The organism is Parasphingomonas caseinilytica (genome assembly GCF_036663755.1).
In the GTDB taxonomy this organism is placed as follows: domain Bacteria; phylum Pseudomonadota; class Alphaproteobacteria; order Sphingomonadales; family Sphingomonadaceae; genus Sphingomonas.
The window spans coordinates 287,224-401,763 of record NZ_JAXOJL010000001.1 but is presented as its reverse complement, the minus strand read 5'-3'; the positions used below and the strand labels follow the sequence as shown (position 1 = coordinate 401,763).

Sequence of the window (114,540 nt, the reverse complement as noted above, 5' to 3'; positions counted from 1 at the left end):
CGCGGGCGTACGGGGCTGGGCATATCCGTTGCAGGTCGACGAACTGGTATTGTTGTAGGTGGCGGTCGAAGTCGACGCATTCTCGCCGTTCAGCTTGCGGGACTGGTAGTTCCAGGTCTGCGATCCGCTACCGCCCACCATGTAGGCGGGGCTCCTGTCCATGATCGCCCGCCCGGCGTTTACCGTCGAGGTATAGGTCACGAATCCATAGCGAACATTGGTCGTCGGATCCGCCGTGTTGACCATCGTGTCGTAGAAGCTGAGGACGGCCGCGCGCAGCGCGGCGATGCGCGATCCGCTCTTCTCGGGCACGTAATAGCCGGTGGAGCCGGGGTAGCCGCCAACGCTCAGATTGCCGCTGGCCGTGCCATCGGCCGGCTTGGTGTAGGTCGTCGTGCCGGCATTGCCGACATAGGTGCTGCAGGCGCTGGTCGAATCCTGCGGCAGGCAGGACATCGATCCCGTCGTATCCAACACGAACATGATGTCGGTATCGGCAACGTCGTAGCGCGCCTCGCACGTCAGGTTGAGCGTAACGTCCGGCATCTTGAACATCTTCATGATCGACATCGGCACAGTGGCCGTTGCCGTACCGCTGACCTGATTGTCGCTCGTTTTGCTGGGCGCGAAAGCAACGGCGGTGGTGTTGAGCCAGCCTTCACGGAAATTGTTGACGAAGAACGCCTTGGCCTGATCGTACGAGGCGGCATCGAGCGTGGAGCCGGACGAGACCATATTCTTGCGGCCGGCCAGGACGCCGGCGTCGCACGCCTGCTGCAGACGAACCTTGACGACGTAGAGGCGGCCCATGTCCACAGCGGACCCAGCGAGCGCCGACAGCGGCACGAGCGCGATCGCCATCATCGCCAGCGTGTTGCCGCCGATGTCCCGCTTCAGTCGGCCGAAAAAGGTCTTGGCTGTCGCCGACCTGCGCTTAAATCCCCACATCCAGCTATCCCGCACACTCTGGAATTAACTCCAATGACGGGCGATAGGCGGTGAATGGATAAGGCCGGATCAAACGACATGGTAAACGGCGCGGTAACCATTGCGCGCCACGAAGGGGCCGCGTCGGAACGGCTGCTGGCCCTGTCCTACGCGCCTGAGCAAGCGCGGGCCGGGGTGGCGGCACTATTCGCGCTGGACGATCTGCTCGGGCAGATCCTGCGCACCACGCGCGAGCCGGTCGTCGGACAGATGCGACTGACCTGGTGGCATGAGGCGTTGAGCCAGCTGGACAGCGCGCCGCCGCCGGCCGAGCCGGTGCTACGCGCGCTGGCGGCGGAGGTCTTGCCGCGGGGCGTGACCGGCGCGCGGCTGGCCGGGATGATCGACGCGTGGGAAATGCTGCTCGATGCCGATACGCCGGACGATGCGACGCTGGAGGGCTATGCCGCGCGCGGCGTGATCCTGTTCGGAGCGATCGGTACAGTGCTCGGCGCCGGACCGGGCGATCCGGTCGCGCCGGCGGGGCGGGGCTGGGCGCTTGCCGATCTGGCGCGGCATGTCGGCGATGAGGCCGTGGCGTCACGCGCCGCCGCTTTGGCCGGCATGGCGCTGGCCGTGGCCACGACCGCGAAATGGAGCAGGATTGCGCGGACGCTTGGCGCTCTGGCGCACCTCGCGCGCCTGGATCTGGCGGTACCGCTAGGACAGCCGATCCGATGGGGCGCGCCGGGTCGGGTGGGGCGGCTGATATACCATCGGATCAGTGGGCGGTGATCTTTCGCCGGGCTATCCCCTGTTGGACGGCAGCAGGGGAACAGTTCGATGTGGCGTTATCTGGCGGGTGGAGTGGCGGCGTTGCTGCTGGTGGCGGCGGGCGTGCTGCTGTTCAAGAGCCCGGCGAGATCGGATTCGCCGCTGCCTGCCGCGCCTGCGGCCTCGGCGGAACAGGCAGAGGGTCTGCCGGACACCGTGCCGGAAGCGACCGCGAAGACGCGCGAGGAGAAGCGCTTCAGCCGTTACGACAAGGATCGCGACGCGAAGATCACCCGCGAGGAATATCTCGCGGCACGGCGCAAGGCCTTCGCGCGGCTGGACACGAACGCCGACGGCAAGCTGTCGTTCGAGGAATGGGCGGTGAAGGTCACGACCAAATTTGCCGAGGCGGACAAGGACAAGTCCGGCGCGATGAATGCCGCGGAATTCTCCACGACCGCGGTGAAGCGCAATACTCAGCGGGCCAAGGTACCGTGCCCGCCGGTGGGGAAGGGCGAGGAGGAGAGTTGAGGGTTTGGGGAAAAGGCAGCCAAAACCGTTCGTGCTGAGCTTGTCGAAGCACGTGCCCCGAACACGCCCTTCGACAGGCTCAGGGCGAACGGGTTTGGAGGGGCTCGGCGGAGGCCCTCAAGCCGCCAGCCACTCCCCCAACGCCACCCGAGCACGATCGGTATACATCTTCTTCCGATCCGCCTTCTTCGTCCGACCGGGAATCGGCGGAAACAGGCCGAAATTGACGTTCATCGGCTGATACGTCTCCGCCTCCGCCGCACCGGTAATGTGGTGCAACAACGCCCCAAGGGCGGTGGCGACCGGAGGTGGCGTCAAGGTCTCGCCCTTCAACTCCGCAGCGGCGAAACGCCCGGCGATCAGCCCGATCGCCGCGCTCTCGATATACCCTTCGCACCCCGTGATTTGCCCGGCGAAGCGTACGTTCGGCATGCTCTTCAGCCGTAACGTCGGATCGAGCAGCTCCGGCGAGCGGATGAACGTGTTGCGGTGCAGCCCGCCCAGCCGCGCGAACTCGGCATTTTCCAGCCCCGGAATGGTACGGAACAGGCGAACCTGCTCGGCATGCTTCAGCTTGGTCTGGAAACCGACGATGTTCCACAACGTCGCCGAGGCATTATCCTGCCGCAACTGCACCACGGCATAGGGCCAGCGCCCGGTGCGCGGATCGTCCAGCCCGACGCCCTTCATCGGCCCGAAGCGGAGCGTCTCCGGCCCGCGTTCCGCCATCACCTCGATCGGCATGCAGCCTTCGAAATAGGGCGTGTCCTTTTCCCATTCGCGGAATTCGGTCTTCTCGCCATCGACCAGCGCCTGGACGAACGTGTGGTACGTCTCCTTGTCCATCGCGCAGTTGATGTAATCCTTGCCCTCACCCTTGTTCCAGCGCGACTGGAACCAGGCCGTCTCCATATCGATGCTGTCGAAATGGACGATCGGGGCGATGGCGTCGAAGAACGCCAGCGCATCAGCGCCGGTCGCCGCGCCGATGCTGGCGGCGAGCGGCGCGGCGGTGAGCGGGCCGGTGGCGATGATCACGGGGCCATCGGTGGGGATCACATCCACCCGCTCGCGCACGACCGTGATGTTGGCATGGCCCTCGACCGCCGCCGTCACGCCGCTCGAGAAGGCATCGCGGTCCACCGCCAGCGCGGAGCCGGCCGGCACCTTGTGGATATCGCCCTCGCGCAGGATCAGCGACCCGAGCGTGCGCATCTCCTGATGGATCAGCCCGACCGCGTTGCTGTTCGCATCGTCGGACCGGAAACTGTTCGAGCAGACCAGTTCGGCAAGGCCATCGGTGTGATGCGCGGGGGTTTTCTCGCCCGTGCCACGCATTTCGGAGAGCTTCACGCGGAAGCCGGCTTCGGCAAGCTGCCATGCCGCTTCCGATCCGGCCAGCCCGCCGCCGATGATTTGGATGTCGTGTGTCATGCGGTGCCGATAGCGCCTATCACCGGCCTTCGCCAACCACCGTTCCGCGTTCCGCGCGTTGCTTGATCAGTGCCAGCAAATTGTTCTCGAGATCGCCGAGGAACAATTGGCCCCATAACGCCGAGTAGAGATTGACCGGCGTCTGGATACGGTAATGCGTGTCAACGGTAACCCGTGTGCGATTTGGCCCCAGCGGTTGCATCGTATAGCCGCCGGTCGTCACCGTGAAATACGGGCTGTCGGGCATCAGATGACGGTCGGTATAGCCCCAGCCGGCAATGTCGTCGAAGATGAAGCGCCAGCCGATCCGACGCCCCGGCTGCCATTCGACGATGCGTTCACGAAACTTGATGCGCTGTCCCCAATCGGCATAGCGGTCAGCACCGATGCCGTTGCCGATCAGCCGCGCGCCGACCGGACGTGGAATGCCGATCACGTCCTGCGAGATATTCCACTCTCCTTCGCCGGGGCGCACGTCCGGTATACCGCGAAGTAACGGCCAAATCCGCGTCGGGCTGGCGTCGATGACGATGCTGCGCGCGACCATCTTGGTGTCCGAGGGCAGCGGGATCATCGGCTCGACCTGCATCGACAGCAGAGGCAACACGATCAGCACGGCGCAATAGGTCCGCCCGCTTTCCTCCGGCAGGCGGCGGCGCATCTTGTAGGTGATGGCCGCACCGATCATGCCGCTGATCATCCATAACGGGGACAGCATCAGCACACAGATGACCCCTTCGCGCAGGAAGAAGATCGAGGCCACGACCACGACGAGCAGCAGCCAGAACGGCATTGCGAGATATTGTCCGCTTGAACGTTGAGCATAAGGGTCGGCGACATAACAAACGAATGCCGACACTGCCGCTGGGAGGATGAGCAGGAACGAGAAGCTGATCAGCCCGCCGGAGGGCTGCGTCGCCTCGATGAGGAAATACACGCCGAATGCGAACGTGAGCGCGGCCGCGATGGCAATGCCGATCCTGGTCGTGGCCGATGGTTTGCGGACGGCGGCGTTCTCGTCTTCCATGGTCTGCATCCTGTTCTGTAATTTCTGCAAAGATCGAAATCGTTGGACGAACTTAAGACGAGGGCATCATCGTTTCGAACTCCTCAATCCTTGGTCTTGGATTTCCGGCCGGGGATCAGCCGGGCGACGCTGCCGCCCAGCTTCATCAACGTGACGAGCGTGGATTTGGGCAGCACGCGCACCTGGTCGTACCAGGTGCCGAGCGTCGCCAGGAATTCGTGCATCCGCCCGATCCGTTCGCGGACGTGCGCGGGCGCGGTCTTATCCTTGGCGAGCCGTTCGGCGAGGTCGTTCAGCAACGCGATCGTCGGGTCGATCTCGCGACGTTTGCGCTCGGCGGCGATGCGCATCAGCATCTCCCACAGATCGGTCTCCGCCGTGAAATGGTCGCGCCGGTCGCCCTCGACATGCACGCGCCGGACGATCGCATAGCCCTGCAACTCCTTCAGCCCGGTCGAGACGTTGGACCGCGCGAGGCCCAATGTCTCGACGATCTCCTCGGCGTTCAGCGGCTTGTCGCTGAGATAGAGCAAGGCATGGATCTGCGCGACCGATCGGGCGACGCCCCAATGCGTGCCCATCTCCCCCCAATGGAGAACGAAGGCTTTCACATCGGGATGGTCGTAGAGCTTCATCTGTCTTCCATTTCTGTAAATTCAGAAATATGCGATTTCGCATGACGGGTCAAGCGCTGGTTCTTTGGTGGGAAAGGGCTATCGTACCGCGATGTCGCGCTTGCTCCTCATCGTCGCCTTGCTGGCCGGGATCAGCTTCCAGTTCGTCAAGGATCTGCCGCCAGGTGCCGGGCTGATCGCTTGGAAGGGCGCGGGCGTGGCGTTGCTCGCATCATGGGCGGCGGGCGAGGCGCGGAACCGCGAGGGATGGCTGCTGGTCGCGATGCTGACGTTCGGCGCGCTGGGCGACGTGCTGCTGGAGACGTCAGGTACGGTAGTCGGCGCAGTGGCATTCCTGATCGGGCATGTGCTGGCGATCGCCTTGTATCTTGGTGTGCCGCGCGGCAGGCTCGGGCGGTCGATCGTCGCGGCGGTGGCATCCGCTGTCATTATCTCCGGCGTGGCGTTCGCGCTGACGCGGGATGGCGGCGTCGCAATTTACGGGCTGGTACTCGGTGGAATGGCGGGGGCGGCGCTGACCAGTCGATTCGATCGCCATCTGGTCGGGCTGGGCGCGGCACTGTTCGTATTTTCGGACCTGTTGATCTTCGCCAAGAGTAGTGTGTTGGCGGGATCTCATTTGCCCGGCCTGCTGATCTGGCCGACCTATTTCGCCGGCCAGACGCTGATCGCGATCGGCGTGGTGCGCGGATTGCGCGGCGGTCTGGGCCGCCCCATCTCTGCGCGATGAAGATATTCACGATCGGCTACGAAGCCACCACGATGGCCGAATTCCTCGCTGCTTTGAAAGGGGCGGGGGTCGAACGCGTGATCGACGTCCGCGCGCTGCCGCTGTCGCGCCGCCCCGGTTTCTCGAAATCCTCGCTCGCCGCGTCGCTGGCCGAGGCGGGGATCGGATACGTCCACCTCAAGGCGCTCGGCACGCCCAAGCGCGGGCGCGACGCGGCGAAGAAGGGCGACGTGGCGACGCTGAAGGCAGTCTATGCCGATCAGCTCGATTTGCCCGAGGCGCAGGTGCAGGCGGCCCAGATGCTCGAACTGGCGGACGAGATGCCAAGCGCGTTGCTCTGTTACGAGCGCGACCCGTGCCATTGCCACCGAACGCTGCTGCTGGACGCGGTGGGCGAGGGCGTCGAAGTGGTGGATTTGTATGCTTGAGGGTGCCGCGTTCAGATGGAATTGCTGCGGCCGGGCTTTTGAAGAAGCCAGAAAACCGTACCGATCGAAGCGCCTGAAGCCATAAAATAGATGACATTGTAACATGCCGCATAGGCCGACAAACCCTGCCTCGCAAAGGTCCAGGCGACTATCAGCAGAATTGGAAAGGTCATTGCCGACCCGCTCAGCGCATAGGATTTCAGATTGGTGTAGTTTCGCTTGCTGAGCGCTACCGCTACCGGAATGCCGACCAGGATCTGCAGCACATAGAATATAATGCACATAGCAACGAGCATCGATGAAGGGTGCGCGAAAACCCCACCGCGTTCGGGTTTCGGCCAAAGCGCGACGACGATCGCTTGAAGTGTTGCAGCGGGAATTGGCGCGAGAACGAAGGCCAGTAATTTTCGCAAATGACTTCTCTATCGTCGTGTCGATCAATCGCGGCTGTGTTTACCCCGCCACCGGCAACTTAACCTGCCCATCCGCATCCCACTCCAGCGGCCCATAGGCGATCACCGTTTCCAGCAGCAGCGGGCTGCCATAGATGTGCGGAAACAACTGCCCGCCGCGGGATTCCTCCCAGCGGATGTCGCCGAACGCACCGAGGTCCACCGCCGCGACGTGCAAATCGGTCTGCCCGGCGAAATGCTTGTCGACCGTTTCGGTCAGCTGCCCGGGCGTCGACAGGTGGATATAGCCATCCGCGAGATCGATCGGCGCGCCGGCAAAGCTGCCGGTCGCCTCCAGTTCCGCCATTTGCTCGGCCGTCAGCACCTTGTAGGCGGTCGTATCGCGCCCACTCATTCGCCCCTCGCTCATTCGCCGTTTTCCGGGCCGGCGGCACTGTCGTCGGCGGTGTTGGCGTCGTCGTTGGGAGCGATTTCGGGCAGATCCTCGGGGCCGCGCACGTCCATCTCGGCGTCGCCTTCGGTTTCCTCGATCCGTGCGGCGGAGACGACATGTTCGTTCTTGCCCACGTCGAACAGCTTCACGCCGGCCGAATTGCGGCTGATAACGCGCAAGCTGCCCAGAGTCGTGCGGATCAGCTTGGCCTGGTCTGTCACGAGCATCAATTGATGCCCCTTGGCCGCGGCGAAGCTGGCGACGACCTGACCGTTGCGGGCGATATTGTCGATATTGGTGATACCCTGGCCGCCGCGATTGGTGCGGCGGTAATCATAGGCGCTCGACAATTTGCCATAGCCGTTGGTGCAGACCGTCAGGATGAACTGCTCGCGCGTCACCATCTCGTCGAATAGCGCCTGATCGTCCGGCGCGCCTTCGCGTTCGGCCTTCCACGGCGCGAACTTCAGGTAATTCTCGCGCTGTTCGGGTGTCGCGTTGACGCGGTGCAGGATCGACAGCGAGATCACCTCGTCGCCGGCCTTCAGCGTCATGCCGCGCACGCCGGTCGAATTGCGGCTCTGGAATTCGCGCACGTCGGTCGCGGCGAAGCGGATCGCCTTGCCGCCGCGCGTCGCGAGCAGCACGTCGTCGTCCTGATCCAACACCGCAACGCCGATCAACCGGTCATCGGCGTCGTCACCCTCGAACTTCATCGCGATCTTGCCGTTCGTCGGCACGTTGGTGAACGCGTCCATCGAATTGCGGCGCACGCTGCCCTTGGCGGTGGCGAACATGACATGGAGCGCGCCCCAATCGTCCTCGTTCTCCGGCAGCGGCAGAACGGTGGTGATCTTCTCGTCGGTCGCGAGCGGCAGCAGGTTGATCATCGGCCGTCCGCGCGTCGCCGCGCCGCCCTCGGGCAGGCGCCACACCTTCATGCGGTACACTTTGCCGTGGTTCGAGAAGAACAGCACTGGCGTGTGCGTGCTGGTGACGAACAGGTTGGTGACGGCGTCCTCGTCCTTCGTCGCCATGCCGGCGCGGCCCTTGCCGCCGCGCGCCTGGGCGCGAAACGTGTCGAGCGTGGTGCGCTTGATATAGCCCTGCAAGGTGACGGTGACGACCATCTCCTCGCGCTCGATCAGATCCTCATCGTCGATGCCATCGGCGGCGGCGGCGATCTCGGTCTTGCGCGGGGTGGCGAATTCGGCGCGTACGGCGGCGAGTTCGGCCTTCATCACCTCGTACAGCTTCGCGCGATTGGCGAGGATCTCGAGCAATTCGGTGATCGAATCGGCGAGGCCCTGAAGCTCATTGCCGATCTCGTCGCGACCCAGAGCGGTCAGGCGATGCAGGCGGAGATCGAGAATCGCGCGGACCTGCGCTTCGGACAGTCGATAGACGTCGCCCTCCTGCTTGTCCTCGACCGCCTCGACCAGGCGGATGTACGGCGCGATCTCAGCGATCGGCCAGGCCATGTCGAGCAGCTTGGCGCGGGCGACGGCGGGGCTGGACGAGCCGCGGATCATCCGCACCACTTCGTCCAGATTGGTTACGGCGATGACCAGGCCGAGCAACAGATGTGCCCGCTCGCGTGCCTTGGCGAGTTCGAATTTCGAACGCCGCGTGATCACCTCTTCGCGGAACTTGACGAACGCCTCGATGATGTCGCGCAGGTTCAGCGTTTCCGGACGACCGCCACGGATCGCCAGCATGTTCGCCGGGAAGCTGCCTTGCGCCGGCGTGTGCCGCCAGAGCTGGTTGAGCACGACCTCCGCCGTCGCATCGCGCTTCAGGTCGATGACGATGCGCACGCCGAAGCGGTTCGATTCGTCGCGAATGTCGCTGACGCCCTCGATGCGCTTGTCCTTGGCGGCCTCGGCGATCTTCTCGACCAGAGCGTTCTTGCCGCTCTGATAGGGGATTTCGGTGAGGACGATCGACCGGCGATCGCCGCGCGCTTCCTCGATGGTGTGGCGCGATCGCACGATGATCGAGCCGCGGCCCTCATGATACGCGGAGCGGCAACCGGCACGCCCCAAAATGATCCCGCCGGTCGGGAAATCCGGACCGGGCACGATCTCCATCAGTTCGTCGATCGTGATCCCGCCATTCTCGATATAAGCGAGGCAGGCATCGACCACTTCGCCGAGATTGTGCGGCGGGATGTTGGTCGCCATGCCGACGGCGATGCCGCCCGCGCCATTGACAAGAATGTTGGGGAAGCGCGCCGGCAGGACGGTCGGCTCTTCGCGCGATCCGTCATAGTTGGGCGCGAAATCGACCGTGTCCTTGTCGATGTCCGACAGCAAGGCCATCGCCGCCTTGGTCAGCCGCGCCTCGGTGTAGCGCATCGATGCCGGCATATCCGGATCCATCGATCCGAAATTGCCCTGGCCGTCCATCAGCATCACGCGCATCGCCCAATCCTGGGCCAGACGGGCGAGCGCCATGTAGATCGAGCTGTCACCGTGCGGATGGTAATTGCCCATCACGTCGCCGACGATCTTGGCGCATTTGCGATACGGGCGGCCGGGGACGAAACCGCCTTCCTGGCTGGCGAACAGGATGCGGCGGTGCACCGGCTTCAGGCCATCGCGCACGTCGGGCAGCGCGCGCGATACGATCACGCTCATCGCATAGTCGAGATAGCTCGACCGCATCTCGTCCACGATCGAGATCGGCGAGATATCGGAAGGGTCGGCGAGGATGGTCTCGTCGGTCAAATTTCAGCGCTTTCGGGGTTGGTTTCAGTGTTGTTACGGCTCTAGCCGAGCCGTCACCCTATGCCAACCCCGCGCGCCTGTGCGCGTGTACGCGCGAGAGGCGGCCGCCGCCTCACCAAGCGGCGGGTATGACCGGCCGGGAACGCCGCTCCGGGAGCTGGCGGAATCCCCGACCGGCCAAACTGGATTATTTGCAGGCCTTCTTCGTGGCGTTGCCGGCGAGCGAGCAATTGTACGTCACGGTCTTGCCATTGGAGAGCTTGGCGGAGACCATGCGGCCGGCCGGGGCGGGACGGGCCGCGGCCATCTTCATGGCGGGGGCAGGCCTTGCGGCTGGTGCCGGCATTGGCTTGGTCATCGTCATCGCCGGCCGGGCGACGGTCTTCGTCGTCGTCACCGTCGCTGGCTTGGCGACCGTCTTGCTGGTCGAGACCATCGCCGGCTTGGCGGTGGATTTCGTGGTCGTCACCGTCGTTACGGGTTTGGTCGTTTTAACGGTGGTGCGCGTCGCGGCACCGGCGACACCCGAGAACAAGGCGGCGGCGGTCAGGATCATCAGCGGGGTCGATTTGGACATGTCGGCTTCCTCAACTGTGGTGCGGGGCCGGATCGTGCCGCCGCTTGTGAGAAAGCTTATGCGTGATGCCACCTGACGGCCGCGTGGCGCGGACATGACAAAAGCGTCATGCGGGAATTTCGGCACCGTCCCAGGCGAAGATCTTGCCGCTATCGGGCACCTTCAGCCCGTCGATCACGTCGAGCAATTGCACGGCCGCCCGCCCGGTATCGAACAGCCGGCCGGGCTGAACATTGCCCTGAAAGGGCTTCGACAGGCCGGTATCGACCGTGCCGGGATGCAGGCCGACCACGATGCTACGATCGTTGCGGCGCTTCTCCTCGATCGCCAGTGTGCGGATCATCATGTTGAGTGCGGCCTTCGATGCGCGATAACCGTACCAGCCGCCCATCTTGTTGTCCGTGATGCTGCCGACGCGCGCCGACAGCGCCGCGAACACGCCGCGCGTGCCTTTCGTCATCAGCGGCAGGAAATGCCTGGCGACCAAAACCGGGCCGATCGTGTTGACCGCGAAATTGCGCGCCAGCCAGACGGGATCGAGCTCGCGCATCGCCTTTTCGGGGCCGCGATCGCCATCGTGCAGCAGCCCGGTCGCGACGACGATCAGGGTCGGTGCCGGCCCCTTCGCGATGATCGCGGCAGCGGCTGCGATGCTCGCTTCGTCTTCCAGATCGAGATGCTGCGCGTCGGCCCGCGAACGGGCGAAGCCGTGAACGATATCGAACGTGCCTTCCTCGATCAGCGCCTCTTCCAGCGCAGCGCCGATCCCGCCCGAGGCCCCGATGACGACCGCCGAACCGCTCATGCCCGCGTGAACCGCCAGCGATCCGCCTCGCTCTCATTGGCGTCGAAGCGATAGCCGTCGCTGTCGAAGCCCTTCATATCCTCGACCGTGTCGATGCGATGTTCGCACAGATAGCGCGCCATCATGCCGCGTGCGCGCTTGGCGTTGAAGCTGACGAAGCGGGGTCCGTTCGGGCCGGGTTCGCGGAAATCGACCTCGATCACGCGCACCGATTTCGGCAGCTTGCCGTCCACCGCATGCCAATATTCCTGGCTGGCGAGGTTCAGGATCGTGCCTGATCCTTCCGCCGCCAGATCCTCGGCAAGCAAGGCGGCGATGCGCTTGTCCCAATATTCGTACAGCCCCTTGCGGCGCGGTGCCCAGCGCGTGCCCATTTCCAGCCGGTATGGGCGCATCGCGTCGAGCGGGCGGAGCAGGCCGTACAGGCCGGAGAGCATGCGAACATGGCCTTGCGCGAATTCGACCGCCGCCTCGTCCAGCGTCTTCGCCTCGAAGCCGGTGTAGACGTCGCCGGCAAAGGCGTAGAGCGCGGGTCGCTCGGGCTGATCGACGAAGCCGGCGAAGCGATCGGCATTGAGTTTCGCCAGCGGCTTGGAGATGTGCATCAATTCGCCGAGCCGTTTCTGGCTCAGGTTTGCGGCGGACGCGGCGAGTTTCTCCGCCTCGGCGGCGAAACGCGGCACGGTCGGCGTCACATCGGGAATCGGCTTGTCGTAGTCGAGCGTCTTGGCGGGGGAGAGCGTGGCGATCATGGCGCGGCGTTAGCGGCGCAGGCGGGCGGGGTCAAAGCGACGGGAGCCGTTTGCGGGTTCAACCGTTGTTCAGCCGTCATTCGCCACCAGCCGCGCTGCGTCGCTTGACCCGGCGATGCCGCAGGCTACAGCGGATTTGTGTTCGAGAGAGGCGCATCGCCGCCGCCCTATAAGGAGAGTTGCTTCGTGAAGACTTTGACCAGGGCCGCACTGGCGGCCGCCTTGATCGCCGGCACCAGCAGCATCGCCTTCGTGATGCCGGCAGAAGCCAAGAAGAAGGACGAGGCCCCCGCCGGTCCGAAGGTGAGCGCCGAGCTCCGCCCCGCGATCATCGCCGCGCAGACCGCGCTGACTGCCAAGGATTTCGCGGCTGCAGAAACCAGCATCGCCACCGTCGAGGCGGGGGCCAAGACCGATGACGAGCGCTATTTCGCCCAGATCATGCGCCTGCAGCTTGAAGCCAACAAGCTCGGCCCCAACGGCAACGACGCGACGCTGGCCGGTCCGATCGACGCTTTGCTCGCGAATCCGGCGACGCCGAAGACCGAAGTCGGTCGCTTCAGCTTCATGCGCGCCAACATCTCGTACAACGCCAAGCAATATCCCGCCGCCCTGGCAGGATATCAGAAGGCCAAGGATCTGGGTTATGTCAGCCCGACGCTCGGCCTTATGCTGGCCCGCACCAAGATTCTAGGCGGCGATGCCGCCGGTGGTGCCGCGGATATCGAGGCGATCATCGCTGCCGACAAGGCGGCGGGCAAGAAGTCCGACGAGGATCTCTACAAGTATACGATCACCGCGCTGCAGAAGACGACCGACGTCGCCGCGACGCAGCGTTGGACGCGCGAATGGCTCTATGCCTATCCGACGCAGAAGAACTGGCACACCGCGATCTTCGTGTTCGGCTTCCAGGGCGCCAACCAGAAGGTGATCACCAAGCGCGAGCGCGTCGATCTGTTCCGCCTGCTGCGCGCGACCGGATCGCTCGCGGGTGAGAGCGAGTATCTCGAATATGCCGATCTCGCGGTCGAGATCGGCGTGGCGACCGAAAGCCAGTCGGTGATCAAGGAAGGCAAGGCGAGCAACAAGATCGCCGCGACCAATGCGAATGTCAGCCGCATCTCGGCCGATGCCGCGGCGCAGCTGGCCAAGGAAGGTTCGGCGGCCGCACAGGAGAAATCCGCGGCTGCATCGCCCAACGGCCTGTCGGCGGCGGGCACCGGCGATTTCTATCTCGGCAACGGCAATTACGCCAAGGCGATCGAGATGTACAAACTCGCGCTGACCAAGGGCGGCGACAAGCTGAACGTCGATGAGGTCAACACCCACCTCGGCATCGCCTATCTGGAATCCGGCGACAAGGCGTCGGCAAAGACGGCCTTTGCGTTGGTCAAGAACGGTCTGCGCACGCAGATCGCGCAATTGTGGACCACCTGGGCCGACGCACCGGGTGTTCCGACCGCTGGCTGAGCTTCGCTCGACTGAAAAGCGGGAGAGGGGCGGCAGCGATGCCGCCCCTTTTTTGTCGGCCATTAGATTCTCTAAGCTGGATCGCTGTGGCCGCTAACGCCCAATTGCCGACACCCGTGATCCAAGCCTAATACCAGCCATGGCAAAGCCGCATAAGCGCAACCAAACCCTGTTGGGGCCGGTCCTCGCCGGGACCATCCTGATCGTTATTTTTGGTGGCTACATCCTGTTCGCGTTGCTCGCAGGCGATGTCTGATGTCAGCCTTCCACCAGTTATCGCCATTTGCGGACGCACCCGCCCGGCACATCACCGCCGTTCAATCCATCCGTACCGGGATACCAGGCAGCGCTTTGGCAGTGCGAATTGTAAGCGATGTCTTGACGCTGGCGACATTCGGTGCGGGCGTCAGGTGCGTGGTCAGGATGTCCTGAAAGCTCTTTAGGTCGGCAGCAACGATCTTCAGGATGAAGTCGATCTCACCGTTCAGCATATGGCATTCGCGGATTTCGGGGATCGCCGCGACATGCTCCTCGAACGCCGCCAGATCGTGTTCGGCCTGGCTGCGCAGGCTGACCATCGCGAACACGGTGATCGGATAGCCCAGCGCGGCGGGATCGAGTTCGGCATGGTAGCCGCGGATCGCACCGGCATCCTCCAGTGCGCGCACCCGGCGCAGGCACGGCGGTGCCGTGAGGCCGACCTGTTCGGCAAGATCGACATTGGTCATCCGCCCGTCTTCCTGCAGCAAAGTCAGGATTTGCCGGTCGATATGATCAAAAGCCATTACGCAACACTCCCCGGCGGCGCGATTTTTCGGGCGGCCTGCTGCATGCGAACATAATATAATTGCGGGCGAACGCAATTGTCCCACATTGCTACGTCCCAAAATCTCCGGGTTGCGCGGGTCCCCGGTGCGGTTAAGGAATCCTTTACGAGCCAAAGTGGCGCTCGGCCAGAGGATGACGATTTGCGTTTCGACGACAGCCTGGACACGGTTCTTTCGGCAGAGATGGTGTCGCCGTTCGGCGCGCAATCGACCTGGCGGCAGCTGGTCGACCTGATCGGGCGGGGCCGCACGGCAGCGACGCCGGAGACGATCGCGCGACTGCAATCGATCCGCGCCGCCGTGCCGCCGCCGGTACGCGCGGCAAGCGCGCGGGCGCTGGCCACGGCGAATCCGCCCGCCGCCCTGGTCCGCCTGTTCGTCAGCGACGAGATTGCGATTGCCGCACCGGTGGTGCGCGCCGCCCGGCTGAGCGGCCCGGAATGGACCGCGATATTGCCGGCAATGTCGCCCGCTTCCCGCTCCGTGCTTCGCCATCGTCGCGATCTGCCGGCCGAAGTCGTTCGCGCGTTGAAGACGTTCGGGCCGGAGGATTTCCGGCTTACCTCCGTCAATGTGGTCGCTGTCGAGGCGATCGCGGAACCGTTGGTTTCCGATCCGGTCCCGGTTGAGGTTCAGGCCCCGGTCGCCGAACCGATCGTGCATCTACCGGTCGAGACCGCCTTCGTATCGGTCGGTACGATCGCTTTGGGGCTGCCGGTGGTCGCCGAAGCAATCCGCCAGGCCGAAGCGGCAAAGGTGCCGGTTCAACCGGAACAGACGGACGGCACGTTCCAGATCGCCGAACTGGTCGCGCGGATCGACGCTTATCAGCGCCACCGCGACGATCGTCCGCCGTTTGCGGCGAATGAAGACCAGCCCGCTTTGTTCGATCTCCAGCCCGTGCAGGCGCAGGCGTTCCGCTTCGAAACCGACGCGGCGGGCGTGGTGCGGTGGATCGAAGGGGCGGCCCGCGCGCCGCTGATCGGCCTGTCGCTGGATTTCGCGGTGCATCCGGGCGATTCGCGGGTCGATGGTGTGGCGGCGGGCGCATTCCGCCGGCGTGCCGGGTTCGCTGACGCGCGCTTGTCGGTCGAGGGGCAATCCGATGCCGCGGGGGAATGGCGCATCACCGGCCTGCCGGTCTTCGATCGCGCGAGCGGACGCTTCTCCGGCTATCGCGGCACCGCGCGCCGCCCGCGCATCGACGAGAGCGCCGCGTTGTTGCGCAATCCGCGCAGCCCGGCAGCGGAATCGCTGCGCCAACTGGTGCACGAACTGCGCACCCCGACCAATGCGATCGCCGGTTTCGCCGAGATGATCGAAACGCAATTGCTCGGGCCTGTGCCGCAGGGCTATCGCGATCAGGCCGGATCGATCCGCCGCCAGACCGCCGACCTGCTGACCGCGATCGACGATATCGACATGGCCGCGCGGCTCGAATCGCATGCGCTCGATCTGCGCGCCGAGAGCGTGCCGGTCGGTGTGTTGTTGAACCGGATCGCCGGCGATCTGGCACCGCTCGCCACTCTGCGCGGGACGAACCTGACGATCACGGCAGAGGACGATCTCGCCATTGCCGGGGACGAGCGCGCCGTCGAACGGTTGATCGCCCGCCTCATGGCGACGCTTGTCGCCTCGGGCGGTGCGGGCGAGACGATCGGCGTCGTGGCGTCGCTCGCCGCAGAGGGGCAGGTCGTGCTGACTTTCGATCGCCCGGCGACGCTGGCCGCGTTCGGCAGCGAGGCTTTGATGTCGATCGATGCCGAAGCCGTCGCCGAGGTCGAGGGTGCGCCTTTGCTCGGCACCGGTTTCGCCCTGCGCCTGGCGCGTAATCTGGCGATCGAACTGGGCGGGGCGCTCTCGATCGATGCGCAGCGCTTGACATTGCGGCTGCCCGCCGCCGTTATCGCGACCGTGGAGCAGGCTTCTTCCAACTGACCGTGGCGGGGTCGATGTCTTCCGAGGGCAGATCGGGCTACCGCGTGCCCGCGCCCGCCGCCGCCGATCTCGTGGCGTGGCCGGAGGCATTCGGCACCCGCTTCACCGTCATGGTCGATACCGAAGAGGAATTCGATTGGCGCGCGCCGTTGAGCAGCACCAACCGTTCCGTCGAGACGATCGTGGCGCTTCCCGAAACCCATCGCCGGTTCGGCGACAGCGGCGTGCCGCTTACCTATCTGGTCGATCACCCTGTCGCGACCGATCCCGCCGCGATGGAGATCCTGCGCCGTTTGGTCGAGGACGGGCGATCGGCGGTCGGCACGCAGCTTCATCCCTGGGTCAATCCGCCGCTCGATGAGGAAATGATTCCGGCGAACACGTTCGTGGGCAATCTGCCGCCCGCGCTCGAGGCGACAAAGCTCGATGTGCTGACGGACGCGATCACGCAGGGCATCGGCGTGGCACCGCGCATCTATCGCGCCGGACGCTATGGCATCGGTCCGGCGACCCTCGCCCTGCTGGCCGACCGTGGGTACCGGATCGATAGCTCGATGCGATCCGCCTATGACTATAGCCCGGAGGCCGGACCGGATTTCTCATCCATCCCCAACCACGCCTTCCGCTGCGGGCCGGGCAGGGCGATCGTCGAACTGCCGCTGACCACCGTCTTTACCGGCGCTGCAAGGTCGGGCGGAGTCGGCCTGTACCGAGCCCTCGGGCGCATTCCCAAAGGACGCGGCGTGTTCGCCCACACGCACCTCATGTCCCGCGTAGCGCTGACGCCGGAGGATATGCCGCTGGCCGATGCGCTTCGGGCGATCGCCGTGGCGGTGGGGGAGGGGGCGCGCGTGCTGAACTTCGCGTTTCATTCGCCGTCGCTGGTGCCGGGCCATACCCCGTACGTGCGCGATGCGGCCGATCTGGCGGCATTCCATCATTGGTGGGATGTCGTGCTCGCCGATTTGGCGCGGCGCGGGGTGCGGGCGGCGTCGCTCGACGATCTGATCGCGGCGTCGGCGGGATAAGGTGGTGGGCCCGGCAGGACTTGAACCCGCAACCTAGCCGTTATGAGCGGCCAGCTCTAACCAGTTGAGCTACAGGCCCACGCACCGGCACGCGTTAGCGGATGGTTCGCCGCTGGCGCAAGGCTGTGATGATAGTTGTTTTTAGTTGGGCAATTCTTCGTCACCCCGGACTTGTTCGGCGGTCCGCACCTTTCCGACATTTGCATTCAGCCCTTCCCCGGCGAAGGCCGGGGCCCAGTCGGGAAACAGAAGTGATCTGGCGTTGCGCGCAGTTACATCTACCTTCGCGACTGGGCCCCGGCCTTCGCCGGGGAAGCATATTCGTTGACGAGGATAGGCACCGAACATGTCCGGGGTGAAGGCTAACCGCCGAACGGCAAGGCACCGCTACCCCTCGATGAAATCGAGATACCCGACCACATCGTTGCTCGTCTGCAGGAAAAGCCCGTCTTGCACGTCCTCGGGTTGCGCGGCGGCAAGCGTCAGCGCCTCGGCCAAAGTGTCGTAGACCAGGGTGGAGGCGACGCCGTCGTCGCTCAAATGATAAAGGCGGACGGGAACGTCATGTGAGGTTGTGCGCATAAGGCGTGCCTTGTGGGTGCTGGGGGCGGGAACGGACTGGCGACAGCAAGGGTTCACCTGCGTGATGCTACGCGTCGGGTCAATCGCCCGGCAGGACAGGAAGACCATGATCGCGATACTCGCTTCAATGATACTGGCCGCCGCCGCGCCGCCGCAGCCCCGCGCCGCCGACGGGCAATGCCATGCCGGCGTCGCGAACGAGATCGCGGTGCGCATCACCGGCTTCCGCAGCCGAGCGGGGCAGGTGCGCGTGCGACTGTTCGGCGGCGCGACCTCGACCTATTTCGACAAGAAGCAGGCGCTGGTGCGGATCGAGCGCCCGGTGCCGGCGAGCGGCGCGGTGACTATCTGCGTCGTCGCGCCGAAGCCCGGTCTCTACGCCGTCGATGTGCGGCATGATGAGAATGGCGACGGCAAGACCGATAAGTCCGACGGAGGCGGCACGTCTGGCAACCCGCGCATCAGCCTGTTTGACATGCTTCTGTCGCGCAAACCCGATCCGGCGAAGGTGCAATTTCCCGTAGGGGCGGGAACGACGATCGTTCCGGTCACGCTGATGTATCTCGATGGCGGGACCTTCAAGCCGATCCGCGCATCCGATTGACGGCATCCTCCGGCGCGGGCAGGGCTTTGGAGATGCTCGCTCCCTTGATCGCGATCGTCGGTTGCGACGGCTCCGGCAAATCGACGCTCGCCACCGATATGGCGGGCGTGCTGGGCCGGGACCGGCCGGTGCGGCTCGCCTATCTCGGCCTTGGATCGGGCGCGATCGGCGCGCGGATCAAGCGATGGCCGCTGATCGGCGTGGCTGCGGAAGCCGCCCTCGCCAAGCGCGGCACCAAGGCGCGGACCAAGGGCGAGAATATCCCCGGTCTCGCCACTGCGCTCGTCATCTACGGTTTTTCGCTGCTCCGGCGGCGGCGCTTTCGCAAGGTGCTGGCGCTGCGGCAACGGGGCGTGACGGTGATCACCGATCGCTATCCGCAGATCGAGGTGCCGGGCTTCTATGACGGGCCGGGCCTCTCCGCCGCTCGCGCGGGCAGCAGCGCTGTCGCGTGGCTCGCCGCGCGCGAACTCGCCATGTACGAATGGATGGCGAGCCATCGCCCGACGCTCGTGCTGCGCCTGAATATCGATGCCGAGACTGCTCACGCCCGCAAGCCCGATCACGAGATCGGCCTGTTGCGGCAGAAAGTGGCGGTGACGCCGTCGCTGAAATTCGGCGGCGCGCAGATCGTCGATCTCGACTCACGCGCGCCCTATGACGAGATGCGGCGGCGGGCGCTGGCGGGCATCCTGCCGGTGCTGGGTTAGGTGACGATGAGCGAAGAGACACTGGCGCCTTTGATCGCGATCGTCGGGTCCGACGGATCGGGCAAATCGACCGTCGGAGAGGTGCTGCTCGCCTGGCTGCAGGAGAGCCGCCCGACCGAATTGCACCATCTCGGCAAGCAGACCGGTAATATCGGCCGCGCCATCGCGCGCTGGCCGATCGTCGGGCAACGACTGGACAAGACGATCGTCAAAAAATCCGGCGGTGCGCGCGATCCCAAGGGGCCGGGGGCGTTCACGGCTCTGGTCATCTATCTGTTCTCGATGCGCCGGGTGCGGCGGTTCAGGCGCATGCTGGCCGACCGGCGGCGCGGCATCACGATCCTGGCCGATCGTTTCCCGCAGACCGCGGTGCCCGGGCCGATGGACGGACTTGGCCTCGCCAAGGTGCGGACTGGCGGATTCCAGGGCCTGCTCGCGCGGCGCGAACGCCGGCATTACGAATGGATGGAGGCGTATCGCCCCACGCTCGTCATCCGCCTCAACGTCGATCTGGCGACCGCATTGGCGCGGAAACCCGATCACCGCCCTTCATCGCTCAAGACCAAGATCGAGGATGTGCCGCGCCTGACCTTCAACGGCGCGCCGATCCTCGATCTGGATTCGACGCAACCGCTGGACGAGGTGATTGCCGACGCCAAGGCGGCGATCCTGCGCGTCCTCAACCCGTGAGGGCGTGGTTCGCCGACGGGGTGTTCCGCACCGTCCTGCGTAATGCCGGGCTGCTCGGATCGGGCAAGTTGGTCGGGGCGGGGCTTGGGCTGGTCGCTCTGGCCTGTGCCGGGCGCGGGCTGACGCCGACCCTGTTCGGCGTGCTGATGATCATCCACACCTACGCCACCGGCGCGGGCGGGATCGTCAAGTTCCAGACCTGGCAGTACATCGTCCGCCACGCGACCCCGGCATTGCACCATGGCGACCGGGAGCGGGCACGCGACGTGATCCGTTTCGCCTTCGGCCTCGATTTGGCGAGTGGCCTGACCGGCATGGTGCTGGCGATCATCCTGCTGCCGTTTCTCGCGGGCTATTTCGGCATCGGTGCAGAATATCTCCCTTGGGCCATCGCTTATTGCACGCTCGTCCCGACGATGACCGAGGCGACCGCCAGTGGCTCGCTTCGCGTGCTCGACCGGTTCGACCTCATCGCCGCGCAGCAGGTGGTGACGCCGTTCCTGCGCGGCGGTGGCGCGGCGATCGCCTATTTCGCCGATCTTGGCCTGCCGGGCTTCATCATCGCCTGGTATGTCGCCGATCTTGTGGGCGATCTCGTATTGTGGGGCTTCGCGGTGCGCGAGTTGAGGCGGCGTGGTATGCTCGATGCCCTGCGTCCCGGCATGTTCGGCGTCGCGCGCCGCCTGCCCGAGGCGTGGAGCTTCGTTTGGACCACCAACGCCGCGCATTCGGTCTATGCTGCCTGGGGCCCGCTCAGCAATCTGGTCGTTGCGACGATCCTCGGGCCGGTCGCGGCGGGCCTCTACAAGATCGCCAGCACTTTGCTCGATTCGGCGACCAAGCCGGCAGACCTACTGCGGCGCGGTTATTATCCCGAGATCATGCGGCTCGATCCCGCCAGCACGCGGCCCTGGCTGCTCGGCGTGCGCGCGGGGCTGCTGGCGGGCGGCGTCGGGCTTATCGTGGCGCTGGTCGTGATCGTCGGCGGCAAGCCAGTGATAGCCTTCGCCTTCGGGCAGAAATATCTCGCGGCGTACGATCTGCTGCGGCTGATGGTCTTCTCGCTGGCGATCCAGATGGCGACGTTCCCGCTCGAATCCCTGCTTTACATGGCCGGTCGGCAGCGCGCGGCTTTGGTCGCGCAGGTGACCGCGGTGATCTGCTATTTCGCCCTGCTGGCCACATTCACCCATTGGTTCGGACTGACCGGGGCGGGCATCGCCTTTTTGTTCGGCACGATCGCGGTGTCCCTTTGCATGCTGGTCCCTACGATCATCGCCTATCGCCAGCGCGCGACTATCATCTGGCATCCGGATACGCCCAAGCCATGAGGCATTTCTCCACCACCGACTGCGATGCCTTGTTCGAGGCGATCCTAGTCAACGACGTGGTCGACGCGAGGGTCGAACTGCCACCGGAGATCCGGATCGATTATCCGGCGGGCCACCTTGCCGACGGCTTCGCGATCTCGCGACAATTGTGGCGCGAGGGGTTCGATCGCGCCGATCTGATCGCCTTCATCGCGAAGCTGCGACGCGGCGAACCGATCAGTGCGGACGAGCAACTCTGGTTCAAGCACGTCCGCGCAAAGTTCAAGCATCTGCGCTTCGCCTTCGTGCTGTACGGCGCGGATCACGCCTGCCCGCGCATGTTCAAGTCGATCACCACCAGTATGGGCCTGTTGCAGGACGCCTTCCGCAACAACCGGCGCGACGCGACGGTGCGGCAATCGGTGGTGTTGCGCGCGATGCTCTCGCACCTACCGCTCAAACTGCTCGACCGCGAAGTCCATCACCTGAAACACAGCGATGCCGCCAGTTTTCGCGCCTTCACATTGCGCCAGATCGCCGACCTTCGCGATACGCTGGCCGGGCGCGATACCACCGGCCACCGTTTCCACGCCGCGCGCAAGATCGTCAGCCGGCAGGTGTCGTTCCATGACGACATGCGCATCATCCACCCCGCGCCCGAGCACGTCGTGCTGTCGCGCTATCTCAGCGCGATCAACGGGCTGATGGGGGCATTTCACGACGAGCTGGTACTGCGCGCCGGGCATGGCGAGTTGGACTATGCGCACGGCACCTTCGCGATGCCCGGGGACATCCGCGTGCGGCTGGAGGCGCTCGTCGCGCGCTATCCCTGAGGCTTCGGGACCAGCAATTCGCTGCCGCCCGAACTATAGACGGGCCGGTAATGCGCGCGGATGATCGGGATCAGCAAATTCTTCTGCCAGCCGGGATTGTCGCTGCGCATCTGGATCATCGCGAAATGGCTGCGTTCGAGTGCCGGGACCAGCGCGTCGCCATCGCCTTTCAGCAGGCGTTGTTTAACCGAGAAGAAGTCGATCCCGCTTTCCCGCCCGGCCCAATAGCAGATCGCCTGATCGTCGCAGGCGACCGGGCCGGGCGCGGCGGCGATGGCGGCGATGAATGCACGACCGCTCTGCACGGCCTCGTCGCGACCGGCGAAGTCGCCCACGGTCTTGATCGCCGAGACGGGCAGCAGGCATAAAGCGGGCAGGGCGGTGATCGCCAGCCAGCGATACGGCGCATCCCGGCGAAGCGCACAGGCCACGGGCACAGCGATCGCCAGTGCTAGGATGCCCTCGAAGAACGCGTTCACATCCACGCCGGAGCCCGAGCGCTGGACGATGCCCAGCGGGATCGACACGATCAGCAACAATAAAGGCAGCGCCAGCGGCACGTCGCCCCGCAGCCGCGCGATCAGCGGGCGGCTGGCAAGCAATGTCGGGAGCATCAGCAGCAGCAACGGCCCGCCCTTGGCCGCCATGCGCGCGAGCGAATAGCTCCGTGCCGGAGACAGCACGTCGATGAACACCATAGTCTCCCAGATCGCGAACAGCCCGAGCGCGGCGATCCCGGCGAACATCGCGCCGGACGCGATCCACACCGCAAGGGCACGCCGGTCGGCCCACCACAACCACAGCGTGATCGCGATCGGGAACGCGACGAGGTTGTGTTTGATCAATCCTCCCGCGACCACCAGCAGCGCCGCGGCCACCACCATCCCGATCGCGATCCGCCCCCCGGCACGCGGCGGCAGCAGCAACACCAGCGCCCAGCTCATCGCCGCTTGCCCGAGCCATTGCGGATCGTTGATCGCGATATACGAGCGCAGCAACGTCACCGAATAGCCAGCGAACAGCAGTACGCCGATCATAGCCCAGCGCGCGTCCGCCAGCCGTCGCACGATGACATATACCGCCAACCCATTGGCGATCTGGGCAAGCAAGGCGATCACGCGGCCGGCGATGATCATATCGTCGAACAGCCATCCAGCCGCCCCGACGATGTAGAAGGACAAAGGCGGATAATTGTTCGCCGTCAGCGCTTCCGGATGCGGATATAGCGGCCCGGCCCCCAGCGCGCGCATCGCCTGCCCGGCGTTCCAGCCCTCGTTCACGTTAAGCGCGGCCTGTACGGGGAGCCACCACAAATGCCCAAGCGCGAGCAGGCCGATCACGACGATCGCTGCGATCCACCAAGCGGCATGTCGTGCGCCCGGGGCGTCGCGCTTCGTCATCTTGTTCATGCCCCCCGTAGCTACCTTAAGCGCAATGCCGTTCTTGCGATACGTCGGCAGTGGCCCAGATGTCGTCACGAAATTGACGCATATCCCTCATTTTATTGAAACATAGAACGGACGAGCCGCCGTTCAGCAATGGTTTGGTAGCAAGAAGCAACCAAATCGAGACGAACTCGTTACGGTTCTGTGACAGTACGAAAGATGCGCAATTGAAACTCGATCAACGCCAATTCGGTGCGACAGCGCCGGCTAAACGGATTCCCGAGCCGGCCGGAGCCGAATATCAACGGCGTCTGTGCCGACCTTGGCCTTCGCCGTTGCGCATCGCTACGCCGGCCGATGCCGAAACCCGGATCGCCGTGATCCACAATGCCCGTGCGCGCCATAACGTGCTGCGCGCCGCGCCGCTGTCTGTCGATGGTTGCGAACACGTCCGGCCGCAATCGCATGAGGAACTGGATGAGGCTTTGGCCTGCTTCGCCGCGCGCGGCATAAACGCCCTGATCATCGACGGCGGCGATGGCACCGTGCGAGACGTGATGTCGCTCGCCTCCCGCCATTATTCCGGTCTTTTCCCGCGCATCGCGATCGTGCCGTCGGGCAAGACCAATGCGTTGGCGCTCGATCTCGGCATTCCCAAACACTGGACCGCGAAGGATGCGATCGAGGCGATCCGTTTCGGCGGGGTCAAGGAGCGCGCTCCGATCGAGGTGTGGCGGCCCGGTGCCGAGCAGGCCGAGTTGCGCGGCTTCATCTTCGGCGCGGGTGCGTTCGTGCGTGCGACCGGCCTTGCACAGACCACCCATCGCTTAGGCGCATTCAACGGGCTGGCGGTCGGGCTGTCGATCGTCGGGGCCGTGACCCAAACCCTGTTCGGTGGGCGTGACAATAGCTGGCGGCGCGGCGAGCCGATGCGGGTCGCATCGGCGGACGGCACCGATGTCGACGGCGCGCATTACATGCTGATCGGCTCGACGCTGGTCCATATGCCGCTCAAGGTGCGTCCGTTCGGCGAGCCGCGCGCCGGACTGAAGTTGTTGCGGGTCGAGGGGTCGCCGCGAAAGATCATCGCCGCGCTCCCCGCATTGCTCGGCGGCGGCCATCCGCGCTGGATGACTCAGGCAGGCTATCATCGCGAGGATTCGGAGCGGTTCGATTTGCGCGTCGATGGCGGCTTCATTCTTGATGGCGAGACCTTCGCCGGTGGCGAAATCGCGCTGCGCCAGGGCTGCCCGATGCGGTTCGTAGTTCCATGACCGAAAAGCTCGCGCGGTTCGTCGCGCAGGAACTCGCCGCCCCGGTGCGTGCAGAAATCCGCGCTGTCGGCGAGGCTGTTCGCTCGCGTCTGAACGGCGTCGCGGTTTTGTTTTATGGATCGGCCTTGCGCACCGGCGACCTCGACGGCGTGCTTGATTTCTACGTGCTGACGGAGGAGGCCAGCGGATCGCTGTTACGCCGTGCCGGCATGCGCTGGCTCTGGCCGGACGTCAGTTTCCATGAAGTCGTCGTTGGCGATCAGGTGCTGCGCGCCAAGGTGGCGACCATGCCGATCGCCACATTCGAGCAGGCCACGCGCGGGTCGTTTGTCGATACGACGATCTGGACCCGCTTCGTGCAGCCTTCCGCCTTGCTGTCGGTTCGCGATGCTTTGGTCGCACGGCGCGTGAGGCAGGCAGTGGCGGATGCCGCGATCACCGCTGCGCGATTTGCTGGAGTGCTCGGTCCCGAACGCGGCGCGGCGCGCGACTATTGGCTGGCGCTGTTCCGCGAAACTTATCGTGCGGAAATGCGGGTTGAACCGCCCGGGCGCGAGAAGCAGATATTGATCTACGATCCGGCGCGCTACGAAGCGTTGCTGCCGATCGCGTGGGAGGCAGGCGGCATCGTCTTTGCCGACGATGGCGAAGCGCTGGCACCCTTTATCGCGTTCGAACCTTATCGGGCGCTTACCCAAGCTTGGCTCACCCGTGTGCGGCTCGGCAAGGCGCTGAACATCGCGCGGCTCGTCAAGGCCACCTTCACGTTCGAAGGCGCTGCACGTTACGGTCTGTGGAAGGTCCGTCGTCATACCGGGGTGGACGTTGCGCTTACGCCGTGGCGTGAGCGGCATCCGGTGCTGGCTGCACCCGGCGTGCTGTGGCGGGTGATGCGCACGCAATCCTCGTGATCCCGCGAGATAATCCGGCGGGCAGCTTCAACGCATTGATCCTCGCCGGATCGCGCGGCGGGGTGGATCCGGTCGCCGATTATGCCGGGGTTGGCGACAAGGCGATGATCGAGATCGCCGGTCGAACGATGCTCGCGCGGGTGGCCGATGCTGTTCGCGCCTCCGGCGCCGGGCGGATCGTCGTCGTGGCATCGTCTCCGGTCGTGCGCGCGCATTCCGAGATGCTGGGCCTAGAGGTGATCGACGCCGCAACGGGACCGAGCGCCAGTGCCAGGCGAGGTTTCGACCTGTTGGGTGCCCCGTTGCTGGTGACGACCGCCGATCATGCGCTGCTCGAACCGGAATGGGTCACGCGGTTCATCGCCGATGTCCCGGCGGACGCCGACGTCGCGGTGCTGCTCGCCAGGCGCGACGCGATCCAACAGGTCGTGCCGGAAACGAAGCGGACCTATCTGCGCTTCGCCGACGGATCGTGGTCGGGCTGTAATCTCTTCTACCTCGCGACGCCGCGCGCGGCATCCGCGATCACCCTGTGGCAATCGGTCGAGGCGGACCGCAAGCGGCCGTGGCTGATCGTGCGGCGGCTGGGGCCTGCCTTGTTGCTGCGCTATCTGCTCGGACGGTTGACCTTGGCGGCCGGACTGGCGCGGATCGGCGCACTGGCCGGTGTAAAGGCGGCGATGGTGCCAAGTCCGTTCGGACTGGCGGCGGTCGATGTCGATAAGCCGGCCGATCTGGATCTGGTGCGGCGATTGGTAGGCGAAACCGATCTCCAGAACGAGCCGGACTGACCTCTCCGCCGTGACGGAGGCGATCCTAGAACAGCGTCGTCAGCCCGTAGAACAGCGCCCCCACCGCAGCCGAGGCCGGGATCGTTATGATCCACGCCGTCACCACGCTCCGCGCCACGCCCCAGCGCACCGCCGAGGCACGTCGTGCCGTACCCGCGCCGATGATCGCGCCGGTGATCGTGTGCGTCGTCGAGACCGGAATACCCAGCGCCGAGGCCGAGAACAGGATGATCGATCCGCTGAGCGACGAGCTGAACCCCTGATGCTGCGACAGGCGGGTGATGCGGGATCCCATCGTCTCGATGATCTTCCATCCACCGGTCAGCGTACCCAGTGCGATCGCGATATAGCAACTGATCGCCACCCAGTGCGGCACCTCGAAATCGCCGTGCAGATATCCGGTCGAATAGAGCAGCACCGTGATCAGCCCCATCGTCTTCTGCGCATCGTTCAAACCGTGGCTCAGCGAGTAGGCGGCGGAGGACACCAGATGCAGCGCGCGGAAGCTCTTCTCTGCCGTTCGCGCGGTGGCGCGGTGGAACAGCCAGCTCGTGATCAGCATGATCAGCATTGCCAGGATCATGCCGAGCGTTGGCGACAGCACGATCGCGATCAGCGTCTTGTTCAGCCCGGCCCATTTGATGCCGGACAGGCCAGCATGCGCGACGCCCGATCCGATCAGACCGCCGACCAACGCATGGCTGGACGAGGACGGGATGCCCTTCAGCCAAGTCACCACGTTCCAGAACATCGCGCCGACCAGCGCCCCGAAGATCACCGCCGGCGTCACGAGATCCTTGTCGATCAGCCCCTTGCCGATCGTATCGGCCACGGCGTGGAGGGCAGGGAAGGCTATCGTCAGGAAATACGCCGCGAAGTTGAAGACGGCCGCGAACGCCACGGCCTTGACCGGGCTCAGCAGCCGCGTCGCCACCACCGTCGCGATCGAATTCGCCGCATCGTGCAGGCCGTTCAGATAATCGAATGCTAGCGCCAGCGCGATCAGCGCGACGAGCAGCGGGAAGGCGAGTTCATGCATGGTCCGGATCGATCAGGAATGATCGATAACGATGCCGTCGATCTGATTCGCGACATCCTCGAACGCATCCACGATCCGCTCCAGATGCTTGTAGATCTCGCGATCGACGACGAACTTCAGCGTGTCGCTGGTGCCGAATTCCAGGAACGTCTTCTTCAGGCCGGCGGCGTGGATCTCGTCGGCGTGGCCTTCCATCCGTACCAGCCGCTCGGTCAGTTCGTGCAGGCGCGGGCCGTTGGCACCGACGTCGCGCAGCAGCGGCATCGCCTCGGTCATCACGCGCGCGGCATCCACGACGATCGCGGCCATGTCCTTCATCTCGGGCTGGAACATCTGGACTTCGTACAGGCCGATCGCGTTGACCGCGGCCTGCATCTCGTCGATCGCATCGTCCATCGCCCCGATCAGGCTGCTGATCGCCCCGCGATCGAACGGCGTCAGGAACGTCTTGCGGACGGTCTGCAGCACTTCGCGCGTGATCTCGTCGGCGTCGTTCTCGCGTTCGATCACTTCGCGGATATGCTCCGCCGCGTTCGGGCCGCCGTCGAGCAGACGGGCGAGCGCGTCGGCCGCCTTCGTCACCGTCGCGGCATGCGCCTCGAACATTCCGAAGAAGTTACCCGTACGAGGCAACAAACGCTGAAACCAGGCGAACATCGATCCTACCTTTGATTGGGTGACTGCGGCGGTGAAGCCGGTGCGCCGCGCGGCGGCCTTGAATTCAGAAGCACCGAACGAGCGGATCAATTCGCGCAGATCCGGTTCTTCGACGGCGCCGGCCGCCTCGGCCAGCGAAAACCAGCGCCGCTCGCGCTGGTCCTGTTCCTTCCACTTGGGAAATTCACGCGTGACGGCGAGCGGGAAGACATCGACATCGATCATCAGCGACGCCCCGCTGCCGCGTTTCTTGCGATAGCGATAGGAGCCGAGCGGGGTAGGGCAGACCGGGCCGGATACGCCGGCCTCCTCCTCCGCCTCCTGCAAGGCGGCGGCATGTGGGCCGAGGCCCGCCATCAGATTGCCCTTGGGAATGACCCATCTCTTCGTCTCACGCGACGTGACGAGCAGAATCCGAACGCCGGATTCCGCAGCCACGCCTTCGGTACGATAGGGCAAGGCGGCGATCTGACGAATGCGTGGAACCCCTGAACTGGCGTCGGGCCGTCAGGCCGGAATGGTCGGGGAGACAGGATTCGAACCTGCGACATCCTGCTCCCAAAGCAGGCGCGCTACCGGGCTGCGCCACTCCCCGACGCGAGGGAGCGCTTAGGCGGGGTTGCGCCGGGGTGCAAGGTGAAAGGCGGGGTTGACGGCTGAACCTGACGCTCACGGCCGCGAGAGGGTAATAAGAACGCCTCGTGGTGCCTCGTGGCGCGTCGCGGCGAAGCCGCGCCGTCGGTCGGCGCTTGGGCGCCGCCGGCCGGTTGCGCCGCTGATGGCGCCGTAGCTTCGCTACGTCTTGGCGGCGCAACAAAAAAGGGCGCCCCCTTTCGGGAGCGCCCTTCGTCGAAACAAATCCATCGGGCCGCGCAGGCCCGATAGGACTTACTTCATGTTGTCTGCCTTGGCGTCCGCTGCGTCGCGAACGTTGTCGGCTGCCGCGTTCAGGTTGTCGGCGGTGTTCGACAGTGCGTCGGCCGCAACGGCGTTCGACGTGTTGTCAGCCAGCGCGTCGATGTTGTCGGCGGAAGCTTCAAGGTTGTCTGCGGCGATGTCGGCGTTGTTCACGACGGCTTCGGCCTCAGGGGACTTCGTGCAAGCAGCCACGGACATCAGGCCGGCGGCGGCGAGAACAAATGCGATCTTCTTCATGCGGTTGCTCCCAAGCATAGCAATACTCGCGGCCAGCTCGATTGCCCCCCGCGAACCCCTGCAAATAACGGCGTTTGCGGAACCGTCAATCGCAAACTCCGATCAAGACGGTCGGGATTCAGGCTGTGGCAAGGAGACGGAGCGATTCGGTTCGTCTCTTTTTATCGCGACAGGCCCGATATCCTCGGGCGCATTCGCCACCACCGCGAGCATCGCCGTCCATGCCGCGACATTCTGCGCGAGCTGCGCAGGATCAATCCGGTCCAGCGTATCTTCGGGCGTGTGGTGATAGTCGAAATAGCGCTGGCCGGACTGGTTGAGGTCGATTCCCGCGACGCCGGTCGCCAGCACCGGCTCGACATCGCTGCCGCCATGCGCCGCGTCCTTGCCCTTGACGATGCCGAGCGGGGCGAGTGCCGCACCGACGCGCTCGCCGACCGGCTTGGCGGCATCCGGCAAGCTGGCCTGATAGCGCCAGACGTTATCGGCACCGAAATCGGATTCGGCCGCCAGCACGTGGCGATCGCCCTTGTGCGCCTCGGCATAGGCCCGGCCGCCGAATCCGCCGACTTCTTCCGACCCGAACCAGACGACGCGGATCGTACGCTTCGGGCGCGGCCCGTCGAGCAGGCGCTTGGCCGCCGCCGCGGTGATCGCCACGCCCGCGCCATCATCGATCGCGCCGGTGCCGAGATCCCAGCTGTCGAGATGTCCGCCGATCAGCACGATGCCGGCCTTGGCGTCGCTGCCCGGCACTTCGGCGATGACGTTGCCCGATTCGTGCGTACCGGTCTGCTGCGGGGTGAGGACGAGCTTCAGCGTAACGGGCTTGCCGCGCGCCACCATGCGCGAGAGGTTGTCGGCGTCCGACGTAGACAATGCTGCGGCCGGGATCGGCGTCACGCCGGCGGCGAAGTTGGTCAGGCCGGCATGCGGCCCGCGCCCGTGATCCGACCCGATCGAGCGAATTACGATCGCCGCCGCGCCTTTGCTCGCCGCCACGTTAGGCCCGGTGAAGCGCGCCGCGCCGAACTGGCCATAGGTCGATCCGTCCTGCGTCGCGACCATCGCATTCGATACGAACGCGATCTTGCCCTTCAGGCTGCCGTCGGGTGCGGACTGGAGATCGGCGAAGCTCAGGAAATAGACGACCTCGGCGGTGAGACCCTCAGGAGGGGTCGCGCCGGAATTGCCCAAAGCGGTGACGTGGAATTTCTGCGGGAAGGGGGAGACAGTTTCCGCCGTCTCGGTGCCGCGCACCCACACCGGCATCTGGTAGGTCTCGATATGCACGTTCTTGAAACCGAGCGACTTCAGCTTGACGACCGCCCAGGCGCGGGCGCGGGCCTCCGCCTCGGTGCCGGCGAGGCGCGGGCCGACTTCGGTCGTCAGCCCCTCGACGATGTCATAGGCCACTTCGTCCTTCAGCGCCGCGTCGCGCAGCTTCGCGACGGTCGGATCCACCTTGACCGGCGCGGGCAGGGTGGTGCGCTGCTGTGGGCGCGTTGGTGCCGGGGTTTGCGCGGACACGGACGCGGAAAGGGCGGTGCCGGCCAAAGCGGCGAGCATGAAAGTGCGGTTCATACGAAAACTCCGTCGTGTGGCGACCCGGTCAGCACCGCTGTCGGATGCGAGGCTTAAAGCGAACCGGCCCGGCAGGACATCCCACAAACACCGCCCCCGAGAACTAGGTCGAAAAACCACTCTGTCCTACAGGCCATTGGTCATGCCACCATGGGATTATGCCCCATCCAGCACCCTCGTCTCGATCCCGAACTGTCCCGGCTGGCCTGCCGGATCCGTTGTCCGCTTGCCTGGTGCAAACGCAGATCGTGTGACTTTGTGTGAACTTCCGAGTCGTTGAACCCGGCCAAACCCGCCCGGCACGACCGGCAAAGATTCGACCCGCGATTCGGGTGAAGGCGTTCCAACCCACGCATCCCTCGCGCAGGTTTGCCAATCCGCCCTGCGGCCATTACATCGCCACCCGACTTCCCCGCAGACCATTTCGCTAAGAACGGAGCAATTCCCGTGGCCGCTCAATACGCCTTCGTCATGAAGGACATGACCAAGACTTTCCCCGGCGCACCCAAGCCGGTGCTGAGCAACATCAACCTGCAATTCTATCAGGGCGCCAAGATCGGGATCGTCGGCCCCAACGGCGCCGGTAAATCCACGCTGATGAAGATCATGGCCGGCGTGGACAAGGATTTCACCGGCGAGGCGTGGCCGGGCGAGAATATCTCGGTCGGCTATCTCGAACAGGAGCCGGAACTCGATCCGACCAAGACGGTGCTCGAAAACGTCAAGGACGGCGCACGCGCGGCGGCGGATATGGTCGATCGCTTCAATGCGATCTCGGCGGAGATGGGCGATCCCCAGGACGACACCGATTTCGACGCGCTGATGGAAGAGATGGGCGACCTGCAGGCCAAGATCGATGCGATCGACGGCTGGTCGCTCGACAGCCAGCTCGAACTCGCGATGGAGGCCTTGCGCTGCCCGCCATCGGATTCGCCGGTTACCAGCCTGTCGGGCGGTGAGAAGCGCCGTGTGGCGCTCACCCGCCTGTTGATCCGCAAGCCGTCGATCCTGCTGCTCGATGAGCCGACCAACCATCTCGATGCGGAAAGCGTCGAATGGCTTGAGAATCACCTGAAGGAATATGCCGGCGCGGTGCTGATGATCACCCACGATCGCTATTTCCTCGACAATGTCGTCGAATGGATCCTCGAGATCGATCGCGGCAAGTATTTCCCGTACGAGGGCAATTACTCGACCTATCTCGAGAAGAAAGCCAAGCGCCTCGAACAGGAAGATCGCGAGGAATCGGGCCGCAAGACCGCGATCCGCAACGAACTCGAATGGATCCGTCAGGGTGCCAAGGCACGCCAGACCAAGTCCAAGGCGCGTATCGCGAACTTCGATCGCCTGGTCGAAGCGCAGCAGAACCGTACGCCGGGCAAGGCGCAGATCGTCATCCAGGTGCCCGAGCGTCTGGGCGGCAAGGTGATCGAGGTCGAGAACGTCTCCAAGGCGTATGGCGACAAATTGCTGTTCGAAAACCTGTCCTTCACGCTGCCCGCCGGCGGCATCGTCGGCGTCATCGGGCCTAACGGTGCGGGTAAGTCGACCCTGTTCAAGCTGATCATCGGCAATGAGACGCCCGACACCGGCACGATCGACAAGGGCACCACGGTGCGGCTCGGCTATGTCGACCAGAGCCGCGATCACCTCGATCCGAAGAAGAACGTCTGGGAGGAAATATCCGACGGGCTGGATTACATGAAGGTCAACGGCCACGACCAGTCGACCCGTGCCTATGTCGGCGCGTTCAACTTCAAGGGCGCGGACCAGCAGAAGAACGTCGGCAAGCTGTCGGGCGGCGAGCGCAACCGCGTCAACATCGCCAAGATGCTGAAGCGTGGCGGCAACGTCCTTCTGCTCGACGAACCGACCAACGATCTCGACGTCGAGACTTTGGGCGCGCTGGAAGAAGCGATCGAGAATTTCGCCGGTTGCGCGGTGGTGATCAGCCACGACCGCTTCTTCCTCGATCGCCTCGCCACGCACATCCTGGCGTTCGAGGGCAATTCGCATGTCGAATGGTTCGAAGGCAATTTCGCGGCGTACGAGGAAGACAAGCGCCGCCGCCTCGGCGACGCGGCGGACCGGCCTACGGCGCTGGCGTACAAGAAGCTGACGCGCTGATCGGGAGGGGAGGCTGAAACAGGCCTCCCGTCATCCCCGCGAAGGCGGGGATGCTCGCCTTCACGAGGATGACGCCGGCCATCGGAGCAATCCGGTGGCCTCGTTGTCAGGCCCCAAGCCGCTTCGTGAACCCTTTCAGCCGCGCATCGTTCGCGGCGTGGATTTCGACATTATCGACGCGGGCCAGCGCCGGACCATCGTGCAACAGTTCGATCATCTTCTCGACCACCGCATCCTCGCCCGAAACCACGACCTCGACCGATTTGCCGCTGTTGCGGACATAGCCGGTGATGCCCAGCACCCGTGCCCGCGTGACCGCCCAGTTGCGATAGCCCACGCCCTGAACCTTGCCGGTTACGATGATTCGGTGTGCTGCCATGTCGTCAATGTCTGTCGCCTTCATCCGTGCGACCCCCGCCCGGTTTCTTTGGCGATGGCTATCAGCTGGCGACGGCCGGCACAGATGGGCGACGGATTCCCGTCGCGATTCGAGCAGCTTCTGGCGTCAAACGGTCGCCAGACACGACGATCCGTTGCCGGTCATTTACGCGCCGCGCGGGTTTTCCCCCGCAATTGGGCAAATTCCGAGCCCGCACTCCATTCCGGCCAGGTGCCTGCCTTCGCCAGTCGCGAGCCCATCGCATGGAACAGCGCCACATCCTCCGCCGCACCGCGCAGATCCCAATCGGCCGACCATTGATCGCACGTCTTGTGATAGCAGGCCATGTACGCATCGAGCCACGCTTGCCCCGCCGCCTTGCCGCCGACCTTCAGGTCCGGTGCGCCACCCAGCGCCATCAGCAGCAGTGAGGGCACACCCTTGCGAACGACCGAGAAGTGATCGGCGCGGTAGAACAGGCCACGTTCGCTGAACGTCTCCGGCGTGATCGTGCGGCCCTGCGCCTTCGCCGCATCGGCCAGCAGCGCATCGAGCGAGGAATTGCCCGCGCCGACCAGGATCACGTCTTTTGCCGGGCCGGCGTTCTGCAGGATGTCCAGCGTCAGGTTCGCGGCATTTGTGGCGAACGGATAGACCGGGTGGGTAGCGTAATATTCCGAACCGAGCAGGCCGCGTTCCTCGCCGGTCCACAGCGCGAAGACCAATGAACGATCCGGCACCGGGCCGGCCTTGAACAACCGAGCCAGTTCGAGCACGCCGGCCACGCCCAGCCCGTCGTCGTTCGCACCGGGACGGATCGTCTTGCCGGTCGCATCGGGTTGACCCTTGCCGTACGCGTCCCAATGCGCGCCGAACATCACGCTCTCGGCCGGACGTTTCGCGCCGGGGATCTTGGCGAGGACGTTGGCGCTTTCGATCCGATCGACCTTCACCGGTAGCGAGGCCGCGAAGCGCAACGGCAGGGCGACCGGCTTGAAGCTGGCCGAGCGGGCAGTTTTGCGCAGAGCGTTCAGGTCCAGCCCGGCATCGGCGAACATCTTGTCGGCGACGTCATGAGCGATCCAGCCCTGCAGTGGCACGCGGCGATCTTCTGGGCCGCGGGCGATGTCGTAATTCTCGCCTTGATTGGCGGAGACGGTGCTCCAGCCATAACCTGCGCCGCCGGTGTCGTGGACGATCAGCGCCGCGACCGCGCCACGCCGCGCCGCCTCGTCGAATTTGTAGGTCCAGCGACCGTAATAGGTCATACGCTTGCCGCCGAACCGGCCGAACGCATCATCGCCCGCAACGGCCTCGAAATCGGGGTCGTTGACGAGGAAAACAGCGACTTTGCCCTTGAGGTCTGCGCCCTTGAAATCGTCCCACTTCGCTTCCGGCGCGGAGACGCCGTAGCCGACGAACACCATCGGTGCACCGGCGATATCGATCTTCGGCGCGACACCGACGGTCGTGAGATTGAGATCAGCCGGGCGGATCAGCGGAATGCGCTTGCCGTCGGCGGCGATCAGCGCGGTGTCGCCCTCGCCGAGGCGGGTGTGGATCAACGGCACCTTCTGCACCCAGGCGCCGCCGGGGCCACCCGGTTGCAGGCCGAGCGCCTTGAATCGCGCGATGAGGTATTCGATCGTCTTCGTCTCGCCCGGCGTACCGGGGTTGCGGCCCTCGAATTCGTCGGAGGCCAGCACCCTTACTGTTTCCGACAGGCGCGCGGGATCGACGGAGGGTGGTGCCTTGGCCGCGCCGATTAACGACAGCGCCATCAGGCCTAGGGTGATCCTGCGCATCATCGTACTCGCTTCACATAGGTGCGCCCGTCCTGCACTTCGCTGCGGAACTCAGGCAGGGTGGCGATCAGGTCGCCGAGCTTGGCGAAGCCGTAGCTACGCACGTCGAAACTGGAACGGTTGCCCGCAATGCGCCCGACTTCGGACACACTGGCGAAACCGTCGGCGTCGCGCTTCGCCGCTTTCCAAGCGTCGCCGAGCAGTTTGAGCAATTCTTCGCCGACCGGCAGCGGTTTATCCTTAGCCGGAGCGGGCATGGAAGCGGGGGCGGCTCCCTTCACCGGCGCGGGCTTGGCGCTCGATGCCTTGGGCGAGATGGCCGGGGGCAGGGGCATTTCCTCCTGCACGGCGAGGCCGGTGACATCGATGAAGCGCGTACAGGCCTGGCGAAACCCCTCCGGCGTGCGCGACGATCCGAAGCCGTAGACCGGTAATCCCTCCTGTCGGATGCGCATGACCAGCGGCATGAAATCGCTGTCCGACGACATGATACCGAAACCGGTCACGCGACCGCGATAGAGCAGGTCCATCGCGTCGACCGTCATCTTCATGTCGGTGGCATTCTTGCCCTTGGTGATGTCGAATTGCTGTTGCGGCTCGATGCCGTGCTTCAGCGTCAGCGCGGCCCAGGTCTTGAGGCCCGGCTTGCTCCAATTGCCATAGGCACGGCGCACGTTGACCGATCCGAGATCGGCCAGCACCGTCAACACCGGATCGAGCGAGGATGGCTGGGCATTGTCGGCGTCGATCAGAAGCGCGACGTTGCGGGAAGGTTCGTCGCTCAATTCCGTCTCCTCGAATTTCGGAGAAGCGGTATCAGGCGGTTGGGGGGCGTGTCACCCCCCGTGGGACCTCATGGTCGGGAACGCATTGCATCCACGCTCCAGGCGCCTGCGCCGGCCGCTGCGAGGTACAGGAAGATGAAGCAGTAGAGCATCACCGGTTCGCCGCCGTTGACGCTGGGGAAAAGCGATTTCGGTGCGTGGACCATGAAATAGGCGGCGGCCGACATGCCGGCGAGCACGAACGCGACCGGACGCGTCAGCAGACCCAGCACGATCAGCGCACCACCGACCAGTTCCAGCACGCCCGCAACCGTCAGCAGCGGGTTCATCGGCATTGGGAAGGGCGGAAGGTTGAAGAATTTCGACGTACCGTGATGCAGGAAGCCGAGACCCGCGACGATGCGCAGCAGAGCAAGCAATTTGGGCGACCAGGTGGCGGGAATGGGCATGGCAAATCTTCTCCGTTACGCGTGACCGATCGTTTCACTTCCGTACGGACGCGTCAATTCCCGCCTGCGAAACCTTCCGGTGACGGATAGGTGATCGCCATCACCTCATATTCGCGCTCACCGCCGGGCAATTCGGCGCGGCGGACGTCCCCGATGCCTGCACCGCGTAGCGCTCTGGCGAGCGGGGCGTTCCAGCCGATGCGGCCTTCGCCGGCATCGGTCTCGTCATCGCCGACGAGTGTTAGTGTGCGATGATGATCATCCTCGTCGGCGATGGTGACGGTGGCACCGAAATAGATTTTCGAGCGATCGGGCTGCTGGGCCGGATCGATCACCTTGGCTGCCTTCATGCGACGCGCGAGAAAGGCGGCGCGACGATCGATCTCGCGCAGGCGTTTGCGGCCGTAGATATAGTCGCCGTTTTCGGACCGGTCGCCATTGCCGGCCGCCCAGGAGATGACATCGACCAGCCTGGGGCGCTCTTCGCCGAGGAGTTGCCGGTATTCGGCGCTTAGCACTGCGTAACCGGCGGGGGTGATGTAGTTCGGGCGATCCATATTCTCACCCTAAACCAGCCGAATTCGTCATCCCAGCGCAGGCTGGGATATTTATGGGGCTGGCGTTGCGTATTCCCCAATGAGACCCCAGCCTGCGCTGGGGTGACGAACGTTGGGGAAATGGGAGGGGCTGAATAAGCCTCAGCCCGGCCGGCCCTTGCCGAGATACCAGCTCATCTTGTTGGTCGCGCCGGCCGATCGCGCCTGGGCGGGGTTCATCAGATCATAGACCACCGCATTCTCAAGCACGCGCTGCACATAGTTGCGCGTCTCCTGCAACGGGATCGCCTCGATCCAGTCGACGATATCCACCGTTCCCATGCGGGGATCGCCATTGGCGCGGAGCCATTTGTTCACGTTGCCCGGGCCGGCATTGTACGCTGCCACCGCCAGCGGATAACTCGCGAACTGGCCGTAGATGCGCTGGAAATAGCTCGATCCGAGCTGGACGTTGTAATCGGTATTGGCAGTCAATGCGGCCGGATCGTAGGACAGGCCGAGCTTGCCGGCCTGCTCGCGCGCGGTGCCGGGCATCAATTGCATCAGCCCGCGGGCGCCGACACGGCTGATCGCGGCGCGGTCGAACTGGCTTTCCTGCCGCGCGATGGCGTGGATCATCGACCAGTTCGCCGCCTGGTCTGCCGGCACCTTCACGCTGGGGAAGGCGACCGTCGTGTAATCCGTGAGGCCGTTCTGCATCGCGCTGCGCCCGACCATCACGCCGAGATCGGGGCGGCCGATGACGCGCGAGAATTCGCTGGCCAGCGCGTGATCGCTGTCGCTCTTGGCGTCGATCGCGATCTGGCGAACGAACAGGCTCTGGTCTTCCCAGCGCCCAGTGGTGCCGAGATATTGCGCGGCGCGGACGACTTCGCGATTGTAGAATTTGCTCCGCGCGCTGGCGTCGATCGTACGGGCGAGCGGCGCGGCGGGCGGGGTGAGCGGCTGGCCGAGCCGCTCGATCGCCAACTGGCCGTAGAACAGGTCGCGATAGCCGGCAGCGCGGGCGAACCAGGCGCGGGCATCCACCTGTCGCCCGGCGGCTTCCGCTGCGCGCCCGGCCCAGTAATAGCCCTTCGATTGCGACTGCGGCGTCTGCGATCCACGCGCGTAGCGATCGTACATGCCGATCGCATCCGCCGGGCGACCGGCCTTCATCGCGCTCTGCCCGGCGAGCCAGACGAGGCTGGTATAATCGTCGCGTTCGCTGAGCGGTGCCTTCGACACGTCGGTGCCGGCGGGATAGGCGTCATCGACCTTGCTGGCGATGTCGTAGGCGAGCGTCAGTTGCCCATCATTCGCGGATTCGCGCGCATTGGTCAGAAGCACATCGTACCAGCGGCCGATATCTCCGGGCCGGGTGGCGAGCAGACGCGGGCGGGCGAGCAGGGTGCGGGCGGAGGGGGCGGCCGCACCATTACGGAGCCAGATCGCGCGATCGGCGATGAAGCCGGGATCGCTCGCGCCGGTTGATTCGACGGAAGTTGCCAAAGTTGCCGCCTTTGGGGCATTCATGCGCAGGGCCAAGCGGGCTTCGAAAATCTGGCGTTTCAAAGGGCTTACGAAGAAAATCTGGCGTTGGGCCGATTGCAGGCTGTTCTGCCACAGCAACTTGTCCATCCGCGCGTCCTGATCGAGCGGGCCGAAGGCGGAGGAGAAATCGGCCTGCAGCTTGGCCTCGTCGGTCGCGGCGAGCGATCCGCCCACCCACGCCTTGCGAGCCGCCGCATTGGCCTCGTCGCGAAAACCGCTCATCGCCAGGGCGCTGGCGAACGCCGTGCCGCCCGCGCCCGAACGGGGCGGGAAGCGGCGGAAGAAGGTGACGACCGTCGAGGGAGACCACGCGCCCTTCGCCAGCGCGCGCTCCGCCGTATCGCGCAACGCCGTCTCGCCCGGCCAGCCGGGATGGGCGAGCATGAAGCGGGCGTAATTCTCGAACGGATAGCCGGGCGACTGGCGTAGGGACTGCCACTCGACCACCGCCGACGCCAAAGCGGCGTCCTGGGTCGGGTTCTGCCCCTCCAGCATCTGCTGCACGCGGCCCCAGCCGAGCTGTTCCTGCCCCGCCGCCATCAGGCCGGCAGCGGTCGCGAACATCAAGGCGGTCTTGAACAGCGGTATCATGTGGACAGGATATGCCATCGCTTCGTATCTGTCGCCCACCAAAAGCGCCGGGATCGGCGGATTGTCGCACCACAGGAGCAGATTAGCCATGTTTTCCGGATCGATCCCGGCGCTCGTCACCCCGTTCGAATCCGACGGGTCCTTCGCGGAAAAAGCGTATCGCGAGTTCATCGAATGGCAGATCGCGGAAGGATCGAACGGGCTGGTCCCATGCGGCACCACCGGCGAGGCGGCGACGCTTTCTGCCGAGGAGCATTTCCACGCCGTGCGGGTGTGCGTCGATCAGGCCAAGGGCCGCGTGCCGGTGATCGCCGGGGCGGGGTCCAACGATACGCGCGTGGCGATCGCCAACATCCGGGCGGCCGAGGATGCGGGTGCGGATGCGGCGCTGATGGTGCCGCCTTATTACAATCGTCCGAACCAGGAGGGCATCTTCCGTCACTTCGAGGCGGTGGCTGGGTCGTGCGACCTGCCGATCGTGTTGTACAATGTGCCGGGCCGGACGGTGACCGACATCGCGGTCGAGACGGTCGGGCGCATCGCCAAGGCGTTTCCGAGCGTGGTCGGCATCAAGGACGCGACCGGCATTATACAGCGCGCATCGGCCCAGCGGATCGCGGCCGGGTCGGATTTCTGCCAACTATCGGGCAATGACGACATGGCGCTGGCGTTCAACGCGTCCGGCGGGGTGGGCTGCATCTCGGTGACCGCGAACGTCGCGCCGCGCCTGTGCGCCGAATTCCAGGCGGCGTGCGCGGACGAGGATTACACGCTGGCGCTGGACCTGCAGGACAGGTTGTTCCCGCTGCACGTCGCGATGTTCACCGATGCTTCGCCCGGCCCGGTCAAGTACGCGCTGGGCAAGCTGAAGCCCGAATGGCCGATGCATCTGCGCCTGCCGATGACCCCCCCGAACGAGGCGAGCCGCGCGGCGGTGGATGCTGCGCTGGTGGCGGCGGGAGTGTTGTGATCGGGGCACCGCGTTGACATCGACGGGGCGGCCCTAGAACATCGGCGATGATCTTTCGGATCGGAGCCGAACCGATGACACGTTTCATTGCTTCACGTTCGCGTTTGTTGGCCGCGATCGGACTGGTCTTAGCACTGGGGCTTGCCGCTCTTCCGCTCGGTATGTGGATATCGCCGGGTGATGATCTATCGGCACGGATCGGTCGAGAAGCGATCTGGTGGGCGCTCGGTGCGTTCGTGCTGGTGTGGATCGTGCGGGTAGAGCGACTGCCGTTGCGGTCGATCGGTCTGCGCGCGTTACGGTTCAAGGGCGTCGCCTGGGGTGTCATTGCGGCGATCGCGATGATGGCGACGGTGATGCTGAGCTACGCGGTAATCTTCCCCGCGCTGGGATTGCAGATGAACATGAAGCAGGTGCGCAGCCTGACGCATGTTCCGTTATGGTTGCAAACGGCGACGATGGTACGCGCCGGCGTGGTCGAGGAGATCATCTTTCGCGGGTATGCGATCGAGCGGATCGCGATGCTGACCGGCAGTCGTTGGGCCGGCGCACTGTTGTCAGCGGCCGCGTTCATCGCGGTACACATTTCGAGTTGGGGCTATGCGCAACTGATCGTGGTGGCCTTCGGTGCGGCTATCCTGACGGCATTGTATTTGTATCGCCGCGATCTGGGGTCAAACATGCTGGCCCATTTCCTTACCGATTTCGTCGGTTTCATGCTCGCCCGGCTGCAAGGCGGCTGATCGGCGCGCGATTCGACCGACGACCGCTTCCCTTCGCGGGCCTGCGCGCCTACATCGCGGCCTCCCATGGCCAGACCCAAACCCGCTACCTTCGAAAAGACCAAGATCGTCGCCGAGAACCGGCGCGCGAAGTTCGACTATTTCATCGAGACGGTGTTCGAGGCGGGTATCGCCCTGGTCGGTACCGAGGTGAAGTCGCTGCGCTTCGGGCAGGGGTCGATCGTTGAGAGCTATGCCGAGGTGTCCGATGGGCAGGTCGTGCTGATCAATTCGAACATTCCCGAGTTCAGCCACGGCAACCGTTTCAACCACGAGCCCAAGCGGCCGCGCAAATTGCTGCTGCACGAGCGCGAGATCAAGAAGATGCACGGCGCGGTGGCGCGCGACGGCATGACGCTGGTGCCGCTGTCGATCTACTTCAATCCCTCGGGCAAGGCGAAGGTCGAACTCGCACTGGCCAAGGGCAAGAAGGCGCACGACAAGCGCGACACGATCAAGGAACGCGACTGGAAGCGGGAACAGGGGAGGATCATGCGTGATCGTGGGTGATTCCCTGGCCGAAAACAATTCCGTCATCCTGAACTTGTTTCAGGATCCAGGCGCGTACGTTTGCCAAATGAACGGTGTCAGTGGTGCTGGCGACCGCGCCTGGATGCTGAAACAAGTTCAGCATGACGGTGCGTTTTGAAGGCGAGCGCTGATCAGTACCGAATGATGGTTTTGCTCGGTCGTGGCTGATAAACCCGGCTTGTTCTCCCGCCTCGCTGCTTGGTGGCGCAGGTCGATGCCGACGCGCGAGAGCCTGGAGGGCAATCGGTATCTGAAGCCGGTCGCGCACCGTGTGCTGGCGCCGGAATTGTGGCGCTTCACCCGGCGATCCGTGCCGCGCGGCGTGGCGCTGGGCATGGTGACGGGTATTCTGTTTCCGGTCGCGCAGATCGTGCTCTCGGCGGTGTTTGCGCTGCCGTTCCGCGCCAATATCCCGACCGCGGCGGCGACCACGTTCATCACCAATCCGCTGACCACGCCGCCGTTGTGGGTCGCGGCCTATTGGATCGGCAAGACCGTGTTGCGGCTTGATCAGGCCGTGCCGGGCGATCCGATCGCGCAGACGGTGGCGGCCAATACCGACTGGATCCACTGGCTGTGGGCGGGCGCGCTGCCGGCGACGATCGTCGGGCTGGTGGTGGTGACGGTCGTCTTCTCCGTCGTCGGCTATGCGCTGACGGCACTCGGCTGGCGGTTGTGGGTCGGGCATAAGTGGCGGAACCGGCACCGGCGGGCTGCAGTCGAGGGCTAATCGTTGCCCCCTCTTTTATGAAAAACAACTTAGCCGTCACCCTGGGCTCGACCCGGGGGGCAGCTTTTTCGGTGACCCAGGCTAGCTGGCCCCCGGGTCAAGCCCGGGGTGACGGAAATTGATTGGTCGAGCGGTTTCGATAACTCTCTCCTCGCAACCGGTAATTTTTGTTACCACAATTTGACAAGCGTATTGGCGATGTAGAACACACGCGACATCCTGCTCTTTTCGGAGTCGCTGCATATGAACCGTTCGCTCGCAATCGTACTTTTGTCCGCCACCGCGCTTGCGGGTTTTGCGGCGGCGCAAGCCAAGGATGCCAAGCCCGCGCCCAAGGCGTCCGCTCCGACGGCTCCGGCCGCCGCGCCTGCGACCAAGCCCGCTTACGGCACGTTCGGTTTCGACGAGGCCGGCATGGATCGCAGCGTGAAGCCGGGCGACAGCTTCTATAATTATGCGAGCGGGGCGTGGACCAAGAACACGCCGATCCCGGCCGACAAATCCAATTACGGCGCGTTCAACATCCTGTCCGACCTGTCGGAAGCGCGCACGCGCGGCATCCTGGACGGGCAATTGAAGGATCCGTCGTCCAAGATCGGCATGGCCTATTCGACCTATCTCGATCGACCGGCGATCGACGCCAAGGGGTTCGCGCCGATCAAGCCGATGCTGGCCAGGATCAAGGGCGCGACCAAGAAGAGCTATTCGGCGCTGATCGGCGAACTGGCGCGCGACGGCGTGGGCGCTCCGATCGCCGGTGGCGTCGGGCAGGACGACAAGAATCCCAATGCCTATGTCTTCGGAATCTATCAATCGGGCCTCGGCCTGCCGGACCGGGACTATTATCTCAGCACCGACGCGAAGCTGGCCGCCTCCAAGGCTGGCTACGAAGCGCATATCGCCAGAATGTTCACGCTGGCGGGTGAGCCGAACGGGGCGGCGCGCGCGAAGGCGATCGTCGATTTCGAGACCGCGATCGCCAAGGTGAGCTGGACGCGGATCGACAGCCGCGATGCGACCAAGACCTACAACAAGATGACCGTGGCGCAGCTTCAGGCGCTGGCACCGGGGATCGATTTCCCGGCATTGTTTACCGCCGGCGGGGCGAAGGGCGTGACCGAAGTGGTCGTCGCGCAGCCGAGCGCGGTGGCGGAAATCTCGAAGCTGGTTGCCGCCGCGCCGATCGGCGTGTTGCAGGATCAGTTGATCTTCAAGGCGCTGGGCAATTTCGCCGACGTGCTGCCGAAGGCGATCGATGACGAGCGTTTCGCGTTCTACGGCACCACGCTGGCCGGTACGCCGCAGCAGGAGGAGCGCTGGAAGCGCGGCGTGCGGTTTACCAGCCAGTCGCTGGAGGACGAGGTGAGCAAGCTGTACGTCGCGAAATACTTCCCGCCCGAAACCAAGGCGGCGGCGGACAAGCTGGTCAAGAACATCATCTCGGCGATGGACACGCGCATCGACAAGCTCGAATGGATGGCGCCGGAAACAAAGGTGAAGGCGCATGCCAAGTTGGCCGCGTTCGTGCCCAAGATCGGCTATCCCGATCGCTGGAAGGATTATTCGGGCCTGAAGATCGTCGCCGGCGATGCGTTCGGCAACAACGTGCGCGCCAACCAGTTCCAGACCGATTACCAGACCGCGAAACTCGGCAAGCCGGTGGAGCGCTGGGAATGGGGCATGACGCCGATGGAGGTGAACGCCTATGCCAATTTCGGCATGGTCGAGATCGTCTTCCCGGCGGCGATCCTGCAACCGCCCTTCTTCGATCCGGCGGCCGACCCGGCGGTGAATTATGGCGGCATCGGCGCGGTGATCGGCCACGAACTGAGCCATCATTTCGATGATCAGGGCGCGAAGTACGACGCGACCGGCACGCTCTCCGACTGGTGGACTCCGGCCGACGTGAAGAACTTCACCGCGCTGACCGGCAAGGTCGTGGCGCAATATGACGCGTACGAGCCGCTGCCGGGCATGCATGTGAAGGGCGCGTTGACGCTGGGCGAGAACATGGCCGATCTGGCCGGCCTGACGGTGGCGTACGATGCGTACAAGAAATCGCTCAACGGGGCCGAGGCTCCGGTGATCGATGGCTTTACCGGCGACCAGCGTTTCTATCTCGGCTGGGCGCAGGTGTGGCGGCGCAGCTACCGCGAGGCGACGCTGCGCCAGCGCCTGCTGACCGATCCGCATAGCCCGTCTGAACAGCGCGCCTCGATCGTGCGGAACATGGACCCGTGGTACGGCGCGTTCCAGCCCAAGCCGGGCGAGACGCTGTATCTGGCCCCGGCGGATCGTTTGAAGGTCTGGTGATCGCTGCGAGCGCCGTGCGCTTCTGATAACGTACCAACCCTACCCCGTTCGTGCTGAGCTTGTCGAAGAGGAACGCCCCTTCGACAGGCTCAGGGCGAACGGGGAGGGGGCATGCTTAACATGCGCCTAACCTCTTGACGCCAAAGCCACAGGCCCCAAGACAAAGCTCATGGCCAGCCTCGCAACCACCGATCCGCACCCGAGCCGCAACGCTGCGCTGATCGCCGGCGGATGCGGGGTCGTGGCGGCGGCCGTGATGCTTTGGCTGATCGGCAATATCGCGATCGCCGGAGCGTTTCTGGCGACCGGGCTGGTCGTCGCGGGCGGGGTTGTCGCCACGCGGCGGCTATTCCCCGAGACGCGCGGCAAGGTGGCCGAGCCGGACTGGAGCGTGGCGCGCGCGCTGGCGGCCGCCAGCCCTGATGCGGTGGCGATTACTGACCGCGCCGGGCGGCTGATCTGTGCCAATGATCGTTACGAGGAGCTGTTCGCAGGTTTCCCCACGCCGCCGGGGCTTCCGGTCGACGATAACGGCGTCGACCGGCTGAGCATTGCCGGACGCGCGGCGTGGCGCGATGGCAGCGCGCAGGTCGATCGGGTGCTCGCCCGGGGCACGCCGCTTGCCGCGATCGTCGAGCGGGCGGGGCAGGCCGACGACCTGCTCGTCTGGCGCTTTCGCGGGGCGGAAGGGCTGGACATGGCCGCCTCGGTCGAGGGCATGATCTCCGGTCAGACTGGGGACCGCCTTGCCGCCGCCGGGATCATGACCGCTTTGATCGGCCCGGAAGGCCGCATCCGCAGCGCCAACCGCGTGTTCCGCGCGCGCGCCATGGGGCAGGACGACAGCGCGGTGTCCGGCCGCGATTTCGCGCGTTTCCTGATCACCGACGATCACGGCCAGGTGCGGTTCGAACGTGAAGGACTGGGCGGCGTGCCCTTGCGCGTGCTGCAGATCCCGTTCCTCGAGGGCGACGACGCGCCTCTGCTGGTCGCGTTGCTCGACGAGGAAACCAACATCGCCACCCCGGCGATCGGCGGAAATGCCACCGCGCATGTCCGCAGCCTCGTCAGCCTGATGCCGTTCGGCATGGCCCTGGTCGATCGCGACGGGCGCTTCATCCAGATGAACGACGCCTTCGCGCGCGCCGCTCAGGTCGATCCGCACGCGCCGCCGCTTTATCCCGGCGATCTGCTGGTGCGCGAGGACAAGGGCGTGGTCGCCGATGCGATCCGTCGCTTCGCGAACGGCGCGACGCATTCGACCGATCTCGCGGTGCGGCTGAAGGATCATCCCGACGAGCCGGTCGCGCTTTCCATCGCCGGCGCCCGAGGGCTGGGCGAGGCGGCGGTGCTGCTCAGCCTGAAGGACAATGGCGAGGAGACGCGCCTGAAACGCGAGGTGGCGCAGGCGACGAAGATGCAGGCGGTGGGGCAGCTGGCCGGCGGTGTCGCACATGATTTCAACAACATCCTGACCGCGATCATCGGGCATTGCGACCTGATGCTGATGCGCCATACGCCCGGCGACAGCGATTACGACGATATCCAGCAGATCCGCGCCAATTCGAACCGCGCGGCCAGCCTGACGCGGCAATTGCTCGCCTTCTCGCGCCAGCAGACGCTGCGCCCGCAAGTGCTGCAACTGCCCGACGTGATTTCCGAGGTCTCCAACCTGCTCAAGCGGCTGCTGGGCGAGACAGTGACGCTCACCGTCAAGCACGGCCGCAGCCTGGGTGCGGTGCGCGCCGATCCGGGGCAGCTCGAACAGGTCGTTGTCAACCTCGCGGTCAATGCGCGCGACGCCATGATGTCCAAGGGCGGCGGCGGGGTGCTGTCGATCCAGACCAAGCAGGTGTCCTCGGCGCAGGTCCGCCACATGGGCAATGACATCCTGCCGATCGCCGATTACGTCGCGCTGGAAATTGCCGATACCGGCACCGGCATTCCGCCCGAAATTCTGCCCAAGATCTTCGAACCTTTCTTCACCACCAAGGAAGTGGGCAAGGGCACGGGCCTCGGCCTCTCCACCGTCTACGGCATCGTCAAGCAATCCGGCGGCTATATCTTCGCCGACAACAACAAGAGCGGGCCGGGCACGACCTTCACCATCTATCTGCCGGTCCACACCGCCACGGCCGCGCCCGAACCCGCCCGCGCGCCGGCGGTGGTGAAGGAGAAGCCGACCGATCTGTGGGGCACCGGCACGATCCTGCTGGTCGAGGACGAGGACATGGTGCGCGCGATCGCCGAGCGTGCGCTCAGTCGCCAGGGTTATACGGTGCTGACCGCCGAACATGGCGAGGCCGCGCTGGAAGTATTGGCGAAGAACGATCGGCCGGATTTGTTGATCTCCGACGTGATGATGCCGATCATGGACGGCCCGACGATGGTGCGGCAGGCGCGCGAACGCTATCCGGACCTGCCGATCCTGTTCATGTCGGGCTATGCCGAAGAAACGCTGCGCAAGTCGATCGACCTCGACAACGTCCAGTTCCTGGCAAAACCCTTTTCCGTGCAGCAACTTGCCGAGGCCGCCCGCGCCGTTCTGGTTGCGAAATAAGGTGGCGGGAGTCGGGTGCATTGGCTAAGGCCATGATATGACGGCTCCGCAACGCATCCTCATCGTCGAGGACGAACCCCTGATCGCGATGATGCTCGAGGATTTCCTCGAAGTGCTGGGCAAGGAGCTGGCGGGCCAGGCGGATAATGTCGGCGATGCGCTCGCGCTGGTCGCGGGCGGGGGGATCGATGCGGCGATCCTGGATGTGAACCTGCGCGGTGGCGAAAAGAGCTTCCCCATCGCCGATGCACTGGCGGCGCAGGGCGTGCCGTTCGTGTTCGCCACCGGCGGATCGCAGGACGGGCTTGGCGAGGAGCATCGTGATCGCCCGACGCTGGCCAAGCCGTTCACGATGGACGGCGTGGCGAAGGCGCTCGAAGCTCTAGGCTGACGGCTTAGGATTGGCGCCGGTTTCACGGTGTTGGAAAAAATTTCGTTCCGCTCTTGTTCCACGAGAACAAACGCGATACATGCTGCATCGGCGATTGAACGCGACGGGCGTTCGGTCTAGCGGTGGAGGCCCCCAATGGCGGTATCTTTGAAGGTCATCGACAGCAAAATGGCAGCATCCAACGATAAGGCGGCCGAGAAGGCCTCCGGCGAACGCGCCAAGGCGCTCGAAGCAGCGCTCGCGCAGATCGATCGTGCGTTCGGCAAGGGCTCGGCGATGAAGCTGGGGTCCAAACAGACGATGCAGGTCGAGACGATCTCGACCGGATCGCTCGGGCTGGACATCGCGCTCGGCGTCGGCGGCCTGCCGCGTGGTCGCGTGATCGAAATCTATGGCCCGGAAAGCTCGGGCAAGACGACGCTGGCGCTGCACGTCATCGCCGAGGCGCAGAAGACCGGTGGTACCGCCGCGTTCGTCGATGCCGAACATGCGCTCGATCCGGTCTATGCCAAGAAACTCGGCGTCAATATCGATGAACTGATCGTGTCGCAGCCGGATACCGGCGAGCAGGCGCTTGAGATCGTCGATACGCTGGTGCGGTCGAACGCGATCGACGTGCTGGTGGTGGACTCGGTCGCCGCGCTCGTGCCGCGCGCCGAAATCGAGGGCGAGATGGGCGACAGCCATGTCGGCTTGCAGGCACGACTGATGTCGCAGTCGCTGCGCAAGCTCACCGGGTCGATCAGCCGTTCGCGGTGCATGGTGATCTTCATCAACCAGCTGCGCATGAAGATCGGCGTGATGTACGGCAATCCCGAGACGACGACCGGGGGCAACGCGCTGAAATTCTATGCTTCTGTTCGTCTCGACATCCGTCGCACCGGGCAGATCAAGGATCGCGAAGAGATCATCGGCAACACCACACGGGTGAAGGTGGTGAAGAACAAGGTCGCGCCGCCGTTCAAGCAGGTCGAATTCGACATCATGTACGGTCAGGGCGTGTCGAAGATCGGCGAGATTCTCGATCTCGGCGTCAAGGCCGGTTTGGTCGAGAAATCGGGCGCTTGGTTCAGCTATGACAGCGTGCGCATCGGCCAGGGTCGCGAGAATTCGAAGACGTTCCTGAAGGAACATCCGGAAATGTGCGACCGCCTCGAAAAGGCGATCCGCACCCGCACCGACAAGGTGGCCGAGGAAATGATGGCCGGGCCGGAGCCCGAAGACGATACCGACGACGAGATGTAATGCCTGCGCCCCTCTCCGATGAGAGGGGCGGGGTATACGATGGGGAACGCCACCACACGATGGTCGGCGAAGTCTTTATCGTGCCTGCTCACGAAGCGTTTCAAGGCGGCGTTCCAATGCGCGTCGCACACACATGGAAAGGCTCGCCCGCGTCGGCGAGCCTTTCGCGTTGGTTTTCGAGGGCGTTGGGTTTCGGGGCCGTTAGGCGGGAACCGTCGCGTCAATCCCGGTGTGTGTCCCGCTCTCGCAACCCGTCTCGTCTTTCCCGCGCAGGCGGGAATCCATAGTCTCGACGTTCAGTAAGGATTCCTACCTGCAAGGTAATGACGGTTAGGCGCGGCTTGGGTCTTCGGCCTCGACACCATTACGATCTGGATGCAACGCCTATCCCCGTTGTCCCTAACTTGTCGAAGGGCTGTTTTTCCTTCGGCGATAACAGGAGGAGGTCGGTGCTTCGACAGACTCAGCACGAACGGGGAAGACGTGGGACCGTCCCATAATCTAAGCGCATCAAACTTTACCATAATTAGTCTGGCGCGCGGCTAACGGCGGAACGTCTAATTCTGGGTGGAAAATGAACGTTAAGCACTGCACGGCAAAGGGTTCATAAGCCCCGACTCTTAAGCGCGCGCTTCACCGCGAAGCGGTAGATAACGTAGGTGAAGAAATACCCCGTCAGTATCAGACCGACTAGCTGCCAGTCTGGCAGATCACCCCGGAAATGTCCGAAGCAATAGCCGCCGAGAGCGAGCAGGGCGAACACTACCAAAAACCATCCGCGTTCGACCGTTTTGGCTTTCTGGAACTTATCCATACGGAACTCCAATGCGCGGAGACCTCGTGCAGCCGACATAGGCTGATCGCAAGTGACGAGGTGCAGCGTTATTCCCCGATGAGGAAAACGACCGCAAGTGGGCGTAAGCGGCCTGTCCGCTTTCGGGGACACCGCCGAGCGCGCGGAACGTCCGATTGTGGGTGGTTAGCTGACGTTCGCACGCTCTACCCACGATCGAAACACGCCGATCGCATTCCCAAGATCAAGAGGGCCGCACGCCGCCTCAAACCTGCCGCCGCTAACATCAGCAACCCACCATGATCCTAAGCGCCTCCACTCGTTTAGATCGGTGGCTGGTTCTCCTACGGATACCTTCTCAAACACGCGCCCTTGCAGATTTGTCTCTCTCAGGTCAATGACGACCGTCCAGCCGGGATTGTCCAGCGTGTCTATCTTCACGCCATAGGAGTGTTCCCAGTCATCATTACATTCGGCCAGATACCAAGAGGCCAGCCAGCTTAGGTTGTCGTCGCTCATGCCCCGATCATCGCCGAAAGGCGGAATGTCTGCAATTGGGCACAGAGGCGGCCCGTCCGCTTTGCCGCTTCCGGTAGCCGCTTTTATCGATCACCTAGCGTCCTCCAACGGCAAACACTTGCGTCCGTCCCAGGCCAGGTAGAGACTTGCGCCAAAGGGAGCACGATCATCGACGCGAGCGAATGGACCGGAGCGGTCGGCGATGTCTGGGCTGCGGAATGGCGGCGGACCGATCGGACGTTCGCCGATCTCTCGCTGCACCTTGATGCTGCGATCCGCGACAGGATGGGCGGTCAGGCGCTTGTGGTCGGCGATGTCGGTTGCGGGGCCGGCGCGACGTCGATCGCTGCGGCTCGGGCCAATCCGGCCGCGAGGGTTACGGGCATGGACCTGTCGGTGCCGTTGCTCGCCGTCGCGGCGGAGCGTGCCGCTGGGCTTCCCAATGTCGGCTTCGTGGCCGGGCCGGTCGAAGATATCATTCCGGCCGCCGGGCCGTTCGACCTGATCGTCTCAAGGCACGGCGTGATGTTCTTTCCCGATCCCGTCGTCGGGCTGGCCGCGATGCGGGCGGGCACGAAACCCGGCGGGGGGCTAATCTTCTCCTGTTTCCGGGCACCTGCGCTCAATCTCTGGTCGTCGGAGATCGTGGCCGCGATGCTCGACGTGCCACCGCCGCCACCCGCATTCTATGCCCCCGGGCCGTTCGCCTTTGCCGACGAGGCGTTCGTGCGATCGGTGCTGGCGGCGGCGGGCTGGTCGGATGCGACCTGCCGCGCGATCGACTTCACCTATCGCGCTGGCGCGGGGAACGATCCGGTCGGCGACGCGGTCGCGTTCTTCGCCCGCATCGGTCCAGCCGCGCGCGTGCTGCGCGATGCCCCGGCCGAGCGCCGGAGCGGGATGCTGGACCGGGTCGCGGAAGTCTGTACGCGCTATCGTAATGGCAATGCAGTGGATTTCCCCGCCGCGGCATGGCTATGGTCGGCGGAGAACCGATAGGAGAGCGTTCGTGACCATCATCGTCCACCATCTCGAAAATTCGCGGTCGCAACGCATTCTGTGGATGCTCGTGGAACTCGGCCTGCCGTATGAGATCAGGCGCTACGAGCGGAACAAGGAGACGATGCTCGCGCCGCCGGAGCTGAAGAAGGTCCATCCACTCGGCAAATCGCCGGTGATCGAGGATGACGGTAAGGTGATCGCCGAGACCGGCGCGATCTGCGAATATCTGGTCGAGAAGGCGGACGGCAAACTGGGGCCGAGCGGGCATCGCGAATCGGTGCTGCGCTACCGCCAGTTCCTGCACTATGCGGAAGGCTCGATGATGCCGCCCTTGCTTTTGTTGCTGATCCTCGGGCGGATCCCGTTCTTCGGCAAGAAGGCAATCAAGCGTGTGCAGCCGATGGCCGACGCGCATCTCGATTATGTCGAGAGCGAACTCGCCTCACGCCCGTGGTTTGCCGGCGACGAGATGACCGCCGCCGACATCATGATGAGCTTCCCGTTGGAGGCCGCGCGCGGCCGCGCCGGCCTCAACGAATCGCGGCCCGCGACGATCGCGTGGTTGAACAAGATTCACGCCCGCCCGGCTTATCAGACCGCGCTGAAGAAGGGCGGGCCTTACGCCTACGCGTGATTGCTCAGCCCTGAAAGCTGTCCCGATCCACCTTCGGGCCGCCACCCGACGGGGCGGGCAGGGGGTCGATCACCGGCGATTCCAGCGCATCGAGATTGCCCTCCCACTTCGCGATCACTGCGCTCGCCACCGCGTTGCCGACGACGTTGGTGGCTGAGCGGCCCATGTCGAGGAAGTGATCGACCGCTAGGATCAGCAACAGGCCGGCCTCGGGGATGTCGAAGAACGCCAACGTCGCGGCGATGACGACCAGGCTGGCGCGCGGCACTCCGGCGACGCCCTTCGACGTGACCATCAGCACCAGCAGCATCGTGATCTGATGCCCGATCGTCAGCGGGATGCCGTAGGCCTGCGCGATGAACATCGTCGCGAAGGTCATGTAGATCATCGAGCCGTCGAGGTTGAACGAATAGCCGAGCGGCAGCACGAAGCTGGCAATGCGCGGCGGCACGCCGAACTTGTCGAGCGCTTCCAGTGTGCGCGGATAGGCGGCCTCGGACGAAGCGGTGGAGAAAGCGAGCAGCAACGGCTCGCGGATATATTTCACCAGCAACGTGGTGCGCCGGCCGACGATCAGGAAGCAGACGCCGATCAGCAGGCACCAGAGCAGGCCCATCGCGATGTAGAAGGTGCCCATGAAATAGGCGAGGCGGCCGATGATCGACGGCCCCTGCTCGGCGAGCGTCGCGGTGACCGCGGCGAACACCGCGAGCGGGGCGAAGCGCATGACGTAGTTCGTCACCTGCAACATCACCTGTGCCAGCGCATCGACGCCGCGCACCAGAGGCGCAGCCTTCTCACCAACCGCGGTGATGCCAACGCCGACGAATAGCGAGAAGACGACGATCTGCAGGATCTCGTTCTTGGCCATCGCATCGACCATCGACGAGGGCACGATATGGGTGATGAAATCCTTGATGTTGAACGCCGCCCGATCGACGCCGCTGGCGGCATCGACCGGCGGGACCGGGATAGCGAGCCCAACGCCCGGCTGGAACAGGTTGACCAGGATCAGGCCCAGAGTCAGCGACACCAGGCTGCAACAGATGAACCATGCGACGGAGCGGAAGCCGACGCGACCCAGCGCCTGCGTATCGCCCATATGCGCGATGCCGATGACGAGGGTGGAGAAGACCAACGGCGCGATGATCATCTTGATCAGGCGCAGAAACAACGCCGTGACGATGGAGAAATAGCCGGCGATCTCGGCAGCGAACTTCGTCCCCGGGCCGCCATTGTCGTCGTAATAGCCGTTGATGGCGAGGCCCAGCGCGATGCCGGCGACCAGCCCGATCAGGATGTAATAGGTCAGGCGCTTGCCCATGAATGCTCCGGTGTTCGTTGTTGCGGGCAAGGAAGGGGATTGCGGCGGCGCGGTCAAGCGCCGTATCGCTTGGGGCATGAGCCACGCCCCCTTCAATCGCCGCCAGTTGATCGGTGCCGCCGCCGCTCTGCCCTTGCTGTCGATCCCCGCATCGCTGCGCGCCGCCGAGCCGGATCTGTCGGCGCTGTCGGACATGACCGGAGGCGTGGCGCTGATCGGCGAGGCGGAGCGGCACGCGCGGATCGCGCGGGCGCAGGGGCTGATGAAGGCACACGGCATCGGGGCGGTGCTGATCGAGGCGGGATCGTCGCTAACCTATTTCTCCGGCGTGCGCTGGGGCCGGAGCGAGCGTCTGACCTGCGTGGTCCTGCCGGTGGAGGGCGAGCCGTGCATCGTCACGCCGTTCTTCGAGGAACCATCGGTGCGTGAGACGCTGGGCATCGCGGCGGATGTGCGGGTGTGGCAGGAGGATCAGGATCCGCTGGCGGTGGTCGCGGGGTTCCTGAAGGAGCGCAGGCTGGCCGCGCGCCCGATCGGGATCGAGGAGACGGTGCGCTATTTCGCGGTGAACGGGCTAGCGCGGGTGTTGCCGGGGGCGAAGATCGTGTCCGCCAACCCGATCGTGCGCGGATGTCGCGGGATCAAGACCGCTCCCGAGATCGCGCTGATGCAGGCCGCCACCGACGTGACCATCGCCGCCTATCGCTGGACGCATTCGCGCATCGAGAAGGGCATGAGCAACACCGATGTCGGTGCGCTGATGAACGCCGCGACGCGCAAGCTGGGCGGCAGTCCGGAATTCGCTTTGGTGCTGATCGGCGAGGCGGCAGCCTATCCGCATGGCAGCAAGAAGCCGCAGATCGTGGCGGACGGGCAGATCGTGCTGATGGATTGCGGTTGTACGGTGCAGGGTTATCAGTCGGATGTGTCGCGCACCTTCGTGTTCGGAAGCTCCAATGCGGAACAGCGCAAGGTGTGGGATCAGGTCGCACGCGGGCAGCAGACCGCGTTCGCCGCGGCGAAGATCGGTGCGGCGGCGGGGAGCGTGGATGATGCGGTGCGCAGATATTATACGTCGCTCGGCTATGGCCCGGACTACAAGCTGCCCGGCCTGTCGCATCGTACCGGCCACGGCATCGGCATGGACGGGCACGAACCGGTCAATCTGGTGCGCGGCGAGATGGCGAAGCTCGCGCCCGGCATGTGCTTCTCGAACGAACCGGGCATCTATATCCCGGGCAAGTTCGGCGTGCGGCTGGAGGATTGCTTCCACATGAATGCGACCGGCCCGGTCTGGTTCTCGCAGCCGCCCATCTCCATCGACGCGCCGTTCGGGTGAGCGAAGCGGTTCCTGTTCTGATCAACGCGGGCGGAGGGACGGCCGCGTGGAAGGGGAAAAAACTCGAAACCGAAGTCCGCGACGCCTTTGCTGCGGCGGGCGTGGCGATCGATCTGCATCTGATCCAGGGCTGCGATATGCAGGATGCGGTGAAGAAGCGCGCGCACCTGCCGCTGGTCGTCGTCGGCGGTGGCGATGGCACGATCGGATGTGCGGCGGGCGAAGTGCTTAAGGGCAAGGCGGCGCTCGGCATTCTGGCGCTCGGCACGCGCAACCATCTCGCCCGCGAACTCGGCGTGCCGCTGGACCTGCCCGGGGCGGCAAAGCTGATTGCGGCGGGCACACGGCGCAAGATCGATGTCGCGCGCGTCAACGGCCATCTGTTCATCAACAATGCCTCGATCGGCCTGTATCCCGAGATGGTGCGGCTGCGCGACGAGGAGCAGGAGCAACTCAACCTGCCCAAATGGCTCGCGGCGATCCCCGCGTCCTGGGGCACGTTGAAGCGGTTACGCCATCACCGCCTGCGCCTCCGATCGCCCGGCGGGGCCAGCGACGTGGTCACGCCGATGCTGTTCGTCGGCAACAACCATTACGAACTCAAGGCCGGGCAGGTCGGCAAGCGCAGCGCGCTGGACGACGGCAAACTGTCCGTCTTCGCGATTGCCGAGCGCAGCCGGGTGGCACTGATCGGTTTCGCGCTGCGTACGCTGATCGGCCGCGCCGACCGGCGGCAGGATTTCGCGGCGATCGGGGATGTCGCCGCCCTCACGGTCACCGGCCGATCGCGCGAGGTGGACGTCGCGCTGGACGGCGAAGTGGTGGAACTGCCCCTGCCGCTGGACTTCACGATCGAGCCATGCGCGCTGACCGTGCTGGCACCTGCCAAGGCCTGAGGCAGGGCGGGAAGGGGACCCCGATCAAGGTTTCGCAGACTCCGTTGCGGGGGGTGCCGAAGCCTCGGAAATCGCCTTCGCCGTGCCCGTCGCGGGGCGTAGCTGGAACATCTCCGTCTGGCTGATCACCACCACCATCACCACGATCGCCAGCACCAGCGCCATCACCCCGAGGGCAGGGCGCGACAAGTACATCTTCAGGTTCGAGCTTTGGTCATTCGTGTTTTTCATGACAATCTCCGTTCGCGTTCAGATGCAGAACGAAGATCGTTTGGCTGGCTTTCGAACCGATCGTGACATTTTGTTACGACGATCATTAATTCGTCCGATCCCGCCTGATCGGCTTGACGAATTACTCCGGATCCTTGTCGTGAATGCGGATACCGGCCGGTAATTCTATCCATTTATGCCGACGGCAATCATAAACGGAATCCTCCGGCGGTGGAAAATCGGGGTCGGCGAACGCCCCCACTGCGACGCTGACCGACGATCCGTCCCGCCCTTCCTCGGTATGGAACAGCGACGTTCCGCAGACCGGGCAGAAGCGAAACCGAAACCGCGCGCCGTGATCGCCGGTGCGAACATATTCCGTGGCGTTGCCAGTGACCGTATAGGGCGCATCGAACCCGGCCAGCGCGGCAAAGACGCTGCCGGTGCGACGCTGGCATGCAAGACAGTGACACACGCCGACGCCACGTAGTGCGCCGGCGAGATGGATCTGCAATTGACCGCAGCAGCAGGACGCGGTGCGCAACACGTTTCTCCCTGCGGGACGTTTGTCGGCAGCAAACGTATGGCGGCATCGGCATATCGTCCAGCCATGGCTTGAGCGGAGGCGCGCGCTCGCCTAGATCGCTTGCCCATGACCGCACACTACATGTCCACGAACGACATCCGCCGCTCCTTCCTCGAATATTTCGAGAGCGCAGGCCATACCCGCGTCGCCTCCGCGCCGCTCGTGCCGCAGAACGATCCGACATTGATGTTCGTCAATGCCGGCATGGTGCCGTTCAAGAACGTGTTCACCGGGCTGGAAAGCCGACCTTATTCGACCGCGACGTCGAGCCAGAAGTGCGTGCGCGCCGGCGGCAAGCATAACGATCTCGACAATGTCGGTTACACCGCGCGGCATCATACGTTCTTCGAAATGCTCGGCAATTTCTCGTTCGGGAATTATTTCAATGAACAGGCGATCACGCACGCCTGGACGTTGCTGACCGAGGTGTGGGGCCTGCCCGCCGACCGGCTGACCGTCACCGTCTATCACACCGACGACGAGGCATTCGGCCTGTGGCAGAAGATCGCCGGGCTGCCGGAGGAGCGGATCATCCGCATTCCGACTTCGGACAATTTCTGGACGATGGGCGATAACGGGCCGTGCGGGCCGTGTTCGGAAATCTTCTACGACCATGGCGACCATATCCCCGGTGGCCCGCCGGGCAGCCCGGACGAAGATGGCGACCGCTTCGTCGAGATCTGGAACCTCGTGTTCATGCAATACGAGCAGGCCGACAATGTGATCGTCGCCGATCTGCCCAAGCCCTCGATCGACACCGGCATGGGGCTGGAGCGCGTCGCCGCCGTGCTGCAGGGGGTGACCGACAATTACGACACCGATACGTTCAAGGCGCTGATCGCCGCATCGGGCGCGCTGACCGGTACGGCGACGACCGGCGACAATCAGGCGAGCCATCGGATCATCGCCGATCACCTGCGCACCTCGGGCTTTCTGGTCGCGGACGGCGTGCTGCCGGCGAACGAGGGGCGCGGCTATGTGCTGCGCCGGATCATGCGCCGGGCGATGCGCCACGCGCATCTGCTGGGCGCGAAGGAGCCGTTGATGCACCGGTTGGTCCCGGCGCTGATCGCCGAGATGGGCGCGGCCTATCCGGAATTGCTGCGCGCGCAGGCTTCGATCGAATCGACCTTGTTGCAGGAGGAGACTCAGTTCCGCCGCACGCTGACCAACGGTCTGCGCCTGCTGGACGAGGCGACGGCGAGTATGGCGGCGGGCGACACCCTGCCCGGCGAGACGGCGTTCAAGCTCTACGATACGTTCGGCTTTCCCTATGATCTGACCGAGGATGCGTTGCGCAGTCTGGACATGCAGATCGACCGCGCCGGCTTCGATACGGCGATGGCGGAGCAGAAGCGCGCGGCGCGCGCGGCGTGGAAGGGGTCCGGGGCCAAGGCATCGGACGATATCTGGTTCGATATCGCCGAGGTTTCCGGCGGCACCGAGTTCCTGGGTTACACCGCGACGGCGGGCGAGGGGCAGGTGGTCGCTTTGGTCAAGGACGGCGCGCGCGTGGACAATGCCGTGACCGGCGATAGCGTGGCGATCGTCGTCAACCAGACGCCTTTCTACGGTGAGAGTGGCGGGCAGGTCGGCGATACGGGCGCGATCTCGAACGACGAGGGTCTGCAGGCGCAGGTCACGGAAACCTCGAAGCAATTGGGGCGCGTTTTCGTGCATCAAGCGACCGTCGCGGCGGGCGAGGTCCGGGTCGGCGATACCGTGAAGCTCAACGTCGATGTTGCCCGCCGCGACCAAATCCGCGCCAACCATAGCGCCACCCACCTGCTGCACGAGGCGCTGCGCCAGCGGCTCGGCCTGCATGTCGCGCAGAAGGGCAGTATGGTCGCACCCGATCGGCTGCGGTTCGATTTCTCGCAACCAAGCGCGATCGATCCGGCGCGGATCGGTGAGGTCGAGGCGGATGTGAACCGCCAGATCCGCGGCAACGGCGCGGTCTCCACGCGCCTGATGACGCCGGACGAGGCGATCGAGGAAGGCGCGATGGCGTTGTTCGGCGAAAAATATGGCGACGAGGTGCGCGTCGTTTCGATGGGCAATGAGGCGGACGGCAAGGTCTATTCGCTCGAACTGTGCGGCGGCACGCATGTGACGGCGTTGGGCGATATCGGTCTGTTCAAGGTCGTCGGCGAAAGCGCGGTGTCGAGCGGCGTGCGCCGGATCGAGGCGCTGACCGGCGAAGCGGCACGGCATTATCTGACATCGCGCGACGAGAAATTGCGCGAGGCGGCGGCCACGCTGAAGGCGACGCCCGACGAAGTGCCGGCGCGCGTCGCCGCCTTGGTCGAGGATCGCCGCCGGCTGGAGCGCGAACTGGCCGAGGCGAAGAAGGCGCTGGCGCTGGGCGGCGGGGCAGGGGCGGCGCCTGCCGGGCCGGAGCAGGTCGGTGGAGTGAATTTCGTCGGGCAGGTGTTGCAGGATTTCGACGCCAAGGGCCTGCGCGGAGCGGTGGACGAGGCGAAGCAGCGGATCGGATCGGGTATCGCGGCGATCGTCGCGGTCAACGAAGGCCGCGCGTCGATCGCTGTCGGTGTCAGCGCCGATCTGGCGGGGAGCCACAATGCGGTGGACCTGCTGAAGATCGCCGTCGCGACGCTCGGCGGTCAGGGCGGCGGCGGGCGTCCCGATATGGCACAGGGTGGCGGACCGGACGGCACCAAGGCAGACGAGGCGATCGCCGCGATCCGGGCGGCGCTGGCGGGGTGAGGTCGCGCGCGGCCTTCATCGCCCGGTAATATGTCGGGGCGATGCTGATCGCGAGACAACAGAATCGGAATGGCGATGACGATAGGCGTTTGGGCGATCTTGATGCAGGCGCTTGCCACGGTCCCGCCAGCCCCGCCACCGATCATACAAGTTCCACGGGCGATGATCGCGCAGACCGAACCGCGCGAACGCTATTATGTCGATTTCCAAATTTGCGCCGGTAAGACTTTGCTGCAAGCGGGTACGCTGAAAGTCGCGACCGGCACGTCCAGCAGCTTTCGCCGCGATCAGAACGAGCCCTCCGACGACAGTTGCGGGGCGGAGCGATATTCCGTTCCGATGCAGCAATCGCTGAACCTCCAGCTATCTTCGAACCGCTATACGAAGCCTGAGCGTCTCGGCGTCTCGCTGCGCTGGGGCCGATCCGCCGAGGGAGCCTGCCCGATGGGGCGAAGCGCCCGATCGGTGGAATTGAACGATAGCGTGGTGCTGACACCCGGGAAAGCGGTGACGCTCACGGCGGATGGTGGCCTTGCGATCACATTGACGCGGCGCTGACGCTCAGGCGACGTTTTCGCCCAGGGTACTCGGCCCGGCAGTCTTGCTGCGCAACCGCTTGAGCCGGGGATCGCGGTCCATGTCCGCCACGGCGCGAATTTCCTTGCGCAGTTCGTCGCGCTTTTCGTGGATCGAGGCGATCACCGGGCCCACCGCTACGCCGAGATCGACCAGCACCGCCTCGGACAATTGCAGCGAGCTTTCCAGCGTCTCGGGCACCGCATCGGTCGCGCCGGCCTTGTAGAGTTGCGCGGCATGGGCGGTGTCGCGCGCACGGGCGACGATCGTCAGATCCGGCACCCAGTTGCGTACCCGGCGCGTGAGATGCACCGACAGCACCGGATCGTCCATGGTCAAGATCAGCGCCTTGGCCCGGCCCAGATTGAGCCGGTCGACCAATTCGCTGCGCGCGACATCGCCGAAGATCACCGGATAGCCCTCCAGCCGCGCCGCCGCGACGACGTCGATATCCGCCTCGACCGCGATGAACGGCTGATGGTGGATTTTCAGCATGTCGGCGACCATGCGCCCGACGCGGCCGAAACCGATCACGACCGTGCCGGGGCCTTCGGGCGGGATCTCGAGCGCGCCGGCATCGTCCTTGGTGCGCAGCTCGATCCGCTTCGACACGCGCTTGCCGAGCTGGGCGAGCAGCGGCGTGATGGTCAGCCCGATCGCGGTGACGGTTTGCCAGAAATTGGCGGTCGAGGGCAGGATCAGCTGCGCGGTCGAGGCCGCGCCCAGCACGATCAAAGTGGTTTCCGACGGGCTGGCCATCAACACGCCGGTTTCCGCCGCCACGCCGTTGCGGATGCCCGACAGCTTGAGCAGCCCGAACGTCACCGCTGTCTTCACCGCGACCACGCCGGCGATGGCGAGCAGCAGACTGACCCAATTCTCCGCGATCAGTTCGAGGTTGAGGCTCATCCCGACCGTGATCAGGAACACGCCGAGCGCCAGGCCCTTGAATGGCGCGGTGATCACCTCGACTTCCTTGTGATAATCGGTCTCTGCGATCAGCAACCCGGCGAGCAACGCGCCGACGATCGGCGACAGTCCGGCGGCGGTGGTCGCCAGGCTGGCGGCGATGACCACCAGCAACGAGGCGGCGAGGAACAGTTCCGGGCTCTTGGTCCGCGCGGCCTGCGCGAACAGCTTGGGCAGGAGCAGGCGCCCGCCGACGAAGATGATCACGACGGTGATCACGCCGCGCCCGAGCACGCCGACGATGTTGGTCAGCCCGTCGCCTGCCGCATGCGGGGCGAGCGCACCGAGCACGAAGATGATCGGCACCAGCGCCAGATCCTCGAACAGCAGCATCGCGAACGACGATCGCCCGACCGCGCTGCTCGTCCCTGCGATCGGCAGCACCAGAGCGGTAGAGGACAAGGCCAGCGCCATGCCGAGTGCCGCCGCGCCGACCGGGGCCTGGCCGACCAGATACAGGCCCAGCCCGATAATCGCGCCCGAGGTCAGCAACTTGCCCGCGCCGGTGCCGAACACCTGCCCGCGCATCGACCACAGGCGTTTCAGCGACAGTTCCAGCCCGATCGAGAACAGCAAAAGGATGATGCCAAATTCGGCGAACGGTTCGATCGAATGCGCGTTCGAGATGGTGAAATAATAGAGCCAAGGATGTTCGTTGACCCACGCGCCCAGCCCGGACGGCCCGACCAGCAAACCGACCAGGATGAACCCGATGACCGGGCTGATCCTGAACCGCGCGAAGGCCGGGATCACGATTCCCGCGGCGCCGAGGATGACGAGTGCGTCGCTGAAACCGCTATTATCGAGTGGGGAGGTCATGACAGGCATCTAACCGGTAAAGGAAGGCGTTGTCAGCCCATGGTCGAGACGGATGTGGCGATAATCGGAGGCGGACCGGCCGGGATGGTCGCCGGTCTGCTGTTCGCGCGGGCCGGCGTGAAGACGCTGGTGCTGGAGAAGCACGCGGATTTCCTGCGCGATTTCCGCGGAGATACGGTGCATCCTTCGACACTCAGGATCTTCCACGAACTGGGTTTGCTGGATGAATTGCTCGCCCGGCCGCACCAGAAGGTCGAGCAACTCGGCGCGCGGATCGCCGGCCGCGATCTGGCGATGGTCGATTTCCGGCATCTGGCGGCGCCCGCGCCGTACATCGCGTTGATGCCGCAATGGGAATTTCTCGATTTCGTGGCCGAGGCGGCGGCCCGTTACCCGACATTTTCGCTGCGCAGGCGATGCGAGGGTATGGGGCTGATCGAGGATCGCGGGCGCGTCGTCGGCGTGCGTACCGGCGACGGTGAACAGGTGCGTGCTCGTTTGGTGATCGCCTGTGACGGGCGCGATTCCCGGCATCGCGACGGATTGCCGGTGACCGATGTCGGCGCGCCGATGGACGTGTTCTGGTTCCACATTCCCAAGACCGAGCAGCCGAACAACGATTCGATGGGAATATTCGATACCGGGCGCATCTTCGTGCTGATCGATCGTGGCGACTATTGGCAATGCGCGTTCGTGTTTCCCAAGGGCGGTGCGGAAAAGGTGCGTGGCGAGGGCTTGGCGGCGTTCGTCGATCGGGTTCGCGTCGTCGGGCCGGAAACGGCACGAGTGGCCGAAAGCGTGACGAGTTGGGACGATGTGAAGCTGCTGACCGTCACCGTGGACCGTTTGGAGCGGTGGCACCGACCGGGATTGCTGGTGATCGGCGATGCGGCGCATGCGATGTCGCCGATCGGCGGGGTCGGCATCAATCTGGCGGTGCAGGATGCGGTGGCGGCGGCGAATCTGCTGGCCAGGCCGATGGCGGCGGGAGGCGACCCCGATCCGCTGCTGCATAAAGTGCGCGACCGGCGGATCGGTGCGGTGAAGCTGACGCAGGGACTTCAGAAGCTGGTGCAGGACCGGATCATCGCGCCGGTGCTCGGTGCGACCGCGCCGATGGAGCGGCCTCCGCTGGCTGCGCGGATCATCGACCGGATCGCGCCGCTGCGTCGGATCCCCGCCCGGATCGTGGGAATGGGATTTCGGCCGGAGCATGTCCGCTCGCCGGATGCCGGCGAGCGGACATGAAGATCATCCGCGGGCGGTCATCGCCGTTTCGAGGTTGACGCGGACCTGTTCGAAGAATTGTTCGGTCGTCATCCAGGGTTGCTGCGGGCCGATCAGCAGCGCCAGATCCTTGGTCATATGGCCGTTCTCGACCGTCTGGATGCAGACGCGCTCCAGCAGTTCGGCGAACTCGGTCACTTCCGGCGTATCGTCGAACTTGCCGCGATATTTCAGGCCGCCGGTCCAGGCGAAGATCGACGCGATCGGGTTGGTCGAGGTCGCCTTGCCCTGTTCGTGCTGGCGGAAATGGCGCGTGACGGTGCCGTGCGCCGCTTCGGCCTCGACGGTCTTGCCATCCGGGGTCAGCAGCACCGACGTCATCAGGCCGAGCGAACCGAAGCCCTGCGCGACCTGATCCGACTGCACGTCGCCGTCGTAATTCTTGCACGCCCACACGAACTCGCCGTTCCACTTCAGCGCCGACGCGACCATGTCGTCGATCAAGCGATGTTCGTAGACGATGCCCGCTTCCTTGAACTTGTCCTTGAATTCGGCCTCGAACACCTCGGCGAACAGGTCCTTGAAGCGGCCGTCATAGGCCTTGAGGATCGTGTTCTTGGTGCTGAGATAGACCGGCCATTTCAGGTTGAGGCCGTAATGCATCGAGGCGCGGGCGAAATCGCGGATAGAATCGTCGAGATTGTACATCGCCATGGCGACGCCGGCGCTCGGGAACTGGAACACTTCCTCGTCGATGATCGTGCCGTCATCGCCTTCGAACACGAGGCGCAACTTACCGGGGCCGGGCACCTTGTAATCGGTCGCGCGATATTGATCGCCGAACGCGTGGCGGCCGACGACGATCGGATGGGTCCAGCTGGGGATCAAGCGGGGGACGTTCTTGATCACGATCGGTTCGCGGAACACCACGCCGCCCAGGATGTTGCGGATCGTGCCGTTGGGCGACTTCCACATTTTCTTGAGGCCGAATTCCTCGACGCGCTGCTCGTCCGGAGTGATCGTCGCGCACTTCACCCCGACGCCGTATTTCTGGATCGCCTTGGCGCTGTCGACGGTGATCTTGTCGTCCGTCTCGTCGCGCTTCTCGATGCCGAGGTCGAAATAGATCAGGTCGATATCGAGATAGGGGAGGATCAGGCGCTCGCGAATCCACTGCCAGATGATCCGCGTCATCTCGTCGCCGTCGATCTCCACGACAGGCGTCTTAACCTTGATCTTCGCCATGCTGCTCTTGTCCATTCTGGGGAGGTTTGACGATGCGTCTAGGAGCAAGGACGGTGTCGATCAACCTTTGGGATGATCCTTTGTCACCGGCCCGGATGGCGCGGTATGCCGAGGAGCGTTGTCAGCGTCCGTCGCGACCGATAGGATGTGCGTATGGCATCCCAGTATAACGAGCCGAACGGCAAGCCGCCCGTCAAATGGCGTCTTCCCGAAATCCATCCCGAAGGACGCAAGTACGTTATGATCGCCCTGGCGATCACGCTGCTGTGTACCTGGCTGATCTCCAGGGTGCTGTTTTGGCCATTGCTCGGCGTGACGGCCTGGGTGGCGTTGTTCTTCCGCGATCCGGTGCGCGTGACGCCGCAGGGCGACGATCTGATCGTGGCGCCCGCCGACGGGCTGATCACGATGATCCAACGCATGCCGGTGCCGCGCGAACTGGCGGGCGAAAACGGCTTGGGCGAGGCGCCTTTGGTGCGCGTTTCGATCTTCATGTCGGTGTTCGACGTGCACATCAACCGGACGCCGATCGCGGGTACGATCCGGCAGGTCGTCTATATCTCCGGCAAGTTCCTCAATGCCGATCTCGATAAGGCGTCGGAAGAGAATGAGCGCCAGCATATCGTGGTCGAGGGCAAGGACGGGCGGCGCGTGGGCTTCACGCAGATCGCCGGACTGGTCGCGCGGCGCATCCTGGGCTTCGTGAAGCCGGGCGACATGGTCGCGACCGGTCAGCGCGTCGGGCTGATCCGCTTCGGCAGCCGCGTGGATGTGTTCCTGCCCGACGATGTCGTGTGCCAGGTGTGCCTTGGCCAGCGCAGCGTTGCCGGGGAAACCGTTCTCGGCCGGGTCGGCGGCGTAGTACCCAGCGGCATTTCACAGTGATATTCAAGCGATGAAGCGTCCATTACCGCGCGTACGACGAGGTCTCCCACTGCGTGCAGTCGCGCCGAATGCGGTGACGGCCTTGGCCTTGTGCTGTGGGCTGACCGGGATCCGCTTCGGCATTTCCGGCGATTTCGAGATCGCGGTGACGATGATCATGCTGGCGGGCGTGCTCGATGGGCTCGATGGGCGGATCGCCCGGATGCTGCACGGCGAGAGCCGCTTCGGGGCGGAACTCGATTCGCTTGCCGACGCGATCTCGTTCGGCGTGTCGCCAGCGCTGATCCTGTATCTATGGTCGCTGAAGGAACTGCCGCGCATCGGCTGGCTATGTGCCTTGGTGCTGGCAGTGTTCTGCGCGCTGAGACTTGCACGGTTCAATGCTCAGATCGATCTGGAGGAACAGCCGCACAAATCGGCCGGTTTCCTCACCGGCGTTCCGGCTCCGGCGGGCGCGGCGCTGGCGATGTTGCCATTGTTCTTCTGGGTCTGGACCGGCGAGGCGGTGTTCCGTTCGCCTTATCTGGTCGCGCCATGGGTCGCGCTGATGGCGACGTTGATGATCTCCAGCGTCGCGACGTTTTCCTGGGGCTCGCTCAAACTGCGCCGGAATATCCGGTTCGAAGCGCTGGCGGTGGTGGTCTTGCTGGGCGCGGCAGTGATCTCCGCACCCTGGCACACGGTATCCGCGCTGTGTGTCGTCTATATCCTGTCGATACCGTTCAGCATCGCCAGCTACGCGCGGGTTAAGCGGCTGCGCGGTGTGCCGTCCGGGATTGCGCCACCAGCCGGCTCCGCGGGGCAGGGCGTCGATCCCTGAGCACGAGTTGCGGCGTCGTCGCGACGTCCTGTCCCGAAAGCAAGGCGATGATCCGCGGCATAGCGGGGGCCAGCGTGTGAACGATCACCGTCAGCGCTACTGCCAAAGCGATTCCGAAAACCAAGAAAGCCACGATCGTCATCATTGCCCAACTCCCTGAATGTGGGCCAAAGTAAAGAAACGCTAACCCTTCCGGGTGCATTCGGTTCCTTGTCCGCTTTACGGACCCTGTATGTTCCACTCATGTTCCATCTGTCAACGCTTGATTTGTGGAAGAAGGTCGTCTAGGGACCGCGCCTTCACACCGCATGGGAAGCATACATAGCCGGTGTCCGGGGCTTCGCCCGATGGATCACTCGCTTCCCAGAGGAACAACCGGAAAGGAACTACCTATGGCGGCACCTGTCGTCTCGATGCAGCAATTGCTCGAAACTGGCGCGCACTTCGGACACCAGACGCACCGCTGGAACCCGAAGATGAAACCTTACATCTTTGGCGACCGTAACGGCGTCCACATCCTCGATCTGTCGCAGACCGTGCCGCTGTTCGCCCGCGCGCTCGAATTCGTCGCCGCTTCGACCGCCGCCGGCGGCAAGGTGCTGTTCGTCGGCACCAAGCGCCAGGCGCAGGACCCCGTCGCGGACGCGGCCCGTCGTTCGGGCCAGCATTTCGTAAACCATCGCTGGTTGGGCGGCATGCTCACCAACTGGAAGACGATCAGCAACTCGATCAAGCGCCTCAAGACGCTGGAAGAGCAGCTGTCGGGCGACACGCACGGCCTGACCAAGAAGGAAGTGCTGCAGCTGACGCGCGAGAAGGACAAGCTCGAGCTTTCGCTCGGCGGTATCCGCGACATGGGCGGCATTCCGGACGTGATGTTCGTGATCGACGCGAACAAGGAAGAGCTGGCGATCAAGGAAGCCAACACGCTGGGTATCCCGGTCGTCGCGATCCTCGATTCGAACGTCTCGCCGGACGGCATCGCATTTCCGGTTCCGGCGAACGATGACGCCAGCCGCGCCATCCGCCTGTATTGCGAAGCGATCGCCATCGCCGCGACGCGTGGCGGCCAGCAGGAGCAGGCCCGTCGCGTCGACGTCGGTTCGCTCGAGCAGCCGCCGGTCGAGGAAGCGTTGACGGTCGCACCGGTCGAGGCTTCTGCTTCGGTCGCAGCCGATACTTCGGTGACCGAGGCTGATTTCGCTGCTGCCGATCCGGAGACCCCGGCGGCGTCGACCGAGCCGGAAACGGCCGTCGAGGGTGAGCGCCAGATCGACGCATAAGCGTAACCTTGCTGATCTAGCGGGCGGGGTAGGGCTTGATGGCCTTTCCTCGCCCGCATCACATTTACAGACTGTAGAAGGATTAGAGACATGGCCGAGATCACGGCAGCAGCGGTGAAGGATCTGCGCGAAAAGAGCGGCGCGGGCATGATGGATTGCAAGAAGGCGCTGACCGAGACCGGCGGCGACATGACGGCGGCGATCGATTGGCTGCGCGCCAAAGGCCTCGCTTCGGCGGCCAAGAAGTCCAGCCGCACTGCGGCCGAGGGCCTGGTCGGCGTTGAAGTGTCCGGCACCAAGGGTGCGGCGGTCGAGGTCAATTCCGAGACCGATTTCGTCGCCAAGAACGCGCAGTTCCAGACGTTCGTTCGCGACGTGACCTCGGTCGCGCTCGAACTGGGCGATTCGATCGAGACGATCAAGGCGACCTCGCTCGGCGAGAAGACCGTCGAAGAGACGTTGACCAACAACATCGCGACGATCGGCGAGAACCAGAACATCCGCCGCGCCAAGCGCCTGGAAGTGACGTCGGGCGCGGTCGTGCCGTATGTGCACAACGCCGCAGCACCGGGCCTGGGCAAGATCGGCGTGCTGGTCGCGCTGGAGAGCGAAGCCAGTGAAGACGTGCTCGTTCCGCTGGGCAAGCAGATCGCGATGCACATCGCGGCCGCCTTCCCGCTGGCGCTGAACGAGGAAGACCTCGACCCGGAAGTGATCGAGCGCGAGCGCGCGATCGCCACCGAAAAGGCGGCCGAGAGCGGCAAGCCGGCGGACATCGTCGCCAAAATGGTCGAAGGCGGCATCGCCAAGTACCGCAAGGAAAACGCTTTGGTCAGCCAGTTGCTGGTGATGGACGGCAAGACCAAGATCTCAGACGTCGTCGCCAATGCGGCGAAGGCAGCGGGCAAGCCGATCAAGCTGGTCGATTACGTCCGCTTCCAGCTCGGCGAAGGCATCGAGAAGGAAACGTCCGATTTCGCGGCTGAAGTTGCCGCCGCTTCGGGCGTCAAGCAGCCGGCATAAGCCGCCGTCGCTTGATACGAACATGAAGGGTCGCGTCGCGCGACGCGGCCCTTTTTGATTCGTTATCTTCGACGGATGCAAATCCACTCATTCCCGTTCGCCCGGAGCCTGTCGAACGGCGTGTTCGGGGTTCGTGCTTCGACAAGCTCGGCACGGAACGATCGGAAATGGGATCAAACTGAAACGGACCCTCCGCCGAGCGCGATTGACACCACATCGTGGCCGGGCTTGATCGCCCGATGACCCAAACCGATCCCGCCACCGCCTTCAAAACCGAGATCGACAAGGCACAAGCGCATGTAAATGCCCAGCATTGGCGCGAGGCGATCGAGGCGTTGGAGCGGGCCGTGCGCATCCGGCCCGAGGCGGACGGGGCTTGGCGCGCGCTGGGCGATGCCAGGCGGGCGGCCGGAGACGGGGCAGGGGCGTCGCTCGCGCACGATCGCGCCGCGAGCCTGTCGTTTTCCCGGCCACCGCTCAGCGACGCGCTGGCCGCGATCGAGGGCAACCGGCTGGCGACGGCGGAACAGATCGTTCGTGAACGGCTGCGCACCGCGCCGACCGATGTCGCGGCGATCGTCGTGCTGGCCGATATTGCCTCGCGGGCCGGGAATTCCGCGGATGCGGTGCGGTTTCTGAACCGCGCGCTGGAGATCGCGCCGGAATATGAGCGGGCACGCAATCAGCTTGCCCGCACCCGATACCAAAATCGCGATCTGCCCGAGGCGTTGGCGGAGTTCGATCGGCTGCTGCTGATCGATCCCAAGCATAAGGGTTATCGCAACCTGCGTGCGGCGACGCTGGATCTGCTCGGCGATTATACCGGCGCGGTCTCGGGCTATCGCGACATGCTGGACGACGATGCGGCCCAACCGCTGGTTTGGATGACGCTGGGCAACGTGCTGAAGACGATCGGCGATATCCCTGCCGCCATCGCCGCGTTCCGGCGCAGTCTGGAATTGGCACCCGAGACCGGCGAAAGCTGGTGGGGTCTCGCCAACATGAAATCGTTCGCGTTCGACGAGGCCGATATCGCCGCGATGCAGGCGGAACTGATGCGCCCGGGGCTGAGCGATGCCAACCGCATCTGCCTCGATTTCGCATTGGGCAAGGCGTTGGAAGATCACGGCCGCTACCTTGATTCCTTCGCGCACTATAGTGCTGGCAATCGCCTGCAACTCGCCCACTCTCCACACGATCCGGAGCATCTGGCGACTTTCGCACGACGGTGCGACGCGCTGTTCACGCCGGAATTCTTCACCGCGCACGCCGGAAGCGGCGATCCCGCGCCGGACCCGATCTTCATTCTCGGCATGCCGCGGTCGGGCTCCACCCTGGTCGAGCAGATCCTCGCCAGCCATCCGGCGATCGAGGGCACGATGGAATTGCCCGAACTGCCGCGCATAGCCCGCATGCTGGGCGGGATCGGCGATCCGGCGACGATGCCTTATCCCGACAGCATCGCGAAGCTTTCCGCCACGCAGCTCGCCGGGCTCGGTGCCGAATACCTCAATCGCGCGAAGCGCTGGCGGCAGACCGACCGGCCGTTCTTCATCGACAAACTGCCGATGAACTTCATGTCGGTCGGCCTGATCCGCCTGATCCTGCCCAATGCGAAGATCATCGACGTGCGCCGCCATCCGCTCGGCTGCGGTTTTTCGGTGTTCAAGCAATATTTCCCGACCGGGCTGAGCTTCGCCACGTCGATCGAGCATGTCGGGCGCTTCTATGCCGATTATGTGGGGATGATGCACCTGTGGGATGCGCGCCTGCCCGGCTTCGTCCACCGTGTGATCTATGAAGACCTCATCGCCGATGTCGAGGGCGAGGTGCGGCGGATGCTGCGCTTCCTGGGCCTGCCGTTCGATCCGGTCTGCCTCGATTTCCACACCAGCACCCGCGCCGTCCGCACGCCGAGCGCGGAACAGGTGCGTCAGCCGATCTATGCCGATGCCGTGGACCATTGGCGTCATTACGAGGCGTGGCTCGGCCCGATGAAGGACGCGCTGGGTGACGTGCTCACGCGCTATCCACAGGTACCGTAACGGCCTGCCCGAAAGCGGCGACGCCATTGCGCCTTCCCGCTTCCAATCCCGCGCCTGCCCAACTAAGGTCCGCGCCGCCCCCCGACAGCAGCTTATTGGAATCCCGTGACAGCACCTTCGTACAAACGCATCCTGCTCAAATTGTCGGGTGAAGTCCTGATGGGAGAGGGTGGTCTGGCGATCGATCCGGCGGTGACGGCACGCGTCGCGCAGGAGATCGCCGATGCCAAGGACCAGGGTTTCGAGCTTTGCGTCGTGGTCGGCGGCGGCAACATCTTCCGCGGCATGGCCGGCGCGGCGCGCGGCATGGACCGGGCGACCGGCGATTATATGGGTATGCTGGCGACCGTCATGAACGCGCTGGCCGTGCAGAATGCGCTGGAGCAGATCAACGTCGAGACGCGCGTGCAATCCGCGATCCCGATGGCCAGCGTGTGCGAACCGTTCATCCGCCGCCGCGCGATGCGGCATCTGGAGAAGGGGCGTGTGGTGATCTTCGCCGCCGGCACCGGCAGCCCGTTCTTCACCACCGACAGCGGGGCTGCATTGCGCGCCGCCGAGATGAAGTGCGATGCGCTGTTCAAGGGCACGTCGGTAGACGGCGTCTACGATGCCGATCCCAAGACGGTGCCGACCGCCAAGCGTTATGATACCGTGAGTTACGACACCGTGCTTGCAGACAATCTCAAGGTGATGGACGCCAGCGCCATCGCATTGTGCCGCGACAACGACATTCCGATCGTCGTGTTCAACATCCGCGATCACGGCAATCTCGCCGCGGTGCTGGCGGGTGAGGGCATCTCGACGACCGTCAAGAAGGAGGGCTGAACATGGCCGCATACGATAAAGCCGATCTCGAACGCCGCATGGCCGGTAGCGTCGAGGCGTTGAAGAGCGATCTGGTGGGCCTGCGCACCGGGCGCGCATCGACCTCGTTGCTCGATCCGGTGACGGTCGAGGTGTACGGCGCGCATATGCCGCTCAACCAGCTCGCGACCGTATCCGTGCCCGAGCCGCGCATGCTGTCGGTGCAGGTGTGGGACAAGATGAATGTCGGCCCGGTCGACAAGGCGATCCGTTCGGCCGGCCTGGGCCTCAACCCGATCGTCGATGGCACGACGCTGCGCCTGCCGATCCCGGACCTGACCGAGGAGCGGCGCAAGGAACTCGCCAAGCTGGCCGGAAAATATGCCGAGGAAGCGCGCATCGCCGCGCGCAACGTGCGCCGCGACGGTATGGATTCGCTGAAGACCGACGAGAAGAAGGGCCTGTTCGGCGAGGACGATCGCAAGAAGCTCGAAACCGAAGTTCAGAAGCTGACCGACAAGACGATCGCCGATATCGATGCGGCGGCATCGGCCAAGGAAAAGGAAATCCTTGGCAAGTGAGTTCCGCGCCGGCCACGATTCCCGCCACGGTGGGTAAGGCGTCGGACGGTCCGTCGCATCTGCCCCGTCATGTCGCCATCATCATGGACGGCAACGGGCGTTGGGCGAAGAAGCGCTTCCTGCCGCGTCTCGCCGGGCACAAGGCCGGGGTGGAGGCGGTGCGCAAGGTGACGCGGGCGGCGCGCGCGCTCGGGATCGAGGCGCTGACGCTCTATGCCTTCTCCTCGGAGAACTGGCGGCGGCCGGAGGAGGAGGTCAGCGACCTGATGGGGTTGCTGCGCATCTTCATCCGCAGCGATCTGGACGAGCTGGCGCGCGAGAATGTGCGGTTGCGCGTGATCGGGGATTACCGGCGCTTCTCGCCCGATCTGGTCAAGCTGGTCGACGATGCGATCGCGCGCACCGCGAACAATGACGGGCCGATCCTGGCGATCGCGCTCAATTACGGCGCGCAGGCGGAGATCGCGGCGGCGGCACGGGCGCTGGCGATGAAAGTCGCGACGGGCGCGTTGCGGGCCGAGGCGATCGACGAGGCGGCGATCGAGGGCGAACTCGATACGCACGATCTGCCGCCGCTCGACCTGATGATCCGCACCTCGGGCGAGGTGCGGTTGTCCAATTTCCTGCTATGGCAGGCGGCCTATGCCGAATTGCTGTTCGTAGACACGCTGTGGCCCGATTTCGACGGGGCGGCGCTTGAACAGGCGGTGGCGACGTTCGGCCAGCGTCAACGGCGCTTCGGCGGCCTGTGAGCGGCCCCAAACGCTCGTCCGATCTGGGCGTCCGTGCGGTTTCGGGCGTGGCGATGATCGCGGTCGCCGCCACGGCCTTGTGGGCCGGCGGTGTCTGGTTCTGGCTGCTGTGCGTGGCGGGCGCGATCGTGATGATGGGCGAATGGGCCGATCTGGTCGGTGCCGGCGCGGCGCATAAGCGGATCGCGCAGTTCAGCCTGTCGGTGCCCTTGGCGACGATGGCCCCGCCTTCGCTGATCCTGGAGGTGCATTATTTCTTCACGCTGGGATTACTGGCGGGGGCGGCGTTCTTCGTCGTGATCGTGACGCGGCGACGCGAGCTGGCGGCGGGATTGCTCTATTGCGGGTTGCCGGTTTTGGCTCTGGTTTTCCTGCGACGACAGGATGCGGCGATCGTCTTCACGCTCTGGGCGCTGGCGCTCGTATGGGCGTGCGATATCGGCGCGTATTTCTCCGGGCGGACGATCGGCGGGCCAAAGCTCGCGCCGGGGATCAGCCCGAACAAGACCTGGGCCGGGCTGATCGGCGGCGTCGTGGCGGCGAGCCTGTTCGCCGGTGTGATGCACGTCGAATACGGCCTGCCGTGGCGCATGACGCTGGCGACGCCGGTGCTGGCGGTGCTGGCGCAGGGCGGGGATCTGTTCGAAAGCTGGCTCAAGCGGCGCGCCGGCGTCAAGGACAGCGGATCGATCCTGCCCGGCCATGGCGGCGTGCTCGATCGGCTCGACGGGCTGGTCCCAGTCGCGCCGCTGGCCGCTTTCCTGCTGATTTTGCCGAGATTCTACACATGAAGACCGTGACGATTTTGGGCGCGACCGGATCGGTCGGCACTTCCACACTCGATCTGATCGAGCGGGAGCCAGACCGGTTCGAGATCCTCGCGCTGACCGCCAATCGCGATACCGAGAAGCTGGCGGCGGCGGCGATCCGGACCCGTGCCAAACGCGCGGTGGTGGCGGATGGAAGCTGCCTGCCCGATCTGCGCGCCCGGCTGGCCGGCAGCGGCGTAGAGGCGGCGGGTGGCGCGCAGGCGTTGCTCGAGGCATCGGCAATGGGCGCGGACTGGACGATGGGCGCGATCGTCGGCTGTGCGGGGCTGGAACCCGTGATGGCGGCGGTGGAGCAGGGGGGCATCGTCGTGCTCGCCAACAAGGAGCCGCTGGTCTCGGCCGGCGACGTGATCCTCAAGGCGGCCGAGCGCAGCGGCGCGACGTTGCTGCCGGCGGATTCCGAACATAACGCGATCTTCCAATGCTTCGACGCGACCCGTCCCGGCAATGTCCGGCGCATCATCCTGACGTGCAGCGGCGGGCCGTTCCGCGACTGGTCGACCGAGCGGATGCGCGACGTGACGCCCGAACAGGCGGTCGCGCACCCCAATTGGTCGATGGGCGCGAAGATCTCGGTCGATTCGGCGACCTGCATGAACAAGGGCCTCGAACTGATCGAGGCGGCGCGATTGTTCCCCGTGCCGCACGATGCGATCGAGATCGTCATTCACCCGCAATCGGTGATCCATTCGCTGGTCGATTATATCGACGGATCGGTGCTGGCGCAGCTCGGGCCGCCCGACATGCGTACGCCGATCGCGCATTGCCTGGCCTGGCCCGACCGGATGGCGACGCCGATGGCACCGCTCGACCTGATCGCGATCAGCCGGCTCGATTTCGCCGCACCGGACGAGACGCGCTTCCCGGCACTGCGGCTGGCGCGCGAGGCGCTGGACGCGGGCGGGGCGCGGCCGGCGATCCTCAATGCCGCGAACGAGATCGCCGTCGCCGCTTTTCTCAAGAAACGCATCGGCTTCCTCGAAATTGCCGCAATCGTCGCCGATACGCTCGATCGTTACGATCCGCCGGCACCCGAAACGCTGGACGAGGTTTTGGCAATCGACGCGGGGGCGCGTAGAATTGCGGATGAGCGTGTAAAGGATTGCGTGAGTTGATCGAAGCCCCCGGCCTTTTCCTGACGATCCTGGCATTCGCATTGGTGATCGGGCCGCTCGTGTTCGTGCACGAGATGGGCCATTATCTTGCCGGACGCTGGTTCGGCGTGAAGGCCGAGGCGTTTTCGATCGGCTTCGGCAAGGAAATGTTCGGCGTCACCGACAAGCGCGGCACGCGCTGGAAATTCGGCTGGCTGCCGCTCGGCGGCTACGTCAAGTTCGCGGGGGACATGAACCCGGCGAGCCAGCCCGCCCCGGATTGGTATCTGCTGCCTGCCTCGGTGCGCGAACAGACGTTTCAAGCCAAGCCGTTATGGCAGCGCGCGATCATCGTCGCTGCGGGCCCTTTCGTGAACTTCGTGCTCGCTTTCCTGATCCTGATGGGTTTCGCGCTGACGTACGGTGACGGTCGCACCCCGGCCGTGGCCCGCGAGATCGTGGCGGGGAGCGCAGCCGCCAAGGCCGGGATGCAGGCCGGAGACCGGATCACAGCGCTCGGCGGACGCAGCGTCGAGACGTTCGACGACGTCGCCAAATATATCCAGTTGCGCGCCAACGAGACGGTGCAGGTCGATTTCGATCGCGGCGGCCGCGCGATGAGCGTGAATGCCGCCGTGGGTTCGCAGACCTTGCGCGACCGGTTCGGCAACGAGTTCAAGCTCGGTCTGCTCGGCATCGCGCCCGTCAAGCCGGTCTGGGTTCCGGTCGGCGTGGTCGAGGCTCCGGTCGTCGCGGTGAAGCGCATGGGGTCGATCCTGACGATGATGGTCGACAGTATCGGCCAGATCATCACCGGCAAACGTCCGGTGAGCGAATTGGGTGGGCCTTTGCGTATCGCCAAGGTGTCGGGCGAGCAACTGGCGCTGGGTATTCCGGATCTGATCGGGTTGATCGCCCTGGTGTCGATTAACTTGGGGTTCATCAACATATTGCCAGTTCCGATGCTGGATGGCGGTCATCTGTTCTTTTATGCGATCGAGGGAATTCGGCGGCGTCCGGTTCCGGCGGCGGTACAGGAATGGGCGTTCCGCGGAGGATTGATCGCAATTCTGGCGCTGATGCTGATGGTGACGTTCAACGATCTGGGCACGTTCGGGCTCTGGAAGGGCCTGGGTAAAAGTCTGGCCGGGTTGATCGGTTGACGCAGGTAAGGCAGGGCGGGCGCGCGATTTTAGGCGGCCCGCGTAATTTCTCCGTTTTTGGGGTGGGATAGTGACAGCGATCAAGGTTTCGAAATACGGCGTGCGCGCTACGACGGCTCTGCTGGCTGGCACGATGCTGTCCAGCCTGCCGATCGCCGCTTATGCGCAGCAGGCGCCGGCCGGCCCGGTCCGCGAGCTTGCCACGCCGGCCCCCGTGGTTGCGCCGGTCACCCGTACGATCAAGTCGCTGCGCGTCGAAGGATCGCAGCGCATCGAACCGGATACGGTGCTGTCCTACACCAAGCTGCGCGTCGGCCAGGCGTTCACCAACGAAACACTCGATCAGGCGATCAAGGATCTCTACGCGAGCGATTTCTTCGCCGACGTGTCGATCAACGGTGCTCAGAGCGGCGATATCGTACTGCGCATCCGCGAGAATCCCGTGATCAACCGCGTCATCCTGGAAGGCAACAAGCGCCTGAAGGAAGACAAGATCCGCAAGGAGATCAAGCTCGCGCCGCGCCAGATCTTCACGCGTACCGCCGTCCGCCAGGATATCGCGCGCATCGTGGAACTGTATCGTCGCCAGGGCCGGTTCGCCGCTTCCATCCAGCCTAAGATGGTCACGCTCGATCAGAACCGCGTCGATGTGGTGTTCGAGATCAGCGAAGGTGCCAAGTCCAAAGTCCGCGCGATCAACATCATCGGCAACGAGGTGTTCAAGGACAGCAAGCTGCGCGAGCAGATGGCGACCAAGCAAGCGCGCCTGCTGACCCTGCTCAGCTCGAACACCAGCTATGATCAGGACCGGATGGCGTACGACCAGCAGAAGCTGCGCCAATTCTACCTGACCGAAGGCTATGCCGATTTCCGCGTGACCTCCGCCATTGCGGAGCTGACGCCGGACAAGAAGGACTTCATCATCACCTATGTGGTGGAAGAAGGTCCGCGCTATAAGTTCGGCGACGTCACGGTCGAAAGCTCGATCCGCGATTTCGACAACAAGAAGCTGGCCGAGGGCCTGACGATCAAGAAGGGCGACTGGTACGACGCCAAGAAGGTCGAGAATTCGATCGATCAGCTGAGCGAGACGGCCGGCCTGTTCGGCTATGCCTTCACCGAGGTAAATCCGGAATATAGCCGCGACCGTGAAACGCTGACGATGGGGATGGCCTTCAACATCGCAGAGGCCAAGCGCTCTTATGTCGAGCGGGTCGAGATCAACGGCAACACCAACACGCAGGACAAGGTGATCCGGCGCGAGATCCGTCTGGCCGAAGGGGATGCGTTCAACAGCTTCCAGGTGAAGCGTTCGACCGATCGCATCAACTCGCTGGGCTATTTCCAGGACAAGTTCGAGCTGAAGCAGAACCCCGGATCAGCCTCCGACCGGGTCGTGCTGGTTGCCGACCTGGAAGAAAAATCGACCGGCGAATTGCAGCTGTCGGCCGGCTTCTCGAGCCTCGAGAGCTTCATCATCCAGGCCTCGATCCGTCAGCGCAACTTCCGCGGCAAGGGCCAGGAACTGCGCGCCAGCGTCAATTATTCGAGCTATTCCAAGTCGATCGAGCTGGGCTTTACCGAGCCGTATCTGTTCGACAAGAATATCGCGATCGGCGGCGACATCTTCCGGCGCGATTACAACTCGTTCAATCTTACCGCCAGCGGCGATCGTAACACGACCTATCAGCAGGTCTCGACCGGCTTCCAGATCCGCACCGGCGTGCCGCTGACCGAATATTGGTCGCTGTCGGGTCGCTACGGCCTCAGCTTCGACAACGTCACGCTGGATCAGGGCACCTACTACACCAACGGCGTCTGCGACCCGATCAAGGCGGGTCGCTATCTGTGCGATTCGATCGGCAACCGCGCCACGTCCTCGGTCGGCTACTCGCTGGTCTATGACAGTCTGAACAGCCGCTTGCGGCCAAGCGCTGGACATAAGTTCATCTTCAGCCAGGATTTCGCGGGCCTTGGCGGTGACGTGAAATATATCCGTACCAAGTTCGACGCCTCGAAGTTTTGGGGCATCGGCGGCGGCTTCATTGCCTCGGCAACAGCGGAAGGCGGCTATATCAAGTCGCTGGAGAGCAGCCGTGGCGTCGGCATCGACAAGGTGCGCATCACCGATCGCTTCTATCTCGGCGAACCGGAATTCCGCGGCTTCGACATTCGTGGCGTCGGCCCGCGCGTCCAGCGCGTGCCATACGTCACCGACGGAAACGGCGTGCAGACGCTGACCACGGACCGGAACAGCATCGTCGACGATGCGCTCGGCGGTCGGGCCTATTATTCGGGCCGTCTGGAACTCGAAATCCCGCTCGGTGCCGGTGCGCGCGAACTCGGCCTGCGGCCGTCGATCTACGTTCAGGCCGGTGCCTTGTTCGGCGTGACCAAGCCGCTGGCGACGATCGGCACCTGCGCCAACGGAGCGACGCTCAACTGCTTCCCGCTGACCACCGACGCCAATGGCGTGACCACCGTGGGATCGGCGTTCATTCCGGTCTTGGACACGGCCGGCAATCAGCTATATTACTTCACGCAAGCTGACGGCGGACTGGTCTCGACCTCGTGCCGTGCGGGTCTTCCCGATTCCAGCGGTGCCTGTAACGGTATCATTCCCAACACGCCCCAGGGGACGCCCGTATCGCCATTCCTGGAGCGTTTCGTCGGCAATTCGGCCAAGCCGCGCATCTCGATCGGTGCCGGCGTCAACTGGACCTCGCCGTTCGGCCCGCTGCGCATCGACGTGGCCTATGCCCTCGTCAAGGATAAGGGCGACGACACCAAACTCGTAACATTCAACGTAGGGACAAGTTTCTGATGAACACGAACTCGAAAATGCTGCTGATCGCCATTCTGGCGGCCCCCGCCACCATGCTCGGCGCGGCACAGGCCAATGCTCAGGCGGTGGGCGTTGCCGATCCGCAGGGCGCGATCGCCAACACCAAGGCGTTCGGTGCCGCCGTCGCGCAGATCAAGACCACCTACAAGACTCAGCTCGATCAGTCGGCCGCACGCCGCGCTGCCGTGCAGAAGGAAATCGAGGCCCTCGCACTCGCGCTCGATACCGACAAGAACGGCCAGGTCAGCCAGCAGGAACTGGAAGCCGCACAGGCCGCCAAGCGTCCCGAGATCGCCGCGATCCAGCAGAAGCAGGCTGCCGTGCAGGCTGAAGTAGGTCGCCTCGAAGCACCGGCTGCACGCGCACAGCAATATGCCGCCGAGCAGATCGCGATGAAGTATGAAGCGGCGCTGCAGTCGGTCGTGGCCAAGCGCGGCGTCCAGCTGATCGTCCGTCCGGATGCGGTGATCTTCGCCCAGCCGGCGGCCGATCTCACCCCCGCGATCACCGCCGAACTCGACACGGTCGTGCCGAGCGTCAGCACCACCCCACCGGCCAACTGGCAGCCGGGCCAGGCCGGCGCGGGCGCACAGAATGCTCCGGCAGCGACGACCGCCCCGGCCAAGAAGCCGACCACGCGGTGAGTGAAGAAGCAGCCCCGGCTGCGGACGTGAAGACGCTTGGTCCGCTCGATATCGGGCGGATCATGGCGGCGCTGCCGCATCGCTATCCGATGTTGCTGGTCGACCGTGTCGAAGAGGTGATCCTCGACCGGTCGATCGTCGCGATCAAGGCGGTGACGATCAACGAGCAGTTCTTCCAGGGGCATTTCCCCGGAAGGCCGATCATGCCGGGCGTGCTCATCGTCGAGGCGATGGCGCAGGCCGCCGGTATCCTCGCATTGGAATCGCTCGGCCTCGCCGGCACCGGCAAACTCGTCTATTTCATGTCGATCGACGAGGTGAAGTTCCGCAAGCCGGTCGAACCCGGCGTGCTGCTACGCCTCGAGGTCGAGATCGTGCAGAAGAGCTCGCGCAGCACCAAATTCGCCGGCCGCGCGCTGATCGACGGCAAGCTCGCCGCCGAGGCTAAGTTCATGGCGATGATCGCGGATCCGCCGAAAGCGGCTTAGGCTCTAAACACCTTGCTCTACCGGGGCGCGGCGTGTAGTGCGCCGCGCTTGTCCCGGCTGGTCGGAAACCAGCCATTGACGGAGATTGACGATGAAGAAGAACATTCACCCCGATTATCACACCATCAAGGTGCAGATGACCGACGGCACCGTGTACGAAACCCGCTCCACCTGGGGCAAGGAAGGCGACACGATGACGCTCGAAATCGATCCGCTCGCGCATCCGGCATGGACCGGCGGCCGCGGCACGATGCTCGACACCGGTGGCCAGGTCGCACGCTTCAACAAGCGTTTCGGCGGCCTCTCGTTCGGCAAGAAGTAACACCCGAATATCGTCTTTTCGCGTCGTTCTTAACGGCGCGTTAGGCATCGCAGGACTAGGCTTTCCCTCGTATCGACGAAGGGAAAGCCATGTTCGCCGCCGAATTCGAATCCGCCGAGGTCACCGGGCACCGGAGCGCGACACGCACCGCCGTTTCGCTGAACGCGCGCGTCGGCCGGGGCGGTTTCTATCGCACGCTGTGCAAGGTCACCGACCTGACGATCCACGGTGCGCGACTTCAGACCTATTCGGCCATGCGCAAGGGCGACACGATCTGGCTGACGCTGCCGCTGGTCGGGCAGGTCGCGGCGACGGTGATGTGGGCCGACGATTTCGAAGCCGGCTGCCGCTTCGGCCACCCGCTCGACATGCATGCTTTTGAAGAACTCACGGCACTGGCCTCGCCCAGCACCTGATCGGCCGATACCCGATCTGGCGGAAGGGGTGGGATTCGAACCCACGGATACTTGCGCATCGGCGGTTTTCAAGACCGCTGCAATCGACCACTCTGCCACCCTTCCGGCGTCGTCCGCATAATCGCCCTGCGCTGCTTTGTGCAAGCACTGCGACCGTCGGGGGTTCATGTACGCGGGCCGCTGTGGCAAGATCGCGGCATGTGGGGATCATTTAAAAAGAAGTTCTGGATCGGCGTGGCGCTGGCTGCGGCGGCGTTCGTGGCCAGCGGCGGACCGGCGGCGGCGCAGGACGAGGCGGGTTTTCAGGCGTATCTCGTCCAGCTTCGCGCGCAGGCCATTGCCAAGGGCGTGAGCGCCCGGACGCTCGATACGGTCCTGCCGACGCTGACGCTCAACACCCGCGTGATCGAACTCGACCGCGCGCAACCGGGTGGCAGCCCCAGCACAATCGCGACCGTGCCCAATTTCGCCCCCTATCAGGCGCAGCATGTCGGCGCGGCGATCATCGCACGCGGGCGATCGGCTTATAAGTCGCAGCGCGGGCGCCTGCAACGGATCGAGGACCAGACCGGCGTTCCCGAATCGGTGATGGTCGCGATCTGGGGGCATGAGACGAGTTACGGCGTGGTGATGGGCGGCTTCGATCTGCCCCGCGCTTTGGCCTCGCTCGCGTATGAGGGGCGGCGGCGGCAATTGTTTGCCGACGAATTCATCGCCGCGATGCAGATGGTCGATCGCGGCGTTCCGGTATCGCAGTTAAAGGGCAGCTGGGCCGGCGCGACCGGTGGTCCGCAATTCCTGCCCTCGGTTTATCTGCGCCTGTCGCGCGACGGCGATGGCGACGGGCGCGCGGATATCTGGACCAGCCCGGCGGACACCCTGGCGTCGATCGGCAATTATTTCACCAACGCCGGGTGGCGGCGCGGCCAGCCCTGGGGGCTTGCCGTAACCGTGCCGGCCGGCTTCGACCGCTCCGGCATTACCAACCGGCTCATCTCTCCACGCTGCGAACGCGTGTTCGCGCGGCATAGCGGGTGGAAGACGATCGGCGAATGGCGCGCGCTCGGCATCAGCCCGCAGACGCGCACCTGGCCGGACGATCGGGTGCTGGCGACGCTGCTCGAACCCGATGGCCCCGGAAAAACTGCGTATCTGCTAACCGGAAATTATCGGGTCATCCTCGATTATAACTGCTCGAATTTTTACGCACTTTCAGTCGGGCTGCTCGCGGATGCTGTCGAACATTAAAATCGCTCTGGGTTTCACCGTCATACTCGCCGGGTGCGGCGGGGCGGGATATGCCGATGTACCACGGATCGCCAATGCGCCGGCCGATCTGAGGGATGCGCCGCCCGTCGCGACACCGCCCGGCCAAGCAGACCCATCCGGCCATGTGCTGCAGGGCGATTACCCGCCGGAGCCGGGCGCTCCGGGCGATCAGGCTTACGGCGCCGGCCCGGCCCACGCATCTCGTGCCGGCGCCGCTTACGACGCGCCGCCGCCACCCTCGGCGCGCCGCGCACCAGCGCCCTATTCTCAGCCGCAACCGGTCGACATGCCGCCCGCCGTCGCCGCCAGCACCGGGCCGCGCGGCACATCGGGCGAGGCGCAACGTTACGACACCGTCGGCTACGCCACATGGTATGGGGAGGAGATGCAGGGCAATGCCACCGCGTCCGGCCAGCCGTTCGATCCCGCCGCGATCACCGCCGCGCACCGCACGCTGCCGCTCGGCTCGATCGTCGAGGTGACCGCACTGGATTCCGGCCGCACGATCCTGGCGCTGGTCAACGATCGCGGACCGGGCCAGCGTGATCTGGAGATCGATCTGTCGCGTGGCGCGGCGCAATTGCTCGGCGTCACCGCCACCGCGCCGGTGCGCGTCCGCCTGGTGAACGCCACTCCGCCCGATATGATGGCGCTGCGATCGGGGCATCCCGCCTCGCCGCGAATCGATGCACCGCAATCCTTGCTCACCGCATTGCGCCGGAAACTGCCGCCGCGGGCCATGCCGGTCGCTAGGCCCGCCGCCATGTCCGCCCCTGCGCTCAAGCCGCGCCCGGTACGAACGCCTCGTCCCATTGCGGACGCTCCTCCCGCGCACTTGGAAAGCCGGCCCGTAGCGGCACCGATCTCCACTTCGGGCATCTTCGTACAGGTTGCTGCCTTGTCGAACGAATCGAAAGCAAAGGCGCTTGCCACCCGGCTGAACGGGCGGGTGCAGCGCGTCGGCGCGATCTACCGGATACAGATCGGGCCGTACGCAAATACCGTTTCGGCGAAAGCCGCGCGTGACGGCGTGGCACGGCAAGGCTATGGGGATGCTCGTATCGTGCAAACGAACTGAGTTCACCCCAAGCGTCACGGACTGTCGATGAAGAATCTGCCGATCAAGAAACTCCTCGCTGCCAGCGTCCTCACGCCTGCCTTGCTGTTCGCCAATCCGGGCATCGCGGCGGCTCCCGATTTCCCCACGCCGGCACCGGTTGCCTATCTCACCGACCTGACGACCGGCGCGGTATTGTTCTCCAAGGACGCCGATCGCCGCATGCCGCCGGCTTCGATGGCCAAGATGATGACGGTCTATGTCGCGTTCGATATGCTCAAGAAGGGCGAGATCAAGCTCGGCCAGACCTTCCCGGTGCGGCCCGAGACCTGGGCGAAATGGCATGGCCCGGCAGCGGGTTCGACGATGTTTCTGTCGACCGGCGAGAATGTCAGCGTCGAGAACCTCCTGAAGGGTATCGTCACCCTCTCCGGCAACGACGCCTGCGTGGTGCTGGCCGAGGGGATTTCGGGCACCGAGGCTGCATTCACCGATCGCATGAACGAGGCGGCGAAGAAACTCGGCCTGACCAACAGCCATTTCGGAACGTCGAACGGCTGGCCCGACAACGGCGTGACCTATGTCACAGCGCGCGATCTGGCGAAGCTCGCCGCCGCGACGATCCAGGATCACCCGGCTTATTATAAGAAGTTCTATTCGCTGCCGAATTTCACCTGGGGCAAGACGCTGGGTGCCGGTGCCGACATCACGCAGGCGAACCGCGATCCTTTGCTCGGTCGTGTCGCTGGTGCCGATGGCCTGAAGACCGGGCATACCGACGAAGCGGGTTATGGCTTCACCGGTTCGGCGATTCAGGGCGGACGGCGTCTGGTGATGGTGATGGCGGGCCTGACCAGTTTCAACCAGCGGATCGAGGAATCGGTCAAGTTCATGGATTGGGGCTTCCGCGCCTGGCAGTCCAAGCCGATCGTCCGCAAGGGCCGCAAGGTCGAAACCGCCGAGGTGCAATTGGGCAATGCCGCGACCGTCGGTCTGGTCGCCGGCACCGATCTGGCGGTGACCTTGCCATCGGGCGCATCGCCGGCCTTGCAGGGCCGTGTCGTGTATGACGGGCCGATCAAGGCACCGATCAAGGCCGGGCAGCATATCGCCGATCTCGTCGTGACGTCGCCGGGCCTGCCGTCGCAGACCCTGCCTTTGGTCGCCGAGAGCGACGTGGGCGAGGCTGGGTTCTTCGGTCGCGCATGGGCCGGGCTCAAGGGCCTGTTCGGCGGGTGAGGGGCCGCTTCATCTCGCTCGAAGGCGGCGAGGGAGCGGGCAAATCCACGCAGGTGCGCAGGCTCGCCGAGGCGCTGGCGGCGCGCGGGATCGAGACTCTGGTTACGCGCGAGCCCGGCGGCAGTGAAGGTGCGGAGGCGATCCGCAGCCTGCTGATGTCTGGCGACGTCGCGCGCTGGAGCCCGCACAGCGAGGCGCTGCTGTTTGCGGCCGCGCGTGCCGATCATGTCGAGAAGCGGATTCAACCGGCGCTCGGCGCGGGCATGTGGGTGATCTGCGATCGTTTCATCGACAGTAGCCGCGCCTATCAGGGCGTGGCGGGCGGAATCGACGATGCTGCGGTGCTGGCGCTGCACGGCTTCGGATCGCGCGGGTTGCTGCCCGATCGCACCTTCGTGCTCGAAGTTCCGGTCGAGCAGGGCCGCGCACGCGCCGAGGTGCGCGACGGGGCGGCGGCGGATCGCTTCGCGGCGCGCGGCGACGATTTTCACGGCGCGGTCGCGGCGGCGTTTCGGGGCTATGCCGAGCATGAGCCGGATCGTGTGCGGCTGATCGACGCATCGGCCAGTGCCGAAGCGGTAACCGAAGCGTTGCTGGCGGGTCTCGCCGATTTGTTGCCGTGAGCCTGCCGCTGGGCAATTCGACGGCGCACACCGCCTTTGCCGCGGCGATGGACGGCGGCGCGCTGCACCACGCCTGGCTGTTCGCCGGACCGGAAGGCGTGGGCAAGGCCAGTTTCGCGCGGATCGCGGCCATGCGGCTACTGGCGGACGGTGCGGCGAAAACGCCGTTGCCCCCCGGCTATGACGTGCCCGCCGACAATTACACGCGCAGCCTGATCGCCGCCGGATCGCACCCCGATTACCGCGAACTCGCCCGTGCGCCCAAGGACGCCGACAAGCCGGGTCAGGATCTAGCCCGCTCGATCCCGATCGCGCAGGTGCGCGCGTTGCAACCGTTGTTCGCGGTGACGCCGAGCATGTCGTCGCGCCGCGTGATCCTGATCGATGCGATCGACGATCTCGAACGTGCCGGTGCCAATGCCCTGCTCAAGAATCTGGAGGAGCCGCCGCAGGGCACGATCTTCCTGCTCATCAGCCATGCGCCGGGGCGACTGCTGCCCACGATCCGCTCGCGCTGTCGCCTGTTGCGGTTCGAGGCGCTCGACGATCGGGCGATGGAACAGGTGCTGCGCGCCCGCCAGCCCAATGCACCCGATGCGGAGATCGCCGCTTTGATCGCGGCGGGGCAGGGCTCGCCCGGCCGCGCACTGGGCTTTGCCGGCCTCGACATGGCCGCACTCGACAGCGCGATGGCCGCCATCGCGCGCGACGGCGATCCGAGCAACGCTTTGCGCGCCAAACTCGCCAAATCGCTCGCCCCCAAAGGCGCTCAACCGCGCTACGAAGCGTTTCTGGACCGGGTACCCGCCTTCATCGCCGCTGCGGCACCCGGGCGGCAGGGAACTGCGTTGCGGACCGCACTCGACAGCTATGATGCGGCGCGTTCGCTCGCGGCCAGCGCCCGGGGCCTGTCGCTCGACGCGCAGGCGACGGTGTTCGAGATGGCCGGGTTGGTGGCGACGCTCGCGCCGCGCTGAATCTGCCATCGCAGTGGTTCCACCCTATCCAAAACCACGCTAGAGCCACGCGCATGGCCGACCCTTATTACATCACCACCGCGATCAGTTACCCCAATGGCCGCCCGCATATCGGCCACGCCTACGAAGCGATCGCCGCCGACGCGATCGCCCGCTTCCACCGTCAGGCCGGGCGCGACGTGAAGTTCCAGACCGGCACCGACGAACATGGCCTGAAGATGGTTCAGGCCGCCCGCGACAAGGGCGTGAGCGTCGAGGACTTGGCCGCCGAAATGTCCGGCTATTTCCGTGCGATGGATGATGCGTTGAACATCAGCTATGATCGTTTCATCCGCACCACCGAAAGCGATCATCACCGCGCCAGCCAGGCGATCTGGCAGGCGATGGCCGATGCCGGAGATCTGTATCTCAGCCGTTACGAAGGCTGGTATTCGGTGCGCGACGAAGCGTTTTACGAGGAAAAGGAACTGGTCGACGGGGAAGGGGGGGCAAAGCTTTCCCCCCAGGGCACGCCGGTCGATTGGACCGCCGAGGAAAGCTGGTTCTTCCGCCTCTCGAAATATCAGCAGCCGTTGCTCGATCACATCGCCGCCAACCCCGATTTCATCCGCCCGGAAAGCCGGCGCAACGAGGTGGTGAAGTTCGTCGAGGGTGGCCTGATGGACCTGTCCGTTTCCCGCACCAGCTTCGATTGGGGGGTGAAGGTGCCGGGCAGTGATGGGCACGTAATGTATGTCTGGGTCGATGCGCTGACCAATTATCTGACCGGCGCGGGGTATCCCGATAACGCCGATGATCTGGCGAAATGGTGGCCGGCCGATCTGCATCTGATCGGCAAGGATATCGTGCGATTCCATGCGGTATACTGGCCGGCCTTTTTGATGTCCGCGAAGCTGGCGCTGCCCAAGACGGTGTTCGGCCACGGCTTCCTGCTTCACCGCGGCGAGAAGATGTCGAAATCTATCGGCAACGTCGTCGACCCGATCGAATTGTCCGAAGCGTTCGGCGTCGATGCGCTGCGCTATTTCCTGCTGCGCGAAGTGAGTTTCGGGCAGGACGGCAGCTATTCCGCCGAGGCGATCGTCACGCGCGTGAATGCCGAACTGGCCAACAGTTTCGGCAATCTGGCACAGCGTACCTTGTCGCAGATATTCAAGAATTGCGGTGGCGGGCTGCCGGAAATCCACGGGCTCGATGCTCCCGACACTGCCTTGTTCGACGTGGTGGACAAGGCCGTGCGCGGCGCAATGCCGGTGGCGTTCGGCGATCTGGCGTTGTCGCAGGGCATCGAGCAATGGATGCAGGCGGTCTATGCCTGCAACGCCTATGTCGACGAGCAGGCACCCTGGGCGCTGCGCAAGACCGATCCCGCGCGGATGGAGACGGTGCTGGCGGTGCTGTACATCTGCATCGCGCAACTGACGGTCGCGATCGCGCCGATCATCCCGGCGAGCGCGAAGACCCTGCTCGATCGCATGGGGATTGCCGAGGATCTTCGCACCTTCACCGCGATCGGGTCGCATTGGTATTCGCCTTTGGCGGAAAGCGACTTCAAGATCGATCAGCCGGTCGGCCTGTTCCCGCGCCTCGAACTTCCGGCCGAGACCGCCTGATGCTCGCCGACAGCCATTGTCACTTGAACTACAAGGGCTTGGCCGAAGATCAACAGGCCGTGCTGGAACGCGCCCGCGCGCGGGGTGTGACGGCGATGCTCAATATCGCGACGCGCGAGAGTGAGTGGGACGACGTTCTCGCGACCGCCGAGCGTGAGGCGGACGTCTGGGCCACGGTCGGCATCCATCCGCATGAAGCGGACAAACATTCGCACATAGATACCGCCAAGCTGGTAGACCGCGCCCGCCATCCCCGCGTCGTCGGCATCGGCGAAAGCGGGCTCGATTATTATTACTACCATAGCGACCGTGAACGGCAGCAAGCCAGTTTCCGGGCGCACATCGCGGCGTGTCGTGAAACGCAATTGCCCATCGTGGTGCACACCCGCGATGCCGAGGAAGACACGGCGGCGATTCTGCGCGAGGAAATGGGGAAGGGGGCCTATCCCGGCGTCATCCATTGCTTCACCGCCAGCGGTGCGTTCGCCGATATCGCGCTCGACCTTGGCTTCTACATCTCGATCTCCGGTATCGTGACGTTCAAGAATGCCAGGGATCTGCAGGAAACTGCAGCGCGTCTGCCGCTCGACCGGCTGCTGATCGAGACCGATGCGCCGTTCCTCGCGCCGGTGCCGCATCGCGGGAAGACCGGCGAACCCGCCTTCGTTGCCGACACCGCGAAATTCCTCGCCGATCTGCGGGGCGAGAGTGTCGAGCAATTGACCGAAGCCACCGCGCACAACTTCCATGCCTTGTTCGCCAAGACGGCGGCGTGACGGCTCGCGCGTGAAGGTTCGCATCCTCGGTTCGGGCACCTCATCCGGCGTGCCGCGGATCGGCAACGATTGGGGCGCGTGCGACCCCACCAACCCCCGCAACCGCCGCACCCGCGCATCGATCATCGTCGAGACGGCAACCACGCGTATCCTGGTCGATACCAGCCCGGACATGCGCGAACAGTTGCTCGCTGCCGACGTGTCCGATCTGAATGCGGTGATCTGGACGCACGACCATGCCGATCATTGCCACGGCATCGATGATCTTCGGCAGGTATATCATGCGAAGGGGGTGCCGGTACGCGGACTGGCACGCGCTGAAACGCTCGATCATCTCACGACGCGGTTCGCTTATGCCTTTAACGGCCGTGCCGGATATCCGCCCACCATCGCCGGCGAGGTATTGCCCGATGAAGTTCAGATCGGTGACATCCGGCTTCGCGTGGTCGATCAGCCGCACGGCAACATCCATTCGGCCGGCCTGCGCTTCGAATGCGATGGAAAATCGATCGGCTATGCGACCGATTTCAATATCTTAACCAATGATATGCGAAAACTGTATCAAGATCTCGATATCTGGATCGTCGATGCTCTGCGGCGGTTCCCCCATCCGTCGCACCCCGAACTTTCCGAGGTGCTGGAATGGATCGAGGAGCTGCAACCGGAGCGATCGGCGTTGATCCACATGGACCATTCGATGGATTATGCCGCGTTGATCGCAGAACTGCCGGATGGCGTGGAGCCGGGTTATGACGGGCTGGAGCTGACGGCATGAGCGACCGGGGCGCGGATTTTGCCATTCTGGCGCTCATGTTGATCCTGCCATTGTCTGCGCTCACCGCACGGCGTTTGCCGGTGGGCAGCGTGATGAAGATGGTGCTCGCCTGGGTTGCCATCTTCGGCGTGCTGATCGTGATCGTCGGCAATTGGGGTCGCGTCGCGCCGCTGCTTCAGCCGATCGCCGACACTTTGGGCATCAGCGACCAATCGATCTCGGGATCGACGGTGCGGATACGGATGGCGCAGGACGGGCATTTCTGGGCCTCGGTCTCGGTCAATGGCGTGGCGCGTCGGATGCTGGTCGATAGCGGAGCGACGACGACCGCCTTGTCGTCGGGCACCGCTGAGGCGGCCGGCCTGGATTTGAGCGAAAGCATCATTCCGACGGTGCTCGAGACGGCAAACGGCCCGATCAGCGCCAAGCGTGCGACGATCGCCAAACTCGACATCGGCGGCATCCAGGCGATCGATTTGTCGGTGGTAGTGTCGCCAGCGTTTGGAGACACCGACGTAATCGGCATGAATTTCCTGTCGCGGCTCAAATCCTGGCGGGTCGAGGGTGATGTGCTGATATTGGAACCTAAAGGGTGAGCCGATCAGGCACCCCCTTTCAACCTGACCCAACCTGTTCATTTTACATAATGTATATTATCGGATTTGAAGATGGCTGATGCGACGGGGGGCCTTGTGTCCTCCAATCCCTTTTCCGTCCCCGCCCGGTTTCCGGAGATGCAGCGGCTGGTCGCGATCATGGCGCGGTTGCGCGATCCGGAATCGGGGTGCGAATGGGATCGCGCTCAGGATTTCGCCTCGATCGCACCGTATTCGATCGAGGAAGCCTATGAGGTTGCCGATGCGATCGCGCGCAATGATCTGGCCGATCTCAAGGATGAGCTTGGTGACCTGCTGCTCCAGGTGATCTTCCACAGCCGCATGGCCGAGGAAGCCGGCCTGTTCGCACTGGAAGATGTCGCGGCGGGCATCTGCGACAAGATGGAACGCCGCCACCCGCACATCTTCGGCGATGCCGCGAATGGCGGGCATCATCAATGGGAGCAGATCAAGGCGGCCGAACGGGCGGCCAAGGGCAAGCAGGATGCCTGGGTCGGCGCGCTGGACGGCGTGGCGATCGGCCTGCCCGCTCTGCTCCGCGCCGAGAAGTTGCAGAAACGCGCCGCGCGCACCGGGTTCGACTGGCCCGATGCCAGCGGCGCGCGCGCCAAGGTGTTTGAGGAGATCGCCGAGATCGATGCGGCCTCGGCAGCGGAGCGCGAGGATGAGGTCGGCGACCTGTTATTCTCCGTGGTGAATTGGGCGCGGCATATCGGCGTCGATCCGGAGGCGGCCTTGCGCGGTGCGAACACGAAATTCGAAAAACGATTCAAGGCGATGGAGGCCGAAGCTGGAGAAGGTTTCTCAGCATTGTCGCTTGATGAGAAGGAAGCGCTCTGGCAGTCGATCAAGCGACCGGATCAGGGATGACCGCCGTCGCATAGGGCGCGTGGAGCTGCCATCCCAACGCCAGATAGAGCGCCCTTCCCTGATCGGTCGCAACCAGAACCGGGCACGAATCGCGCGACCGTCGTTCCCGGCCAAGGATTGCCATCATCGCGCCACCCAAGCCCCGGCGCTGATGTTCCGGCGATACGATGATGCGGTCATAGACGAAGGCGCCTTGAGTTTCAGCGGCGTAACCGCTGGCGGCCAGAGTGCCATCGGCTGCGGTTATTCGCACAGCGATCACCCCATTCTTTCGGTCGATCGTCGCGGTGTAGCCGTCGGCTAAGGGGCGCTGATCGATTGCTGATGGCCCGGTCATCATCCAGGTCGGCTCGCAAACCCGCCATGCCGGCGTGAGCAAAGCGCTCAGCACGTTGCCATCGACACAGGCCTTCAGGAATACCCTGGGACGATCGGTCGTCCGGGCCAGTTCGGCAATGGCCGGAGACGGTGCGGCGAAAACGTAGCGGCGAACTTCGGTCTCGGACCCGGTCTCCAGCCGCCATCCGTCACTTTCGGCGACCGGCACAGGCAGATTGCCCGCGATCGATCTCCCGCGCAGCCAAGCGGCCACCAGATCCGGGTCGGCCGGTTCAGACACCGCGCTGCAAGAACCGCTCGTAATCGCGCGGTGCCATGCGCACGTCGTACAACGCGCTGTCGCCTTCGACATCCTGCGCCAGCACTTCGCCATGCGCGTGCAGCCAGGCCGCGCCCGCGCCATCCCCGGCATCCAGCGTGATGGCGTAGCGACGATGCCCCGCCGTCAGCAATGTTGCGATCGTGTCGAGCAGGCCCGGCACCCCTTCCCCGCTCAGTGCCGAGATCGCCACGACATCATCGCGCCGTTCCGCTTCACCGAGCAGTTCGATCCGGTCGTCTTCGTCGAGCAGATCGAGCTTGTTCCATGCCTCGATCCGCGGCGTCGTATCATCCACGCCGATATCGCGCAGCACCGCCTCGACATCGTCACGCTGCGCCATTGTATCGGGATGCGCGATGTCGCGGATGTGAATCAGCAGATCGGCCGAGATCACCTCTTCCAGCGTCGCCTTGAACGCGGCGACCAACTGCGTCGGCAATTCGGACACGAACCCCACGGTGTCGGACAGGATCGCCTTGTCGACACCCGGCAGGCTGATCTGGCGCAACGTCGGATCGAGCGTTGCGAACAGCAAATCTTCCGCCATGACGTCGGCCCCGGTCAGGCGATTGAAAAGCGTGGACTTTCCGGCGTTGGTATAGCCGACCAGGGCGATCACCGGCCATGGCGCGCGCTGGCGCCGGTCGCGGTGCAGCCCGCGCGTGCGACTGACTTGTTCGAGCTCCTTCTTGAGCCGCGCCATACGATCGCGGATCAAGCGCCTGTCGGCCTCGATCTGTGTTTCACCCGGGCCGCCGAGAAAGCCGAAGCCGCCGCGCTGGCGTTCGAGATGGGTCCAGCTGCGCACGAGCCGGCCAGCCTGATAGTCGAGATGCGCAAGTTCGACCTGCAATCGGCCCTCGGCGGTCGCGGCGCGTTCGCCGAAGATCTCGAGGATCAGCCCGGTGCGGTCGATCACCTTGGCGCCGAGTTCCTTTTCAAGATTGCGCTGCTGCACCGGCGTCAGCGCGGCGTCGAACACGACTAGGTCGGCCTCCTCCATCCGCACCGTGGCCGCTAGCATCTCGACCTGCCCGCTGCCGATCAGGGTCGAGGGGCGCGGGGCACGGACGCGGAACGACACCTTGTCCGCCACCACGACCCCGATCGCCATGGCGAGCCCGGCGGTTTCCGCCAGTCGCGCCTCGACGTCCCGCGACGAGATGCCATGTTCGGGAAACACCACGACGCAGCGTGCGCCGCGGGCGAATTCATCCTTGTCGCGTTCGAAACCAGTGCTCAATCGTCGTCGCCGTCCGCTTGCTCATCGGCGAGGTTGAGCGGATGTGCCGGCTGGATCGTCGAAACGGCGTGCTTGTAGACAAGCTGCGACATGCCATCGCGCTGAAGCAGCATGCAGAACAGGTCGAACGCAGCGATCTGCCCCTGCAGCATCACGCCGTTGACGAGGAACATCGTCACGCTGTCCTCGGACTTGCGCACGGCGTTGAGGAAGATTTCCTGCAACAAGGGCGCGCGCTTCTGCGCCTCGCCCACCGCATTGACGATCGCGGCGACATCGACGCTGCCCGACGGCATGATCGTGGAAATGGCGTGCTTGTAGATCAACTGGCTCTGGCCGTCGCGGCGCAACAGGACGGAGAAATTATCGAACCAGGTAACGATCCCCTGCAATTTCACGCCCTTGACGAGGAACATCGTCACCGGAGTCTTCGACCGGCGCAGCGCGTTGAGAAACAGATCCTGGAGGGAAGTTTGCTTGTCGGCCATCGGTCGATCCTTTGTTCTTGGCGGGAATTTCCCGCTTTGCGCCGTTTCCCGGCGTCGGATTGCACGGGTGCGTTGCCGTGCCGCATCAATCTAGGGATGCCGGCTGCCCGCGTCCACTGGTTCGCGGACTATTCCTCGCGCGTTTCGGTGATCCCCAGCAGCTTCAGCTTCCGGTGCAGCGCCGACCGTTCCATCCCGATGAAGTGCGCCGTGCGCGAGATATTTCCGGAAAAGCGCCGGATCTGGACGCGCAGATATTCCCGCTCGAACGTCTCGCGCGCTTCGCGCAGCGGCGAACCCATGATCGCGTTGCTCCCCCCGCCCATCTCACCGGGATCACCCAGCACTTCGGCCGGCAGCAGATCGAGGTCGATGCGCCCGATCCGGTCGCCCGGTGCCATGATGATCGTGCGCTCCACCACGTTACGGAGCTGGCGGACGTTGCCCGGCCATTCGTAGCTCTGCAACGCAACCATCGCATCCGGCGCAATCTCCGGCGTCGGCACGCGGCGTTCGTTGGCGTAATGCGCCATGAAATGCATTACCAGCGCCGGGATATCCTCGCGCCGCTCGGACAGGCCGGGGATCAACACCGGCACGACGTTGAGGCGGTAATAAAGGTCTTCGCGGAAGCGCCCTTCGGCAATCTCCTGCATCAAATCGCGCGCCGTGGCGGAGACGACGCGTACGTCCACCTTAACCACGCGCTGCCCGCCGACGCGGGTGAAGCTCTGGTCGGTCAACACGCGCAGGATGCGGGCCTGTGTCGTGATCGGCATGTCGGCGATCTCGTCCAGGAACAGGGTGCCGCCATGCGCCTGTTCGAGCAGCCCGGGACGGACGAGGCCGCCGCTTTCCTCGACCCCGAACAGTTCCTCCTCGACGCGCTCCGGCGTCATCCGCGCGGCGCTGACGATCACGAACGGCGCGTCCGTACGCTGGCTCCAGCCATGGAGCAGCCGCGCGGCGACTTCCTTGCCGACCCCCGCCCCACCCATTACCAGCACGCGGCTGCCGGTGGAGGCGACACGCTTGAGCGTCGCACGCACGTTATTGATCGCGGTGGAATTGCCGGTCAGGTCATCGTCGCGGCCGACGAACGCGCGCAACGTGGCCACTTCTCGCCGTAACCGCTCATTCTCGGTTGCCCGCGCAACCATCAGCAGCAGGCGTTCGGCCTCGAACGGTTTTTCGATGAAATCCACCGCGCCGCGCCGGATCGCGGCGACCGCGGTGTCGAGATTGCCATGCCCGGAAATGACCAGAACCGGGATCGACGGATCGCGTCGCTTCATCTCATCGAGCAGATCCAGCCCGTCGAGCTTGGAGTCCTTCAGCCACACATCCAGCAGCACCAGCGAGGGCCGTCGCGCGGCGATCGCCTCCAGCGCCGCATCGCTGTCGGCGGCCGTGCGGGCGTCATAGCCTTCGTCTTCCAGAACGCCGGATACGAGTTCCCGGATATCGCGTTCGTCATCGACGATGAGGATGTCGAGCGCCATGATTTATGTCCGTATCTTGAGGTCTGAGGGGCGACGGCCGACATCGTCTTCGTCTTCGGCATCGCTGCCGGTGTCGAGCCGCGCGAGTGCGGCGGCATCGAACCGCATCGTAACGAGGGTGCCCCCGCCCTCGCGGTCGCCGAAGGTCATCGTGCCGCAATGCTCCTCGACGATCTTGTTGACGATGGCGAGGCCGAGGCCAGTGCCCCGCGCCCGCGTCGTCATATAGGGTTCGACGATACGGTCGCGCGCGGCCGGCAGGCCGACGCCATTGTCGGAAATCTCCACCGTCACCTGCCGCGCGGGATCGCCGGACAGGGTCATGATGACCTCTCCGTCCTCGGCGTCCCTGGCTTCGATCGCCTCGATCGCGTTCTTGACGATGTTGGTCAGCGCCTGCCCGATCTGGCGTCGATCGCAGACCAGATCGATCGCCGCGCGATCATGCTCCAGCGCGACGCGAACGCCGGGATGCGCGACCTCGTGCAGGAACTGCGCCTGGCGGGCGATATCGACCAGCGATTCGCGCTTGAACAGCGGCTTGGGCATGCGTGCGAAGGAAGAGAATTCATCGACCATGCGGCGCAGGTCGCCGACTTGGCGGATGATCGTCTCGGTCAGGCGAGCGAACGTGCCGTCGTCATTGGCGATCTGCTTGCCGTAGCGGCGTTGCAATCGTTCGGCGGCGAGCTGGATCGGGGTCAGCGGGTTCTTGATCTCGTGCGCAATGCGGCGGGCGACGTCCGACCAGGCGGCACGGCGCTGATCGAGCAATTGCTGAGTGATGTCGTCGAAGGTTAGGATCGGTCCGGCAGCGGCGCGGGCGATGCGCACCGCCAGCGTCCGCGCCTCGCCATGCGCATCGACCTCCACGATCGCATCGCGCTGGTCGGTATCGATCAAGGCCGCGAGTTCGGGCGCGATATCGGCCAGTTGCCGTCCGACCGGGCTGTTCTCGCCGGTGTTTAGGAGTTCGGCGGCCGAGCGGTTAATCAGTCGGATCGTGCCGTCCCCGGCGATCGAGACGACGCCGGCGCTGACCCCGGACATCACCGCCTCGATCAGCGCGCGGCGGCTTTCCAGTGCGCCGGTCTGGGCCTGCAACTGATCGGTCATCACGTTGAAGGCGTTGGCCAATGTGCCGAACTCGTCATTGGTCTTGGAGCGGGGCACGCGTGCGGTCAGGTCGCCCGAGGCGACCTTGTGCGCCGCTGCGACGAGTTCCCCGACCGGCCGCACCAGTCGATCGGCCACGACCAGCGCGATCCACACCGCGATTCCGACGATCAGCAGCGACACGACCATCAGCGCCGCATTGAAGCGAAGTTGCAGCGCGCGCGACCGGGTCTGCAACGCGCTGTAATCGGCGATGATCGCATCGCCGCGCTTGAGCTGCACCGCCAGCCGATCCTCGATCAGGCGCGACGTATAGAGATAGGTATCCTTGCCGAAGCCCAATTTCACCGCAGCGCCGACGCGCTTGTTGTCGGTGATCGGCACGACCTGTTCCCCGCGATCGAGCCGGTCCATGACGGCGCGGCTGATGATGTTCTCGGTAGACCGGCCGTACGGGTTGAGGACGATCAGCGGATTGACCTCGCCCTTGCGGACGATCATCGCTTCGGAGAGTTCGCGATTATAGGTTTGCAGGAACAACAATTCCTGAAAACGCTTGGCGTCGATCGGGATGGTCTGGAGATAGCCGACCAGGTCCGGCCCCATCGCCATCGCATTGCCTTCGACGCGCTCCACCTCGCGCTGGAAATTCTCCTGCACCAGCGACCGGGCATTGCCGACCAGCGCGGCGGTGCGTTGCGACGACCAGAATTCCACGCCGTATTGGAACAGCAGGGAGGCGAAGATCACCACCAACAGCGTCGGCACGGCGGCGATGAGCGAGAACATCGCTACCAGTTGGACATGGAGCCTGGCCCTGCCCCCGATCGGCGACCGCGCGGCGCGGCGCACCGCGATGCGTCGGCCGAGCAGCACGAGCAACGCGATGCCGGGCAGCAGATTGGAGACCAGCAGGAAGGCGACGACCGGTGGCGTCAGGATATTCTGCGGCGTGCCACTGGATTTCAGCAGGAAGTAGCTCGCCAGCGCGATCGCCAGTGCGACACCGAGCACGAGCAGTTCGACGAAGGGCATCACGCTGAACCGGCGGTTCGTCGCTGTTGGGGCGTCCATCGTTATGGTTTCGGCCGTCATCGTGGCCTTAGTACAACGCAATTGTGGCCATTAGAACACAGTTTATCGTCGGCCTACCCCGTCACACTCTCGGCCGGACGCCCGGCGGCCGGATCGATGCCCAAAGTATCGAGCCGTTTCCTCAATGTGTTACGGTTGATCCCCAGCGCGCGCGCTGCCCGCAACTGGTTCTGCCCGTGCCGCGCGAGCATCGCCTCGATCAGCGGGCGTTCGACCTCGCCGATGATCCGGTCGTAGAGCGTGCCGTCGTCAAGCACCGCCGGTTCCTCGCGCGCCAGGCGTTCGAGCCGCGCCTGCACCGCTGCCTCGATCCCTGCATCGCCATCGAACTGCGGCCGCTGCGTGGCGGTGGCACCGAGCATCGCGCGCACTTCGCCGGCATCGATGCGCTCGTCGCGCGCCAGCACGGCCATGCGGCGCATGATGTTCTCCAACTCGCGCACGTTGCCGGGCCAGTCGTAATTCTCCAGCGAGACGATGGCCTGCGGTTCGAGCTGCTTGCGCGGCAGGCCGCTCTCCGCCGCCTTGTCGAGGAAATGGCGCGCGAGCAAAGCGATGTCCTGCCGCCGCGCACGCAACGCCGGAAGCGTCACCGGCACGACGTTGAGGCGGTAGAACAGATCCTCGCGGAACTGCCCGCCCGCCACTAGGCCTGACAGATCCTTGTTGGTCGCCGCGACGATGCGCACGTCGGCGCGGATCGTGCGTGCCCCACCGACGGTGGTGAATTCGCCCGATTGCAGCACGCGCAGCAATCGCGTTTGCGCCTCCATCGGCATGTCGCCGATCTCGTCCAGAAACAGCGTGCCGCCTGCTGCCTGTTCGAACCGCCCGGCGGAGCGCGCCTGCGCGCCGGTGAACGCGCCGCGTTCATGCCCGAACAATTCCGCCTCGATCAGTTCGCGCGGGATCGCCGCCATGTTGATCGCCACGAAAGGGAAGCGCTTGCGCGGCCCCAGATCGTGGATCGCGCGCGCGACCAGTTCCTTGCCGGTGCCGGATTCGCCGGAGATCAACACCGTCAGGTCGTTCGACACGACCCGCGCGATGATCCGATACACGTCCTGCATCGCCGCCGACCGCCCGATCAGCGGCAGCGTGGCGTCATCCTCCCCCACAGGATCGATCGGCCCACCCGAATCACGTGCCAACGCCCCCAGCACCGCGCGCGACAGGGCATCCAGATCGAATGGCTTAGGCAGATAATCATAGGCGCCGACCTCGGTCGCACGCACTGCGGTGCTCAGCGTATTTTGCGCCGACAGCACGATCACCGGCAAATTGGGATGCTCGACGGTCAGGCGCGCGATCCGGTCGAGACCATTGCCGTCGGGCAGCACGACGTCGGAGATCAGCACATCCGGCATCGCGATCGCCAGTTGCACCTCCAGTTCGGCCAAGGTCGCGACGGACGTCACCCGGTGCCCCTCGCGGCGCAGGGATTGCGCGACGACGGTTCGGATCGCCGCATCGTCGTCCACCACCAGGATATTGCCGGATTTGATCACTTATTGCCCTTCATCATTGCCCTCGGGGCAGAAGAATGCGGAACACGGTCGCTTCGGGCGAACCTTCGCGCGCATATTGGATGATGCCGCCCATATCGCGCACCAGCTTGTCGACCAGGGCGAGGCCAAGCCCCTGCCCCTCCGGTTTGCCGCTGATGAACGGATCGAACAGATGTTCGGAGATTTCGGCCGGCGCACCAGGGCCGTTGTCGATCACGCAGATCTCGATCGGCAGCGGCTGGCGCGGACGGCCCGGTGCCGCGCTGACCGCCATGCCGTGCCGGTATGCGGTGGACAGGACGATGCGGGCATCGGCCTGTAGCGTCATCGCCTCGCAAGCGTTCTTGAGCAGGTTCAGGACCACCTGCAGGATCGCATCGCGATCGCCCAGCACGGGGGGTAGCGAGGGATCGAAGCGTTCCTCGATCGTCACCTTGGCGGCAAAGCCCGCCGTGGCGACGCGCCGCGCATGATCGAGCAGAGGATAGATATTCTCCGGCGCCAGCTTCAGCGGACGCGTATCGGTGAAATCCTGCATCCGGTCGATCAGCGCGGCGATGCGATCGACCTCGGTCACGATCAGCGTGGTGAGTTCGTCGCCCTCCTTGCCTCGCCCGAGCAATTGCGCCGCGCCGCGGATCCCGGATAGCGGGTTCTTGATCTCATGCGCCAGCATCGCCGCGGCCCCCACGGCGGCCCGCGCGGCGGAGGCGCGATCGGCGCTGTGGCCCAGCCGCCGCGATGTGGCGGCATGATGCAAGGTGATCGTGCGCCAGCCGGGATGATCGGCCACCCCGGATTCGATGAAATCCGCCCGCACCCTTCCCCCGCGCGCCAGTTCCAGTTCGCTGTCGAATGCAGCGAAGCCATGATCGTCGCGACTGGCGGGATCGCGCGGCGAACGCAGCACCGATTCGAGCGGCTGGCCGAGCATCGCGCGCTCCGACAGGTTGAGCAAAGCCTCGCAATCGGCATTGGCATGCGCGATATTGCCCTGCGGATCGATCACCATCACCGCGACCGGCAGCGCCGCGAACAGTTCGGCGAACCCCGGCCCCCCGGTACGGGTCATGCCGCCGCGCGGCTGCGATACGGTGCGTAGAATTCGGCGAGCATCGCCTGCACGACCTTCGGGTCCGGGATCTGGTTCACGCGATTGCGGAACTCGGCCGATCCGTGGATGCCGCGCGTATACCAACCGATATGCTTGCGCGCCATGTTGACGCCGACCTCGTTGCCGTAATGGCTCAGCATCGCATCGTAATGCTCGGCGATGACGTCATATTGCTCGCCCAGATCGGGGTCGGACACGCGCCGCCCGGTGGCGAACCATTCCATCACCTGCGCCAGGAACCACGGCCGGCCGTAAGCGCCGCGCCCGATCATCACCCCGTCCGCGCCCGATTGCTCCAGCGCCGCCTCGGCATCCTCGATCGTGCAGATATCGCCATTGGCGATCACCGGTACGTCGACCGCGTCCTTCACCTTGCGGATGAAGGCCCAGTCGGCACTGCCCTTGTACATCTGGTTGCGCGTGCGCCCATGCACCGCGATCAGCTTCACGCCCAATTCTTGCGCGATCTTCGCCAGTTCCGGCGCGTTCAAACTGTCATGGCACCAGCCCATGCGCATCTTCAGCGTCACCGGCACGGTGACGGCATCGACCACGCCCCGGATGATCGCCGCGGCATTGTCGAGATCGCGCATCAGCGCCGAACCGGCATCGCCGTTCGTCACCTTGCGCACCGGGCAGCCCATATTGATGTCGATGATCGCCGCGCCGCGATCCTGACTCAGCTTCGCCGCCTCGCCCATTTCATGCGGCGTGCAGCCGACGAGCTGCATCGACACCGGATCTTCGCTTGCATGCCACGCCGCCTTTTGTAGCGACTGGCGTGTCTCGCGGATCGCCGCCTGGCTGGCCACCATTTCGGTGACGTTCAGCCCGGAGCCGTAGCGGCGCACGAGTGTGCGAAACGGCAGGTCGGTCACGCCGGTCATCGGCGCGAGCACGACGGGGCGGTCGATCCGCACGGGGCCGACCTGAATGGGAGCCAGAGTCTTCAAAGGGGGTGTTTTCATAATATGCCTGAAAAACGGGCAGTAGCGGCGGCGGCCCGAAATGGCAAGGCTGGCGAGGCCGTTCGGCTTGGGCTAGGCGAAGCGAATGTCCTCCCCCCTCACCGCCGCCATCATCGTCGCCGCCGGCTCCGGCTCGCGCAGCGGCAGCGATACGCCCAAGCAATTTGCCACGGTCGCCGGCAAGCCGATGATCGCGCACAGCCATGCCGCGCTCGCCGCGCATCCGGCGATCTCCCGCATCGTCGTCGTGATCGGCGAAGATCAGGACCAGATGCTGGCCGAAGCCGTGCCGGGCGCGGCCAGCATCACCGGCGGCGCGACCCGACGGCTGTCGGTGCTGGCTGGCCTCGAGGCGTTGGCCGACAGCGATATCGAATCCGTCCTGATCCACGATGCCGCCCGCCCCTTCCTGTCTGCCGCCATCATCGATCGCCTGATCGCCGCGCTGGTCGAGACGGATGGCGCCCTGCCTGCACTGCCCGTCGCCGATACGCTGGCGCGAGGCGATGCCTCACTCGGCGAAACCGTGGACCGAAACGGCCTGTGGCGAGTCCAGACCCCGCAGGCGTTCCACTTCGCCACCATCCTCGATGCGCACCGCAACTGGACCTTCGACGAGCCTACCGACGACGCGCAGATGGTGCGACGGCTTGGCGGCAGCGTCGCGATGGTCGAAGGAGATACGATGCTCGACAAGATCACCTACCCCGCCGATTTCGCTGCCGCCGAGGCGCGCCACGATGCCGTGTCACTCATCTCCCGCAGCGCCAGCGGCTTCGACGTTCATCGGCTCGAATTCGGCGAGGAACTCTGGCTCGGCGGTGTCCTGATCCCGCACGACAAGGGCTTGTCCGGCCATAGCGACGCCGACGTGGCGCTCCATGCGATCACCGACGCCCTGCTCGGCACGATCGCGGCAGGCGATATCGGTACGCACTTCCCGCCCAGCGATCCGCAATGGAAGGGTGCCGATTCGGCGCAATTCCTCGAACACGCCGCCGGTCTGGTTCGCGCGGAAGGTGGGATCATCGACTTCATCGATCTTACGCTGATGTGCGAAGCCCCCAAGATCGGCCCGCACCGCGAGGCCATGCGCACCCGCATCGCCAGCCTGCTCGGCCTGACTCCGCGACAGGTCAGCGTGAAGGCCACGACCACCGAACGCCTCGGCTTCACCGGGCGCGGCGAGGGCATTGCGGCGCAGGCCATGGCGACGATCCGGATCCCCGCGTGAAGCGCGCCCTATTCGCCCTGTTCGCGGCCAGCCTGATCGCCGCGCCGGCCGCCGCACAGCCGATGCGCTGCCTGAAACCCGAAGAGGCCGAATCGCTCGCGCTCGTCGCGCTGCCCGACATCCTGCGGGAAACCGCCCGGATCTGCACCACGGCCCTGCCCCCCTCCGCGTTCGTGCGCGCCAATTCGGCACCGCTGATCGCGAAATACCAGGCCGAGGCCGATCGCGCCTGGCCTGCCGCGCAGAAAGCGCTGCTGAAGCTCACCGATCCGATCATCGAACCTCTGCTCAACACGCAGGTCGCGCGCCAGATGCTCACCACGCTGGCCGTGTCACAGATCGTCGGCCGGATCGATGTCGGCGATTGCGGGAAGATCGATCGCATGGCCTCGCTGCTCCAGCCGCTGCCGCCCCGCAACACGGCGGGCTTGATCGTAACCGCTCTTCAGTATCTGAAGGAGCATAAGGCGAACGGCAAGATCGGCGCGAAGGGCGTGCCCGACCTGCCGATCTGCGCGGAACCGAAGCCATGACGACGCCTACCGCGATTGCGGACACGATCTTGCCGGCCGAACTGGTCGAAGCCGCGCGCAAGGTGGTCGAACAGAACCTCGCCATCGGTCGCCGCGTCAGCGTGGCGGAAAGCTGCACCGGCGGGCTGGTCTGCGCAGCGCTGACCGAGATCCCCGGCTCGTCGGAAGTGCTCGGCTGCGGCTTCGTCACCTATTCCAACGATGCGAAGCTCGATCTGCTGCGCGTCAGTTCCGATGTGCTGGAAACCTTCGGCGCGGTCTCGATCGCGGTCGCGTGGAGCATGGCGCAGGGCGCGTTGGAACGCAGCGGCGCGGATGTCGCGGTGGCGATCACCGGCATCGCCGGGCCGGAGGGCGGATCGGACAAGAAACCGGTCGGCACCGTCGTGTTCGCGCGCGCGGAAAAGGGGGCGGATCCGGCCAATATCGTCGCGGATCGCAAGCAATATGGCGATATCGGGCGTGGTGGCGTGCGCCTTCAGGCGGCGCTGTGCGCGCTCGAACTGCTGTTGCCGCCGCCACCTGTCGAAGCGCCTGCGGACGCCCCGTAAAGCACGGCCGCACGCTCCTCGAACGCGCCGATCATCTTGCGCAACGCTGCGCCGAACACCTGCCCGGCCAGCATCTCGAACACCCGGTTCTTGAACGCGAAGTCGACCGTGAAATCGACGAAGCACGCGCCCTCCCCATCGGGACGGAACGTCCAGTCGTTGCGCAGATATTTGAGCGGCCCGTCGAGATAATCGACCTTGATGCCTGTCGGCCGCTGCTTTTCGACCTTGGACGTGAACGTCTCGCGCAGCCCCTTGAAACCGACGATCATGTCGGCGACCATTTCGGTCGCACTGTTCGATCGCACCCGGATCGCGGTTACCCAGGGCAGGAACTCGGCATAGCGCCCAACATCCGCGACCAGATCGAACATCTGTTCGCAGCTATACGGCAGGCGCCGGGTTTCGGAGTGGCGAGGCATGCCTAACCCGTTATCCCAGCGAAGGCTGGGATCTCCATGAGGCGCGCGGGACAACAGCCCCATGAATACCCCAGCCTGCGCTGGGGTGACGATACGGGGGCAGTGATCACCGCCCCAATTTCGCCTCACGCGCCGCGCGCAGGCGCATGAAATCGTCCCCGGCGTGATAGCTCGATCGTGTCAACGGTGATGCGGCGACCAGCAGGAATCCCTTGGCCCGCGCGATTGCGGCATAAGCGTCGAACGCCTGCGGGGTTACGAAATCGATCACCTTGGCGTGACGCGGCGTCGGCTGGAGATATTGGCCGAGCGTGAGGAAATCGACATCGGCGCTGCGCATGTCGTCCATCACCTGATGCACCTCCATCCGCTCCTCGCCCAGGCCCATCATCATGCCCGATTTGGTAAAGATCGACGAATCGTGCCGCTTCACGCTCTCCAGCAAGCGCAGCGAAGCGTAATAACGCGCGCCCGGCCGGATCGTAGGATACAGACGAGGCACCGTCTCGAGATTGTGATTGTAGACGTCCGGCCCCGCCTCGACGATCGACTCGACCGCGGCCTGCGCCTTGTTGCGGAAATCGGGCGTCAGGATTTCGATCGTCGTGTCCGGCGTCGTACGGCGCAGCGCCTGGATCACCTTCACGAACTGCGATGCACCGCCATCCGGGAGATCGTCGCGATCGACCGAGGTGATGACGATATGGCTCAGGCCCAGTTCGGCCGCGGCATCGGCGGTGTGCTGCGGCTCCAGCGCGTCCACCTTGCGGGGCATGCCGGTCTTCACGTTGCAGAATGCGCAGGCGCGCGTGCACGTGTCGCCTAGGATCATCACCGTGGCGTGCTTCTTGGTCCAGCATTCGCCGATATTCGGGCAGGCCGCTTCCTCGCACACCGTGTTGAGGCCCAGCCGACGCATCATCGCCTTGGTCTCGGCAAACCCCGTGCTGGTCGGCGCCTTGACGCGAATCCAGTCCGGCTTGCGTTGGCGCGGGACGGGGGTAAGCGGAGTCATCTCGTTCATGGGCGTGAGATAGCGACGGAGTACGATCGACACAACACGCCGCCTCATGGACCTTTTTTCGGCATGGCGTTTTCTACCCCCTGCCCCTTTAGCGACAAGGACCACCGATGACCGAATTTACCGACCTGCTCGCCGGCTATCAGCGGTTCCGTGCCGACGATTACGAGCATGAGCGCGAGCGCTGGGCGCAATTGCGCGAAGGCCAAAGCCCCAAGGTGATGGTCATCGCCTGTTCCGATAGCCGGGTCGATCCGACGCAGATCTTCGATGCCTCGCCCGGCGAGATGTTCGTCGTGCGCAACGTCGCCAATCTCGTGCCCCCGTTCGAGGACAATAAGGGCCGCCACGGCGTATCCGCCGCGCTGGAATTCGCCGTCACGCAGTTGGAGGTGAGCGACATCCTCGTGCTCGGCCACGGGTCGTGCGGCGGCGTCTCGGCGGCGCTGTCGCGTCGTTTCGCGGATCAGCCGGCCGGCGAAGGCGGCTTCATCGCGCATTGGGTCGACATGCTGGACGAAGCACGCGACCGGATCGTCGCCGAACACGGCACCGGGCCGGAAGCCGTCAAGGCGCTGGAGCTTGAAACCGTCCGCGTCTCGATCGCCAATCTGCGCACCTTTCCGTTCGTGCCGGAGCGCGAAGCGGCCGGAACGCTACGGTTGCGCGGTGCCTATTTCGCCATCGCCGACGGGGTGTTGCACGTGATGGGCGACGATGGCGAGTTCGGGCCGGCATGAATTACATCACGCCAGCTTAGCGTATCCCAGGATCAGAAACTGGATGTCAGCGTGATCGATGGCCCAGTATCGAAGACGAAATAGTCCTTGCCTGCGGCATCAGACCAATTTTTCTGAGCGAACGCGGCAAGTTCGATCGCAATATCGGGCGTGAGCTTATGATTATATCCCCCAGATATTTTCAGGTTCTGGTCGTCCCGGCCGCGCGCCGTTCCGCCGGTATAATGGATCAATTGGCCGCGCCCGCCTAAGAACACGTAGCTTTCATGATTATCATTGAGATAGCGGCGATACGCACTCGACAGCGTGAACCTGTTCTGCTCGGTGCTGGCCAACGTTGCCTCGCGGCGCTGCGCATTGAGGTCCAGGGTGAACACGCTGTCTTTGCCATCGAACTGGCGGCTAACACCCGCCACGAAGCCGTGCGTGGTCACGATACGACTGCCGAACTGACCATTGTAAATCCCTAGGATTGTGTAGTTGCCGTAAGGTGACACTTGTTTAGAAGGGTCGCCGTACCGCACCGACAGTGTGCCGGAATAATCCGACCCATCCGTGTCGCGATGACGCGTGTGCACGTCCAAATCCACGACACTAGACAAGCCGATCTTCAGTTTTCCCGCAAGCCAGTCGTGGCTCAATCCGATCTGCGGCGTAGTATGAAAGGCACCGCGCTCGGTGGAGGCTGCGTTGCTCACATTGCTATTGTAAGTGAAGGGAAGCGCCAGTTTGAACTTCCAGGGCTGCGTAGCGCTACCGTCAAGTGCGAAGATCTTATCGAAACTCGATCCGGCCGAAGTGAAATCAGCGACACGATCCAGCCGTGCTTCGGCGATATCCAGCGCCTTATCGGGCGTCGTCTGCGCTAGGCAGGGCTGGGCACAGACGCTCGCAAATATTATCGTTGCGCGGCAAACACTTTGGATCATTGGCTTTGTACCCCCGATGCGCGCGGTTTTCCCCTTGCCGCAGATATCTACACTTGCGATCGACGAAAGTCTTGAGGATTTCCCGCCCCTCAATACGCGCCTCCGCCTGATCGATTCGTGCATTGACCTCTTGAGCAACCGCTATCGATGGATAGCAGCATAACACTGTTACCGATAGGCCAGCAAACATCCGGAATGAACTAATTATCATCCATCGCTTGTTGCGCATCGTTTCTTAATACAGGCTGTACTACGACATTTTCGGTTGGTCGGCCCGGCAATCATTCATCCTGCAAAATGTAAAGGACGTGGAAGGCGGGTCTGCAACTTTGCAAAATCCTGCCAGCGTTCTGATCGAACAGGTTGATCTTCATGCAGAGATCCGGCCAATGTGTCGCGAAGCTGTATGCCGCAACAGCCGCAGCGTTTCAGCGCCAGCCGAAGACGCAGCCGCTGGCTATCATCCCAGTCAAGCCGACTCACTCGCTCGGCTTCACCCCGACCGGCTGGACCGTCTTCAAATTCAGTTCCTTCAACTGCTTCTCGGTCGCGAAGTTCGGCGCGCCCATCATCAGGTCCTCGGCCTTCTGCGTCATCGGGAAGGTGATGACCTCGCGGATGTTCGGCTCGTCGGCCAGCAACATGACGATGCGGTCCACGCCCGGTGCCGAACCACCATGCGGCGGCGCGCCGCACTTGAACGCGTTGATCATGCCGGCGAAGTTCAGATCGACATCGGCTTGGGTGTAACCGGCGATCTCGAACGCCTTGTACATGATCTCCGGCTTGTGGTTCCGGATCGCGCCGGATGAGAGTTCGATCCCGTTGCAGACGATGTCGTACTGATACGCGAGGATATCGAGCGGGTTCATCGTCTCCAGCGCGCCCATCTCGCCCTGCGGCATCGAAAACGGGTTGTGGCTGAAATCGACCTTTTTCGCGTCCTCGTCGTATTCGAACATCGGGAAATCGACGATCCAGCAGAATTCGAAACGCTTGTCGTCGATCAGCCCCAATTGATCCGCGATGCGGGTGCGCGCCAGGCCGGCGAGCTTCGCCGCCGACGCTTCCTTGCCGGCCGCGAAAAATAGGCCGTCGCCGGGTTCGATCTCGCAAATATCTGCGATTTTTAGGACGCGCTCAGCATCCATATTTTTTAGCACCGGCCCACGCGCGACAGTCCAACCCTGAGATAGCTCGCTTATAGGGATTTCCTCACCCGAGCGTTGCTTGCGCTCAATTGTTAAACCATCCTCGAAACGCGCCCACGCCAGTCCAGAGAAACCTTCGGTCTTCGCCCAGTCATTTAGTTCGTCAAAAAATTTGCGGCTACGATCGGCTGTTTTAGGCGCACGAATTGCTCGAACAACGCCACCCTCCGAAACAATGCTGTCGAACACATCGAAGCCGGAGCCAAGAAATACGTCCGATACATCCTTAATCTCAATTGGATTGCGCAGGTCCGGCTTGTCATTGCCGTACTTCAGCATCGATTCGCGATAAGCAATTTGCTTGAACGGCAACGCGCTGACCATGCGCCCCTTACCCTGCCAGTCGGCGAATTCCTCGAATACGCCGTGCAGAACCGGCTCGATCGCCGCGAAGACGTCTTCCTGCGTGACATAGCTCATCTCGAAATCCAGCTGGTAGAATTCGCCCGGCGAGCGATCCGCGCGCGCATCCTCGTCGCGGAAGCACGGCGCGATCTGGAAATAGCGATCGAACCCGGCGACCATCAGCAGTTGCTTGAACATCTGCGGCGCCTGCGGCAGCGCGTAGAACTTGCCTGGATGCACACGGCTCGGCACCAGATAATCGCGCGCGCCTTCGGGGCTGCTCGCGGTCAGGATCGGCGTCTGGAATTCGGTGAAGCCCTGCCCGATCATGCGTTGGCGCAGCGATGAAATCACGTTCGACCGCAGCATGACGTTGGCGTGCAACCGCTCGCGGCGCAGATCAAGGAAACGATAGCGCAGGCGGATATCCTCGGGATATTCATTCTCGCCAAACACCGGCATCGGCAATTCCTGCGCCGCCGATTGCACCACCACGTCGCGCGCGCGGATCTCGATTTCGCCCGAGGGCAGGTTCGCATTCACCGTCTCGGCCGAACGCGCCACCACATCGCCGGTGATCGTCACGACCGATTCCGCGCGCAGCTTGTCCAGCAAGGCATGCGTCGGGCTGTCGCTGTCGGTCACGATCTGGGTGATGCCATAATGGTCGCGCAGATCGACGAACAGCAGGTTGCCGTGGTCACGCTTGCGGTGGACCCACCCCGAAAGCTTGACGGACGTCCCGACATCGGCGGCGCGAAGCTGGGCGCAGGTGTGCGTGCGATAGGCGTGCATGATCGTTCTTCTTGCTTCGTCACCCCGGCGAAGGCCGGGGTCTCATGGGGTGGGCGTCACGCTCGCCCCACGGAGATCCCAGCCTGCGCTGGGATGACGGTGGAATGGATGGCGCCGCGCTTCCCTTTCCAGCCGCCCTTTGTCAAGGCGCGCGACCCTCGCTATAGCGCCGCGATGCATATCCACCCCCTCATCACCGACAGCGCGACGCTCGCCAATCTGTGCGCCCGCCTCTCCACCGCGGACTTCGTGTGCGTCGATACCGAATTCATGCGCGAGAACACCTTCTGGCCTGAACTCTGCCTGATCCAGATCGCCGATACCGAGGAGGCGGCGGCGATCGATCCGATGGCCCCGGGCCTCGACATGAAGCCCCTGCTCGATCTGATGACCGAGAATCAGGACGTGCTGAAGGTGTTCCATGCCGGCGGGCAGGATCTCGAGATCATCTACAACCTCACCGGCAAGACGCCCTATCCGCTGTTCGATACGCAGGTCGCGGCGATGGCGCTCGGCCAGGGCGAACAGATCGGTTATTCGAATCTGGTCGATGCCTATCTCGGTATCACGGTCGACAAGGGCGCGCGCTTTACCGATTGGTCGCGTCGTCCGCTCGATGCCCGCCAGATCGAATATGCCATCGGCGACGTCACGCATCTGGCGGAGATCTTCCCCAAGATGCTCGCCCGCCTGCGCAAGACCGGGCGCGGCGCTTGGCTCGATCAGGAAATGGAGCGGATCGGCGATCCAGCCAACTATGCCAACGATCCGGAGGAGGCGTGGAAGCGCATCCGCGTGCCCGGTCGCAAACCTGACCTGCTCGGTCGCCTGAAAGCGCTCGCCCGCTGGCGCGAGATGGAGGCGCGGCAGAAGGATTTGCCGCGCGGCCGCATCGTTAAGGACGAGACGATCGCCGACATTGCCGGCCACCCGCCGCGCAAGCAGGCCGATCTCGCCAAGGTGCGCGGGCTTTCCGCCACCTGGGCCAGCAACGATATCGGCGGTCGCCTGATGGCCGCTCTGGATAGCGCAGTCCCGATGAGCGCGGAGGAGATGCCGCAGCGCGACGATCGCAAGCCGGGCCTCGGCAAGGACGGAGCGTTGGTCGCCGATCTGCTGAAACTGCTGCTGAAGATCCGCGCCAAGGAAATCGACGTCGCCCCGCGCCTGCTGGCTCGCAGCGAGGATCTGGAGGCTTTGGCCTCGGGTGTGCGCGAAAATCTTCCGATTCTCACTGGCTGGCGCTTCGACCAGTTCGGCCGCGATGCGCTCGATCTGGTCGAAGGGCGGCTGGCATTCGCGGTGGTCAACGGCAAGCTCAAGATGACGCTCACCGAGGACGAGGCATGAAGATCGCCCTCATCACGCTGATGCTGAGCACGCTCGCGCTTACGGCCTGCATGGAAGGTCGCCCCCACCCCCTGCCCGGCCCGGCACGCGCCTGCGAAGCCGGTCCCGCCCAACGCTTCGTTGGTCAGCCCGCGACGCCGGCTCTGGTCGCCAAGGTCCGCCGCCAGTCTGGTGCTGCGCTTGCCCGGCGCATCACGCCGAATATGCGCGTAACGATGGAATTCCGCGTCGATCGCGTGAATGTGTGGGTTGGTCTCAAAGGCGAAGCGGAACGGATTAGCTGCGGCTGATCCAAACCCTCTGCAACCCGTCGCCCCGGGCTTGACTCGGGGCCCTGCTTCTTTCTTTTTCCTGCGGTTACAGAAGAAGCGGGATCCCGGATCACGTTCGGGATGAGGGATAGGGATAGCGACGGGGCTTAACCCGCCACCACGGCCTTCCGCCCCACCGCATTCCCCAGCGCGATATGCCGCCGTTCGACCGCATCGCCGTACAGCGCCCGGTCCTCCCCCGACAGATGCAGCGCCACCACGCTGCCATCCTCGCTCAGCCGGGATCGTTGTAATGGCCCGGCGAGCCCGCCGCTGAGTCGCTGCCCAAGCCGCATCGCCAGCCCCCAGGCCACGGCGCGTTTCAGATCCACCGGAGGCGCGAGCGTCGGTAAAGGCTCCGGCGCATTCGTGCCGCCTCCAAGCGAGGTGAACAATGCCTGCGCGACCAGCGCCCGCCCGCGTGCGTCGATCGCCACCCAATTGCCGTGCAATGCGATCTCCACGCCGCGTTCGGCGCGAAACTCCGGGTTCGCGCGCCAGCCGACATCGGACAGATGGCACGCCGCATGCCGCAATCGCGCCATCTCCGGCAGATCGCGATCAAACAATGGGGCAATCCACCGGTCGAGAAGATCGCCATGTTCCGGAAAGCGCCCGAACACCCGGCCCTCGTCGCGCGTCGCCACGATCAGCGGATCCTGCGCGCGGCAATCCTCGTCCAGCGCGCCATAGAGTAACCCCTCGCGCAGCCCGAAGGCCGAGACGATCGTGGTCGGACTGCCCAGATGCTTGAGCAGCACCGTAAGCAATGCCGCTCCGTCGCCCAGAGTCGCCGACCGTGCGGACGAAAGGCCTGGCACTGCGCGCAGCCAATGCTTGTCGACATGCGCGATCGTCCGGCCCATCCGCGCGATCGCCGCAGGGGCCATCGCATATTGGTGGATCACCGGCAGCGGATAGCTGCACAAATGCATGTCGAGCCGCCCCAGCGCACGCCACGATCCGCCGACCAGATATAAAGGCAGTTCCTCACCACGCCCGAGCCAGCCCGCACCGCTCAGCAATTTGTGCACCTGCCGCTCCAGCGCGCCCGATCCCTTGGCGCGAATTGCGGCGATACGCAACACGCCGAGCGGAAACGATACACGGTCGCTGATTTCGCCGTTTTTCACCCGCACCAGTTCGAGACTGCCGCCGCCGAGATCGCCGACGATGCCGTCCGCCTCCGGAATCGCCGACATTACGCCCTGCCCCGCCGCGATCGCTTCCTGCTCGCCGGACAGTAATTCGACCTCGAGCCCAAGATCGCGCGCGGTATCGAGCAATGCCGCGCCATTCGATGCGTCGCGCACCGCCGCCGTCGCCACGGTGCGCAGCCGGGTCACCTCCATCTCGCGCGATACGGCCGCAAAGCGCGCCAGCGCCTCCTTGGCCAGCTTCATGCCCTCGGGCGCGATCGCGCCGGTTTCGGCCAATCCGCGGCCCAGCCCCGCCATCACCTTCTCGTTGAACAGGATCGCCGGCAGCCGCTCCGGCCCCTGATACACGACCAGACGAATCGAATTCGATCCGATGTCGATGATCCCGGTGCGCGGCGCGATCTCCGCCTCGACGCGGGCTTTACGAAACAAAGATGTCACGCGCTCAGTGTCCGCGTCGCAGCGACAATTTCGGAACCGATTTGCCTTTGAGCGCGGCACCGCGCCCGGACAGCGAGGGATTGGTCATGAAGTAACGGTGCAGATTGAACGGCCGGTCGCCCGGATCCTCGCGCACATAGCTTCCGTCCGCCTTCAGGTCCCAGCTCTGTTCGTTGTCGATCAGGTTGGCGACCATCACCTGATCCAGGATCTGGTCGTGCACCGTCGGATTCAGGATCGGCAGCATATATTCGACGCGCCGGTCGAAATTGCGCGGCATCCAGTCGGCCGAGGAAATGAACAATTGCGCATCGTCATTGGGCAGCAGCTTGCCATTGCCGAACGCCCAGATGCGGCTGTGCTCAAGGAAGCGACCGATCACCGATTTCACGCGGATATGATCGGACAGACCTGGCACCTGCGGGCGCAGGCAGCAGATGCCACGGATGATCAGGTCGATCTCGACCCCGGCACCACTCGCCTCGTACAATTTCTCGATCACCGCCGGGTCGACCAAAGAATTCATCTTGGCCCAGATCGCTGCGGGCTTGCCCGCGCGCGCATTGGCGATTTCGGCATCGATCAGCGTCACAAGGCGCGGGCGCAGGTCGCGCGGCGAGAGGCTGACCAAGGCCATGCCTTCGGGTTCGACGTAGCCGGTGATATAGTTGAACATCTGCGCCGCATCGTTGCCGATGCGAGGATCGGCGGTGAAGAAGCTGAGATCGGTATAGATTTTGGCGGTGATCGGATGATAATTGCCGGTGCCGAAATGGCAGTAGGTGCGGTACGCGGTCCCTTCCCGGCGCACGACCATCGATATCTTGGCGTGCGTCTTCCATTCCATGAAGCCGTACACCACCTGCACGCCCGCGCGCTCCAGCGCCGAGGCCCAGACGATATTCTGCTCCTCGTCGAATCGCGCCTTCAGCTCCACCACGGCGGTGACCGACTTGCCCGCCTCCGCCGCCGCGATCAGTGCGTTGATGACGGCGGGCTGCTTGCCGGCGCGATACAAGGTCTGCTTGATCGCCACCACGTCTGGATCGGCCGCCGCCTGTTTCAGGAAGGCCAGCACCACCTCGAACGTCTCATACGGGTGGTGGACGACGATGTCCTTGGCGCTGATCGCCGCAAAACAATCGCCACCGAATTCGCGAATCCGCTCCGGGAAGCGCGGCGAATAAGGCGGGAATTTCAGGTCGGGCCGGTCCTCGTCGACGATCGATTCGAGATCGCCCACGCCCAGGAACGCGCCGCTTTCGGTCACGAAGGCATGTTCGCCCAATTCCGCGCGCAACGCCTCGCCCAGGTCGTGCGGCATGCCGCTTTCCAGCTCCAGCCGGATCACCCGCCCGCGCCGCCGTCGCTTGATCGCATTGGCGAAGTATCGGACCAGATCCTCCGCTTCGTCGTCGATTTCCAGATCGCTGTCGCGCAGCACGCGGAATTCCGCCCCGCCCGCCACGGTATAGCCGGGAAAGATCAGTGCCGCGAAACGCTTCACCAGCGATTCGACCGCCACATAGCGCGCCCGCTCACCCGGCACGCGCACGAAACGCGGCATCTGGCTCGGCAGCATCACCAGTTCGCGGATCGGCTCCTTGTCCGACAGGCGCACCAGATCGAACATCACCGCCAGCCCCTTGTTGGGCATGAACGGGAAGGGATGCGCGGGGTCCAGCGCCTGCGGGGTCAGGATCGGGAAGATCTGTTCCTTGAACTGCTTCTCCAGCCAGGCGACCTCGTCGATGGTCAGCATCTCGTCGATCGTGCGCGACCCGAGCACGTCGATGCCGGTTTCGCTCAGTTGCAGTCGCAATTCGCGCCACACCGACCGCTGGCTCTCGATCAGCTCGTCCGCCTCGGCGACGATCGCCGCCAATTGCTGGCCCGACGTCAGACCGTCGGCCGACCGGCGATCGACATCCTGCACCAGCTGCCCCTTCAGGCCGGCCACGCGCACCATGAAGAATTCGTCGAGATTGGAGCCGGAAATAGACAGGAAGCGCACCCGTTCGAGTAAGGGATGCGCTGCGTTGCGCGCCTCCTCCAGCACGCGCCGGTTGAACGCCAGCCAGGACAGTTCGCGGTTGAAGTAGCGCTCGCTACCTTCTGTTCCGACGAATTGGTCGTCATCATGCTCGTCGAGGCGCGCGATATGGGCTGGGCGGGTCATGGAACCTCGAATGGCAAAGTCGGCGCGGGATCGATCATCAGGCTAGCCTCGGTCAATGTGGCCCGGGCCAGCGGAATCGACAAGCGCTTCCGCCGCTCCAGCACCGCCTGATCGAGCACATCGACCGCGCGTAGCAGCGAAATGTGACTCCTTTCCACACGGGTCAGCAGCCACTGGATCAGGTCCGGCCGGGCATCCAGGCCGCGCCTGAGGAACTGCCGTTCGAACAAGGCCTGCATCAGCACGTCGTCCGGCGCATGGATTCGCGCGACCGGGCTGGCGGCGAGGCGGGATCTGAGATCGGGCAGCTTCACCGTCCATTCCGGCGGTGCGACATCGGCGACGATCACCAAAGGATGCCGCTCTTCCTGCGCCCGGTTCCAGGCGTGGAACAGGCTCGCCTCGGGCTGGCGCTCGGCATCGTCGATGATCGTGCCGCCGCTCTTCGCGGCGAAGATCCGTGCGAGCAGGCTGCGTCCCGACTTGCGCGGGCCGACCAGCACGACGCTCATCACCGGCCATGACGCCCAATGTTCGAGCAGTTGCACCGCCCGCGCATTGGAGTCGCTGACCAGGAATTCGTCGTCGCGCGGATCGGCGGGCCATTCGAACGGCAGGGCGATCTGGCTGCCCGTCATCGTCAACCCGTACTGTTGTCCGCCGCGCCCACGCTCGGCGGCGGCAGTAGGGGGCGGCGAATGCGCAACGTCGTGCCGCTGCCCTGCACCTGCCATCCGCGCGCGGTGAGCGCGGCGGCGAGTGCTGCCGGATCGCCATCGAAGCCGACACGCATCACGGAGACTCCGCCGAGCGCCAGGCTGCTGGTCAGCGCAGTGCGCACGCCGGGAATCGCGCGCAACGCCGCTTCGGCTGCCGACACGGCACTCGCGCCCGGCGTATCGAACTGCACGCTGACGACGCTGCCCGTCGTCGTCGCGGTTTGCGCCGTATCGGCGGCAGCGGCCGCCGCCGCAGCGGCATCGGCCAGCGCGGCATCGTCGGCCGGCGGCACCTCTTCGGTCGGCGGAGAATAGGACAGGCCGGCATCGGTCGAGAGCCGCCCGTCCCGCAACGCGCCCTGATACGCCTCGTCCATCCGCTTCACGCCGGCATCGAGCAGTGCCGCGAGGCCGTCGCCGTTGCTGACGCGCAGGGTGAAACGCGCGATCATCTCATTGTCCGGCCCGTGGCGCGCCTCGAACACGCCGATCACCGGGCCACCGGGCCATTGCCGATACAACCTTACCGACGGCACCAGAATATCGATCGCGCCATATTGGTCGAGGATCGAACGCCACCACATCCGCCCCGGTCGCCCGATCTGGCCGAGATTGATCAGCAGCGAATCGGGCCCAGTGCCCGCCGGGCGAACATAATCCACGCTGCTGGAGCCGGTGCGAAAACGCGTCCACGCATCCAGCCAGTCGCTATGCTTTTCGAACACCTGCCCCACGCCGCCCGAATATTGCAGCGGCACGACCAGCATCGGCGAGGAGCGCTGGCCCAATCCGGCGACGCCCAGAATAGATCCGGCCCGCGCCCGGCTGAACAATACCCCCAGTCGCGCGACATAACGGTTCGGGCCGATCTGCTCGTTCTCGACCACGATGCCCGAAACCATGCCGTCCAGCGCGCCGTCGGAAAGCCCGCCGCCGCTGCCGCCCAGCCGCTGCGAGAGCATCATCCAACCCTTGCGCTGCGCGAGCCGCCAGCCGGCATAGCGCGCAGCATCGGCCGTCTTGCCCGTCACATCGACGTCGATCCCGCCGACCTCATAGCTGCCCGATCCGTCCGCCGCGGCCAGCGGCGCGCTGTCCGCTGCCGGGTCGTCACCCTGCGCCAGTACGATCCCGCCGGTCGCGGCAAGCGCAAGCGTCAGGGCGAAACGCAAACCGCGCGAAGATTGAACAACCGACATTGCGGCCCTTTTGGCGAAGCAGGCGTGGAAATCCAAGCAGGATATGGTTAGGGCGCGCACATGAGCGACACCGAACCCTACACTTACGCCCAGGCAGGCGTATCGATCGCCGCCGGCAATGCGCTGGTCCGTGCCATCGGCCCGCTGGCGAAATCGACGCGCCGCAAGGGTGCCGATGCCGATCTCGGCGGCTTCGGCGGCTTCTTCGACCTGAAGGCGGCGGGCTTCGTCGATCCCCTGCTGGTCGCGGCGAACGATGGCGTCGGCACCAAGCTGAAGCTGGCGATCGAGCAT

The 114,540-nt window shown here is 64.6% G+C and carries 111 protein-coding genes and 3 tRNA genes (2 of these 114 cut by a window edge); 65 read left to right on the top strand and 49 right to left on the bottom strand.

The window, feature by feature from the left end:
- A protein-coding gene (locus U1738_RS01810) for a TadE/TadG family type IV pilus assembly protein (protein ID WP_332787323.1) crosses the window boundary here: on the bottom strand, positions 1-948 show its start. It extends 978 nt beyond the left edge of the window; only the first 948 of its 1,926 coding nucleotides appear in the window; the start codon lies at positions 946-948; its stop codon lies off the left edge, out of view.
- A 54-nt stretch (positions 949-1,002) separates the two neighbouring features.
- Between U1738_RS01810 and U1738_RS01805 the strand changes: the two genes are divergently transcribed.
- Together U1738_RS01805 and U1738_RS01800 are read left to right on the top strand one after the other, a co-directional pair.
- Positions 1,003-1,722, top strand: coding sequence for a squalene/phytoene synthase family protein (locus U1738_RS01805; protein WP_332787322.1), 720 nt, complete (start codon positions 1,003-1,005; stop codon positions 1,720-1,722).
- Between the two features lie 48 nt (positions 1,723-1,770).
- Positions 1,771-2,232 carry an EF-hand domain-containing protein gene (locus U1738_RS01800; protein ID WP_332787321.1) on the top strand — a complete coding sequence of 154 codons (462 nt, stop codon included), beginning with the start codon at positions 1,771-1,773 and terminating at the stop codon, positions 2,230-2,232.
- Positions 2,233-2,349: 117 nt separating this feature from the next.
- On the opposite strand, the gene trmFO is transcribed toward U1738_RS01800, so the two are convergent.
- From trmFO to U1738_RS01785, 3 genes are all read right to left on the bottom strand, one after another.
- Entirely contained in the window at positions 2,350-3,666 is a 1,317-nt protein-coding gene (trmFO, locus tag U1738_RS01795; RefSeq protein WP_332787320.1) for a methylenetetrahydrofolate--tRNA-(uracil(54)-C(5))-methyltransferase (FADH(2)-oxidizing) TrmFO, read from the bottom strand.
- A 19-nt stretch (positions 3,667-3,685) separates the two neighbouring features.
- A complete protein-coding gene (locus tag U1738_RS01790; protein WP_332787319.1) occupies positions 3,686-4,693 on the bottom strand; it encodes an SRPBCC family protein in 1,008 nt (335 codons plus the stop codon).
- Between the two features lie 83 nt (positions 4,694-4,776).
- Complete coding sequence (locus U1738_RS01785) at positions 4,777-5,328, bottom strand: GbsR/MarR family transcriptional regulator (protein WP_332787318.1); 552 nt, start codon at positions 5,326-5,328, stop codon at positions 4,777-4,779.
- A 91-nt stretch (positions 5,329-5,419) separates the two neighbouring features.
- Between U1738_RS01785 and U1738_RS01780 the strand changes: the two genes are divergently transcribed.
- On the top strand, positions 5,420-6,058 hold the full coding sequence (locus U1738_RS01780) for a lysoplasmalogenase family protein (RefSeq protein WP_332787317.1): 639 nt from the start codon (positions 5,420-5,422) through the stop codon (positions 6,056-6,058).
- Positions 6,055-6,486, top strand: a complete 432-nt coding sequence (locus U1738_RS01775) for a DUF488 domain-containing protein (protein ID WP_332787316.1) — start codon at positions 6,055-6,057, stop codon at positions 6,484-6,486. Before U1738_RS01780 ends, U1738_RS01775 begins: the two co-directional genes overlap by 4 nt.
- A gap of 11 nt (positions 6,487-6,497) precedes the next feature.
- Here U1738_RS01775 and U1738_RS01770 read toward each other — a convergent pair whose 3' ends face one another.
- From U1738_RS01770 to yaaA, 6 genes are all read right to left on the bottom strand, one after another.
- Positions 6,498-6,899 carry a hypothetical protein gene (locus tag U1738_RS01770; RefSeq protein WP_332787315.1) on the bottom strand — a complete coding sequence of 134 codons (402 nt, stop codon included), beginning with the start codon at positions 6,897-6,899 and terminating at the stop codon, positions 6,498-6,500.
- 40 nt (positions 6,900-6,939) lie between these two features.
- Positions 6,940-7,293, bottom strand: a complete 354-nt coding sequence (locus tag U1738_RS01765) for a DUF952 domain-containing protein (protein WP_443026979.1) — start codon at positions 7,291-7,293, stop codon at positions 6,940-6,942.
- A gap of 11 nt (positions 7,294-7,304) precedes the next feature.
- Positions 7,305-10,061, bottom strand: coding sequence for a DNA gyrase subunit A (gene gyrA / locus U1738_RS01760; RefSeq protein WP_332787313.1), 2,757 nt, complete (start codon positions 10,059-10,061; stop codon positions 7,305-7,307).
- A 187-nt stretch (positions 10,062-10,248) separates the two neighbouring features.
- Entirely contained in the window at positions 10,249-10,638 is a 390-nt protein-coding gene (locus tag U1738_RS01755) for a hypothetical protein (protein ID WP_332787312.1), read from the bottom strand.
- A 106-nt stretch (positions 10,639-10,744) separates the two neighbouring features.
- Positions 10,745-11,443 carry an SDR family NAD(P)-dependent oxidoreductase gene (locus tag U1738_RS01750; RefSeq protein WP_332787311.1) on the bottom strand — a complete coding sequence of 233 codons (699 nt, stop codon included), beginning with the start codon at positions 11,441-11,443 and terminating at the stop codon, positions 10,745-10,747.
- Positions 11,440-12,195 carry a peroxide stress protein YaaA gene (gene yaaA, locus U1738_RS01745; protein ID WP_332787310.1) on the bottom strand — a complete coding sequence of 252 codons (756 nt, stop codon included), beginning with the start codon at positions 12,193-12,195 and terminating at the stop codon, positions 11,440-11,442. The genes U1738_RS01750 and yaaA overlap by 4 nt, the downstream gene beginning before the upstream one ends.
- Positions 12,196-12,381: 186 nt before the next feature.
- Between yaaA and U1738_RS01740 the strand changes: the two genes are divergently transcribed.
- Positions 12,382-13,665, top strand: a complete 1,284-nt coding sequence (locus U1738_RS01740; RefSeq protein WP_332787309.1) for a tetratricopeptide repeat protein — start codon at positions 12,382-12,384, stop codon at positions 13,663-13,665.
- Between the two features lie 317 nt (positions 13,666-13,982).
- Here the strand turns inward: U1738_RS01740 and U1738_RS01735 are convergent, their stop codons facing one another.
- Positions 13,983-14,450 (bottom strand): Lrp/AsnC family transcriptional regulator, encoded by a 468-nt coding sequence (locus U1738_RS01735; protein WP_332787308.1) that lies wholly within the window; start codon positions 14,448-14,450, stop codon positions 13,983-13,985.
- A 183-nt stretch (positions 14,451-14,633) separates the two neighbouring features.
- Here U1738_RS01735 and U1738_RS01730 point away from each other — a divergent pair, with 183 nt between their 5' ends.
- Together U1738_RS01730 and U1738_RS01725 are read left to right on the top strand one after the other, a co-directional pair.
- A complete protein-coding gene (locus tag U1738_RS01730) occupies positions 14,634-16,430 on the top strand; it encodes a sensor histidine kinase (protein ID WP_332787307.1) in 1,797 nt (598 codons plus the stop codon).
- Positions 16,431-16,444: 14 nt separating this feature from the next.
- Positions 16,445-17,458, top strand: coding sequence for a polysaccharide deacetylase family protein (locus tag U1738_RS01725; RefSeq protein WP_332787306.1), 1,014 nt, complete (start codon positions 16,445-16,447; stop codon positions 17,456-17,458).
- A gap of 2 nt (positions 17,459-17,460) precedes the next feature.
- On the opposite strand, the gene U1738_RS01720 is transcribed toward U1738_RS01725, so the two are convergent.
- Both U1738_RS01720 and U1738_RS01715 read right to left on the bottom strand, forming a co-directional pair.
- A tRNA-Ile gene (locus U1738_RS01720) sits at positions 17,461-17,537 on the bottom strand.
- Between the two features lie 308 nt (positions 17,538-17,845).
- A complete protein-coding gene (locus U1738_RS01715) occupies positions 17,846-18,040 on the bottom strand; it encodes a hypothetical protein (protein WP_332787305.1) in 195 nt (64 codons plus the stop codon).
- Positions 18,041-18,146: 106 nt separating this feature from the next.
- Between U1738_RS01715 and U1738_RS01710 the strand changes: the two genes are divergently transcribed.
- The 5 genes from U1738_RS01710 to U1738_RS01690 are packed head-to-tail and all read left to right on the top strand — an operon-like array spanning position 18,147 to position 22,187.
- The gene (locus tag U1738_RS01710) at positions 18,147-18,644 is read left to right on the top strand and encodes a DUF2141 domain-containing protein (protein ID WP_332787304.1); all 498 of its coding nucleotides are present in this window, start codon (positions 18,147-18,149) and stop codon (positions 18,642-18,644) included.
- A 32-nt stretch (positions 18,645-18,676) separates the two neighbouring features.
- Positions 18,677-19,354 carry a nucleoside/nucleotide kinase family protein gene (locus U1738_RS01705; protein ID WP_332787303.1) on the top strand — a complete coding sequence of 226 codons (678 nt, stop codon included), beginning with the start codon at positions 18,677-18,679 and terminating at the stop codon, positions 19,352-19,354.
- Between the two features lie 6 nt (positions 19,355-19,360).
- Complete coding sequence (locus U1738_RS01700) at positions 19,361-20,044, top strand: nucleoside/nucleotide kinase family protein (protein ID WP_332787302.1); 684 nt, start codon at positions 19,361-19,363, stop codon at positions 20,042-20,044.
- Positions 20,041-21,375, top strand: coding sequence for a lipopolysaccharide biosynthesis protein (locus tag U1738_RS01695; RefSeq protein ID WP_332787301.1), 1,335 nt, complete (start codon positions 20,041-20,043; stop codon positions 21,373-21,375). Before U1738_RS01700 ends, U1738_RS01695 begins: the two co-directional genes overlap by 4 nt.
- Positions 21,372-22,187, top strand: a complete 816-nt coding sequence (locus tag U1738_RS01690; RefSeq protein ID WP_332787300.1) for a hypothetical protein — start codon at positions 21,372-21,374, stop codon at positions 22,185-22,187. The genes U1738_RS01695 and U1738_RS01690 overlap by 4 nt, the downstream gene beginning before the upstream one ends.
- On the opposite strand, the gene U1738_RS01685 is transcribed toward U1738_RS01690, so the two are convergent.
- Positions 22,178-23,587: an ArnT family glycosyltransferase gene (locus tag U1738_RS01685; protein WP_332787299.1), complete on the bottom strand. Its 1,410-nt coding sequence runs from the start codon at positions 23,585-23,587 to the stop codon at positions 22,178-22,180. The two genes, U1738_RS01690 and U1738_RS01685, sit on opposite strands and share 10 nt — an antisense overlap.
- 320 nt (positions 23,588-23,907) lie before the next feature.
- Between U1738_RS01685 and U1738_RS01680 the strand changes: the two genes are divergently transcribed.
- From U1738_RS01680 to U1738_RS01670, 3 genes are read left to right on the top strand one after another with little or no spacing between them, the layout of a single operon-like run.
- Positions 23,908-24,846 (top strand): diacylglycerol/lipid kinase family protein, encoded by a 939-nt coding sequence (locus U1738_RS01680; protein WP_332787298.1) that lies wholly within the window; start codon positions 23,908-23,910, stop codon positions 24,844-24,846.
- A complete protein-coding gene (locus U1738_RS01675; RefSeq protein WP_332787297.1) occupies positions 24,843-25,757 on the top strand; it encodes a hypothetical protein in 915 nt (304 codons plus the stop codon). The genes U1738_RS01680 and U1738_RS01675 overlap by 4 nt, the downstream gene beginning before the upstream one ends.
- Positions 25,754-26,548, top strand: a complete 795-nt coding sequence (locus U1738_RS01670) for an NTP transferase domain-containing protein (RefSeq protein WP_332787296.1) — start codon at positions 25,754-25,756, stop codon at positions 26,546-26,548. Before U1738_RS01675 ends, U1738_RS01670 begins: the two co-directional genes overlap by 4 nt.
- A 25-nt stretch (positions 26,549-26,573) precedes the next feature.
- Here U1738_RS01670 and U1738_RS01665 read toward each other — a convergent pair whose 3' ends face one another.
- From U1738_RS01665 to U1738_RS01645, 5 genes are all read right to left on the bottom strand, one after another.
- Positions 26,574-27,587, bottom strand: coding sequence for an inorganic phosphate transporter (locus tag U1738_RS01665; protein ID WP_332787295.1), 1,014 nt, complete (start codon positions 27,585-27,587; stop codon positions 26,574-26,576).
- A 12-nt stretch (positions 27,588-27,599) separates the two neighbouring features.
- A complete protein-coding gene (locus U1738_RS01660; RefSeq protein ID WP_332787294.1) occupies positions 27,600-28,682 on the bottom strand; it encodes a DUF47 family protein in 1,083 nt (360 codons plus the stop codon).
- Between the two features lie 80 nt (positions 28,683-28,762).
- A tRNA-Pro gene (locus U1738_RS01655) sits at positions 28,763-28,839 on the bottom strand.
- 293 nt (positions 28,840-29,132) lie between these two features.
- Positions 29,133-29,399 (bottom strand): hypothetical protein, encoded by a 267-nt coding sequence (locus U1738_RS01650; RefSeq protein ID WP_332787293.1) that lies wholly within the window; start codon positions 29,397-29,399, stop codon positions 29,133-29,135.
- 102 nt (positions 29,400-29,501) lie between these two features.
- A complete protein-coding gene (locus U1738_RS01645) occupies positions 29,502-30,983 on the bottom strand; it encodes a M20/M25/M40 family metallo-hydrolase (protein ID WP_332787292.1) in 1,482 nt (493 codons plus the stop codon).
- Positions 30,984-31,430: 447 nt separating this feature from the next.
- On the opposite strand from U1738_RS01645, the gene ettA reads away from it, so the two are divergent.
- Positions 31,431-33,110: an energy-dependent translational throttle protein EttA gene (ettA, locus tag U1738_RS01640; RefSeq protein WP_332787291.1), complete on the top strand. Its 1,680-nt coding sequence runs from the start codon at positions 31,431-31,433 to the stop codon at positions 33,108-33,110.
- A 106-nt stretch (positions 33,111-33,216) separates the two neighbouring features.
- On the opposite strand, the gene U1738_RS01635 is transcribed toward ettA, so the two are convergent.
- The 6 genes from U1738_RS01635 to U1738_RS01610 form a co-directional block, all read right to left on the bottom strand.
- Entirely contained in the window at positions 33,217-33,513 is a 297-nt protein-coding gene (locus tag U1738_RS01635; RefSeq protein ID WP_332787290.1) for an acylphosphatase, read from the bottom strand.
- A 137-nt stretch (positions 33,514-33,650) separates the two neighbouring features.
- Positions 33,651-35,294 (bottom strand): M28 family peptidase, encoded by a 1,644-nt coding sequence (locus U1738_RS01630; protein ID WP_332787289.1) that lies wholly within the window; start codon positions 35,292-35,294, stop codon positions 33,651-33,653.
- Positions 35,294-36,079: an NYN domain-containing protein gene (locus U1738_RS01625; protein WP_332787288.1), complete on the bottom strand. Its 786-nt coding sequence runs from the start codon at positions 36,077-36,079 to the stop codon at positions 35,294-35,296. Before U1738_RS01625 ends, U1738_RS01630 begins: the two co-directional genes overlap by 1 nt.
- A 68-nt stretch (positions 36,080-36,147) precedes the next feature.
- Entirely contained in the window at positions 36,148-36,528 is a 381-nt protein-coding gene (locus tag U1738_RS01620; RefSeq protein ID WP_332787287.1) for a DoxX family protein, read from the bottom strand.
- A gap of 53 nt (positions 36,529-36,581) precedes the next feature.
- A complete protein-coding gene (gene greB, locus U1738_RS01615; RefSeq protein WP_332787286.1) occupies positions 36,582-37,085 on the bottom strand; it encodes a transcription elongation factor GreB in 504 nt (167 codons plus the stop codon).
- Between the two features lie 141 nt (positions 37,086-37,226).
- Positions 37,227-39,209, bottom strand: a complete 1,983-nt coding sequence (locus U1738_RS01610; protein ID WP_443026978.1) for a lytic transglycosylase domain-containing protein — start codon at positions 39,207-39,209, stop codon at positions 37,227-37,229.
- An 88-nt stretch (positions 39,210-39,297) separates the two neighbouring features.
- Between U1738_RS01610 and dapA the strand changes: the two genes are divergently transcribed.
- The 9 genes from dapA to recA all read left to right on the top strand — a co-directional run bounded on the left by dapA (position 39,298) and on the right by recA (position 48,731).
- Complete coding sequence (dapA, locus tag U1738_RS01605) at positions 39,298-40,179, top strand: 4-hydroxy-tetrahydrodipicolinate synthase (protein ID WP_332787285.1); 882 nt, start codon at positions 39,298-39,300, stop codon at positions 40,177-40,179.
- 74 nt (positions 40,180-40,253) lie between these two features.
- Positions 40,254-40,922: a CPBP family intramembrane glutamic endopeptidase gene (locus tag U1738_RS01600; protein ID WP_332787284.1), complete on the top strand. Its 669-nt coding sequence runs from the start codon at positions 40,254-40,256 to the stop codon at positions 40,920-40,922.
- 66 nt (positions 40,923-40,988) lie between these two features.
- Positions 40,989-41,471 carry an SsrA-binding protein SmpB gene (gene smpB / locus U1738_RS01595; protein ID WP_332787283.1) on the top strand — a complete coding sequence of 161 codons (483 nt, stop codon included), beginning with the start codon at positions 40,989-40,991 and terminating at the stop codon, positions 41,469-41,471.
- The gene (locus U1738_RS01590) at positions 41,464-41,610 is read left to right on the top strand and encodes a hypothetical protein (RefSeq protein ID WP_332787282.1); all 147 of its coding nucleotides are present in this window, start codon (positions 41,464-41,466) and stop codon (positions 41,608-41,610) included. Before smpB ends, U1738_RS01590 begins: the two co-directional genes overlap by 8 nt.
- Before the next feature lie 96 nt (positions 41,611-41,706).
- Positions 41,707-42,222 carry a DUF2062 domain-containing protein gene (locus U1738_RS01585; protein ID WP_332787281.1) on the top strand — a complete coding sequence of 172 codons (516 nt, stop codon included), beginning with the start codon at positions 41,707-41,709 and terminating at the stop codon, positions 42,220-42,222.
- A 243-nt stretch (positions 42,223-42,465) separates the two neighbouring features.
- Positions 42,466-44,535 carry a M13 family metallopeptidase gene (locus U1738_RS01580; RefSeq protein ID WP_332787280.1) on the top strand — a complete coding sequence of 690 codons (2,070 nt, stop codon included), beginning with the start codon at positions 42,466-42,468 and terminating at the stop codon, positions 44,533-44,535.
- 169 nt (positions 44,536-44,704) lie between these two features.
- A complete protein-coding gene (locus U1738_RS01575; RefSeq protein WP_332787279.1) occupies positions 44,705-47,095 on the top strand; it encodes a hybrid sensor histidine kinase/response regulator in 2,391 nt (796 codons plus the stop codon).
- Between the two features lie 37 nt (positions 47,096-47,132).
- Positions 47,133-47,486, top strand: a complete 354-nt coding sequence (locus U1738_RS01570; protein WP_332787278.1) for a response regulator — start codon at positions 47,133-47,135, stop codon at positions 47,484-47,486.
- Between the two features lie 135 nt (positions 47,487-47,621).
- Positions 47,622-48,731, top strand: coding sequence for a recombinase RecA (gene recA / locus U1738_RS01565; RefSeq protein WP_332787277.1), 1,110 nt, complete (start codon positions 47,622-47,624; stop codon positions 48,729-48,731).
- Between the two features lie 604 nt (positions 48,732-49,335).
- Here recA and U1738_RS01560 read toward each other — a convergent pair.
- Both U1738_RS01560 and U1738_RS01555 read right to left on the bottom strand, forming a co-directional pair.
- Positions 49,336-49,545 carry a hypothetical protein gene (locus U1738_RS01560; protein WP_332787276.1) on the bottom strand — a complete coding sequence of 70 codons (210 nt, stop codon included), beginning with the start codon at positions 49,543-49,545 and terminating at the stop codon, positions 49,336-49,338.
- Between the two features lie 165 nt (positions 49,546-49,710).
- Entirely contained in the window at positions 49,711-50,043 is a 333-nt protein-coding gene (locus U1738_RS01555) for an immunity 53 family protein (protein WP_332787275.1), read from the bottom strand.
- A 285-nt stretch (positions 50,044-50,328) separates the two neighbouring features.
- Between U1738_RS01555 and U1738_RS01550 the strand changes: the two genes are divergently transcribed.
- A complete protein-coding gene (locus tag U1738_RS01550) occupies positions 50,329-51,042 on the top strand; it encodes a class I SAM-dependent methyltransferase (protein WP_332787274.1) in 714 nt (237 codons plus the stop codon).
- A gap of 10 nt (positions 51,043-51,052) precedes the next feature.
- Complete coding sequence (locus U1738_RS01545; RefSeq protein ID WP_332787273.1) at positions 51,053-51,679, top strand: glutathione S-transferase family protein; 627 nt, start codon at positions 51,053-51,055, stop codon at positions 51,677-51,679.
- A gap of 4 nt (positions 51,680-51,683) precedes the next feature.
- Here the strand turns inward: U1738_RS01545 and U1738_RS01540 are convergent, their stop codons facing one another.
- Positions 51,684-53,003 (bottom strand): dicarboxylate/amino acid:cation symporter, encoded by a 1,320-nt coding sequence (locus tag U1738_RS01540; protein ID WP_332788194.1) that lies wholly within the window; start codon positions 53,001-53,003, stop codon positions 51,684-51,686.
- 76 nt (positions 53,004-53,079) lie between these two features.
- On the opposite strand from U1738_RS01540, the gene U1738_RS01535 reads away from it, so the two are divergent.
- Positions 53,080-54,342, top strand: coding sequence for a M24 family metallopeptidase (locus U1738_RS01535; protein ID WP_332787272.1), 1,263 nt, complete (start codon positions 53,080-53,082; stop codon positions 54,340-54,342).
- Positions 54,339-55,238: a diacylglycerol/lipid kinase family protein gene (locus U1738_RS01530; protein WP_332787271.1), complete on the top strand. Its 900-nt coding sequence runs from the start codon at positions 54,339-54,341 to the stop codon at positions 55,236-55,238. The genes U1738_RS01535 and U1738_RS01530 overlap by 4 nt, the downstream gene beginning before the upstream one ends.
- A gap of 24 nt (positions 55,239-55,262) precedes the next feature.
- Here U1738_RS01530 and U1738_RS01525 read toward each other — a convergent pair whose 3' ends face one another.
- Together U1738_RS01525 and U1738_RS01520 are read right to left on the bottom strand one after the other, a co-directional pair.
- Positions 55,263-55,469 carry a hypothetical protein gene (locus tag U1738_RS01525; RefSeq protein ID WP_332787270.1) on the bottom strand — a complete coding sequence of 69 codons (207 nt, stop codon included), beginning with the start codon at positions 55,467-55,469 and terminating at the stop codon, positions 55,263-55,265.
- Between the two features lie 121 nt (positions 55,470-55,590).
- A complete protein-coding gene (locus tag U1738_RS01520; protein ID WP_332787269.1) occupies positions 55,591-55,992 on the bottom strand; it encodes a GFA family protein in 402 nt (133 codons plus the stop codon).
- Positions 55,993-56,100: 108 nt separating this feature from the next.
- On the opposite strand from U1738_RS01520, the gene alaS reads away from it, so the two are divergent.
- The gene (gene alaS / locus U1738_RS01515) at positions 56,101-58,761 is read left to right on the top strand and encodes an alanine--tRNA ligase (RefSeq protein WP_443026964.1); all 2,661 of its coding nucleotides are present in this window, start codon (positions 56,101-56,103) and stop codon (positions 58,759-58,761) included.
- A 75-nt stretch (positions 58,762-58,836) separates the two neighbouring features.
- A complete protein-coding gene (locus U1738_RS01510) occupies positions 58,837-59,319 on the top strand; it encodes a hypothetical protein (RefSeq protein ID WP_332787267.1) in 483 nt (160 codons plus the stop codon).
- Between the two features lie 3 nt (positions 59,320-59,322).
- On the opposite strand, the gene U1738_RS01505 is transcribed toward U1738_RS01510, so the two are convergent.
- Positions 59,323-61,125 (bottom strand): cation:proton antiporter domain-containing protein, encoded by a 1,803-nt coding sequence (locus U1738_RS01505; protein WP_332787266.1) that lies wholly within the window; start codon positions 61,123-61,125, stop codon positions 59,323-59,325.
- A 39-nt stretch (positions 61,126-61,164) separates the two neighbouring features.
- Between U1738_RS01505 and U1738_RS01500 the strand changes: the two genes are divergently transcribed.
- Positions 61,165-62,373 carry an FAD-dependent oxidoreductase gene (locus tag U1738_RS01500; protein WP_332787265.1) on the top strand — a complete coding sequence of 403 codons (1,209 nt, stop codon included), beginning with the start codon at positions 61,165-61,167 and terminating at the stop codon, positions 62,371-62,373.
- Positions 62,374-62,376: 3 nt separating this feature from the next.
- Here U1738_RS01500 and U1738_RS01495 read toward each other — a convergent pair whose 3' ends face one another.
- A complete protein-coding gene (locus U1738_RS01495; protein WP_332787264.1) occupies positions 62,377-63,597 on the bottom strand; it encodes an NADP-dependent isocitrate dehydrogenase in 1,221 nt (406 codons plus the stop codon).
- Positions 63,598-63,750: 153 nt separating this feature from the next.
- Here U1738_RS01495 and U1738_RS01490 point away from each other — a divergent pair, with 153 nt between their 5' ends.
- The 16 genes from U1738_RS01490 (at position 63,751) to U1738_RS01415 (ending at position 79,595) form a co-directional block, all read left to right on the top strand.
- The gene (locus tag U1738_RS01490; RefSeq protein ID WP_332787263.1) at positions 63,751-64,482 is read left to right on the top strand and encodes a phosphatidylserine decarboxylase; all 732 of its coding nucleotides are present in this window, start codon (positions 63,751-63,753) and stop codon (positions 64,480-64,482) included.
- Between the two features lie 10 nt (positions 64,483-64,492).
- On the top strand, positions 64,493-65,302 hold the full coding sequence (gene pssA, locus U1738_RS01485) for a CDP-diacylglycerol--serine O-phosphatidyltransferase (protein ID WP_332787262.1): 810 nt from the start codon (positions 64,493-64,495) through the stop codon (positions 65,300-65,302).
- A gap of 392 nt (positions 65,303-65,694) precedes the next feature.
- Entirely contained in the window at positions 65,695-66,585 is an 891-nt protein-coding gene (gene rpsB, locus U1738_RS01480; RefSeq protein WP_332787261.1) for a 30S ribosomal protein S2, read from the top strand.
- Between the two features lie 90 nt (positions 66,586-66,675).
- Positions 66,676-67,608, top strand: coding sequence for a translation elongation factor Ts (tsf, locus tag U1738_RS01475; RefSeq protein WP_332787260.1), 933 nt, complete (start codon positions 66,676-66,678; stop codon positions 67,606-67,608).
- A 239-nt stretch (positions 67,609-67,847) separates the two neighbouring features.
- Positions 67,848-69,653: a tetratricopeptide repeat-containing sulfotransferase family protein gene (locus U1738_RS01470; protein WP_332787259.1), complete on the top strand. Its 1,806-nt coding sequence runs from the start codon at positions 67,848-67,850 to the stop codon at positions 69,651-69,653.
- Between the two features lie 105 nt (positions 69,654-69,758).
- Positions 69,759-70,481, top strand: coding sequence for a UMP kinase (pyrH, locus tag U1738_RS01465; protein ID WP_332787258.1), 723 nt, complete (start codon positions 69,759-69,761; stop codon positions 70,479-70,481).
- Between the two features lie 2 nt (positions 70,482-70,483).
- Positions 70,484-71,041, top strand: coding sequence for a ribosome recycling factor (gene frr, locus U1738_RS01460; protein WP_332787257.1), 558 nt, complete (start codon positions 70,484-70,486; stop codon positions 71,039-71,041).
- Between the two features lie 29 nt (positions 71,042-71,070).
- Complete coding sequence (locus U1738_RS01455) at positions 71,071-71,793, top strand: isoprenyl transferase (RefSeq protein WP_443026977.1); 723 nt, start codon at positions 71,071-71,073, stop codon at positions 71,791-71,793.
- Positions 71,790-72,584, top strand: a complete 795-nt coding sequence (locus tag U1738_RS01450; RefSeq protein ID WP_332787256.1) for a phosphatidate cytidylyltransferase — start codon at positions 71,790-71,792, stop codon at positions 72,582-72,584. Before U1738_RS01455 ends, U1738_RS01450 begins: the two co-directional genes overlap by 4 nt.
- Positions 72,581-73,738, top strand: a complete 1,158-nt coding sequence (locus U1738_RS01445; protein ID WP_332787255.1) for a 1-deoxy-D-xylulose-5-phosphate reductoisomerase — start codon at positions 72,581-72,583, stop codon at positions 73,736-73,738. Before U1738_RS01450 ends, U1738_RS01445 begins: the two co-directional genes overlap by 4 nt.
- Positions 73,735-74,880 (top strand): RIP metalloprotease RseP, encoded by a 1,146-nt coding sequence (gene rseP, locus U1738_RS01440; protein WP_332787254.1) that lies wholly within the window; start codon positions 73,735-73,737, stop codon positions 74,878-74,880. The genes U1738_RS01445 and rseP overlap by 4 nt, the downstream gene beginning before the upstream one ends.
- 70 nt (positions 74,881-74,950) lie before the next feature.
- Positions 74,951-77,704 carry an outer membrane protein assembly factor BamA gene (bamA, locus tag U1738_RS01435; RefSeq protein ID WP_443026963.1) on the top strand — a complete coding sequence of 918 codons (2,754 nt, stop codon included), beginning with the start codon at positions 74,951-74,953 and terminating at the stop codon, positions 77,702-77,704.
- Entirely contained in the window at positions 77,704-78,369 is a 666-nt protein-coding gene (locus U1738_RS01430) for an OmpH/Skp family outer membrane protein (protein WP_332787253.1), read from the top strand. Before bamA ends, U1738_RS01430 begins: the two co-directional genes overlap by 1 nt.
- Positions 78,366-78,857: a 3-hydroxyacyl-ACP dehydratase FabZ gene (gene fabZ / locus U1738_RS01425; RefSeq protein WP_332787252.1), complete on the top strand. Its 492-nt coding sequence runs from the start codon at positions 78,366-78,368 to the stop codon at positions 78,855-78,857. Before U1738_RS01430 ends, fabZ begins: the two co-directional genes overlap by 4 nt.
- Positions 78,858-78,948: 91 nt before the next feature.
- Positions 78,949-79,179: a 50S ribosomal protein L31 gene (gene rpmE, locus U1738_RS01420; RefSeq protein WP_055779325.1), complete on the top strand. Its 231-nt coding sequence runs from the start codon at positions 78,949-78,951 to the stop codon at positions 79,177-79,179.
- 89 nt (positions 79,180-79,268) lie between these two features.
- Complete coding sequence (locus U1738_RS01415) at positions 79,269-79,595, top strand: PilZ domain-containing protein (RefSeq protein WP_332787251.1); 327 nt, start codon at positions 79,269-79,271, stop codon at positions 79,593-79,595.
- A gap of 17 nt (positions 79,596-79,612) precedes the next feature.
- Here U1738_RS01415 and U1738_RS01410 read toward each other — a convergent pair.
- Positions 79,613-79,700: transfer RNA gene (locus U1738_RS01410), tRNA-Ser, on the bottom strand.
- Between the two features lie 93 nt (positions 79,701-79,793).
- On the opposite strand from U1738_RS01410, the gene U1738_RS01405 reads away from it, so the two are divergent.
- The 10 genes from U1738_RS01405 (at position 79,794) to mazG (ending at position 89,411) form a co-directional block, all read left to right on the top strand.
- A complete protein-coding gene (locus tag U1738_RS01405) occupies positions 79,794-80,843 on the top strand; it encodes a lytic murein transglycosylase (protein WP_332787250.1) in 1,050 nt (349 codons plus the stop codon).
- The gene (locus U1738_RS01400) at positions 80,827-81,942 is read left to right on the top strand and encodes a septal ring lytic transglycosylase RlpA family protein (protein WP_332787249.1); all 1,116 of its coding nucleotides are present in this window, start codon (positions 80,827-80,829) and stop codon (positions 81,940-81,942) included. Before U1738_RS01405 ends, U1738_RS01400 begins: the two co-directional genes overlap by 17 nt.
- 27 nt (positions 81,943-81,969) lie before the next feature.
- Positions 81,970-83,160 carry a D-alanyl-D-alanine carboxypeptidase family protein gene (locus U1738_RS01395; protein ID WP_332787248.1) on the top strand — a complete coding sequence of 397 codons (1,191 nt, stop codon included), beginning with the start codon at positions 81,970-81,972 and terminating at the stop codon, positions 83,158-83,160.
- A complete protein-coding gene (tmk, locus tag U1738_RS01390; protein ID WP_332787247.1) occupies positions 83,127-83,783 on the top strand; it encodes a dTMP kinase in 657 nt (218 codons plus the stop codon). The genes U1738_RS01395 and tmk overlap by 34 nt, the downstream gene beginning before the upstream one ends.
- The gene (locus U1738_RS01385) at positions 83,780-84,760 is read left to right on the top strand and encodes a DNA polymerase III delta subunit-related protein (protein ID WP_332787246.1); all 981 of its coding nucleotides are present in this window, start codon (positions 83,780-83,782) and stop codon (positions 84,758-84,760) included. The genes tmk and U1738_RS01385 overlap by 4 nt, the downstream gene beginning before the upstream one ends.
- Positions 84,761-84,813: 53 nt before the next feature.
- Positions 84,814-86,373 (top strand): methionine--tRNA ligase, encoded by a 1,560-nt coding sequence (metG, locus tag U1738_RS01380; protein WP_332787245.1) that lies wholly within the window; start codon positions 84,814-84,816, stop codon positions 86,371-86,373.
- The gene (locus U1738_RS01375) at positions 86,373-87,149 is read left to right on the top strand and encodes a TatD family hydrolase (RefSeq protein WP_332787244.1); all 777 of its coding nucleotides are present in this window, start codon (positions 86,373-86,375) and stop codon (positions 87,147-87,149) included. The genes metG and U1738_RS01375 overlap by 1 nt, the downstream gene beginning before the upstream one ends.
- Before the next feature lie 10 nt (positions 87,150-87,159).
- The gene (locus U1738_RS01370) at positions 87,160-87,924 is read left to right on the top strand and encodes an MBL fold metallo-hydrolase (RefSeq protein WP_332787243.1); all 765 of its coding nucleotides are present in this window, start codon (positions 87,160-87,162) and stop codon (positions 87,922-87,924) included.
- Complete coding sequence (locus U1738_RS01365) at positions 87,921-88,520, top strand: retropepsin-like aspartic protease family protein (RefSeq protein ID WP_332787242.1); 600 nt, start codon at positions 87,921-87,923, stop codon at positions 88,518-88,520. Before U1738_RS01370 ends, U1738_RS01365 begins: the two co-directional genes overlap by 4 nt.
- Before the next feature lie 138 nt (positions 88,521-88,658).
- Positions 88,659-89,411, top strand: a complete 753-nt coding sequence (gene mazG / locus U1738_RS01360; RefSeq protein ID WP_332788191.1) for a nucleoside triphosphate pyrophosphohydrolase — start codon at positions 88,659-88,661, stop codon at positions 89,409-89,411.
- Here the strand turns inward: mazG and U1738_RS01355 are convergent.
- The 8 genes from U1738_RS01355 to dusB form a co-directional block, all read right to left on the bottom strand.
- Complete coding sequence (locus U1738_RS01355; protein WP_332787241.1) at positions 89,389-90,030, bottom strand: GNAT family N-acetyltransferase; 642 nt, start codon at positions 90,028-90,030, stop codon at positions 89,389-89,391. The genes mazG and U1738_RS01355 overlap by 23 nt on opposite strands.
- Positions 90,023-91,315, bottom strand: a complete 1,293-nt coding sequence (hflX, locus tag U1738_RS01350; RefSeq protein WP_332787240.1) for a GTPase HflX — start codon at positions 91,313-91,315, stop codon at positions 90,023-90,025. The genes U1738_RS01355 and hflX overlap by 8 nt, the downstream gene beginning before the upstream one ends.
- Complete coding sequence (hfq, locus tag U1738_RS01345; protein WP_332788190.1) at positions 91,312-91,863, bottom strand: RNA chaperone Hfq; 552 nt, start codon at positions 91,861-91,863, stop codon at positions 91,312-91,314. The genes hflX and hfq overlap by 4 nt, the downstream gene beginning before the upstream one ends.
- A 68-nt stretch (positions 91,864-91,931) precedes the next feature.
- On the bottom strand, positions 91,932-93,305 hold the full coding sequence (ntrX, locus tag U1738_RS01340; RefSeq protein WP_332787239.1) for a nitrogen assimilation response regulator NtrX: 1,374 nt from the start codon (positions 93,303-93,305) through the stop codon (positions 91,932-91,934).
- Between the two features lie 3 nt (positions 93,306-93,308).
- Positions 93,309-95,495, bottom strand: a complete 2,187-nt coding sequence (locus U1738_RS01335; RefSeq protein ID WP_332787238.1) for a sensor histidine kinase — start codon at positions 95,493-95,495, stop codon at positions 93,309-93,311.
- 74 nt (positions 95,496-95,569) lie between these two features.
- The gene (gene ntrC / locus U1738_RS01330) at positions 95,570-97,021 is read right to left on the bottom strand and encodes a nitrogen regulation protein NR(I) (protein ID WP_443026976.1); all 1,452 of its coding nucleotides are present in this window, start codon (positions 97,019-97,021) and stop codon (positions 95,570-95,572) included.
- A gap of 16 nt (positions 97,022-97,037) precedes the next feature.
- The gene (locus U1738_RS01325; protein WP_332787236.1) at positions 97,038-98,096 is read right to left on the bottom strand and encodes a two-component system sensor histidine kinase NtrB; all 1,059 of its coding nucleotides are present in this window, start codon (positions 98,094-98,096) and stop codon (positions 97,038-97,040) included.
- Positions 98,093-99,091, bottom strand: a complete 999-nt coding sequence (dusB, locus tag U1738_RS01320; protein WP_332787235.1) for a tRNA dihydrouridine synthase DusB — start codon at positions 99,089-99,091, stop codon at positions 98,093-98,095. Before dusB ends, U1738_RS01325 begins: the two co-directional genes overlap by 4 nt.
- Positions 99,092-99,191: 100 nt before the next feature.
- Here dusB and U1738_RS01315 point away from each other — a divergent pair, with 100 nt between their 5' ends.
- Genes U1738_RS01315 through U1738_RS01305 form a run of 3 tightly spaced genes read left to right on the top strand, consistent with a single transcriptional unit; the run spans position 99,192 to position 101,424 of the window.
- Entirely contained in the window at positions 99,192-100,340 is a 1,149-nt protein-coding gene (locus U1738_RS01315) for a bifunctional 2-C-methyl-D-erythritol 4-phosphate cytidylyltransferase/2-C-methyl-D-erythritol 2,4-cyclodiphosphate synthase (protein WP_332787234.1), read from the top strand.
- Positions 100,337-100,873 (top strand): hypothetical protein, encoded by a 537-nt coding sequence (locus U1738_RS01310; protein ID WP_332787233.1) that lies wholly within the window; start codon positions 100,337-100,339, stop codon positions 100,871-100,873. Before U1738_RS01315 ends, U1738_RS01310 begins: the two co-directional genes overlap by 4 nt.
- Positions 100,870-101,424 (top strand): CinA family protein, encoded by a 555-nt coding sequence (locus U1738_RS01305; protein WP_332787232.1) that lies wholly within the window; start codon positions 100,870-100,872, stop codon positions 101,422-101,424. The genes U1738_RS01310 and U1738_RS01305 overlap by 4 nt, the downstream gene beginning before the upstream one ends.
- Here the strand turns inward: U1738_RS01305 and U1738_RS01300 are convergent.
- Both U1738_RS01300 and lipA read right to left on the bottom strand, forming a co-directional pair.
- Positions 101,352-101,846 carry a type II toxin-antitoxin system RatA family toxin gene (locus U1738_RS01300; RefSeq protein WP_332787231.1) on the bottom strand — a complete coding sequence of 165 codons (495 nt, stop codon included), beginning with the start codon at positions 101,844-101,846 and terminating at the stop codon, positions 101,352-101,354. The genes U1738_RS01305 and U1738_RS01300 overlap by 73 nt on opposite strands.
- Before the next feature lie 106 nt (positions 101,847-101,952).
- Complete coding sequence (gene lipA, locus U1738_RS01295; protein ID WP_332788189.1) at positions 101,953-102,870, bottom strand: lipoyl synthase; 918 nt, start codon at positions 102,868-102,870, stop codon at positions 101,953-101,955.
- A gap of 107 nt (positions 102,871-102,977) precedes the next feature.
- Between lipA and U1738_RS01290 the strand changes: the two genes are divergently transcribed.
- A complete protein-coding gene (locus U1738_RS01290) occupies positions 102,978-103,607 on the top strand; it encodes a carbonic anhydrase (protein WP_332787230.1) in 630 nt (209 codons plus the stop codon).
- Between the two features lie 32 nt (positions 103,608-103,639).
- Here U1738_RS01290 and U1738_RS01285 read toward each other — a convergent pair whose 3' ends face one another.
- Together U1738_RS01285 and aspS are read right to left on the bottom strand one after the other, a co-directional pair.
- Positions 103,640-104,659, bottom strand: a complete 1,020-nt coding sequence (locus tag U1738_RS01285) for a hypothetical protein (RefSeq protein ID WP_332787229.1) — start codon at positions 104,657-104,659, stop codon at positions 103,640-103,642.
- A gap of 356 nt (positions 104,660-105,015) precedes the next feature.
- A complete protein-coding gene (gene aspS / locus U1738_RS01280) occupies positions 105,016-106,887 on the bottom strand; it encodes an aspartate--tRNA ligase (protein ID WP_332787228.1) in 1,872 nt (623 codons plus the stop codon).
- Positions 106,888-107,061: 174 nt separating this feature from the next.
- On the opposite strand from aspS, the gene rnd reads away from it, so the two are divergent.
- Positions 107,062-108,237 carry a ribonuclease D gene (gene rnd, locus U1738_RS01275; protein ID WP_332787227.1) on the top strand — a complete coding sequence of 392 codons (1,176 nt, stop codon included), beginning with the start codon at positions 107,062-107,064 and terminating at the stop codon, positions 108,235-108,237.
- Positions 108,234-108,527, top strand: coding sequence for an I78 family peptidase inhibitor (locus tag U1738_RS01270; protein ID WP_332787226.1), 294 nt, complete (start codon positions 108,234-108,236; stop codon positions 108,525-108,527). Before rnd ends, U1738_RS01270 begins: the two co-directional genes overlap by 4 nt.
- Before the next feature lie 128 nt (positions 108,528-108,655).
- Here U1738_RS01270 and U1738_RS01265 read toward each other — a convergent pair whose 3' ends face one another.
- From U1738_RS01265 to U1738_RS01250, 4 genes are read right to left on the bottom strand one after another with little or no spacing between them, the layout of a single operon-like run.
- Positions 108,656-110,149, bottom strand: a complete 1,494-nt coding sequence (locus U1738_RS01265; RefSeq protein WP_332787225.1) for a Ppx/GppA phosphatase family protein — start codon at positions 110,147-110,149, stop codon at positions 108,656-108,658.
- A 4-nt stretch (positions 110,150-110,153) separates the two neighbouring features.
- Positions 110,154-112,328, bottom strand: coding sequence for an RNA degradosome polyphosphate kinase (locus tag U1738_RS01260; RefSeq protein WP_332787224.1), 2,175 nt, complete (start codon positions 112,326-112,328; stop codon positions 110,154-110,156).
- Positions 112,325-112,966 (bottom strand): HdaA/DnaA family protein, encoded by a 642-nt coding sequence (locus U1738_RS01255; protein ID WP_332787223.1) that lies wholly within the window; start codon positions 112,964-112,966, stop codon positions 112,325-112,327. Before U1738_RS01255 ends, U1738_RS01260 begins: the two co-directional genes overlap by 4 nt.
- Before the next feature lie 2 nt (positions 112,967-112,968).
- Positions 112,969-114,246: a heavy-metal-associated domain-containing protein gene (locus U1738_RS01250; protein ID WP_332787222.1), complete on the bottom strand. Its 1,278-nt coding sequence runs from the start codon at positions 114,244-114,246 to the stop codon at positions 112,969-112,971.
- 60 nt (positions 114,247-114,306) lie between these two features.
- On the opposite strand from U1738_RS01250, the gene purM reads away from it, so the two are divergent.
- Positions 114,307-114,540, top strand: the beginning of a protein-coding gene (purM, locus tag U1738_RS01245) for a phosphoribosylformylglycinamidine cyclo-ligase (protein WP_332787221.1). It continues 861 nt past the right edge of the window; the window shows 234 of its 1,095 coding nt (coding positions 1-234); its start codon is at positions 114,307-114,309; the stop codon falls past the right edge of the window.

Bases quoted from the DNA above. Each gene is read 5' to 3' on its own strand.
- yaaA (WP_332787310.1), bottom strand. From the start codon at position 12,195: ATGATCGCCACGCTCTCCCCCGCCAAGACGCTCGACTACGACAAGCCG.
- U1738_RS01445 (WP_332787255.1), top strand. From the start codon at position 72,581: ATGAAGACCGTGACGATTTTGGGCGCGACCGGATCGGTCGGCACTTCC.
- U1738_RS01400 (WP_332787249.1), top strand. From the start codon at position 80,827: ATGCTGTCGAACATTAAAATCGCTCTGGGTTTCACCGTCATACTCGCC.
- U1738_RS01255 (WP_332787223.1), bottom strand. From the start codon at position 112,966: ATGACGGGCAGCCAGATCGCCCTGCCGTTCGAATGGCCCGCCGATCCG.
- U1738_RS01300 (WP_332787231.1), bottom strand. From the start codon at position 101,846: ATGCCTCGCCACTCCGAAACCCGGCGCCTGCCGTATAGCTGCGAACAG.
- U1738_RS01785 (WP_332787318.1), bottom strand. From the start codon at position 5,328: ATGAAGCTCTACGACCATCCCGATGTGAAAGCCTTCGTTCTCCATTGG.
- U1738_RS01415 (WP_332787251.1), top strand. From the start codon at position 79,269: ATGTTCGCCGCCGAATTCGAATCCGCCGAGGTCACCGGGCACCGGAGC.
- U1738_RS01675 (WP_332787297.1), top strand. From the start codon at position 24,843: ATGACCGAAAAGCTCGCGCGGTTCGTCGCGCAGGAACTCGCCGCCCCG.
- U1738_RS01780 (WP_332787317.1), top strand. From the start codon at position 5,420: ATGTCGCGCTTGCTCCTCATCGTCGCCTTGCTGGCCGGGATCAGCTTC.
- greB (WP_332787286.1), bottom strand. From the start codon at position 37,085: ATGGATCGCCCGAACTACATCACCCCCGCCGGTTACGCAGTGCTAAGC.
- U1738_RS01335 (WP_332787238.1), bottom strand. From the start codon at position 95,495: ATGGACGCCCCAACAGCGACGAACCGCCGGTTCAGCGTGATGCCCTTC.
- U1738_RS01630 (WP_332787289.1), bottom strand. From the start codon at position 35,294: ATGCGCAGGATCACCCTAGGCCTGATGGCGCTGTCGTTAATCGGCGCG.
- U1738_RS01665 (WP_332787295.1), bottom strand. From the start codon at position 27,587: ATGCATGAACTCGCCTTCCCGCTGCTCGTCGCGCTGATCGCGCTGGCG.
- rpmE (WP_055779325.1), top strand. From the start codon at position 78,949: ATGAAGAAGAACATTCACCCCGATTATCACACCATCAAGGTGCAGATG.
- mazG (WP_332788191.1), top strand. From the start codon at position 88,659: ATGCAGCGGCTGGTCGCGATCATGGCGCGGTTGCGCGATCCGGAATCG.
- ntrX (WP_332787239.1), bottom strand. From the start codon at position 93,305: ATGGCGCTCGACATCCTCATCGTCGATGACGAACGCGATATCCGGGAA.
- U1738_RS01685 (WP_332787299.1), bottom strand. From the start codon at position 23,587: ATGACGAAGCGCGACGCCCCGGGCGCACGACATGCCGCTTGGTGGATC.
- pssA (WP_332787262.1), top strand. From the start codon at position 64,493: ATGAAGCGTCCATTACCGCGCGTACGACGAGGTCTCCCACTGCGTGCA.
- U1738_RS01555 (WP_332787275.1), bottom strand. From the start codon at position 50,043: ATGAGCGACGACAACCTAAGCTGGCTGGCCTCTTGGTATCTGGCCGAA.
- U1738_RS01610 (WP_443026978.1), bottom strand. From the start codon at position 39,209: ATGATACCGCTGTTCAAGACCGCCTTGATGTTCGCGACCGCTGCCGGC.
- U1738_RS01315 (WP_332787234.1), top strand. From the start codon at position 99,192: ATGTCCTCCCCCCTCACCGCCGCCATCATCGTCGCCGCCGGCTCCGGC.
- U1738_RS01270 (WP_332787226.1), top strand. From the start codon at position 108,234: ATGAAGATCGCCCTCATCACGCTGATGCTGAGCACGCTCGCGCTTACG.
- U1738_RS01725 (WP_332787306.1), top strand. From the start codon at position 16,445: ATGTCTTCCGAGGGCAGATCGGGCTACCGCGTGCCCGCGCCCGCCGCC.
- U1738_RS01500 (WP_332787265.1), top strand. From the start codon at position 61,165: ATGGTCGAGACGGATGTGGCGATAATCGGAGGCGGACCGGCCGGGATG.
- U1738_RS01620 (WP_332787287.1), bottom strand. From the start codon at position 36,528: ATGCCCATTCCCGCCACCTGGTCGCCCAAATTGCTTGCTCTGCTGCGC.
- tsf (WP_332787260.1), top strand. From the start codon at position 66,676: ATGGCCGAGATCACGGCAGCAGCGGTGAAGGATCTGCGCGAAAAGAGC.
- U1738_RS01705 (WP_332787303.1), top strand. From the start codon at position 18,677: ATGCTCGCTCCCTTGATCGCGATCGTCGGTTGCGACGGCTCCGGCAAA.
- dapA (WP_332787285.1), top strand. From the start codon at position 39,298: ATGTTTTCCGGATCGATCCCGGCGCTCGTCACCCCGTTCGAATCCGAC.
- U1738_RS01700 (WP_332787302.1), top strand. From the start codon at position 19,361: ATGAGCGAAGAGACACTGGCGCCTTTGATCGCGATCGTCGGGTCCGAC.
- rpsB (WP_332787261.1), top strand. From the start codon at position 65,695: ATGGCGGCACCTGTCGTCTCGATGCAGCAATTGCTCGAAACTGGCGCG.
- aspS (WP_332787228.1), bottom strand. From the start codon at position 106,887: ATGCACGCCTATCGCACGCACACCTGCGCCCAGCTTCGCGCCGCCGAT.
- U1738_RS01505 (WP_332787266.1), bottom strand. From the start codon at position 61,125: ATGACCTCCCCACTCGATAATAGCGGTTTCAGCGACGCACTCGTCATC.
- U1738_RS01580 (WP_332787280.1), top strand. From the start codon at position 42,466: ATGAACCGTTCGCTCGCAATCGTACTTTTGTCCGCCACCGCGCTTGCG.
- U1738_RS01250 (WP_332787222.1), bottom strand. From the start codon at position 114,246: ATGTCGGTTGTTCAATCTTCGCGCGGTTTGCGTTTCGCCCTGACGCTT.
- U1738_RS01430 (WP_332787253.1), top strand. From the start codon at position 77,704: ATGAACACGAACTCGAAAATGCTGCTGATCGCCATTCTGGCGGCCCCC.
- U1738_RS01285 (WP_332787229.1), bottom strand. From the start codon at position 104,659: ATGCACGAATCGATCAGGCGGAGGCGCGTATTGAGGGGCGGGAAATCC.
- U1738_RS01790 (WP_332787319.1), bottom strand. From the start codon at position 4,693: ATGGAAGACGAGAACGCCGCCGTCCGCAAACCATCGGCCACGACCAGG.
- U1738_RS01765 (WP_443026979.1), bottom strand. From the start codon at position 7,293: ATGAGTGGGCGCGATACGACCGCCTACAAGGTGCTGACGGCCGAGCAA.
- U1738_RS01260 (WP_332787224.1), bottom strand. From the start codon at position 112,328: ATGACCCGCCCAGCCCATATCGCGCGCCTCGACGAGCATGATGACGAC.
- U1738_RS01560 (WP_332787276.1), bottom strand. From the start codon at position 49,545: ATGGATAAGTTCCAGAAAGCCAAAACGGTCGAACGCGGATGGTTTTTG.
- lipA (WP_332788189.1), bottom strand. From the start codon at position 102,870: ATGAACGAGATGACTCCGCTTACCCCCGTCCCGCGCCAACGCAAGCCG.
- recA (WP_332787277.1), top strand. From the start codon at position 47,622: ATGGCGGTATCTTTGAAGGTCATCGACAGCAAAATGGCAGCATCCAAC.
- U1738_RS01645 (WP_332787292.1), bottom strand. From the start codon at position 30,983: ATGAACCGCACTTTCATGCTCGCCGCTTTGGCCGGCACCGCCCTTTCC.
- U1738_RS01715 (WP_332787305.1), bottom strand. From the start codon at position 18,040: ATGCGCACAACCTCACATGACGTTCCCGTCCGCCTTTATCATTTGAGC.
- U1738_RS01510 (WP_332787267.1), top strand. From the start codon at position 58,837: ATGACGATAGGCGTTTGGGCGATCTTGATGCAGGCGCTTGCCACGGTC.
- U1738_RS01735 (WP_332787308.1), bottom strand. From the start codon at position 14,450: ATGGCTTTTGATCATATCGACCGGCAAATCCTGACTTTGCTGCAGGAA.
- smpB (WP_332787283.1), top strand. From the start codon at position 40,989: ATGGCCAGACCCAAACCCGCTACCTTCGAAAAGACCAAGATCGTCGCC.
- U1738_RS01575 (WP_332787279.1), top strand. From the start codon at position 44,705: ATGGCCAGCCTCGCAACCACCGATCCGCACCCGAGCCGCAACGCTGCG.
- U1738_RS01540 (WP_332788194.1), bottom strand. From the start codon at position 53,003: ATGGGCAAGCGCCTGACCTATTACATCCTGATCGGGCTGGTCGCCGGC.
- U1738_RS01585 (WP_332787281.1), top strand. From the start codon at position 41,707: ATGCCGACGCGCGAGAGCCTGGAGGGCAATCGGTATCTGAAGCCGGTC.
- U1738_RS01775 (WP_332787316.1), top strand. From the start codon at position 6,055: ATGAAGATATTCACGATCGGCTACGAAGCCACCACGATGGCCGAATTC.
- rnd (WP_332787227.1), top strand. From the start codon at position 107,062: ATGCATATCCACCCCCTCATCACCGACAGCGCGACGCTCGCCAATCTG.
- U1738_RS01495 (WP_332787264.1), bottom strand. From the start codon at position 63,597: ATGGCGAAGATCAAGGTTAAGACGCCTGTCGTGGAGATCGACGGCGAC.
- U1738_RS01365 (WP_332787242.1), top strand. From the start codon at position 87,921: ATGAGCGACCGGGGCGCGGATTTTGCCATTCTGGCGCTCATGTTGATC.
- U1738_RS01750 (WP_332787311.1), bottom strand. From the start codon at position 11,443: ATGAGCGGTTCGGCGGTCGTCATCGGGGCCTCGGGCGGGATCGGCGCT.
- U1738_RS01290 (WP_332787230.1), top strand. From the start codon at position 102,978: ATGACCGAATTTACCGACCTGCTCGCCGGCTATCAGCGGTTCCGTGCC.
- U1738_RS01395 (WP_332787248.1), top strand. From the start codon at position 81,970: ATGAAGAATCTGCCGATCAAGAAACTCCTCGCTGCCAGCGTCCTCACG.
- U1738_RS01525 (WP_332787270.1), bottom strand. From the start codon at position 55,469: ATGAAAAACACGAATGACCAAAGCTCGAACCTGAAGATGTACTTGTCG.
- U1738_RS01325 (WP_332787236.1), bottom strand. From the start codon at position 98,096: ATGACCCGTACCGGGGGGCCGGGGTTCGCCGAACTGTTCGCGGCGCTG.
- U1738_RS01635 (WP_332787290.1), bottom strand. From the start codon at position 33,513: ATGAAGGCGACAGACATTGACGACATGGCAGCACACCGAATCATCGTA.
- U1738_RS01800 (WP_332787321.1), top strand. From the start codon at position 1,771: ATGTGGCGTTATCTGGCGGGTGGAGTGGCGGCGTTGCTGCTGGTGGCG.
- U1738_RS01650 (WP_332787293.1), bottom strand. From the start codon at position 29,399: ATGAAGAAGATCGCATTTGTTCTCGCCGCCGCCGGCCTGATGTCCGTG.
- U1738_RS01570 (WP_332787278.1), top strand. From the start codon at position 47,133: ATGACGGCTCCGCAACGCATCCTCATCGTCGAGGACGAACCCCTGATC.
- U1738_RS01490 (WP_332787263.1), top strand. From the start codon at position 63,751: ATGGCATCCCAGTATAACGAGCCGAACGGCAAGCCGCCCGTCAAATGG.
- U1738_RS01470 (WP_332787259.1), top strand. From the start codon at position 67,848: ATGACCCAAACCGATCCCGCCACCGCCTTCAAAACCGAGATCGACAAG.
- frr (WP_332787257.1), top strand. From the start codon at position 70,484: ATGGCCGCATACGATAAAGCCGATCTCGAACGCCGCATGGCCGGTAGC.
- U1738_RS01710 (WP_332787304.1), top strand. From the start codon at position 18,147: ATGATCGCGATACTCGCTTCAATGATACTGGCCGCCGCCGCGCCGCCG.
- U1738_RS01600 (WP_332787284.1), top strand. From the start codon at position 40,254: ATGACACGTTTCATTGCTTCACGTTCGCGTTTGTTGGCCGCGATCGGA.
- U1738_RS01805 (WP_332787322.1), top strand. From the start codon at position 1,003: ATGGATAAGGCCGGATCAAACGACATGGTAAACGGCGCGGTAACCATT.
- alaS (WP_443026964.1), top strand. From the start codon at position 56,101: ATGACCGCACACTACATGTCCACGAACGACATCCGCCGCTCCTTCCTC.
- metG (WP_332787245.1), top strand. From the start codon at position 84,814: ATGGCCGACCCTTATTACATCACCACCGCGATCAGTTACCCCAATGGC.
- trmFO (WP_332787320.1), bottom strand. From the start codon at position 3,666: ATGACACACGACATCCAAATCATCGGCGGCGGGCTGGCCGGATCGGAA.
- U1738_RS01550 (WP_332787274.1), top strand. From the start codon at position 50,329: ATGGGCGGTCAGGCGCTTGTGGTCGGCGATGTCGGTTGCGGGGCCGGC.
- U1738_RS01535 (WP_332787272.1), top strand. From the start codon at position 53,080: ATGAGCCACGCCCCCTTCAATCGCCGCCAGTTGATCGGTGCCGCCGCC.
- U1738_RS01690 (WP_332787300.1), top strand. From the start codon at position 21,372: ATGAGGCATTTCTCCACCACCGACTGCGATGCCTTGTTCGAGGCGATC.
- tmk (WP_332787247.1), top strand. From the start codon at position 83,127: ATGGGCCGGGCTCAAGGGCCTGTTCGGCGGGTGAGGGGCCGCTTCATC.
- U1738_RS01305 (WP_332787232.1), top strand. From the start codon at position 100,870: ATGACGACGCCTACCGCGATTGCGGACACGATCTTGCCGGCCGAACTG.
- U1738_RS01375 (WP_332787244.1), top strand. From the start codon at position 86,373: ATGCTCGCCGACAGCCATTGTCACTTGAACTACAAGGGCTTGGCCGAA.
- U1738_RS01405 (WP_332787250.1), top strand. From the start codon at position 79,794: ATGTGGGGATCATTTAAAAAGAAGTTCTGGATCGGCGTGGCGCTGGCT.
- U1738_RS01755 (WP_332787312.1), bottom strand. From the start codon at position 10,638: ATGTCCAAATCGACCCCGCTGATGATCCTGACCGCCGCCGCCTTGTTC.